This is a genomic window from Streptomyces sp. ME02-8801-2C, assembly GCF_033793965.1.
Taxonomy (GTDB): domain Bacteria; phylum Actinomycetota; class Actinomycetes; order Streptomycetales; family Streptomycetaceae; genus Streptomyces.
Genome location: NZ_JARAXP010000002.1, coordinates 113,366 through 227,906, shown reverse-complemented (window position 1 = coordinate 227,906; position 114,541 = coordinate 113,366). Strand labels below are relative to the sequence as shown.

102 protein-coding genes (2 of these 102 cut by a window edge) are annotated in these 114,541 nt (G+C 70.3%); 27 read left to right on the top strand and 75 right to left on the bottom strand.

What is annotated here, in order from left to right; genetic code table 11:
* On the bottom strand, positions 1–355 hold the 5' end (the start) of the coding sequence (frc, locus tag PV396_RS05680) for a formyl-CoA transferase (RefSeq protein ID WP_319201036.1). Its footprint begins 902 nt before the window's first position; only the first 355 of its 1,257 coding nucleotides appear in the window; its start codon is at positions 353–355; the stop codon falls past the left edge of the window.
* Positions 356–434: 79 nt separating this feature from the next.
* A complete protein-coding gene (gene oxc, locus PV396_RS05675; protein ID WP_319201034.1) occupies positions 435–2,183 on the bottom strand; it encodes an oxalyl-CoA decarboxylase in 1,749 nt (582 codons plus the stop codon).
* Positions 2,184–2,439: 256 nt separating this feature from the next.
* Here oxc and PV396_RS05670 point away from each other — a divergent pair, with 256 nt between their 5' ends.
* A complete protein-coding gene (locus tag PV396_RS05670) occupies positions 2,440–4,056 on the top strand; it encodes a FadD7 family fatty acid--CoA ligase (protein ID WP_319201031.1) in 1,617 nt (538 codons plus the stop codon).
* 23 nt (positions 4,057–4,079) lie between these two features.
* On the opposite strand, the gene PV396_RS05665 is transcribed toward PV396_RS05670, so the two are convergent.
* The 5 genes from PV396_RS05665 to PV396_RS05645 form a co-directional block, all read right to left on the bottom strand.
* Positions 4,080–5,060, bottom strand: coding sequence for a LysR family transcriptional regulator (locus PV396_RS05665; protein ID WP_319201029.1), 981 nt, complete (start codon positions 5,058–5,060; stop codon positions 4,080–4,082).
* A gap of 133 nt (positions 5,061–5,193) precedes the next feature.
* Positions 5,194–5,376: a formate dehydrogenase subunit delta gene (locus tag PV396_RS05660; protein WP_319202253.1), complete on the bottom strand. Its 183-nt coding sequence runs from the start codon at positions 5,374–5,376 to the stop codon at positions 5,194–5,196.
* A gap of 34 nt (positions 5,377–5,410) precedes the next feature.
* Positions 5,411–8,227 (bottom strand): formate dehydrogenase subunit alpha, encoded by a 2,817-nt coding sequence (gene fdhF, locus PV396_RS05655; RefSeq protein WP_319201027.1) that lies wholly within the window; start codon positions 8,225–8,227, stop codon positions 5,411–5,413.
* Complete coding sequence (locus PV396_RS05650) at positions 8,224–9,837, bottom strand: NADH-quinone oxidoreductase subunit NuoF (RefSeq protein WP_319201025.1); 1,614 nt, start codon at positions 9,835–9,837, stop codon at positions 8,224–8,226. The genes fdhF and PV396_RS05650 overlap by 4 nt, the downstream gene beginning before the upstream one ends.
* Positions 9,834–10,349, bottom strand: coding sequence for a formate dehydrogenase subunit gamma (locus PV396_RS05645; protein ID WP_319201023.1), 516 nt, complete (start codon positions 10,347–10,349; stop codon positions 9,834–9,836). Before PV396_RS05645 ends, PV396_RS05650 begins: the two co-directional genes overlap by 4 nt.
* 230 nt (positions 10,350–10,579) lie before the next feature.
* On the opposite strand from PV396_RS05645, the gene PV396_RS05640 reads away from it, so the two are divergent.
* Entirely contained in the window at positions 10,580–11,269 is a 690-nt protein-coding gene (locus PV396_RS05640) for a GntR family transcriptional regulator (protein ID WP_319201021.1), read from the top strand.
* A gap of 220 nt (positions 11,270–11,489) precedes the next feature.
* Here PV396_RS05640 and PV396_RS05635 read toward each other — a convergent pair whose 3' ends face one another.
* From PV396_RS05635 to PV396_RS05620, 4 genes are all read right to left on the bottom strand, one after another.
* The gene (locus tag PV396_RS05635) at positions 11,490–12,260 is read right to left on the bottom strand and encodes an acyl-CoA dehydrogenase family protein (RefSeq protein WP_319201019.1); all 771 of its coding nucleotides are present in this window, start codon (positions 12,258–12,260) and stop codon (positions 11,490–11,492) included.
* Positions 12,261–12,362: 102 nt separating this feature from the next.
* Positions 12,363–12,902, bottom strand: coding sequence for a carbonic anhydrase (locus PV396_RS05630; protein ID WP_319201017.1), 540 nt, complete (start codon positions 12,900–12,902; stop codon positions 12,363–12,365).
* Between the two features lie 115 nt (positions 12,903–13,017).
* Positions 13,018–14,250, bottom strand: a complete 1,233-nt coding sequence (frc, locus tag PV396_RS05625; protein ID WP_319202251.1) for a formyl-CoA transferase — start codon at positions 14,248–14,250, stop codon at positions 13,018–13,020.
* Between the two features lie 85 nt (positions 14,251–14,335).
* Positions 14,336–15,892: an aldehyde dehydrogenase family protein gene (locus tag PV396_RS05620; RefSeq protein WP_319201015.1), complete on the bottom strand. Its 1,557-nt coding sequence runs from the start codon at positions 15,890–15,892 to the stop codon at positions 14,336–14,338.
* Between the two features lie 335 nt (positions 15,893–16,227).
* Between PV396_RS05620 and PV396_RS05615 the strand changes: the two genes are divergently transcribed.
* Together PV396_RS05615 and PV396_RS05610 are read left to right on the top strand one after the other, a co-directional pair.
* Positions 16,228–17,619: an OFA family MFS transporter gene (locus tag PV396_RS05615; RefSeq protein ID WP_319201014.1), complete on the top strand. Its 1,392-nt coding sequence runs from the start codon at positions 16,228–16,230 to the stop codon at positions 17,617–17,619.
* A 44-nt stretch (positions 17,620–17,663) separates the two neighbouring features.
* The gene (locus tag PV396_RS05610; RefSeq protein ID WP_319201012.1) at positions 17,664–19,115 is read left to right on the top strand and encodes an OFA family MFS transporter; all 1,452 of its coding nucleotides are present in this window, start codon (positions 17,664–17,666) and stop codon (positions 19,113–19,115) included.
* Positions 19,116–19,183: 68 nt separating this feature from the next.
* Here PV396_RS05610 and PV396_RS05605 read toward each other — a convergent pair whose 3' ends face one another.
* The 18 genes from PV396_RS05605 to PV396_RS05525 all read right to left on the bottom strand — a co-directional run bounded on the left by PV396_RS05605 (position 19,184) and on the right by PV396_RS05525 (position 41,074).
* Complete coding sequence (locus tag PV396_RS05605; protein WP_319201010.1) at positions 19,184–20,242, bottom strand: sugar phosphate isomerase/epimerase; 1,059 nt, start codon at positions 20,240–20,242, stop codon at positions 19,184–19,186.
* 58 nt (positions 20,243–20,300) lie between these two features.
* A complete protein-coding gene (locus tag PV396_RS05600) occupies positions 20,301–21,749 on the bottom strand; it encodes an alkaline phosphatase family protein (protein WP_319201008.1) in 1,449 nt (482 codons plus the stop codon).
* On the bottom strand, positions 21,746–22,915 hold the full coding sequence (eboE, locus tag PV396_RS05595) for a metabolite traffic protein EboE (protein ID WP_319201007.1): 1,170 nt from the start codon (positions 22,913–22,915) through the stop codon (positions 21,746–21,748). Before eboE ends, PV396_RS05600 begins: the two co-directional genes overlap by 4 nt.
* Positions 22,916–22,918: 3 nt before the next feature.
* Positions 22,919–23,767, bottom strand: coding sequence for a TatD family hydrolase (locus tag PV396_RS05590; RefSeq protein WP_319201005.1), 849 nt, complete (start codon positions 23,765–23,767; stop codon positions 22,919–22,921).
* Positions 23,767–24,435 carry an EboA domain-containing protein gene (locus PV396_RS05585; protein ID WP_319201003.1) on the bottom strand — a complete coding sequence of 223 codons (669 nt, stop codon included), beginning with the start codon at positions 24,433–24,435 and terminating at the stop codon, positions 23,767–23,769. Before PV396_RS05585 ends, PV396_RS05590 begins: the two co-directional genes overlap by 1 nt.
* Entirely contained in the window at positions 24,432–25,547 is a 1,116-nt protein-coding gene (locus PV396_RS05580) for a sugar phosphate isomerase/epimerase family protein (RefSeq protein ID WP_319202249.1), read from the bottom strand. The genes PV396_RS05585 and PV396_RS05580 overlap by 4 nt, the downstream gene beginning before the upstream one ends.
* Positions 25,548–25,672: 125 nt before the next feature.
* Positions 25,673–26,848 carry an inositol-3-phosphate synthase gene (locus PV396_RS05575; RefSeq protein ID WP_319201001.1) on the bottom strand — a complete coding sequence of 392 codons (1,176 nt, stop codon included), beginning with the start codon at positions 26,846–26,848 and terminating at the stop codon, positions 25,673–25,675.
* Positions 26,849–26,930: 82 nt separating this feature from the next.
* Positions 26,931–28,298, bottom strand: a complete 1,368-nt coding sequence (locus PV396_RS05570) for a ThuA domain-containing protein (protein WP_319200999.1) — start codon at positions 28,296–28,298, stop codon at positions 26,931–26,933.
* 14 nt (positions 28,299–28,312) lie between these two features.
* The gene (locus PV396_RS05565) at positions 28,313–30,808 is read right to left on the bottom strand and encodes a PQQ-dependent sugar dehydrogenase (protein WP_319200997.1); all 2,496 of its coding nucleotides are present in this window, start codon (positions 30,806–30,808) and stop codon (positions 28,313–28,315) included.
* Positions 30,809–30,909: 101 nt separating this feature from the next.
* Complete coding sequence (locus PV396_RS05560; protein WP_319200995.1) at positions 30,910–31,914, bottom strand: sugar phosphate isomerase/epimerase family protein; 1,005 nt, start codon at positions 31,912–31,914, stop codon at positions 30,910–30,912.
* Positions 31,915–31,929: 15 nt separating this feature from the next.
* Positions 31,930–33,165, bottom strand: coding sequence for a Gfo/Idh/MocA family oxidoreductase (locus PV396_RS05555; protein ID WP_319200993.1), 1,236 nt, complete (start codon positions 33,163–33,165; stop codon positions 31,930–31,932).
* A gap of 123 nt (positions 33,166–33,288) precedes the next feature.
* On the bottom strand, positions 33,289–34,335 hold the full coding sequence (locus tag PV396_RS05550; protein ID WP_319200991.1) for a substrate-binding domain-containing protein: 1,047 nt from the start codon (positions 34,333–34,335) through the stop codon (positions 33,289–33,291).
* Between the two features lie 17 nt (positions 34,336–34,352).
* Entirely contained in the window at positions 34,353–35,372 is a 1,020-nt protein-coding gene (locus tag PV396_RS05545) for an ABC transporter permease (protein ID WP_319200989.1), read from the bottom strand.
* Positions 35,369–36,946, bottom strand: coding sequence for a sugar ABC transporter ATP-binding protein (locus PV396_RS05540; RefSeq protein WP_319200987.1), 1,578 nt, complete (start codon positions 36,944–36,946; stop codon positions 35,369–35,371). Before PV396_RS05540 ends, PV396_RS05545 begins: the two co-directional genes overlap by 4 nt.
* Before the next feature lie 172 nt (positions 36,947–37,118).
* Complete coding sequence (locus PV396_RS05535; RefSeq protein ID WP_319200985.1) at positions 37,119–38,300, bottom strand: ROK family transcriptional regulator; 1,182 nt, start codon at positions 38,298–38,300, stop codon at positions 37,119–37,121.
* Positions 38,301–38,511: 211 nt separating this feature from the next.
* Complete coding sequence (locus tag PV396_RS05530; protein ID WP_319200983.1) at positions 38,512–39,474, bottom strand: beta-ketoacyl-ACP synthase III; 963 nt, start codon at positions 39,472–39,474, stop codon at positions 38,512–38,514.
* A gap of 138 nt (positions 39,475–39,612) precedes the next feature.
* Complete coding sequence (locus PV396_RS45005) at positions 39,613–39,759, bottom strand: MFS transporter small subunit (protein WP_416071343.1); 147 nt, start codon at positions 39,757–39,759, stop codon at positions 39,613–39,615.
* Positions 39,734–41,074, bottom strand: a complete 1,341-nt coding sequence (locus tag PV396_RS05525) for an OFA family MFS transporter (protein ID WP_319200981.1) — start codon at positions 41,072–41,074, stop codon at positions 39,734–39,736. The genes PV396_RS45005 and PV396_RS05525 overlap by 26 nt, the downstream gene beginning before the upstream one ends.
* Positions 41,075–41,434: 360 nt before the next feature.
* Between PV396_RS05525 and fdhD the strand changes: the two genes are divergently transcribed.
* Positions 41,435–42,292, top strand: a complete 858-nt coding sequence (fdhD, locus tag PV396_RS05520; protein ID WP_319200979.1) for a formate dehydrogenase accessory sulfurtransferase FdhD — start codon at positions 41,435–41,437, stop codon at positions 42,290–42,292.
* Positions 42,293–42,376: 84 nt separating this feature from the next.
* On the opposite strand, the gene PV396_RS05515 is transcribed toward fdhD, so the two are convergent.
* Positions 42,377–42,808, bottom strand: a complete 432-nt coding sequence (locus tag PV396_RS05515; RefSeq protein WP_319200977.1) for a MarR family winged helix-turn-helix transcriptional regulator — start codon at positions 42,806–42,808, stop codon at positions 42,377–42,379.
* A gap of 311 nt (positions 42,809–43,119) precedes the next feature.
* Here PV396_RS05515 and PV396_RS05510 point away from each other — a divergent pair, with 311 nt between their 5' ends.
* On the top strand, positions 43,120–45,009 hold the full coding sequence (locus tag PV396_RS05510; RefSeq protein ID WP_319202247.1) for a sialidase family protein: 1,890 nt from the start codon (positions 43,120–43,122) through the stop codon (positions 45,007–45,009).
* A gap of 333 nt (positions 45,010–45,342) precedes the next feature.
* Here the strand turns inward: PV396_RS05510 and PV396_RS05505 are convergent, their stop codons facing one another.
* The gene (locus PV396_RS05505) at positions 45,343–46,350 is read right to left on the bottom strand and encodes a bile acid:sodium symporter family protein (protein WP_319202245.1); all 1,008 of its coding nucleotides are present in this window, start codon (positions 46,348–46,350) and stop codon (positions 45,343–45,345) included.
* A 156-nt stretch (positions 46,351–46,506) separates the two neighbouring features.
* On the opposite strand from PV396_RS05505, the gene PV396_RS05500 reads away from it, so the two are divergent.
* Both PV396_RS05500 and PV396_RS05495 read left to right on the top strand, forming a co-directional pair.
* Positions 46,507–47,370 (top strand): LysR substrate-binding domain-containing protein, encoded by an 864-nt coding sequence (locus tag PV396_RS05500; RefSeq protein WP_319200975.1) that lies wholly within the window; start codon positions 46,507–46,509, stop codon positions 47,368–47,370.
* Between the two features lie 282 nt (positions 47,371–47,652).
* Positions 47,653–49,479 carry an AMP-dependent synthetase/ligase gene (locus tag PV396_RS05495; RefSeq protein WP_319200973.1) on the top strand — a complete coding sequence of 609 codons (1,827 nt, stop codon included), beginning with the start codon at positions 47,653–47,655 and terminating at the stop codon, positions 49,477–49,479.
* A 16-nt stretch (positions 49,480–49,495) separates the two neighbouring features.
* On the opposite strand, the gene PV396_RS05490 is transcribed toward PV396_RS05495, so the two are convergent.
* Positions 49,496–50,284, bottom strand: a complete 789-nt coding sequence (locus tag PV396_RS05490) for a Tat pathway signal sequence domain protein (RefSeq protein WP_319200971.1) — start codon at positions 50,282–50,284, stop codon at positions 49,496–49,498.
* 192 nt (positions 50,285–50,476) lie between these two features.
* Here PV396_RS05490 and PV396_RS05485 point away from each other — a divergent pair, with 192 nt between their 5' ends.
* Both PV396_RS05485 and PV396_RS05480 read left to right on the top strand, forming a co-directional pair.
* On the top strand, positions 50,477–51,313 hold the full coding sequence (locus tag PV396_RS05485; RefSeq protein WP_319200969.1) for an aldo/keto reductase: 837 nt from the start codon (positions 50,477–50,479) through the stop codon (positions 51,311–51,313).
* 206 nt (positions 51,314–51,519) lie between these two features.
* Entirely contained in the window at positions 51,520–52,215 is a 696-nt protein-coding gene (locus PV396_RS05480; RefSeq protein ID WP_319200967.1) for a glycoside hydrolase family 75 protein, read from the top strand.
* Between the two features lie 102 nt (positions 52,216–52,317).
* Here PV396_RS05480 and PV396_RS05475 read toward each other — a convergent pair whose 3' ends face one another.
* The gene (locus PV396_RS05475) at positions 52,318–53,028 is read right to left on the bottom strand and encodes an SDR family oxidoreductase (RefSeq protein ID WP_319200965.1); all 711 of its coding nucleotides are present in this window, start codon (positions 53,026–53,028) and stop codon (positions 52,318–52,320) included.
* A gap of 109 nt (positions 53,029–53,137) precedes the next feature.
* Positions 53,138–54,064 carry a class I SAM-dependent methyltransferase gene (locus PV396_RS05470; RefSeq protein WP_319200963.1) on the bottom strand — a complete coding sequence of 309 codons (927 nt, stop codon included), beginning with the start codon at positions 54,062–54,064 and terminating at the stop codon, positions 53,138–53,140.
* A 156-nt stretch (positions 54,065–54,220) separates the two neighbouring features.
* Here PV396_RS05470 and PV396_RS05465 point away from each other — a divergent pair, with 156 nt between their 5' ends.
* Positions 54,221–55,003 carry a phytanoyl-CoA dioxygenase family protein gene (locus tag PV396_RS05465; RefSeq protein WP_319200961.1) on the top strand — a complete coding sequence of 261 codons (783 nt, stop codon included), beginning with the start codon at positions 54,221–54,223 and terminating at the stop codon, positions 55,001–55,003.
* Between the two features lie 109 nt (positions 55,004–55,112).
* On the opposite strand, the gene PV396_RS05460 is transcribed toward PV396_RS05465, so the two are convergent.
* On the bottom strand, positions 55,113–56,822 hold the full coding sequence (locus PV396_RS05460) for a glycoside hydrolase family 6 protein (RefSeq protein WP_319200959.1): 1,710 nt from the start codon (positions 56,820–56,822) through the stop codon (positions 55,113–55,115).
* Positions 56,823–56,890: 68 nt separating this feature from the next.
* Entirely contained in the window at positions 56,891–58,375 is a 1,485-nt protein-coding gene (locus tag PV396_RS05455) for a cellulase family glycosylhydrolase (RefSeq protein WP_319200956.1), read from the bottom strand.
* A 275-nt stretch (positions 58,376–58,650) separates the two neighbouring features.
* Between PV396_RS05455 and PV396_RS05450 the strand changes: the two genes are divergently transcribed.
* The 3 genes from PV396_RS05450 to PV396_RS05440 all read left to right on the top strand — a co-directional run bounded on the left by PV396_RS05450 (position 58,651) and on the right by PV396_RS05440 (position 65,319).
* A complete protein-coding gene (locus PV396_RS05450; RefSeq protein WP_319200954.1) occupies positions 58,651–61,566 on the top strand; it encodes a glycoside hydrolase family 48 protein in 2,916 nt (971 codons plus the stop codon).
* Positions 61,567–61,865: 299 nt separating this feature from the next.
* On the top strand, positions 61,866–64,592 hold the full coding sequence (locus PV396_RS05445) for a cellulose binding domain-containing protein (RefSeq protein ID WP_319200951.1): 2,727 nt from the start codon (positions 61,866–61,868) through the stop codon (positions 64,590–64,592).
* A gap of 253 nt (positions 64,593–64,845) precedes the next feature.
* Positions 64,846–65,319, top strand: coding sequence for an MmpS family transport accessory protein (locus tag PV396_RS05440; RefSeq protein WP_319200949.1), 474 nt, complete (start codon positions 64,846–64,848; stop codon positions 65,317–65,319).
* 70 nt (positions 65,320–65,389) lie between these two features.
* Here PV396_RS05440 and PV396_RS05435 read toward each other — a convergent pair whose 3' ends face one another.
* Complete coding sequence (locus tag PV396_RS05435; protein ID WP_416071342.1) at positions 65,390–67,258, bottom strand: rhamnogalacturonan lyase; 1,869 nt, start codon at positions 67,256–67,258, stop codon at positions 65,390–65,392.
* Between the two features lie 174 nt (positions 67,259–67,432).
* On the opposite strand from PV396_RS05435, the gene PV396_RS05430 reads away from it, so the two are divergent.
* Positions 67,433–69,028: a hypothetical protein gene (locus PV396_RS05430; RefSeq protein WP_319200947.1), complete on the top strand. Its 1,596-nt coding sequence runs from the start codon at positions 67,433–67,435 to the stop codon at positions 69,026–69,028.
* Here the strand turns inward: PV396_RS05430 and PV396_RS05425 are convergent.
* Together PV396_RS05425 and PV396_RS05420 are read right to left on the bottom strand one after the other, a co-directional pair.
* Positions 68,954–69,793, bottom strand: coding sequence for a class I SAM-dependent methyltransferase (locus PV396_RS05425; RefSeq protein ID WP_319200945.1), 840 nt, complete (start codon positions 69,791–69,793; stop codon positions 68,954–68,956). The two genes, PV396_RS05430 and PV396_RS05425, sit on opposite strands and share 75 nt — an antisense overlap.
* A gap of 21 nt (positions 69,794–69,814) precedes the next feature.
* Positions 69,815–70,120: a 4a-hydroxytetrahydrobiopterin dehydratase gene (locus tag PV396_RS05420; RefSeq protein ID WP_319200943.1), complete on the bottom strand. Its 306-nt coding sequence runs from the start codon at positions 70,118–70,120 to the stop codon at positions 69,815–69,817.
* A gap of 215 nt (positions 70,121–70,335) precedes the next feature.
* Between PV396_RS05420 and PV396_RS05415 the strand changes: the two genes are divergently transcribed.
* The gene (locus PV396_RS05415; protein WP_319200941.1) at positions 70,336–71,199 is read left to right on the top strand and encodes a helix-turn-helix transcriptional regulator; all 864 of its coding nucleotides are present in this window, start codon (positions 70,336–70,338) and stop codon (positions 71,197–71,199) included.
* Positions 71,200–71,259: 60 nt separating this feature from the next.
* Positions 71,260–72,075: an SAM-dependent methyltransferase gene (locus PV396_RS05410; protein ID WP_319200939.1), complete on the top strand. Its 816-nt coding sequence runs from the start codon at positions 71,260–71,262 to the stop codon at positions 72,073–72,075.
* Between the two features lie 76 nt (positions 72,076–72,151).
* Here the strand turns inward: PV396_RS05410 and dnaK are convergent, their stop codons facing one another.
* From dnaK to PV396_RS05380, 6 genes are all read right to left on the bottom strand, one after another.
* Positions 72,152–74,020 (bottom strand): molecular chaperone DnaK, encoded by a 1,869-nt coding sequence (dnaK, locus tag PV396_RS05405; protein WP_319200937.1) that lies wholly within the window; start codon positions 74,018–74,020, stop codon positions 72,152–72,154.
* A 155-nt stretch (positions 74,021–74,175) separates the two neighbouring features.
* Positions 74,176–74,604 (bottom strand): OsmC family protein, encoded by a 429-nt coding sequence (locus PV396_RS05400; protein ID WP_319200936.1) that lies wholly within the window; start codon positions 74,602–74,604, stop codon positions 74,176–74,178.
* 85 nt (positions 74,605–74,689) lie between these two features.
* Positions 74,690–76,492, bottom strand: a complete 1,803-nt coding sequence (locus PV396_RS05395; RefSeq protein WP_319200934.1) for a DUF2201 family putative metallopeptidase — start codon at positions 76,490–76,492, stop codon at positions 74,690–74,692.
* Positions 76,489–77,550, bottom strand: a complete 1,062-nt coding sequence (locus PV396_RS05390; RefSeq protein ID WP_319200932.1) for an ATP-binding protein — start codon at positions 77,548–77,550, stop codon at positions 76,489–76,491. Before PV396_RS05390 ends, PV396_RS05395 begins: the two co-directional genes overlap by 4 nt.
* Before the next feature lie 127 nt (positions 77,551–77,677).
* A complete protein-coding gene (locus PV396_RS05385; protein WP_319200930.1) occupies positions 77,678–79,780 on the bottom strand; it encodes an alkaline phosphatase family protein in 2,103 nt (700 codons plus the stop codon).
* A gap of 82 nt (positions 79,781–79,862) precedes the next feature.
* Entirely contained in the window at positions 79,863–80,297 is a 435-nt protein-coding gene (locus tag PV396_RS05380; protein ID WP_319200928.1) for a hypothetical protein, read from the bottom strand.
* Between the two features lie 121 nt (positions 80,298–80,418).
* Here PV396_RS05380 and PV396_RS05375 point away from each other — a divergent pair, with 121 nt between their 5' ends.
* Together PV396_RS05375 and PV396_RS05370 are read left to right on the top strand one after the other, a co-directional pair.
* Positions 80,419–81,195, top strand: a complete 777-nt coding sequence (locus PV396_RS05375) for an MBL fold metallo-hydrolase (RefSeq protein WP_319200926.1) — start codon at positions 80,419–80,421, stop codon at positions 81,193–81,195.
* On the top strand, positions 81,195–81,821 hold the full coding sequence (locus PV396_RS05370; protein WP_319202240.1) for a DedA family protein: 627 nt from the start codon (positions 81,195–81,197) through the stop codon (positions 81,819–81,821). Before PV396_RS05375 ends, PV396_RS05370 begins: the two co-directional genes overlap by 1 nt.
* A 48-nt stretch (positions 81,822–81,869) precedes the next feature.
* Here the strand turns inward: PV396_RS05370 and PV396_RS05365 are convergent, their stop codons facing one another.
* The 3 genes from PV396_RS05365 to PV396_RS05355 all read right to left on the bottom strand — a co-directional run bounded on the left by PV396_RS05365 (position 81,870) and on the right by PV396_RS05355 (position 84,981).
* Positions 81,870–82,895, bottom strand: coding sequence for an MBL fold metallo-hydrolase (locus tag PV396_RS05365; protein ID WP_319200924.1), 1,026 nt, complete (start codon positions 82,893–82,895; stop codon positions 81,870–81,872).
* A 14-nt stretch (positions 82,896–82,909) separates the two neighbouring features.
* Positions 82,910–84,139, bottom strand: a complete 1,230-nt coding sequence (locus PV396_RS05360) for an aminotransferase class I/II-fold pyridoxal phosphate-dependent enzyme (protein WP_319200922.1) — start codon at positions 84,137–84,139, stop codon at positions 82,910–82,912.
* 119 nt (positions 84,140–84,258) lie between these two features.
* Positions 84,259–84,981 (bottom strand): hypothetical protein, encoded by a 723-nt coding sequence (locus PV396_RS05355; protein WP_319200920.1) that lies wholly within the window; start codon positions 84,979–84,981, stop codon positions 84,259–84,261.
* Positions 84,982–85,261: 280 nt separating this feature from the next.
* Between PV396_RS05355 and PV396_RS05350 the strand changes: the two genes are divergently transcribed.
* Positions 85,262–85,663 (top strand): GAF domain-containing protein, encoded by a 402-nt coding sequence (locus PV396_RS05350; RefSeq protein ID WP_319200918.1) that lies wholly within the window; start codon positions 85,262–85,264, stop codon positions 85,661–85,663.
* Positions 85,664–85,711: 48 nt separating this feature from the next.
* Here PV396_RS05350 and PV396_RS05345 read toward each other — a convergent pair whose 3' ends face one another.
* On the bottom strand, positions 85,712–86,506 hold the full coding sequence (locus PV396_RS05345) for an RNA polymerase sigma factor SigF (protein WP_319200916.1): 795 nt from the start codon (positions 86,504–86,506) through the stop codon (positions 85,712–85,714).
* A gap of 233 nt (positions 86,507–86,739) precedes the next feature.
* On the opposite strand from PV396_RS05345, the gene PV396_RS05340 reads away from it, so the two are divergent.
* Positions 86,740–88,557, top strand: coding sequence for a thiamine pyrophosphate-requiring protein (locus PV396_RS05340; protein WP_319200914.1), 1,818 nt, complete (start codon positions 86,740–86,742; stop codon positions 88,555–88,557).
* Positions 88,558–88,653: 96 nt separating this feature from the next.
* Here the strand turns inward: PV396_RS05340 and PV396_RS05335 are convergent, their stop codons facing one another.
* From PV396_RS05335 to PV396_RS05325, 3 genes are read right to left on the bottom strand one after another with little or no spacing between them, the layout of a single operon-like run.
* Complete coding sequence (locus tag PV396_RS05335) at positions 88,654–89,064, bottom strand: nuclear transport factor 2 family protein (RefSeq protein WP_319200912.1); 411 nt, start codon at positions 89,062–89,064, stop codon at positions 88,654–88,656.
* A gap of 2 nt (positions 89,065–89,066) precedes the next feature.
* Positions 89,067–89,873: an MBL fold metallo-hydrolase gene (locus tag PV396_RS05330; protein ID WP_319200910.1), complete on the bottom strand. Its 807-nt coding sequence runs from the start codon at positions 89,871–89,873 to the stop codon at positions 89,067–89,069.
* Positions 89,874–89,914: 41 nt separating this feature from the next.
* A complete protein-coding gene (locus PV396_RS05325) occupies positions 89,915–90,532 on the bottom strand; it encodes a DsbA family protein (RefSeq protein WP_319200908.1) in 618 nt (205 codons plus the stop codon).
* A gap of 249 nt (positions 90,533–90,781) precedes the next feature.
* Here PV396_RS05325 and PV396_RS05320 point away from each other — a divergent pair, with 249 nt between their 5' ends.
* Both PV396_RS05320 and PV396_RS05315 read left to right on the top strand, forming a co-directional pair.
* Positions 90,782–91,168: a DUF2795 domain-containing protein gene (locus tag PV396_RS05320; RefSeq protein WP_319200906.1), complete on the top strand. Its 387-nt coding sequence runs from the start codon at positions 90,782–90,784 to the stop codon at positions 91,166–91,168.
* Between the two features lie 37 nt (positions 91,169–91,205).
* A complete protein-coding gene (locus PV396_RS05315) occupies positions 91,206–91,748 on the top strand; it encodes a type 1 glutamine amidotransferase domain-containing protein (protein WP_319200904.1) in 543 nt (180 codons plus the stop codon).
* Between the two features lie 220 nt (positions 91,749–91,968).
* Here the strand turns inward: PV396_RS05315 and PV396_RS05310 are convergent, their stop codons facing one another.
* The 3 genes from PV396_RS05310 to PV396_RS05300 all read right to left on the bottom strand — a co-directional run bounded on the left by PV396_RS05310 (position 91,969) and on the right by PV396_RS05300 (position 94,625).
* On the bottom strand, positions 91,969–92,202 hold the full coding sequence (locus tag PV396_RS05310; RefSeq protein WP_319200902.1) for a DUF6158 family protein: 234 nt from the start codon (positions 92,200–92,202) through the stop codon (positions 91,969–91,971).
* A 75-nt stretch (positions 92,203–92,277) separates the two neighbouring features.
* On the bottom strand, positions 92,278–93,897 hold the full coding sequence (locus PV396_RS05305) for an ABC-F family ATP-binding cassette domain-containing protein (RefSeq protein ID WP_319200900.1): 1,620 nt from the start codon (positions 93,895–93,897) through the stop codon (positions 92,278–92,280).
* 71 nt (positions 93,898–93,968) lie between these two features.
* Positions 93,969–94,625: a histidine phosphatase family protein gene (locus PV396_RS05300; protein WP_319200898.1), complete on the bottom strand. Its 657-nt coding sequence runs from the start codon at positions 94,623–94,625 to the stop codon at positions 93,969–93,971.
* 91 nt (positions 94,626–94,716) lie between these two features.
* Between PV396_RS05300 and PV396_RS05295 the strand changes: the two genes are divergently transcribed.
* The 3 genes from PV396_RS05295 to PV396_RS05285 all read left to right on the top strand — a co-directional run bounded on the left by PV396_RS05295 (position 94,717) and on the right by PV396_RS05285 (position 97,457).
* Positions 94,717–96,210 (top strand): bifunctional phosphatase PAP2/diacylglycerol kinase family protein, encoded by a 1,494-nt coding sequence (locus PV396_RS05295; RefSeq protein ID WP_319200896.1) that lies wholly within the window; start codon positions 94,717–94,719, stop codon positions 96,208–96,210.
* 135 nt (positions 96,211–96,345) lie between these two features.
* The gene (locus tag PV396_RS05290) at positions 96,346–97,179 is read left to right on the top strand and encodes a methyltransferase domain-containing protein (protein WP_319200894.1); all 834 of its coding nucleotides are present in this window, start codon (positions 96,346–96,348) and stop codon (positions 97,177–97,179) included.
* 107 nt (positions 97,180–97,286) lie between these two features.
* Complete coding sequence (locus tag PV396_RS05285; RefSeq protein WP_319094675.1) at positions 97,287–97,457, top strand: hydrophobic protein; 171 nt, start codon at positions 97,287–97,289, stop codon at positions 97,455–97,457.
* Between the two features lie 42 nt (positions 97,458–97,499).
* Here the strand turns inward: PV396_RS05285 and PV396_RS05280 are convergent, their stop codons facing one another.
* The 13 genes from PV396_RS05280 to PV396_RS05220 all read right to left on the bottom strand — a co-directional run bounded on the left by PV396_RS05280 (position 97,500) and on the right by PV396_RS05220 (position 107,041).
* Positions 97,500–97,781 (bottom strand): gas vesicle protein K, encoded by a 282-nt coding sequence (locus PV396_RS05280; protein WP_319200892.1) that lies wholly within the window; start codon positions 97,779–97,781, stop codon positions 97,500–97,502.
* Entirely contained in the window at positions 97,778–97,966 is a 189-nt protein-coding gene (locus tag PV396_RS05275; RefSeq protein WP_006376647.1) for a gas vesicle protein, read from the bottom strand. The genes PV396_RS05280 and PV396_RS05275 overlap by 4 nt, the downstream gene beginning before the upstream one ends.
* Positions 97,963–98,754: a GvpL/GvpF family gas vesicle protein gene (locus PV396_RS05270; RefSeq protein ID WP_319200889.1), complete on the bottom strand. Its 792-nt coding sequence runs from the start codon at positions 98,752–98,754 to the stop codon at positions 97,963–97,965. The genes PV396_RS05275 and PV396_RS05270 overlap by 4 nt, the downstream gene beginning before the upstream one ends.
* On the bottom strand, positions 98,751–99,080 hold the full coding sequence (locus PV396_RS05265) for a gas vesicle protein (RefSeq protein ID WP_319200887.1): 330 nt from the start codon (positions 99,078–99,080) through the stop codon (positions 98,751–98,753). Before PV396_RS05265 ends, PV396_RS05270 begins: the two co-directional genes overlap by 4 nt.
* The gene (locus PV396_RS05260) at positions 99,077–100,249 is read right to left on the bottom strand and encodes an SRPBCC family protein (protein ID WP_319200885.1); all 1,173 of its coding nucleotides are present in this window, start codon (positions 100,247–100,249) and stop codon (positions 99,077–99,079) included. Before PV396_RS05260 ends, PV396_RS05265 begins: the two co-directional genes overlap by 4 nt.
* Positions 100,246–100,905 (bottom strand): DNA primase, encoded by a 660-nt coding sequence (locus PV396_RS05255; protein WP_319200883.1) that lies wholly within the window; start codon positions 100,903–100,905, stop codon positions 100,246–100,248. The genes PV396_RS05260 and PV396_RS05255 overlap by 4 nt, the downstream gene beginning before the upstream one ends.
* A complete protein-coding gene (locus PV396_RS05250; RefSeq protein ID WP_319200881.1) occupies positions 100,902–101,168 on the bottom strand; it encodes a gas vesicle protein GvpG in 267 nt (88 codons plus the stop codon). The genes PV396_RS05255 and PV396_RS05250 overlap by 4 nt, the downstream gene beginning before the upstream one ends.
* Entirely contained in the window at positions 101,159–101,953 is a 795-nt protein-coding gene (locus tag PV396_RS05245) for a GvpL/GvpF family gas vesicle protein (RefSeq protein ID WP_319202238.1), read from the bottom strand. Before PV396_RS05245 ends, PV396_RS05250 begins: the two co-directional genes overlap by 10 nt.
* Before the next feature lie 38 nt (positions 101,954–101,991).
* The gene (locus PV396_RS05240) at positions 101,992–102,423 is read right to left on the bottom strand and encodes a gas vesicle structural protein GvpA (RefSeq protein WP_319200879.1); all 432 of its coding nucleotides are present in this window, start codon (positions 102,421–102,423) and stop codon (positions 101,992–101,994) included.
* Positions 102,424–102,501: 78 nt separating this feature from the next.
* Positions 102,502–102,807, bottom strand: coding sequence for a gas vesicle protein (locus tag PV396_RS05235; protein WP_319200877.1), 306 nt, complete (start codon positions 102,805–102,807; stop codon positions 102,502–102,504).
* Between the two features lie 54 nt (positions 102,808–102,861).
* Positions 102,862–103,785, bottom strand: coding sequence for a non-homologous end-joining DNA ligase (gene ligD, locus PV396_RS05230; protein WP_319200875.1), 924 nt, complete (start codon positions 103,783–103,785; stop codon positions 102,862–102,864).
* On the bottom strand, positions 103,782–105,653 hold the full coding sequence (locus tag PV396_RS05225) for a transketolase (protein ID WP_319200873.1): 1,872 nt from the start codon (positions 105,651–105,653) through the stop codon (positions 103,782–103,784). The genes ligD and PV396_RS05225 overlap by 4 nt, the downstream gene beginning before the upstream one ends.
* On the bottom strand, positions 105,650–107,041 hold the full coding sequence (locus PV396_RS05220) for an NAD(P)/FAD-dependent oxidoreductase (protein ID WP_319200871.1): 1,392 nt from the start codon (positions 107,039–107,041) through the stop codon (positions 105,650–105,652). The genes PV396_RS05225 and PV396_RS05220 overlap by 4 nt, the downstream gene beginning before the upstream one ends.
* Positions 107,042–107,272: 231 nt before the next feature.
* Here PV396_RS05220 and PV396_RS05215 point away from each other — a divergent pair, with 231 nt between their 5' ends.
* A complete protein-coding gene (locus PV396_RS05215; RefSeq protein WP_319200869.1) occupies positions 107,273–108,232 on the top strand; it encodes a TIGR03557 family F420-dependent LLM class oxidoreductase in 960 nt (319 codons plus the stop codon).
* Between the two features lie 72 nt (positions 108,233–108,304).
* Here the strand turns inward: PV396_RS05215 and PV396_RS05210 are convergent, their stop codons facing one another.
* The 7 genes from PV396_RS05210 to PV396_RS05180 form a co-directional block, all read right to left on the bottom strand.
* Entirely contained in the window at positions 108,305–108,784 is a 480-nt protein-coding gene (locus PV396_RS05210; RefSeq protein WP_319200867.1) for a phage holin family protein, read from the bottom strand.
* 107 nt (positions 108,785–108,891) lie between these two features.
* Positions 108,892–109,443, bottom strand: coding sequence for a GNAT family protein (locus PV396_RS05205; RefSeq protein ID WP_319200865.1), 552 nt, complete (start codon positions 109,441–109,443; stop codon positions 108,892–108,894).
* A gap of 26 nt (positions 109,444–109,469) precedes the next feature.
* Positions 109,470–109,724: a LapA family protein gene (locus tag PV396_RS05200; RefSeq protein ID WP_319200863.1), complete on the bottom strand. Its 255-nt coding sequence runs from the start codon at positions 109,722–109,724 to the stop codon at positions 109,470–109,472.
* A gap of 330 nt (positions 109,725–110,054) precedes the next feature.
* Positions 110,055–110,981 carry an LD-carboxypeptidase gene (locus tag PV396_RS05195; protein WP_319200861.1) on the bottom strand — a complete coding sequence of 309 codons (927 nt, stop codon included), beginning with the start codon at positions 110,979–110,981 and terminating at the stop codon, positions 110,055–110,057.
* A 19-nt stretch (positions 110,982–111,000) separates the two neighbouring features.
* Positions 111,001–112,959, bottom strand: coding sequence for a prolyl oligopeptidase family serine peptidase (locus tag PV396_RS05190; protein ID WP_319200859.1), 1,959 nt, complete (start codon positions 112,957–112,959; stop codon positions 111,001–111,003).
* A gap of 16 nt (positions 112,960–112,975) precedes the next feature.
* On the bottom strand, positions 112,976–114,280 hold the full coding sequence (locus tag PV396_RS05185) for a M20/M25/M40 family metallo-hydrolase (protein WP_319200857.1): 1,305 nt from the start codon (positions 114,278–114,280) through the stop codon (positions 112,976–112,978).
* Positions 114,273–114,541 carry the final stretch of a M55 family metallopeptidase gene (locus PV396_RS05180; RefSeq protein WP_319200855.1) on the bottom strand. The gene runs 565 nt beyond the window's last position, so only the last 269 of its 834 coding nucleotides appear in the window; the start codon falls outside the window, past its right edge — the gene reads right to left on this strand; the stop codon is at positions 114,273–114,275. The genes PV396_RS05185 and PV396_RS05180 overlap by 8 nt, the downstream gene beginning before the upstream one ends.

Genomic DNA, 114,541 nt, shown 5'->3' with positions numbered 1-114,541 from the left:
GTGGGTTGAGTTCCTGGATGCGCTCCCAGGTCAGGCCCATCCGGTCCAGGGCGCCCGGCGCGAAGTTCTCCACCAGCACGTCGGCGTCGGTGATGAGCTTCTCCAGCACCTCGAGCCCCTCGGCGGTCTTGGTGTTGATCGCGAGGGAGCGCTTGTTGCTGTTGAGCATCGTGAAGTACAGCGCGTCGAGATCCTCGATGTCCCGCAGTTGCTTCCGGGTGACGTCGCCACCGTTGGGGCGCTCCACCTTGAGAACGTCGGCGCCGAACCAGGCGAGCAACTGCGTGCAGGCGGGACCGGCTTGGACCCCGGTGAAGTCGATCACCTTGATTCCGGCGAGCGGCTTTTCACTCATGTCAGCTTCCTTTTCGTGAACGAACGCTTACGGAGCGGGAGTTCGAGGTGCGCGAGAACGAAGTACGGGCGGGCCGGGGTCACTTCTTCGCGGCGGTGATGTTGCCGACGGTGATGCCCTTGGGGTTGAGGTGCGAGATGTGGCCGCTCTCTGTGCCGGCCGAGGGGTCGATCACGCAGTCGATGAGGGCCGGTCCGCCGGAGGCCAGGGCCTCGGTGAGGGCGGCGGTGACCTCGGCGGGGGTGGTGGCGCGGTAGCCCTTGCCGCCGAACGCCTCGATCATGAGGTCGTGTCGAGCCGCGCCCATGAGGGTCGTCGGCGAGGGGGCGTCGTCGTAGGGGTTGGTGTCGTCGCCCCGGTAGACCCCGCCGTTGTTCATGATCACGGTTACGACGGGCAGGTTGTAGCGGCAGATCGTCTCGATCTCGATCCCACTGAACCCGAAGGCGCTGTCGCCCTCGACGGCCACGACCGGCGCGCCGCTCTCGACGGCGGCGGCGATGGCATATCCCATACCGATGCCCATGACGCCCCAGGTCCCGCTGTCGAGGCGGTGGCGCGGTACGTGCATGTCGATGACGTTGCGCGCGATGTCCAGGGCGTTGGCGCCCTCGTTGACGATGTACGTCTCCGGGCGTGCGCGCACGACATCGCGTACGGCCTTCAGGGCGCCCATGAACTGCATGGGGTGCGGGTCGGCCTCCAGGCGCTTCGCCATCTTGGCCACGTTCTGTGCCGAGCGGGCCCCGAGCTCCTCGCGCCAGGCCGAAGGGGCCGAGATCTGACCGGGCTTGGTCCGCTCGGCTAGTACCTCGAGCACCGACTCGATGTCACCGACGAGCGGGGCGGCGATGGGCTGGTTGCTGTCGATCTCCTTGGGGTCGATGTCGATCTGCACGAACTCGGCCTCGGGGTTCCAGCCCGCCTGGCCGTGGCCCAGCAGCCAGTTGAGGCGGGCGCCGATCAGCATCACGACGTCGGCCTTCTTCAGCGCGAGGGAGCGCGCGGTGGCCGCCGACTGCGGGTGGTCGTCGGGCAGCAGGCCCTTGGCCATCGACATCGGTACGTACGGGATGCCCGTGGACTCGATGAACTCGCGGACCCGGTCGTCGGCCTGCGCGTACGCGGCGCCCTTGCCCAGCACCACCAACGGCCGCTCGGCGCCCGCCAACAGCTCGATCGCCCGGTCCACCGCCTCCCGCGCGGGCAGTTGGCGCGGCGCGGGGTCGACGAGGCGGCTCAGGGTCTTCGCGCCCTCCTCGGCCGGCATGATGGCGCCGAGCACGGCGGCGGGGATGTCGAGGTAGACGCCGCCGGGGCGTCCGGAGATCGCGGTGCGCAGTGCGCGGGCGATGCCCCGGCCGATGTCCTCGACGCGGCTGACCCGGTAGGCGGCCTTGACGAAGGGCTGCGCGGCGGCGAGTTGGTCCATCTCCTCGTAGTCGCCCTGCTTGAGGTCGACGAGGTGGCGCTCGCTGGAGCCGGAGATCTGGACCATCGGGAAGCAGTTGGTCGTCGCGTTGGCCAGCGCGACCAGGCCGTTGAGGAAGCCGGGGGCCGACACGGTCAGGGCCACGCCGGGCTTCTTGTTGAGGTAGCCGGCCGCGGCCGCCGCGTGTCCGGCGTTGCTCTCGTGCCGGAAGCCTATGTAGCGGATGCCCTGCGCCTGGGCAAGGCGGGCCAGGTCGGTGATCGGGATGCCGACCACTCCGTAGATGGTGTCGACGTCGTTCATCTTCAGCGCGTCGACGACCAGGTGGTACCCGTCGGTGAGTTCGGTCGGAACGTCGGCTGCTGCCGCGGTCTCCAGGGGCGAGGGGGCGGTCATGGTCCGAGGTCCTCCTTGGGCAGGTCCTGCCGGAGCGGCTACTTCATTCACCATCCGCAGCGCGCTCGCCCGCGTCCAAGACCCATCGGCGACCAGCCGATAAACAGCTTCTATCGACCGCTGGTCGAGGGCTCACCAACTCCCTTGATAGACGGCTGCTATCGGCCGTTCGCCAGTGCGTATTGGACGCCGGCCGCAGGTCGCCGCAGGCTCGCAGAGGACTGCTTCATCAGATCTGGCGCGAGGGGGTGGGGACATGGCGGTTCCGGCCGCGGCGTCCGTGCGCGACGTGAACCGGTACCGGCCTCCGGCGGTCACCGGCCTCGTGGATCTCCTCGACCGGCAGGTGCGGGAACGCCCGTACGCCCGGGCTCTGGTGGTCGCCGGTGAGCGGGTGCCGCTTTCCTACCGGGGCCTCGCCGCACTGGCCGACGACGTGGCGGACCGTCTCGGCCGCACGGGTCTGCGGCGGGGTGACGCGGTCGGACTGATCTGCGCCAACACCGCTGAATTCGTGGTGGCGTTGCTAGGGGCGGCGCGGGCGGGACTGGTGGTCGCGCCGCTGGATCCGGCGCTTCCCGCGTCCCAACTCGCAACCCGACTGCGGGTGTTGGGGGCTCGGGCGGTGCTCGTCGGACCGACGGTGTCCGATGTCGCCGTGCTGCCGGTGCCGGTGTGGCCGTTGCGGGTGGACGTGTCCCGGGCGGGTTCGGCGGCGGTCGCACTCGACACCGGGGACGTGCCCGAAGTGGCTGGCGCTGCGGGCGAGTTGTCGGACCGGGACGCCCTCGTTCTGTTCACGGCCGGGACCACCGACCGGGCGAAGATGGTCCCGCTGACCCACGCCAACGTGGCCGCTTCCGTGCAAGGAGTGTGTGCCACCTACGAGTTGGGTCCGGGGGATGCGACGGTCGCGGTGATGCCGTTCTTCCACGGGCACGGGCTGTTCGCTGCGCTGCTGGCCTCCCTGGCCAGCGGAGGGTGCGTACTGCTGCCCGAGCGGGGACGGTTCTCGGCGGGCACGTTCTGGGACGACATGCGGGCCGTGACCGCCACCTGGTTCACCGCGGTGCCGGCGATCCACGAGATCCTCCTCGACCGCTCGGAACGGGAGTACCCGGGGCCGAAGGCGCCGCCCCTGAAGTTCGTACGGAGTTGCAGCGCTCCCCTCAACACGGCCACGCAGCGCGCGTTGGAGCGTACGTTCGGCGCGCCGCTGCTGTCCGCGTACGGGATGACCGAGTCCTCGCACCAGGCGGCCAGCGAGCCGCTGCCCGAGCGGGGTGCGCTGAAGCAGGGGTCGGTCGGGCGGCCGACCGGGGTCGAGGTGCGGGTCGTCGACCGGAGGGGGCGGGCGTGTCCGGTGGGCGTCGAGGGAGAGGTGTGGGTGCACGGTCCCACGGTCGCCCGCGGCTATCTCGGTGACCGGGACGGGACGGCGTACACCTTTGTCGACGGGTGGCTGCGCACCGGTGATCTGGGCGCGCTGGACGCGGACGGCTATCTGTCGCTGACCGGGCGGATCAAGAACCTCATCAACCGGGGCGGGGAGAAGATCTCGCCCGAGCATGTCGAGGACATCCTCGCCGGTTGCCCGGGGGTCGCCGAGGCGGCCGTGTTCGCCGTACCCGACGCGGTGTACGGCGAGCGAAGCGAGATGGGGGTCCCCCCGCCCGAAGGGTGGGGGAGGGTCGGCGCCGCCGTGGTGGTGCGCGCGGGTGAGAGCGTGGGGGCCGCGGAGATCCTGCGCTACTGCCGGGACCGGCTGGCCGCGTTCGAGGTGCCGGACAGGATCGAGCTGGTCACCGCCCTCCCGCACACGGCGAAAGGAGGCCTGGACCGGAAGGCCGTGCAGGCCCGGTACGCGCCCTGAGGGGCGGGCTCAGTGCCGACGGGTCAGCGCACGCTGTGCTCGGTCGCCGTCGACGCCGGGAGCGGATGTGGCGTCGGTAGGGGAAGCGGAAGTGGCATCGGGCGGGCGAAGAAGTCGTCCAGGGACAGGCCTGTCGCGGCGTTGACGAACGCCCGTGCGGCGACCGAGCCGGGCGTGGCCGCGTGGATCGCCACCGAGACCTGCGCGCCGGCCTCCGGGTCGACCAGGGGCAGCGCTCTCGTCCGGCCGACGACGGGCATCGCGCGCAGCCAGGTGTGCGGCACGATGCTCGCCCAACCGCCGCCGCCCACATGGGCGTAGAGGGAGGCGATGGAGTCCGTCTCGACCTGCGGGGTCACCACGAACCCCTTCTGCGCGAACACGGTGTCGACGACCTGGCGGATACGCATGTCGGGTGTCAGCAGCGCGAGCGGCAGTTGGGCGGCGTCCGCCCAGGTCACGGTGGCCGCCTGGGCGGCGGGTTGGTCGTCCGAGACCAGCAGCATGTAACGCTCCTGGTAGAGGGGGACGACCTGGAGGCCCTCCTGGTCGCCCGGGTCGAAGTGGGCTATCGCCACGTCCAGTTCGTAGTCGCGCAGTTGGCGGTGGAGTTCCTTCGTCGACAGCCGGGACCTGACCTGCACCTTGGCCAGCGGATGCGCGGCGCAGAAGGCCGCCACGGGCAGCGCGAGGGTCGTGGACGCCGTGGGGTCCGTGCCCAGGCGGAGTGTCCCGGTGATACCGGACTGTACGGCGGCCACCTCCGCCTTGAACGCGTCCTGTTCGGCGAGGATGCGTTTGGCCCAGACGACGAGGCGCTCCCCTTCCGGGGTGAGGCCCTGGTAGTTGTGACCGCGGTTGATCAGTGTGACGTTCAACTCCCGTTCCAGCTTGGCGATCGCCGCCGAGAGCGCCGGCTGGGAGACGTAGCAGGACTCCGCCGCCCGGGCGAAGTGCCGTTCTCTCGCCACCGCCACGAAGTACTCCAGCTGCCGGAACAGCATGAACGACTCCTCTCTGTCGGGGGCCGTCCCCACACCGCCTCCACCCTTCTCCATACTGTATGCAGCACGGGGTGATGTACAGGGGGCGAGAAGGTACAGGGAGCAGCGATCGTGTCACCGCCCCCTGTACCGGTCAGCGCAGGAGCTTCACGGCGGCCACCACCAGGGGGTCGAGACCGTCCGCCCCGGCATCGACGAACTCGTACAACCGGGTACGCATCCGCGGGTCCCAGAACCTGCCCACGTGCCCGGCGATCGCCTCGGCGGCGACGTCGTCCGGCAGATGGCCGTGGTTGGCCGCGATGTCGTTGGCCATCCGGCGCTCCGGGGGTACGGCGGCTGCGGCCATCTCAGTCCACCACCATGACCAGGTCGTCCGCCGCCGGTTCGGCAGCCGCCGCCCGCGTCGGGCGGGCGAGGCCGACCTGTACGGCGGTGACCTTGTACTCCGGGCAGTTGGTCGCCCAGTCGGAGTTCTCCGTGGTCACCACGTTGGCGCCGGTCACGGGGTGGTGGAAGGTGGTGTAGACGACGCCGGTCGGCATCCGGTCGGAGATCTCCGCGCGCAGCGTCGTCTGCCCGACGCGACTCGCCAGGGTGACCATGTCACCGCTCTTGATGCCGCGGTCCTCGGCGTCGTGCGGGTGTAGTTCGAGGATGTCCTCGGGGTGCCAGGCGACGTTGCCGGTGCGGCGGGTCTGCGCGCCGACGTTGTACTGGCTGAGGATGCGTCCCGTGGTCAGCACCAGGGGGAAGCGCCGGGTGCTGCGCTCGTTCGTCGGGACGTACGAGGTGACCACGAACCGGCCCTTGCCGCGCACGAATTCGTCCACGTGCATGATGGGCGTCCCCTCCGGCGCCTCCTCGTTGCACGGCCACTGGATGCTGCCGAGCTTGTCCAGCAGCTCGAAGGAGACACCGGTGAACGTCGGGGTGACGGACGCGATCTCGTCCATGATGCGGCTCGGATGGTCGTACGACATCGGATAGCCCATGGCGGTGGCGATCTCGCTGACGATCTGCCACTCGTGCTTGCCCGTCTTCGGCTTCATCACCGCGCGCACCCGGTTGATCCGGCGCTCGGCGTTGGTGAACGTGCCGTCCTTCTCCAAGAACGAGGCCCCGGGCAGGAAGACATGCGCGAACTTGGCCGTCTCGTTGAGGAACAGGTCCTGTACGACGACCAGTTCCATGGCCTCGAGCGCGGCGCTGACGTGCTTGAGGTTCGGGTCCGACTGGGCGATGTCCTCGCCGTGGACGAACAGTCCGCGGAAGGTGCCGTCGATCGCCGCGTCGAACATGTTCGGGATACGAAGTCCCGGCTCGGCGAGGAGAGTTCCGCCCCAGAGGTTCTCGAAGACGCTACGCACGGCGTCGTCGGAGACATGCCGGTAGCCGGGGAGTTCGTGCGGGAAGGAGCCCATGTCGCAGGAGCCCTGCACGTTGTTCTGACCGCGCAGCGGGTTCACGCCGACGCCGTCCCGGCCGATGTTGCCGCACGCCATCGCGAGGTTGGCCATTCCCATGACCATGGTCGAGCCCTGGCTGTGCTCGGTGACACCGAGACCGTAGTAGATGGCTCCGTTGGGGGCGGTCGCGTACAGCCTTGCGGCGGACCGGAGTTCGGTGGCCGGTACGCCGGTGATCGGCTCGACCGCCTCCGGGCTGTTCTCGGGGCGGGCCACGAAATCCGCCCACTGGTCGAAGTCCTCGCACCGCGCGTCCACGAAGTCCCGGTCGAACAGGCCCTCGGTGACCACCACATGGGCCATCGCGTTCACGACAGCCACGTTCGTGCTCGGCCTGAGCTGGAGATGGTGCTCGGCCTCGATGTGCGGCGAGCGTACGAGGTCGATGCGGCGCGGGTCGACCACGATGAGCTTGGCGCCCTCGCGCAGCCGGCGCTTCATCCTGGAGGCGAACACCGGGTGCCCGTCAGTGGGGTTGGCGCCGATCACCATGATGACGTCGGCCTCGGCCACGGACCGGAAGTCCTGGGTGCCCGCCGACTCGCCGAAGGTCTGCTTGAGTCCGTATCCCGTCGGGGAGTGGCAGACACGCGCGCAGGTGTCGACGTTGTTGTTGCCGAAGGCCGCACGCACCATCTTCTGTACGACGTATACCTCTTCGTTGGTGCAGCGCGAGGAGGTGATGGCGCCGACCGCACTCGTTCCGTACCGGTCCTGGAGTTCGCGCATGCGGCGGGCGACCGTGCCGATCGCCTCGTCCCACTCGACCTCACGCCAGGGATCGGTGGTCTTCTCCCGCACCATGGGCTTGAGTTGACGGTCGGGGTGGGTGGCGTACCCGAAGGCGAAGCGGCCCTTGACGCAGGAGTGGCCCTCGTTCGCCCCGCCGTCCTTGTACGGCACCATGCGCACCAGTTCGTCGCCGCGCAGCTCGGCCTTGAAGGAGCAGCCGACTCCGCAGTAGGCGCAGGTCGTCACAACCGACCTGGTGGGCATGCCGAGTTCGACGACCGAGCGTTCCTGGAGTGTCGAGGTCGGGCAGGCCTGGACGCAGGCCCCGCAGGAGACGCACTCGGAGTCCATGAAGGCCTCGCCGGCGCCCGCCGACACCTTGGAGTCGAAGCCGCGCCCCTCGATGGTCAGCGCGAAGGTGCCCTGGACCTCGCCGCAGGCCCGTACGCAGCGGGAGCAGGCGATGCACTTGGACGGATCGAAGTCGAAGTAGGGGTTGGAGGTGTCCTTCTCGGCGTCGAGATGGTTGGCGCCCTCGTAGCCGTACCGGACCTGCCTGAGCCCCACCACGCCTGCCATGTCCTGGAGTTCGCAGTCTCCGTTGGCCGGGCAGGTGAGGCAGTCGAGGGGGTGGTCGGAGATGTAGAGCTCCATGACGCCCTGGCGGAGTTTCTCCACCTTCGGTGTCTGCGTGCTCACCTTCATACCGTCGGCGCACGGTGTCGTGCAGGAGGCCGGGGTGCCGCGCCGGCCGTCGATCTCGACCACGCACAACCGGCAGGAGCCGAACGCCTCCAGGCTGTCGGTGGCGCACAACTTGGGTATGTCGACGCCCGCTTGTGCCGCCGCGCGCAGCACCGAGGTGCCCTCGGGGACGGTCACCGGAAGTCCGTCCACCTCCACCGACACCGTTGCCGGGCCGGGCCGTTCCGGGGTTCCGAAGTCGGGTTCCTTGAGGAGTGTCATGCCGTTCCCTCCGTCTTCGGGCGGGTCACCTGTACGGGATGGATGCTCAGGAGTTGACGGCCGCCGAGGAAGTCGTCGGGGAAGTGGGTGAGGGCGCTGCGCACGGGCATCGGGGTCAGTCCGCCCATCGCGCACAGCGAGCCGTCGGTCATCAGGTCGCAGAGGTCTTCCAGCAGAGCGAGGTTCTCGTCGCGGTGCGTACCGGCCACGATCTTGTCGATCACCTCGACGCCACGCACCGAACCGACCCTGCACGGGGTGCACTTGCCGCAGGACTCCTCGGCGCAGAACTCCATCGCGAAGCGGGCCTGCGCCGCCATGTCCACGCTGTCGTCAAAGACGACGACCCCGCCGTGCCCGAGCATCGCGCCGGCCTCGGCGAACGCCTCGTAGTCCATCGGCAGGTCGAACATCGACGTCGGCAGATACGCGCCGAGCGGGCCACCCACCTGCGCCGTGCGCAGCGGGCGTCCGCTACGGGTGCCGCCGCCGAAGTCCTCGATCAGCTCGCGCAGGGTGATGCCGAAGGCCGTCTCGACGATTCCGCCGCGCGCGATGTTGCCGCCGAGCTGGAAGACCTGGGTGCCGCGTGAGCGGCCGACGCCGAGGTCCTGGTAGGCCTTCGCGCCGTTCGCGAGGACGACCGGGACGGTGGTCAGGGTGAGGACGTTGTTCACGACGGTCGGCTTGCCGAACAGGCCCTCGATCGCCGGTATCGGCGGTTTCGCGCGCACGGTGCCCCGCTTGCCCTCGAGGCTCTCCAGCATGGAGGTCTCCTCGCCGCAGATGTACGCGCCCGCGCCGACACGGACGTGCAGGTCGAAGTCGAGGGCGGAGCCGAGGATGTTCTTGCCGAGCCAGCCGTGCTCGCGGGCGATCTCGATGGCCTCGCGCATCGTGGCGATCGCGTCCGGGTATTCGGAGCGGATGTAGAGATAGCCCTCGCTCGCGCCGACCGCGTGCGCGGCGATGGTCATGCCCTCGATGAGGAGGAACGGGTCGCCCTCCATGACCATACGGTCGGCGAAGGTGCCGCTGTCGCCCTCGTCGGCGTTGCAGCAGACGAACTTCAGCTCGTCGGGGCAGCCCAGGACGGTCTTCCACTTGATACCGGCCGGGAAGCCGGCGCCACCACGACCTCGCAGTCCGGATGCGGTGACCTCGGCGACCACGTCGGCGGGCGCCATGTCCAGGGCGGCCCGCAGTCCGGCCAGGCCGCCGTGCTCGACGTAGTCCCGCGTCGACAGGGGGTCGGTCAGCCCGACTCTGGCGAAGGTGACGCGAGTCTGGCGGGCCAGCCAGGGCAGTTCGTCGACCAGGCCGAGGCGCAGCGGATGCTCCGCCCCGTCCAGCAGGCCGGCGGCCAGGAGCGCGTCCACGTCCTCGGCGGCCACCGGGCCGTAGCCGACGCGGCCCCGCGGGGTCACGACCTCGATCATCGGCTCCAGCCAGAGCATGCCGCGCGATCCGTTGCGTACGACGTCGATGGCGAAGTCGCCGCGGGTGGCGGCCCGTTGCAGGGCGCCCGCGACCTCGTCGGCGCCTACGGACCTGGCTGCCGAGTCACGGGGGACGTAGACCGTGGCCGCGCTAAGTGAAGAGTTGCTCATGAGGAGACCGTCCCGTTCCGCGGCCCGTTGAGCGCCGCGTCGCGCGTGCGGTTGAGGAGGGAGCCCAGTCGGGCCGGGCTCACCCGTCCGTACAGCCGTCCGTCCGCCTCGACCGACGGCCCCAGTGCGCAGTTGCCCAGGCAGAAGACCTGCTCGACGGTCACCGAACCGTCCGCCGCCGTCTCCCCCAGGGTCAGTCCGCTCTCCCGTACGTGGTTCACGAGACGGTCGGCTCCCAGGGCCTGGCAGGCCTCGGCGCGGCAGATGCGCACCGTGGTGCGGCCTGCGGGCTCGCGGCGGAAGTCGTGGTAGAAGGTCACCACTCCGTGGACGTCCGCCCGGGAGAGGTTGAGCTCGTCGGCCAGCACCGGAACCGCCTCCTGCGGCACATGGCCCAACTCGGCCTGGATCGCGTGCAGTACGGGCAGCAGCGCGCCTCGCCAACCCCGGTGATCGGCCACCGCCCTCCGGACCACGCTCTCGACCCTCATATCGCTCCCGCTGGTCGTCATGATCGCTCCGCCTTCCGAAACGCGGTCCCCGGCGAGGGTTGCAGGAGATTTCGACAATACCCCATACAGGCTTCTGTATACAGACGACAGTTGGAAGAGGCTTCGACTCAACGGCGGCCACGCCATGTTGCATACCAAAACCTGTATGCTGAAAACGTCGTCGGCAACCCTCTTGGCGACCACCTCTTGGCAAAGCCGTCAACCCGGCGGCAGAGCAGAACAGGACAACCATGCGCGAGGCACTCACGGCCGCGGCGTCCCGGCGCGTCACCCGCCCGGCGCCCCTGCGCCAGGCCGTGTACGACGCCCTGACCGAACTGATCGTCAGCGGCTCGCTCAAGCCCGGTCAGCACCTGGTCGAGGCCGAACTCGCCGAGCATCTCGGAGTCAGCCGGCAACCGGTCCGTGAGGCCCTTCAGCGCCTCCAGACCGCCGGTTGGGTCGATCTGCGGCCCGCTCAGGGCGCTTTCGTCCACTCCCCCACCGAGGAAGAGGCCGCCCAACTCCTGGGCGTCCGCTCGGTGCTGGAGACCTATTCGGCCCAGCTCGCCGCCCGCAACGCGACGTCCGAGGACGTCGAGCGCCTCTGCGAGCTCCAGTCCGAGGGCCTCGACGCGCTCGCCGCCGGCGATGTCGAACGCCTGGTCGCGGCCAACACCGCCCTGCACACCTTCGTCACCACCCTGGCCGCCAACGACGTACTGGCCGAGATGCTCTCGCAGGTGGGCCAGAAGGTGCGCTGGTACTACACGCCGATCGCCAAGCCCCGGGGCAAGGAGGCGTGGAACGAGCACATCCAGCTCATCAAGGCCATCTCCAAGGGCGACGCGGACCGCGCGGGCGAGGTCATGCGCAAACACACGGAACGCACAACGGACTTCTACCGCAGGCAGCTCGCCAACGGGGCGGGCCAGCCCTGACAGCCGCGAGGCGGCCGAACCGACCTGCCGGGAACGGGAGTTCTCGGCAGGGTGAAGCCTCGGCGGGGTGGGCTCTCGCGAGGCGGGTTCACCCCGGGGCGGGTTTCGCCCGCCCTAGTCCCCGCCGGGCGACGTCGCCGCAGAGCGGTTTTCGCCTGCCGCGTCCGCGGAGGCCGGAGTCGCGGCAGGCGGGGTTTCCCAGCCGCCGCAGACCGGAACTTCAGGACCGTGCGAGAGAGTCGGCGGCGGCCAACCGGTGGGTCCCCGCATCGGCTGCGGCGCCCAGTTCGCGCAGCCACGGCAGGACCGTGCGCAGCACGATGTCGTCCCCGCCGCCGTCCGAGCCGAGTCGGGCGTCGGCCGGTATCAGTACCGGGTCGGCGAGCACCGTGGACGTGGCGCTGCCCGGCGGTCCGGCGGCGTCGGGCCGGGCGGGTACGAACAGGTCCGGGGCGTGCGCCGGGACTCCCCAGAGAGTGAGGCCGTCGGGTACGCCGAGCGGCCGGGAGGACCAGACGTAGCTGTCGGCCTCCCCCGCCGCGACCACCCCGCGCTTGCGGGCGCGCAGGGCGACCACCCCTCCGGAGCGCACGGCGGTGCAGCGCGGCATGAGCAGTTGGGCCTCCGCCCCCTGCTCGCCGGTGTCGTCCTCGGCCAGGGCGAGGCCGGCGAGGTGACGTCCGGCGGCGATCTCGCCGCGCACCCAGGGGCTGCCGTGCGAGTCGATGACGGTGACCGCCGCGTAGTGCGACCGGAGCACGGCTGCCGTCGCCGGGCAGACCCGCGCTGTCCGGGCGACCACCTCGGCGGCTTCCGGCAGCCCCAGTCCGGCGCCGCCGAACTCGGTGGAGACGGTGAGCCCCAACAGCCCGGTGGCCCCGAGGGCCGTCACGGCTCCTCGGGGGAACCTGCCCTCCGTGCCGGTGACTTCGGCGCATGGCGCGACGGCACGGGCCAGGACCTCTGCGAGAGCGGTGCGGTACGACGACATGGAGTGACCCCCTGAGAGCGATTGCATACAGTATTCTGTATATATCCAGCAGGCGCCAGGGCCCCTGCGGCAAAGAGTCGTCAGGAGGCCTGAGCGACCGGTTCACGGGCGCGGGTCGGGGCTCGGGTCGATCTCCCGCAGCCGCCCGGTCGTCACGTCGAAGACGAAGCCCCGGACATCGTCCGTGTGCGGCAGGAACGGGTTGGTGCGTACGCGCTGCATCGACTGGCGTACGTCCTGGTCGACGTCCCGGAAGGCCTCCACCGCCCACGCCGGACGCTGTCCGACCTCCAGCTCCAGTTCGTGCCGGAAGTCCTCGGTCAGGGTCTGGAGTCCGCAGCCGGTGTGGTGGATGAGGACGACACTGCGGGTACCCAGGGCGCGCTGACTGATCGTCAGGGAGCGGATGGTGTCGTCGGTGACGACACCGCCGGCGTTGCGGACGGTGTGGCAGTCGCCGAGCTCCAGGCCGAGCGCCGCGTGCAGGTCGAGACGGGCGTCCATGCAGGCCACGACCGCGACCCCGAGCACCGGGCGAGCGTCCGTCCCCGGGTCGGCGAAATCGGCGGCGTAGGCGCGGTTGGACTCCACGAGCCTGTCGGTGACCGTCAGTTGGGCGATACGAGATGCGTGTGTCGACATGCTGGGCTACCTCGCTCCGGTCGAACGCGAATCGGATACGAACGGGAGCCGTCCCGGGCACGGCGGTCTGCGCCGCGTGCCGGGACGGGGTGAGAGCAGGGTCGGCCACCGCCGGTCAGACCACGCCCTCCGCCCTGAGCAGGCGCAGTTCCTCGTCACCGAGGCCGAGTTCGCCGATGAGGATTTCCTCGGTGTGTTCGCCCAGAAGGGGCGGGGTGGTGATGTGGGTGGGCGAGTCGGAGAGTTTGAGGGGGTTGCCGACCGTGGTGAAGGGGCCGCGCTCGGGATGGTCGACGGTGACGATCATGTCGTTCGCGGCGAGCGAGGAGTCCTCGATGATCTCCTTGGTGGACAGGATCGGCCCGCAGGGAATGCTGTGCGCGTTCAGCCGTTCGAGGACCTGCCACTTGGGCAGGGTCGAAGTCCATTCCTCGATCAGCTGGAACATCTTCGCCAGTCTCGGCAGGCGGGCTTCGGGAGTGGCCCATTGCGGATCGTCGGCGAGTTCGGGCCTGCCGATCAGCTCTGCGAGAGGCTTCCAGCCGGGCGGCTGCACGATCACGTACACGTAGTCGTTGGGCCCGCCCGGCGCGCATCGCACCGCCCAGCCCGGCTGCCCGCCGCCCGAGGCGTTGCCCGAACGCGGTACCTCGTCCCCGAAATCCTCCGTGGGGTACTCGGCCAGCGGGCCGTGCTGAAGACGCTGCTGGTCACGTAGTTTGACCCGGCACAGGTTGAGGACGGCGTGCTGCATCGCCACGTTCACGCGCTGCCCCCGTCCCGTGCGTTCGCGCTGCAACAGGGCGGCCAGGACACCCGCCACCGCGTGGATCCCGGTCCCGGAATCACCGATCTGCGCCCCGGTCGCCATCGGCGGCCCGTCCTCGAACCCGGTGGTCGCCATCGACCCGCCCATCGCCTGCGCCACCACCTCGTACGCCTTGAAACCCGTGTACGGGCCCTCCCCGAACCCCTTGATCGACGCGTACACGATTCGCGGATTGATCTCCTTGATGCGGTCCCAGGTGAAACCCATCCGGTCGACCGCGCCCGGGCCGAAATTCTCCACCAGCACGTCCGAACGCCGGATCAACTCCGTGAGGATCTCCCGGCCCCGCGCCGACTTGGTGTTCAGCGTGACACTGCGCTTGTTGCAGTTGAGCATCGTGAAATACAGAGAGTCCGCCCCCGCCACGTCCCGCAACTGCCCCCGCGTGACATCCCCTCCCGGCGCCTCCACCTTCACCACGTCCGCGCCCAGCCACCCCAGCAACTGCGTCGCCGACGGACCCGACTGCACATGCGTCATATCCAGAACACGGATCCCCGCAAGCGCCTTCTCCATGATCGCCACCTCACTTGTACGTCGACGGGTGTGCACGCGATGTCTGCCGGAGGGCGGCACCCCCGCACGGGCGCCGCCCGGCCGCCGGTCACGGCATGAGCTGGTATTCCGGGAAGTTGCCGGGCAGCCGTTCGTCCGCCGGTCCCCGGGTCACGGCGCGCACCAGCAGGTCGCCGCCGACGAACGCGCCGCGCCAGGACGCGCCGAAGCCGCCGAACAGCTCGTCGCGGTCGCCTCGTGAACGCGGCTTGTTGTGGCCTACCTTGAAGGCGCGGATCTGCGGGGCGAGCCGGTCGAAGGTCGCCCTGTCGTCCGTGGACAGGGTGGCGACAAGCGCGCCGTTGGAGGCGTTCATCGCGGCCAGCAGCTCCGCCTCGGTGTCGACGAGGACGATGGTGTCGACCGGCCCGAACGGTTCCGCGTGGTGCAGCGGCGAGGAGGGCGGCGGGCCCAGAAGGGTGACTGGTTGGACGTACGCCGAGGTGTCCTGACCGGGCAGGAAGCGGGCGTCGGTCTCACTGGCACGGTGCAGGGGGACGGCGCCGCGAGCGACCGCCTCGGCGACCTGGTCGTGGAGTTCCTTCGCCTTGGCCGCGTTGATCACGGGCCCGAAGTCCAGTGCCGGGAACGGGTCGTCAGGGTTCTCGACGGCGAGCGGGTGCCCGACGCGCAGGGTGCGGACCGCGGGAAGGTAGGCCGTCAGGAACTCGTCGAACAGGGCGCGTTGGACGACGAAGCGCGGGTACGCCGTGCAGCGCTGCTTGCCGTAGTCGAAGAGCTTGGGGACGACGGCCTTGAGGGTGTCCCAGTCGGAGAAGTTCCAGATTCCCCAGGTGTTGAGTCCTTCCTGTTCGAGTATGTGTCGCTTGCCGAGGTCGGCGACGGCCGTGGCCACCGCGGCGCCGGTGTCGCGACCGCCCACGAAGGAGACGCAGCCGATCTCGGGCGCCCGTACCAGCGCCTCGGACAGCTCTCCCCCGCCGCCGCTGACGAGGGTGACGGGAAGCCCCTCACGGGCGGCGAGCGCGCAGGCCAGGGTCAGACAGGCGACACCGCCGTCGGTCGGGGTCTTGGCGATGACCGCGTTGCCTGCCAGTGCCTGTACCAGCATTGCGTGAACGAGCACGCTCATCGGGTAGTTCCAGCTGGCGATGTTGGATACCGGACCGTCCAGCGGAACCCGGTCGGCGACCATCGGCCCGATGCCGTCGACGTACCAGCGCACCCCGTCGATGGCCCGGTCGACGTCCGCCTGCGCCAGCCGCCAGGGCTTGCCGATCTCCCAGACGAGCAGGAGGGCGAGGAGTTCGCGGTGCTGGGTGAGGGCGTCGAGGGTGGCCGCGACGCGGGCGCGGCGCTCGTCGAGCGGGATGTGGCGCCAGGCGCGGTGCTGGTCCAGGCACGCGCGTACGGCCTGGTGGGCGGTGTCGGGGTCCAGGCGGGGCGGGCCGGCGATCGGGCTGCCGTCGACGGGGCTGGTGGCGGGCAGGGCCCGGCCGTCGGCCTGCCAGGAGGAGTTCCAGAGGTTGAGGACGCGGTCGTCGCGGAAGGCCTCGGGGGCCACGGCGAGGCATCGCTGCCAGGCGTCGGACCAGGATGTGCCGGACTTCAGCACGAGGTGGGTCGGGTTGAGGGTGGTCGCCATTCGGTGTCTCCGCTCTCGGTGCACAGTCGGGGGCGGGGATGGGATGGGGCAGGAGTCGCGGCGGGGTGCGGGTTCATGATTCGGCTTCCGTCTGAAAAGTGCTGCACGCCCCCTGGACATCACCCATCGGATGCGGGATAACAATCTTCATACAGTATTCGTCGACTGTATGCAATGTGCCGGACGAGGTGACTCTTGGGGGCGGTTCATGACGTAACCAGGCACAGGGAGGCGTCCGACGGTGCGCGTCGGACGGCCCCGGGACCCATGCGCGCACGAAAGGCATTTGGACAGGGGGCGCTGGCCAGATCTTTCGACGCAAGGAGTCTTCACCAGTGACAACCATTGACTACTCGACGTCCCTTCCCTATCGGGAGGTGACGGACCGCAACGGCCGCATGTACCGCATCGGGGAATCCGACGTCGACATCATGGGCCGCAGGCGCAGGTGGATGGTCATCCTGCCCTGGATCGGCATGATGGGCATCAGCTCCGCCGAGTACGCGTTCACGTCCGCGGAGGACACCCTCCACGAGGCCCATCTGTGGGACAGCGGACACATCTTCTGGCTGATGGGCGTCTGGGTGTTCTTCCAGGCGGCCGTGGCCTTCCCCGCCGGTCAGCTGCGGGAGAGCGGCAGACTGCCCGCCCGTACGGCGATGATGCTCGGCGCGGTCGGCACCATGCTCGGCTACCTCTCGCTGGCGTACGCGCCGAACGTGCTCGTGGCCTACTTCGGTTTCGGCATGTGCAGCGGTATAGGCGCCGGTCTCGTCTACGCGACCTGCGTCAACATGGTCGGCAAGTGGTATCCGGAGCGCAAGGGCGGCAAGACGGGCTTCGTCAACGGCGGTTTCGCCTACGGCTCGGTGCCCTTCGTGTTCCTGTTCACCTCGTACATGGACCTGAGCAACTACCAGACCGTGCTGGCCTGTGTCGGCGTCGGGCTGTGCCTGGTCGTGGCGTCGGCGGGCTGGTTCTTCAAGGACCCGCCGAAGAACTGGTGGCCCTCGCACGTCGACCCGCTCAAGGTGACGGACGACCCGAAGATCCGCCGGGCGCTGGAGAAGAACCCGCCGGCGGTCAAGCAGTACGTCCCGAGGGAAGCCGCCCGTCAGCCCGTCCTGTGGATGATGTGGTTCTGTCTGCTGTGCACCGCCGGCATCAACATCTTCGGGATCGCCTTCCAGGTGCCGTTCGGCAAGGACATGGGCTTCGCGGGCGGAATCGTGGCGACGGCGATGTCCCTGAAGGCCATCGTCAACGGCACCGGCCGCGGTGTCATCGGCTGGATATCCGACCGCTACGGGCGACGCAACACGCTGATCATCGTATGTGTGGTGCTGGGTACGGCCCAGTTCGGGGTGCTGGCCTCCGGCCAGATGGGCAGCATGCCGTTCTTCCTGTTCTGCTCCATGGTCTCCGGCTTCGGCGGCGGGGCGATCTTCCCGCTGTTCGCCGCCATGACCGCGGACTACTTCGGTGAGAACAACAACGCCTCCAACTACGGAATGGTCTACAGCTCGAAACTCATCTCCGGCCTCGTCGGCTCCGGAGTGGGCGCGATCGTCGTCGACCACTGGGACTACGAGGGCGCGTTCGTCCTGGCCGGCTGCATCGGGCTTGCCTCCGCGGTGCTGGCGGTGTTCCTGAAGGCACCGGGCAGGCCCGTCGCCGACCGCAGGGTCTCCCCCAACCCCCAGCCCCTCGGCGAGGAAATGGCCTGACACGTCGGCAAGGAAACGGCCCCACACGGAGGAATTGGCCTGACATGACGGCAGATCCCATCGCCACGAACAGTTCGACGAGCGACTCGACCGGCGACTCGACGGGCGACTCGACGAACGGTTCACCGACCGACCCCCAAGCCGCACACCGTCCCTACCGAGAAGTGACCGACTCCCGTGGCCGCGTCTACCGCGTGGGCGAGACCGACCGGGACATCCTCGGTCACTCCCGCAAGCTCATGGTGTATCTGCCGTGGGTCGCCATGATGGCCATCAGCGTCTTCGAATACGCGTACGGTTCGGCGGAGGACACCCTGTCCCACGCCCACGGCTGGACGCAGAGCAACACCTTCTGGATCCTCAGCGTCTGGGTCTTCTTCCAGGCCGGCATCGCCTTCCCCGCGGGCTGGCTGAGGGAGAGGGGCATCCTGACGGCCCGTAAGGCCATGTACATCGGCTCGGGCCTGTGCGCCTTGGGATTCCTCGCTCTCTCGCATCTCAGCAACGTCTGGCTGGCCATCCTCGGCTTCGGCGTCGTCGGAGGCATCGGCGCCGGACTCGTCTACGCGACCTGCATCAACATGGTCGGCAAGTGGTTCCCCGAGCGCCGGGGAGCGAGGACGGGCTTCGTCAACGGCGGGTTCGCGTACGGGTCCCTGCCGTTCATCTTCATCTTCAACTACGGCTTCGACACCGCGAACTACCACCGGGTGCTGGACCTGATCGGCGCGTACATCATGATCGTGGTCCTCGCGTCCGCCTTCTTCTTCAAGGATCCCCCGAAGAACTGGTGGCCCGCGGACATCGATCCGCTGACGTACTCGGGCGACGCGAAGAACGCGACGAGCCTCGCCAAGAACCCTCCCGCGGTGAAGCAGTACACGCCCAAGGAGGCCATCAGGACCGGCATGCTCCCCCTGATGTGGGTCTCCATCGTGCTGACCGCCGGCGTGTCGATCTTCGGGATCTCCTTCCAGGTCGACTTCGCCAAGGATGTGGGCTTCGGCCCGCTGGTCGCCGCGTCCTCGATGGGCGTCATGGCGGTCATCAACGGCATCGGCCGCGGCGTGGTGGGCTGGCTCTCCGACAAGTGGGGCCGCAAACCCACCCTGGTGTTCGTCATCGTCGTCCTGGGCCTGGCCCAGTTCGGGGTGATCTGGGCGGGCGACGTCCGGAGCGAGGCGCTGTTCCTGTTCTTCGCCTTCCTCTCCGGCTTCGGCGGCGGCGCGTTCTACCCGCTGTTCGCGGCACTCACCCCGGACTACTTCGGGGAGAACTACAACGCCTCCAACTACGGGCTGGTGTACAGCGGAAAGCTGATCAGCGGCCTGTTCGGCGGAGGTTTGGGCTCCATGGTGGTCGCCGCCTGGGGCTACAACGGCGCGTACGCCCTGGCCGGCGCCGTCTCCATGGTGGCCGCGGGCATCGCCCTGCTGCTGCGACAGCCGGGCCGCGCGACAGCCGGCCGGACCGCGCAACCGCAGCCCGCGGGCTGACGCCACGCGCGCGTGAGGAGGCCCTCCCGGGATTCCGGGAGGGCCTCCTCAGCTGTACGGGGTTGCCGTCAGCACTTCTCGCGCAGCGAGTGGAGGTGCGCGCTGGAGCGGCGCGCGAAGGTGAAGGACTCGGTCGGGTTGTCGTGCTCGGCCTGCCAGTGATGGGCCAGCCGCTCGCCGCGCAGCCGGGTCACGGCGGAGATGAACCGCTGGTAGTCGATGTCTCCGTCGCCGACGTCGGTCATGCGGTAGCCGTACTGGTTGCCCGGGTCGCTCACACCGTCCTTCACATGGAAGAGCGGGTAGCGGTGGGGCTGCCTGAGTACGTAGTCGAGGGGCTCGAACGGCGCGGGTTTGCCGTCGGGGCGCTTCGAGAAGCGGAACTGGCCCGAGTACGCCCAGAAGATGTCCATCTCCAGGTACACGAGCTTGGGGTCGGTCTCGGCGAGCAGTACGTCGTAGAGCCGGACCTTCGGGTTGTCGGTGGCGAAGGAGAACTCCTCGGAGTGGTTGTGCTGGTAGAACTTCATGCCGCGGGCCCGGGCCGCCGCGCCGTACGTGTTGAACTCCTCCGCCGCGCGCTTCCAGGCGTCGACGGTGGAGCCGTAGCGGAACGGGTTGGAGGCGGTGCCTATGTGCTTGAGGCCGAGGGCCTGGGCGTCGTCGAGGACCTTGTTCAGGTTCTGCGCGAAGGTGTACGCGTTGGGGTCGGCGGCGTAGTAGCCGACGTGGCTGCCGATGGGGTTCAGGCCGTGGTCGCGGGCCAGCCGTTTGAGCTGGGCGAGGGTGATGGGCCCCGCGGAGCCCTGGGTGTATCCGGCGAACTCGACCTCGTCGTAGCCGTACTTCTTCAGTTCGGCGAAGACGGGGGCGAAGCCCAGTGTGGAGACCTTGTCGCGCAGGCTGTAGAGCTGGATGCCGAGCCGGCCGGGCGGCAGGACGGGGCGGCCGCGGCCCGCGGCGGTGGTCTGTGCCGAGGTGGCCGCCGTGGCGGGGGCGGCGGCCCCGAGGAGGGCGGCGGCGGTGGCGCCGGCGGCCACGCCGAGCATGCCTCTTCGGCTGAGCCGGTCGGCGAGTTCGGGGTCGTGCGACTTGCTGCTGCCGGCCGTGCGGGGTGTGCGGCTCATGAGGAACTCCTCGTTGGGGGAAGGCGTTGTCAGTGGTGAGTGCTTCACTTGTGACCAGTCAGGACAGACCGGCCAGTTGGAGCAGGAGTGACTTCACGTCGGTGGCCGCGATACGGCCGTCGACGGCACGGGGGGTGGAGCAGATGAGGAGCGGACCGTCGTCGTCGCTCGCCGGAAGGCGGCCGTGGCTGCCGCGAATAGGTGAGGGATCCAGGGGCACGACCGCCATGCGGTAACGCAGGCCGAGCTTCTTGCGGGCCAGTGCGGTGGCCGCCTTGACCTTGATGAGCGGGTCGAGCGGATCCATGAAGAGTTCGACCGGGTCGTATCCGGGTTTGCGGTGGATCTCGACGAGCTGTGCGAAGTCGGGCGCGCGGGCGTCGTCGAGCCAGTAGTAGTACGTGAACCAGGCGTCCGGCTCCGCCACGGCGACGAGTTCGCCGGCGCGCGGATGGTCGAGATGGTGGGTCTTCTTGCCCTCGTCGTCGAGGAGTTGCTCAATGCCGGGAAGACCGGCGAGGGCTTCTTTGACCGTCTCCAGATCCTCCGGTCGGCGTACGTAGACGTGGGCGATCTGGTGGTCGGCGACGGCGAAGGCGCGTGACGTCATCGGGTCTAGGTACTCCATGCCGTCCTGGGTGTGCACCTCCAGCAGTCCGGCGCGGCGCAGGGCCCGGTTGATGTCGACGGGCCGCTCGACGCGGGTGATGCCGTACTCGGAGAGCGCGACGACGGTTCGGCCTTCGGCCCGGGCCTCGTCCAGGAGCGGGGCCATGGCCGCGTCGAGGTCGGCGGCCGCTTTCAGGGAGCGTGGGTCGTCGGGGCCGAAGCGCTGCAGGTCGTAGTCGAGATGGGGGAGGTAGCACAGGGCCAGGTCGGGGTGGCGGGTGCGCAGGATGTACCGGGTCGCGTCGATGATCCAGCGGCTGGAGGTGAGGTCGGCGCGGGGGCCCCAGAAGTGGAAGAGGGGGAAGGTGCCGAATGCGGCGGTGAGTTCGTCGTGCAGGGCCGGGGGCCGGGTGTAGCAGTCGGGTTCCTTGCGGCCGTCGGAGTAGTAGACGGGACGGGGAGTGACGGTGATGTCGGTGTCGGCGCCCATGGCGTACCACCAGCAGATATTGGCGACCGTGTAGCCGGGGTGCACGCGGCGGGCGGCGTCCCAGAGCTTGTCGCCGGCGACGAGACCGTTGTGCTGGCGCCACAGGAGTACGTCGCCGAGCTCACGGAAGTACCAGCCGTTGCCGACGATGCCGTGCTCGGAGGGAAGGGCGCCGGTGAGGAAGGTGGACTGGGCGGCGCAGGTGACGGCGGGCAGGACGGTGCCCAGCGGGGCACGGGAGCCGGACTGGCCGAGGGCTTTGAGGCGGGGCATGTGGTCGAGGAGACGGGGGGTGAGGCCGACGACGTCCAGGACGAGGAGGGGTACGGGCTCGGGGGTCTCGGGCGCGGAGTCTTTACGAGCGGAGCCTTCTTGGGCGGGGTCTTCGTGGGCGGGGCGGGGGCTCATGGCAGCTCCTTCAGGCCCAGGTCGGTCAACAGGTCTCGGGCGAGGGCGAGTTCGGCGGCGATGCCGTCGGCGAGCTGGGCGCGGGCGCGGGGCCGCAGCTCGGGTGGGAGTGCCTGCCAGGTGTAGGTCTCGATCTCCAGGTGGCTGGTGAGGGGGTGCGGGCCGCCGACGAGCCGGGTCAGCGCGGACTTGAGGACGGGGAGCGTGGAGGTGAGGGGTGCGGCGGGGGCCGCGTGGAGCGGGACGTGGAAGTGGGCGCGCCAGGGTGAGGCGTCGGGCAGCACGTGGCCGTGGAGGGCCTCGCCGAGGTCGTCGGTGCCGCGCAGGCCGGCGGCGGTGGCCGTGCGGGTCTGGTGCAGGAAGCGGGGTTCGTCGAAGGCGGCGAGTGCCTCGCGGACTTCGGGGAGATGGGGGTGTTCGGCGTGCAGGGCGGCTGAGAGCTGGGACTTGACGATGGGGACGCGGGCCTGGGTGAGCGCGTCCAGGGCGGTGTGCGGATCTTCGAAGGAGGTGGCGAGGTGGCAGGTGTCGACGCAGATACCGATGCGGTCATGGCCGATCCCGGTGAGCGGGGCGATGGCGTCGGCGGTGGTCTCGACGGTGCAGCCGGGTTCGGGTTCCAGGCCGATACGGATGGAGCGTCCGGTGAGTTCGGCGAGGGCGTCGAGGCGTTGTGCGAGGGTGCGCAGGGCGGTCGTGGCGGTGGCCGCGCGCTCGGTGTCGTAGGTGGTGCGCCAGGCGAGCGGCAGGGTGGAGATGCTGCCCTCGGTGACGTCGTCGGGGAGGAGACCGGCGAGGACCCGGGCCAGGTCGGTGGTGTGGGCGAGGCGCTCGGGGTCGGCCCAGTCCGGTTTGTAGACGCGGTACTTGACCTCTTCGGCGCCGAAGCCCTCGTAGGGGAAGCCGTTGAGGGTGACGACTTCGAGGCCGCGCCGGTCGAGTTCGGTGCGCAGGCCGCGCAGCGCGGAGGGGTCGGTGACGAGGGCGTGGGCGGCGTCCCTGGCCAGCCACAGTCCGATGCCCAGCCGGTCGCGGCCGAGGCGTCGGCGTACGGGTTCGCAGTGGTCGCGGAGTTGGGCGAGGACGCCGTCGAGGGTTTCGGCGGGGTGGACGTTGGTGCAGTAGGCGAGGTGGACGGTGGAGCCGTCGGGATGGCGGAAGCGCATCGGTCACTCCCCGCCACGCAGCACGGAGTTGCCCTCGTGGGTCGCGTCGGTCGCGGCGACGTCGAGGTCCAGTCGGCCGCCGAGTCCGTAGAAGGCGACCGGGTTGCGCCACAGGACGCGGTCGACGTCGTCCTCGGTGAAGCCTTCCGCCAGCATCAGGTCGCCGACCCTGCGGGTCTTGAGGGGGTCGCTTCTGCCCCAGTCCGCCGCGGAGTTGACCAGGACCCGTTCGAGGCCGTGGTCGCGGAGGATCGCGACCATCCGTCGCTCGTCCATCTTGGTCTCCGGATAGACCGAGAAGCCGAGCCAGCAGCCGGCGTCCTTCGCCTCCTTCACGGTGGTCTCGTTGAGATGGTCGACCAGGACGTGCTCCGGGGGCAGGGCGGATTCCTGTACGACGTCGAGGGTGCGGCGCAGACCGGCGAGTTTGTCGCGGTGCGGGGTGTGGACGAGCGCGGGCAGGCCGTTGTCGGCGGCGAGCTGGAGCTGGGCGGCGAACGCGGTGTCCTCGGCGGGGGTCATCGAGTCGTAGCCGATCTCTCCGACGGCGACGACGCGGTCCTTGGCGAGATAGCGGGGCAGTTCGTCGAGGACGGGAGCGCAGCGGGGGTCGTTCGCCTCCTTGGGGTTGAGGGCGATGGTGCAGTGGTGGGCGATGCCGTACTGGGCGGCACGGAAGGGCTCCCAGCCCAGGAGGGAGTCGAAGTAGTCGAAGAAGGAGGCGGGCGAGGTGCGTGGCTGGCCGAGCCAGAAGGAGGGTTCGACGACGGCGCGGACGCCTGCGCTGTACATGGCCTGGTAGTCGTCGGTGGTCCGTGACGTCATGTGGATGTGGGGGTCGAAGATGCGCATCAGGACTCCTTCGCTTCGGACTCCGTCAGGGCCAGGACGCGGTGCAGGACCTGGGGGACGGGGCGGCCGGCGGCGGTGCGTTCGGCGGCGTAGTCGTCGAGCATGCGGGCGAGTTCCGCGTCGGCCCGGGCCCGGCGGTGGAGGTCGGCCACCGCGTTGACGGGCACTCCGGTGAACAGGCACTTCAGCACGGCGTGACGCCAGTTGTGGGCGTCCAGATGCCGGGCGGCGTACGGACCGACGGCTGCGGCCACGAGGCGGGTGTCGTTGGTGCGCAGGGCGTCCTCGACCAGGGGGAGGGCGTCGGGGCCTGACACCAGATGGGGCAGGGCGTGCAGGACGGCTCGGCGTTCGGCGGCAGTGCCCTGTCGGTAGACGCGGGTGAGGGCGTCCGGGCCGGCGTGGGCGGCGTGCAGGATCAGGACGCGTACGGCGTCCGCGTGGTCGGCGCCGCAGCGGCGGCCGGCCTCGGCGAGGCGCAACTCCCAGGCGGAGATGGGTCCGTGACTTCCGGACCGGGCGGCTGCCTCGTCCAGGGCGTGGGCCAGCCAGGTGCGGGCGGCCTCGTCGAGGTGGGCGGTGACGTGGGTGCGGAGGTCGTCCAGCGGGGTGAGGGAGAGGGGGTTGGCGGCCGCCGGGGTGACCGGGCCGACGTGGGGCTGGGTCATGGGTGGCTCCCTTCGACCGCGGTGGCGGAGTGCGCGGCTGGGGCGGCGGAGAGCGTGGCCCGCGTGGTGAAGGAAGGGGCGGATGCGGACGTCGTGGTGGTGGCCTCCGAGGGGATGGCCATCGAGGCGGCTGCCTGCGGAGGGGTGGCATTTCCGGTCGGGAACATGGCGTTGCGGCAGGCCGTGGCGGAGCCCTGTGGGGCGGTGCCGGGCCGGGGTGCCGTGGCGGTCGGCTCCGTGGCCCCTGAGGAGCCGAGGACGGGGGCGTGGGTGGCGCGGACCGCGTCGTGGAGGAAGTGGAGGGAGTGTTCGGCGTAGTGGGGGCCCGCGTGGGAGTGGCGCGGGAGTTCCACGACGGTCAGGCCCTGGTAACCGGTGGCGGCCAGCGCGGCGAGTACGGGCGGGAAGTCGATCTCTCCGTCGCCGAACGGGAGGTGCTCGTGGATTCCGCGGCGCATGTCCTCGATCTGGACGTGGCGCAGCCAGGGCGCGGCGGCGCGGACGCAGTCGGCGGGAGGTAGAGGTTCGAGGCACTGGCAGTGACCGATGTCGAGGGTGAGGCCGAGGGCCGCGGGGTCGTCGAGTGCGTGGCGCAGGCGGTGGAAGTCGGCGACGGTGGCGAGCAGCTGGCCGGGTTCGGGTTCGATCGCGAGGGGGACACCGGCCGCGGTGGCCGCGTCCAGGACGGGGATGAGGGCTTCGGTCAGGCGGTGCCAGGCGGTGTCCGGGTCCGTGCCCGGCGGGGTGATGCCGCTGAAGCAGTGCACGGCGTGAGCGCCGAGGTCCGCGGCGACTCGTACGGCACGGAGCAGGAGGTCGACGCGTCGTGAGCGGTCGTCCGGGTCCGGGTCGAGGAGGGAGGGGCCGTGTTTGCGGCGTGGGTCGAGCACATAGCGGGCCCCGGTCTCCACGGTCACGCCCAGGCCGAGGGCGGTGAGACGGCGGGCGATCTGCCGGGTGCGGGCGGGGAGGTCGGGGGCGAGCGGGTCGAGGTGCATGTGGTCGAGGGTCAGTCCGACACCGTCGTAGCCGAGGTCGGCGAGCAGAGCGAGGGCGTCGTCGAGGCGGAGATCGGCGAGTCCGTTGGTTCCGTAGCCGAAGCGGAGGGGGATGGCGGGAGCGCCGCGAGGCGCCTTTGCCGGTGCCGACTCCGGTGCCGGTGCCGTGGACCGGGCGGTTCCCAGGTTGCCGCGGTCCGGTGCGCCGTCGAGGGGTGCTGTCGTGTCTGGTCCGATGCTCACCGGCGTACCTCCTCGCCCGACTGCTCCGGCGGAGCCGTCACCTCTCCCCCACCCCCCAGGCGCGCCGCGAAACCCACCAGTTCCGCGTACTGCTCCGCCAGGCCCGGTGGGCCGTCGCCCAGGGGGTCCTTGAAGTAGAAGCCGAGTTCGTTCAGGGGGCCGGAGAGGCCCGTTTCGTGGGCGCGGGCGGTGAGGCGGGCCAGGTCGAGGACGAGGGGGGCGGCCAGGGCCGAGTCGCAGCCCTGCCAGGTGGTCTGGAGGATCATGCGGGCGCCGAGGAAGCCGTCGAAGGCGATGTGGTCCCACGCGGTTTTCCAGTCGCCGAGGGAGGGGACGTCGTCGATGTGGACCATGCCCTCAGGTGTGCTGCCGAGGGTGTCGGTGAGGACGCGTTCCTTGCCTGCGTTCTTCGCCGCCGCGGCGGCGGGATCGGCGAGGGCCGCGCCGTCTCCCCCGCCGAGGAGGTTGGTGCCCGACCAGGCGCGGACCTCGAGGGCCCGTTGGGTGAACATCGGGCCGAGGACCGACCTGAGCAGGGTCTGACCGGTTTTGCCGTCCCGGCCGGCGTAGGGCAGACCGCTCGTCGCCGCCGCGCGGGCGAGCGCCGGGTGGTGCAGCCCTGTCGACGGGGTGAAGTTGACGTACGGGCAGCCCGCGCGCAGGGCCGCCGCCGCGTACAGGGAACTCGGAGGGAGCGCGGTGCCGGTCGGGGCGGGCTCGGTGGAGGCGACGTTCACCACCACGGCCCGGGCCAGGTCGTGGCGCCGTATGAAGTCCTGGATGTCCGCGGCGAAGGTCGCCACGAGGTCGTCCGGGGTGCGGGCGGTGTCGCCGGGGGCGGGGCCGCCGGGCCTGATCTCCCGGTCGGCGGCGGCCAGTTCGGAGGTGATCGCCGAGGTGAGGCCGTACGGCAGGACGCCTGCCGCTGTCAGGGCCTCCGCGCGTTTCGGCAGCGGGCAGTCCACGGTGTCGTGGCCGCCGAAGACGAGGGCGGAGAGAGGTGGGAGGTCACAGTCCGTGAAGGGGGGTGCTTCGGTGACCATGCCGGTGGGGCGGTGCAGTCCCGCTGTCACGGCGGCGCAGCCCGCGACGACGGTGGTGGCGACGGAGCCGCGCGCTCCGATCAGCCATACCCCCACACGGGTCCGAGGAAGGGACGACGACGTGGACATGGGCAGCCTCCTTGTCGTTCACGTGGCCGAGAGGGGAAGGAAGGCGGCGGGCGGAGGTCCGGCGTCCTCCGCCCGTCGCCGCTCAGTCGCCCGTGGTGGCCGGGCTCGCCGGCGTGTTCGCGGGCAGTTCCTTGATCCGGATGTCCCGGAAGGACACCTGGTCGTCGGCTCCGTGGTTCTGGATGCCGAGGTGACCCTCCCGCAGGCTGCGGGCCGGGTCGGTGTTGGTGAAATCGTTGATCGGTACACCGTTGAGCCAGACGCGGAGCCGTTCGCCCTCCACGCGGATCTCGTACGTGTTCCACTCCCCCGGCGGATTCAGCGCCCGGTCGCGCTTCTTCAGGTCGGCGGACCGGAAGCCGTACACGGCCCCGGTGGTGCGGTCGGGGGCGTCGGTCGCGTCGATCTGGATCTCGTAGCCCTTGTCGACCGCCGACCACGGGTCGTCCGAGGACGGAAAGCCCACGAACACACCGGAGTTGTCGTCGCCACGGGCCCTCCAGTCCAGCTTCAGCGAGTAGGCACCGAAGCTCCGGGCGGCGTACCAGAGCAGGCCCATGCCGCCGGACGACGTCAGTGTGCCGTCGTCGGAGACGGTGAAGGTGCCGGGGCCCGCCTGTTTCCACCCTTCCTTTGAGGTGCCGTCGAAGAGCGGCTGGTAGCCGTTCTCCGGGCGGCAGTCCGCCTGGGCCTTGCCGGTGGCCCAGCGCAGTCCGCCCAACAGGTGCTGTCGCAGCGCCGGTTCGGCGTACGCGGACGACAGATGGCCGACGCCGGTGTAGAAGGAACGGCCGCCCGCGTAGGTGTGGCACCAGGCGATCGGGTGGTCGCCGTTCATCGTGCCGCCGGTGTACGACGACTCGTCGAGCGAGGCCAGCACGCGCACCGAACTACGCGGATTAGAGCGGTAGTTGTACCACTCGTCGGTACGGTTCCAGTCCGCCCCGAGGGCCGAGGTCGCCGGGTGGGCGCGGTCCTCCACCACCGTCCGGGCCGGCTGGATCGCCGGGTGTCCCTGGAAGTAGGCGCCCACGAGGCCGCCGTAGAAGGCCCAGTCGTACTCGGTGTCGGCCGCCGCGTGGATGCCCACATAGCCGCCACCGTGGTGGATATAGCTTTCGAACGACGCCTGTTGGCGGTCCGTCAGTACATCGCCGGTCGTCGAGAGGAAGACGACCGCCGCGTACCGGCGGAGGTTCTTCGCGTTGAACGCCGCCGCGTCCTCCGTCGCGTCGACCCTGAAGCCGGCGCTCGCGCCGATTTCCTTGAGCGCCGCGACCCCGTCGGGGATGGAGTCGTGCCGGAAGGCCGCGGTCTTGGAGAAGACCAGTACCCGGTCGGCGTGCCGTGGGGCGGGCGTGGAGGTGGCCGGGGTCGACACGCCTCCGAGGAGAAGTGCCGCGCCCACAACAGCGGTGACAGTTAATCCTGTTCTTCCTGTTGATCGCATGGCGGCGCCTCCCCTCAGCCCGTGGTGAGGACGAAGTCGTCCACCTCGTAGAGGTCGCCGCTCGCCGCTCCCTTGAAGACCAGGTAGAGCGTGGTCGTGCCCTGTGGGGCGTGGGAGAGTCTGGCGGTGACGTCCTGGTAGGTGTCCCAGCCGCCGGTCGCCGGTACGGTCGTACGGCCCAGCACCTTGCCGGTCGGGGAACCCGCGCGGATCTCCAGCTTGCCGCCAGCGCCTGCCGAGGCGACGCGTGCCGTGAGCGACTTGGCGTTGCTCAGGACGTATGGCGTGAAGGCGATCCAGTCGCCGTTGTCGATGTCGCCGACCGTCTTGCCGCCGTTCGCCGACTGGCGTGAACTGACGTCTGTGCCGGAGGAGTTGTTGGAGTGCTCGGCCTGCCGGTGGGTGGGCTGAACCACGTTCTGGTCGTGGGTGGTCAGGGGCGCCTGGCCGCCGCCTCCGAGGTCGGTGTACTGGGCGTCGAAGACCCCGAAGATGTTGGCGTCCGGGTCGTGGCCGCCGTCGGCGCTGGTCTGGATGGTGCCGGAGCAGCCGTTCGCCGAGGTCTGCGGGTGGCCGTGGCTGTCGTGACCGAGGATGAAGGTGACCTTGACCTTGGTGCAGTCGATGGTCCGGCCGTCCTCGCGGTCGGTGACCCTCACCTTGAACGGGATCGCGTCGCCGAACGAGAACAGCTGGCCGTCCTGCGGGAGTTGGAGGACGACCTTGGGCGCGGTGTTGCCGACCACGATCTGGACGCTCGCGCTGCCGGTGCGGCCTGTGATGTCCTTCGCGGTCACCGTCGCCGTGTACGTCCCGTTCTTCTTGTACTTGTGGGAGGGGTTCGCCGAGGTGGCTGTCGTGCCGTCGCCGAAGTCCCAGCTGTAGGTGAGGGCGTCGTCGTCCTGGTCGGTGGTGCCGGCGGAGGAGAATTTCACCTTGAGCGGGGCCTGTCCGGAGGTGACGTCCGCGGCGGCCTGGGCCACCGGGGAGTGGCCGTCGGTGGCGTTCTCTATGCGGTAGAGGGCGGAGTGCTCGTCACCGCCGAACCAGGAGACGCCGTAGTCGAGGACGTAGAGCGCGCCGTCCGGACCGAAGGCCATGTCCATCACCTGGGTGCCGGTCCACGGGATGTTGTTGATGGACTGGACGGTCCCGTTGGCGTCGCTGCTGATGCGCTTGATCCAGCGGCGGCCGAACTCACCGGCGAAGAAGTCGCCGTCGTAGGCCTCCGGGAACTTGACCGGGGAGTCGAGCGAGGCGTCGTAGTGGTAGACCGGGCCGCCCATCGGTGACTCGGAGCCGTCGCCGAACTCCGGTACGGAGGCGCTGTTGTACGGGATCCAGGCGGCCTGCGCCGGGGGAAGGTCGGTCAGGCCGGTGTTGTTCGGCGAGGTGTTCTTCGGGGCCGCGCAGTCGAACGCGGCGCCGGATGCCTTGGTCGCGAAGTCGTAGTCCACGTAGGCGTCGTTGGCGCCGGTGCAGTACGGCCAGCCGAAGTTGCCGGGGCCGGTGACCCGGGCGAACTCGACCTGGCCTGCGGGGCCTCGGGCCGGGTCGGCGGCGCCCGCGTCGGGACCGTACTCGCCGATGTAGAGGATGCCGGTCGCCTTGTCGACGCTGAAGCGGAACGGGTTGCGGAAGCCCATCGCGTAGATCTCGGGGCGCGTCCTGTCCGTGCCGGGGGCGAAGAGGTTGCCGTCCGGGACGGAGTACGAGCCGTCCGCGTTGACCTTGACGCGCAGGATCTTGCCGCGCAGGTCGTTGGTGTTGCCGGCCGAACGCTGGGCGTCGAAGGCGGGGTTGCGGTTGGCCCGCTCGTCGATGGGGGTGAAGCCGTCGGACTGGAAGGGGTTGGTGTCGTCGCCCGTCGACAGATACAGGTTGCCCGCCGCGTCGAAGTCGATGTCGCCGCCGACGTGGCAGCACAGGCCGCGTGAGGCCGGGACGTCGAGGATCTTCTTCTCGCTGGCGTTGTTCAGGGTGCCGTCGGCGTTGAGGACGAACCGGGAGAGCCGGTTGACGCCGTCGAAGGGCGCGAAGTCGGCCGGGGTGCCCGTCTCGGGGGCGTCGCCCGCAGGGGTGTCCAACGGGGGTGCGTAGTAGAGGTAGATGAAGCGGTTGGAGCTGAACTGCGGGTCCACGCCGATGCCTTGGAGGCCCTCTTCGTCGTGGGAGTAGACGTCGAGCTTGCCGGCGAGCCGGGTGTTCCCGGCGGCGTCGGTGATGCGGAGTTCGCCGTCGCGCGAGGTGTGCAGGACCGAGCGGTCCGGGAGGACGGCCAGCGACATGGGCTCGCCGACCTCCGGCTCGCCCTTCGCCAGGGTGACCTGCTGGAAGTCCTCGGCGGCAGCCGCGGCCGTCGGCTCGGCGTCGGCGGCGCCCGCAGCGGGCGCGGTGAGGGAGAGCGAGGCGCCAGCGAGCAGCAGACCGCTCAGCAGGGCGATCGGCCCGCGTATTCGGCGGCGGCTGAGGGGGCTGGTGGGGCGTCTGTTGTCGTCGTACGGGTGCACGAAATGCCTCCAGAGAGGAACTGGTCGTACGGAGGTGCACGGGTGTGTGCGGTACGCCGGGGTGCGCCGTCACCCCGGAAGACACAACAGGGCTGTAGGCCCTAGTCGTTGCTGCCGAACGCCGCGTCGAACGAGGCCGACGGCGGGTCGAAGTCGTACGCCTTGAGGCGGGTCAGCGCCTCGGGGGCGCCCTGGAGCCGGTCCATGCCGGCGTCCTCCCACTCCACGGAGATGGGGCCCCGGTAGTCGATGGAGCGCAGCATGCGGAAGACGTCCTCCCAGGGGACGTCGCCGTGGCCCGCCGACACGAAGTCCCAGCCGCGGCGCGGGTCGCCCCAGGGCAGGTGCGAGCCGAGGCGGCCGTTGCGGCCGTCGAGCCGCTTGCGGGCCTCCTTGCAGTCCACGTGGTAGATCCGGTCGCGGAAGTCCCACAGGAAGCCGACCGGGTCGAGGTCCTGCCACACGAAGTGGGAGGGGTCGAAGTTCAGACCGAAGGCGGCCCGGTGGTCAACTGCCGCCAGAGCGCGCTGGGTTGTCCAGTAGTCGTAGGCGATCTCGCTCGGGTGGACCTCGTGGGCGAACCGCACGCCCTGGGCGTCGAAGACGTCGAGGATCGGGTTCCAGCGGTCGGCGAAGTCCTGGTAGCCGCGGTCGATCATCGACTCCGGGGCGGGCGGGAACATCGCGACCAGATGCCAGATCGCGGAGCCGGTGAAGCCGATGACGGTGTCGACGCCGAAGGCGGCGGCGGCCCGCGCGGTGTCGGCGATCTCGGCCGCCGCCCGCTGCCGTACGCCCTCCGCGTCGCCGTCGCCCCAGATGCGGGCGGGCAGGATCGCCTGGTGCCGTTCGTCGATGATGGCGTCGCAGACGGCCTGGCCGACCAGATGGTTGGAGATCGCCCAGCACTTGAGGCCGTACTTGTCGAGGAGCTGGTGGCGGCCCGCCAGGTAGGAGGGGTCCGCGAGGGCCTTGTCGACCTCGAAGTGGTCGCCCCAGCAGGCGAGTTCGAGGCCGTCGTAGCCGAAGTCCCGGGCGAGGCGGCAGACCTCTTCGAGAGGCAGATCGGCCCACTGGCCGGTGAAGAGTGTGAAGTCGCGCGGCATGCTCGTCGAGCCTCCTCAGTCCGACAGGGGTGACGGCGATACGAGTGAAGTCGGTACGGGTGAACCCGAGATGGGCGTGTAGACGGAGTTCTTCTCCGCGCTCTCCTCGACCGCCGCCAGGACCCGTTGCACCTGGAGGCCCTCCGCGAAGGAGGGGCGGGGCCGGTGGCCGGCCGCGATGGCGTGGACGAGGTCGCGGGCCTGGTGGACGAAGGAGTGCTCGTAGCCGAGGCCGTGCCCCGGCGGCCACCAGGCGTCCAGGTAGGGGTGGTCGGGTTCGGTGACGAGGATGCGGCGGAAGCCCGCATGGGTGCCGGGTTCGGTGCCGTCGTGGAACTCGAGTTCGTTGAGGCGTTCCAGGTCGAAGGCCAACGAGCCCTGTTCGCCGTTGAGTTCGATGCGCAGGGCGTTCTTGCGGCCGGTCGCGTACCGGGTGGCCTCGAAGGAGGCGAGGGCGCCCGAGGGGAAGCGGCCCGTGAAGACGGCTGCGTCGTCCACGGTGACCTGTCCGGTGGCGGTGCCGGCCTCGGCGCTCAGGCCGCTGGTCGGGCCGCCGGGCAACGGTCGTTCCCGTACGAAGGTTTCGGTGAGGGCGGAGACCCCGGCGAGCGGTTCGCCCACGAGGTACTGGGCGAGGTCGATGATGTGCGCGCCCAGGTCGCCGAGCGCGCCCGACCCGGCGGACTCCTTGCGCAGCCTCCAGGTCAGCGGGAACTGCGGGTCGACCAGCCAGTCCTGAAGGTACGTCACCCTCACGTGGCGCAGTCGGCCGAGCCGGCCCTCGGCGACCATGGAACGGGCGAGCGAGGTGGCGGGCAGTCGACGGTAGTTGAAGCCGACCATCGCCAACTGACCGCGCTGCTCGGCCTCTTCGGCCGCCTCCGTCATCGCCACGGCTTCCTCGACGCTGTTCGCGAGGGGCTTCTCGCACAGTACGTGCTTGCCCGCGGCGAGGGCGGCCAGGGCGATCTCGGCGTGGCTGTCGCCGGGAGTGCAGATGTCCACGAGGTCGACGTCGTCCCGTGCGATCAGGGCACGCCAGTCGGTCTCGGTCGCCGCCCAGCCGTACTTGGTCGCTGCCGTTCGGACGGCACCGGCGTCCCGGCCGCAGATCGCGGCGAGGGCCGGGCGCCGGGGGAGGTCGAAGACGTGGCTCACGGTGCGCCAGCCCTGGGAGTGGGCTGCGCCCATGAACGCGTATCCGACCATGCCGACGCCCAGTGTTGGCGTGTCGGCGTCTGCCTGTCCCATACGGGGGTCCTCCTCGTGGTGGTTGTCGGCTGCGGGTGGGTGGGGGCTGGTCGCGCCCACGCGGCGGAGCCGCATATCGGCACAGCCCCGCGCCCCTTCAGGGCGCCCCTGGCGCCCTTGCCCCTACTTGAAGCCGGTCGGCATGTACTGGTCGACGTTGGCCTTGTCGACGACCGCCGAGTAGAGCGTCAGGGAGGTGGGGATCTCGAACTCGGAGAGGCCGCCGATTCCCTTGCCCTGGCCCAGGGCGCGGGCCAGGTCGATGGCTGACGCGGCCATCGTGGGCGGGTAGAGCACCGTGGCCTTCAGGACGCCGTTGTCCTGCTTGATGGCCTGGAAGGCGGAGAGTGCGCCCGCGCCGCCGACCATCAGGAAGTCGTCGCGGTCGGCCTGTGCGATCGCCCGCAGCGCACCCACTCCCTGGTCGTCGTCGTGGTTCCACAGGGCGTCGAACTTGGACTGGGCCTGCAGGAGTTGGGCCATCTTGGCCTGGCCGGACTCAACCGTGAAGTCGGCTGCCTGGCGGGCGACCTTCTTGATGTTCGGGTAGTTCTTCAGGGCGTCGTCGAAGCCCTGGGTGCGCTGTTTGGTCAGTTCCAGGTTGTCGAGGCCAGCAAGTTCGATGACCTTGGCGTCGTCGACGTCCTTGAGCTTCTCGCCGATGTAGTGACCGGCGTTGAGGCCCATGCCGTAGTTGTCGCCGCCTATCCAACAGCGGTACGCCTGCGGGGTGTTGAAGATCCGGTCCAGGTTGACGACGGGGATGCCGGCGCGCATCGCCTTCAGGCCGACCTGGGTGAGCGCCTTTCCGTCGGCGGGCAGGATCACCAGCACGTCGACCTTCTTGTTGATCAGCGTCTCGATCTGGCCGATCTGTGCGGCGGTGTCGTTCGCGCCCTCGGTGATCTCCAGGGTCACGTCGGAGTACTTCTTCGCCCGGCTCTTGGCGTTGTCGTTGATCGCGTTGAGCCAGCCGTGGTCGGCCTGCGGTCCGGCGAAGCCGATGGTGACGGCCTTGCCCGGGGTGTCGGCGGCGGCCGGCTGGTCGTTCGCGGCGGGCTCGTCGTCGGACTCGTTGCTGGTGCAACCGGCGAGCAGTACTCCGGCCCCGACGGCGGCGGTTCCGAAGAGCAGTCCTCTGCGGCTGGCGAAAGGCGTCGGCTCTGGCATGGCGGTGAACCCTTCCCTCAGGTCGTGCTGGCGGTACGGCGCTGGACGAGCACGGCGGCGACGATGATCGCGCCCTTGGCGATCTGCTGCACATCGCTCTGCAGGTTGTTCAGGGCGAAGATGTTGGTGATGGTGGTGAAGATCAGGACGCCCAGGACGGAGCCGACGATGGTGCCGCGACCCCCGCTGAGCAGGGTGCCGCCGATGATCGCGGCGGCGATGGCGTCGAGCTCGTACAGGTTGCCGTTGGTGTTCTGGCCCGAGCCGGACAGGATGATCAGCAGGAAGGCGGCGATCCCGCAGCACAGTCCGGACAGCAGGTAGAGGTAGAGGCGCTGGCGGCGTACGTCGATGCCGGCCAGGCGGGCCGCCTCCGCGTTGCCGCCCACGGCGACCGTGCGGCGGCCGAAGGTGGTGCGGTTGAGGATCAGCCAGCCGAGGATCGTCACGACCGCGAAGACCAGTACCAGTGGCGGGATGCCGAGGATGTACGCGTCACGCTCGCCGAGGTCGAGGACGCTGTCGATGGTGACGATCTGTGTCGCGCCGTCCGTGATCTGGAGGGCGAGTCCGCGCGCCGAGGCCAGCATGGCGAGGGTGGCGATGAACGGGACCATCCCGCCGTACGCGATGAGCAGCCCGTTGACCAGGCCGCAGCCCACTCCGACGATCACCGCGGTGAAGAGGATGCCGGCGAAGCCGTACTCCTGGGTGGCGACGGTGGTCGCCCACACCGAGGAGAGGGCGACGATCGCGCCGACCGACAGATCGATGCCGCCCGACATGATGACGAAGGTCATGCCGACGGTGACGACACCGATCACCGAGGCCTGGGTGAGGACGAGTTGGAGGTTGCGGGTGTCGAGGAACTGGTCGGGCTTGGTGATGCCGCCGACGACGATCAGTGCGGCGAGGACACCGAGGAGGGAGAGGGTACGGATGTCGGCGCGGGCCACCGTGGCCCGCCAGGCCGGGGGTTGACCGGCGGACGGGACCTTGTCGGCGCCGACGCGCGGTGGGGACACGGGCTGCGTCATGATGCGGGGCCCCTTTCACCGGCCGCAGAGCTGCCGGCCGTCGAGCTTGTGCTGGCCACTGGGGCTCCTTCCATCACGAGGTCGAGCACGCGGTGTTCGTCGAGTTCGCGGGCGGGTGCCGTGTGGACGACCCGGCCCTCGCGCAGGACCAGGACGCGGTCGGCGAGGCCGAGCACCTCGGGTACTTCGCTGGAGACCAGCAGCACGGCCAGGCCCTCGTCGGCGAGGCGGCGGATGACCGCGTACAGCTCGGCGCGGGCGCCGACGTCGACGCCCCTGGTCGGTTCGTCGAGCAGCAGGACCCGGCAGCCGCGCAGCAGCCAGCGGGCGAGGACCGCCTTCTGCTGGTTGCCGCCGGAGAGAGTGCGGACGGGTACGGAGGGGTTGTCGGGCCGCAGCGACAGCTCGCGGGTGGCGGTGCGGGCGGCACCCAGTTCGGCGCCGCGGTCGATCCAGCCGACGCGGGCGAAGCGGGACATGGAGGAGACCGACACATTGCGGGTGACGGACTCCAGCATCAGCAGGGCCTGTGCCTTGCGTTCCTCGGGGGCGAGCCCGAGTCCGGCACGCACGGCGGCTCGTACGCTGCCCGGCTTCAACACCTGTCCGTCGACGAGGACTTGGCCTGCGGTCGGTTTGCGGGCGCCGTAGACGGTCTCCAGGATCTCCGAGCGGCCGGAGCCGACCAGGCCCGCGAGGCCGACGATCTCGCCGGGTCGCACGGTGAGGTCGACGGGCGCGAACTCGCCTTCCCTGGCGAGCCCTCGGACCTCGAGTACCGGCGCGGCCGCCGGGTCCCCCGCTGTCACCGGGCGGTCCGGGAAGACGTACTCGACATTGCGGCCCGTCATCAGGGCGACCACCTCGCGGGTCGGTGTGGACTTCGCGGGGAGTCCGCCCGCCACCGCCCGGCCGTCCTTGAGCACGGTCACGCGGTCGCCGATGCGGCGGATCTCCTCCAGCCGGTGCGAGATGTAGACGACGGCGACCCCGTCGGCCGTCAGGTCGCCGACGATCCGGAAGAGGTTGTCGACCTCCTCCGGGTCGAGCGCGGCGGAGGGTTCGTCCATGACGATCAGCCGTACGTCGTGGGAGAGCGCCCGTGCCATCGACACGATCTGCTGCTGCGCCGCCGACAACTCCCCGACCAGACCCCCGGGATCGACCTCAGGGTGCCCAAGTCGCTTGAGCAAGGCGGCAGTTGACGCTTTGGCTGCCTTTCCCCGTACCACGAAGCCGGCGGTCGTGGGTTCGTGGCCGAGGTGGACGTTCTCGGCCACCGACAGGTGTTCCACCAGGTCGAGTTCCTGGTAGATGGTGGCGATGCCCAGGCGCATGGCAGCTATGGGTGAGCGCAGGGTGACCGGCTCGCCGCGCCAGGTGAGGCGGCCGTCGTCGGGCTGGTGGGCGCCGGCCAGGACCTTGATGAGCGTGGACTTGCCGGCCCCGTTCTGGCCGAGCAGGCAGTGCACTTCTCCGGCCTGGACGTCGAGGTCGACGCCGTCGAGGGCCCGGACGCCGGGGAACGACTTGGTGATGCCGGACATGCTGAGCAGCGGTGGTTCTGGTGCCATGACTGGTTCCCCTTGGCGGGCGTGCGGGCCGGTTGCAGGGCAGATCGCGTGCCGGAACAGATCGCCTGGCGGGCAGGCGTCCGGGGCAGGCGCGGTGCGCAGGGCAGGGCAGGGCAGGGCGCTGTACTGGTGAGGTGTGACCGCACAGCCGCGAGCTGTGGGTACGAGGGGTCTACGCGGGTGAGAACAGGTGGTCGCTGATGAGCCGGGCCGCGCCGATGACTCCGGCGGTGGGGCCCAACTCCCCCAGAACGATGGGCAGGTTGCCGGTCGCCAGCGGCAGCGACTGGCGGTAGACCTGGGTCCGGATCGCGGCGAGGAGGGTGTGGCCGAGACCGGTCACCCCACCGCCGATCACCACCAGGCCGGGGTTGAAGAAGCTGACGAGACCGGCGATGACCTGGCCGGTGCGGTTGCCGCCCTCGCGGATCAGGTCGAGGGAGGTGGCGTCCCCGGCGGCAGCGGCGGCGGCGACGTCGACGGCGCTCAGGGCGCCGCTCGCCTCCAACCGGGCCGCGAGTTCCGCCGAAAGTCCCTGCTGGGCCGCCTCTTTGGCGTCCCGGGCGAGCGCGGCGCCACTGAAGTGGGCCTCCAGGCACCCCCGGTTGCCGCAGGCGCACGGGCGGCCGTCGGGCACCGCCTGGATGTGTCCGATGTCGCCGGCGCTGCCCGTCACCCCGCGGTGGACCTCACCGCCGACGACGATGCCGCAGCCGATACCGGTGCCGATCTTGACGCAGAGGAAGTCGCCCACGGAACGGGCGACGCCCGCGTGCTGCTCCCCCATCGCCATCAGGTTCACGTCGTTGTCGACCATCACCGGGCAGCCCAGTTCCTGGCTGAGCGCCTCCCGTACGGGGAAGCCGTCCCAGCCGGGCATGATCGGCGGGGCGACCGGTACGCCCTCGGGGAAGCGGACCGGACCCGGGACGCCGATGCCGGCGCCGTCGAACCCCTCCGCGAGCCCGGTGGCCTTCAACTTGGCCGCCATGGACAGGACTTGCTCGAAGACCGCGACCGGGCCCTCACGTACGTCCATGGGCTGGTTGAGGTGTCCCAGCACTTCCAGTTCGGCGTTGGTGACCGCGATGTCGATCGAGGTCGCGCCGATGTCGACGCCGAGGAAGCGCAGGGCGGGGGCGAGCCGGATGTTGTGGGAGCGGCGGCCGCCGCGCGAGGCGGCGAGTCCGTCGGCCACGATCAGGCCCGTCTCCAGGAGCCGGTCCACCTCCACGGCCAGCTTGGACCGTGACAGGTCGACCTGATCCCCGAGCTGGGCCCGGGAGTTGGGCCCACCGTCACGCAACAGCCGTAGCAGCCGGGCCTGATGGGCGTTCGCGGGTCGCGCGGTCATACGTCTCACAAGCCCCTCCCCGCCTAGTCAGGCACCAACCGGCCACGTTTTCCGGCCACTTCGCCGGGCTTTCGAGTGGAACGTAGCAGTCGCTGCCGGGGCTGGGAAGAAGTCGAGCACAGATTGCCGCTGACTTTTTCCACTGACAGGACAAAGAAGAAGGCGCCGCGAGGGCGCCTTCAGTGGGTCGGTAATCGACGAAACCGTGCGCTCAGGGACAGCGGACGACCTGTCCCGCGTACGAGAGGTTGCCGCCGAAGCCGAACAGCAGGACCGGGTCGCCGGTGGAGATCTCCGCGCGCTCGACCAGTTTCGAGAAGGCGAGCGGGATGCTGGCGGCCGACGTGTTGCCCGACTCGATGACATCGCGTGCCACGACGGCGTTCACCGCGCCGATCTTCTCGGCCAAGGGTTCGATGATGCGCAGGTTGGCCTGGTGCAGGACCACCGCGGCGAGGTCCTCGGGGGTGAGTCCGGCGCGCTCGCAGGCCTGGCGGGCGAACCGCGGCAGCTGGGTGGTGGCCCAGCGGTAGACGCTCTGGCCCTCCTGTGCGAACCGTGAGGGTGTGCCCTCGATGCGGACCGCGTTGCCCATCTCGGGCACCGAGCCCCACAGCACGGGCCCGATACCGGCGAGCCCCGGCTCGGCGGGGTCCGGAGCCGAAGTGGCCTCGACGACCGCCGCGCCCGCCCCGTCCCCGACGAGTACGCAGGTCGTGCGGTCGGTCCAGTCGGCCACCGCGGACATCTTGTCGGCGCCGATGACCAGGGCACGCGTGGATCCGCCGGCCCGCACCGCGTGGTCGGCCGTGGCCAGGGCGTGGGTGAAGCCGGCGCACACGACGTTGAGGTCCATCGTGGCCGCCGAGGGGATGCCGAGCCGGTTCGCGACCCGGGCGGCCATGTTCGGGGAGCGGTCGACGGCGGTGGAGGTGGCGACGAGGACGAGGTCGATGTCGGTCGCGGCCAGCCCCGCCGCCGCGAGCGCCTTGGCGGCGGCGTGCGCGGCGAGCTCGTCCACGGGCTCGTCGGGCCCGGCGATGTGGCGCGTACGGATGCCCACCCGGCTTCTGATCCACTCGTCGCTGGTGTCCACCAGGCCCGCCAGATCCTCGTTGGTGAGTATCTTGGCGGGCTGGTAGTGACCGACGGCGGTGATGCGCGAGCCGTTCATGGGTGGGCCCCCTTACTGCTTTTCGGTAGCGGGATCCACCAGTCTGGTCAGTGACTCACCAGTACGACGGCACGCGATGCCACAGGATTAACGCGGCCGGGTTGTCGGCTTCCATCAGCCGTCCCGGTGACCGAACACCTACCCTGTGAACAGCTGTGTCGCCTTCTGCACCAGCTCGTAGAGTCCGTAGCAGAGCGGCGCCCCCACCCACAGCCAGGCGAAAGCGATCAGGGGCCGACGGTCGGGCGGGCCCGTGTTCTCAGACGGACTGCTCTCGCTGGACATCGTCGGCCTCCTTCGGCGCGGGCGCGGGGATGTGGTGGCGGGGGTGGACGGGGCGGACGAGTTCGTTGGCGACGAAACCGATCGCCAGCAGTCCGATCATGATGTAGAACGACAGCCCGTAGAGCGCCGAGCCGTGCTTACCGGCCTCCTCCTGCCGGTCGGCGATCCAGTTGACGATCAGCGGGCCGAGGACACCGGCCGTGGACCAGGCGGTGAGCAGCCGCCCGTGGATCGCACCGACCTGGTAGGTCCCGAAGAGGTCCTTCAGGTAGGCGGGGATGGTGGCGAAACCGCCACCGTAGAAGGAGAGGATCACCAGCGCGCACAGGATGAACAGCGGCTTGGAGGAGTCCCCGAACCAGGCGATCGACGCGTACATCAGCGCGCCCACGCCCAGGTAGACGCGGTAGATGTTCTTGCGTCCGATGAGGTCGGAGGTGGACGACCAGCCGATACGGCCCGCCATGTTGGCCGCCGACAGCAGCGCGACGAAGCCGGCCGCCGCCGACACCGAGACCGGCGTGGAGCTGTCCGCGAAGAAGTCCTTGATCATCGGCGCGGCCTTCTCCAGGATGCCGATGCCCGCGGTGACGTTCATACAGAGGATGACCCACAGACACCAGAACTGCGGGGTCCGTACGGCACTGCGCGCGGAGACCTGGACGCCCGCGAGGGCGCTCGGCCCGCTCGCCCCGGTCCCGGCGGGCCGGTCGGCGCGCGGCACCCGGACCAGGAGCACGCCGAGCGACATGAACACGGCGTACGACAGTCCGTGTACGAGGAAGGCGAGTGCGATCCCGGAGCTGTCGGAGCCGAACGACTCCAGCATCTGCGCGGACCAGGGCGAGGCGATCAGCGCACCGCCGCCGAAGCCCATGATCGCGATGCCGGTGGCCATGCCGGGCCGGTCCGGGAACCACTTGATGAGCGTGGAGACGGGCGAGATGTAGCCGATGCCGAGGCCGATACCGCCGACGAAGCCGTAGCCGAAGACGATCAGCCAGTACTGCTCGGTCACGGCGCCGAGCGAGGCGATCAGGAAACCGGAGGAGAAGCAGACCAGGGCGACGGTCATGGCCCAGCGCGGCCCGTTGCGCTCGACGAGGGTGCCGCCGAACGCGGCGGACAGGCCGAGCATGACGATGCCTAGCTGGAAGGGCAGCGCGCTCTGCGTGCCACTGAGGCCGAGGGCCGATTCCAGGGGCGGCTTGAAGACGCTCCAGGCGTAGGCCTGACCGATGGAGAGATGGACCGAGAGAGCGGCCGGAGGAACGAGCCAGCGGCTCCAGCCGGGTGGTGCTATGGGGGGACTCATGAGCGGACGATAGAAACCGGCCGCATGGTTGGGAAGGCGGCCCGGCGAACTCGCCGACCGTATGCGGTGAACGGTATCCGGGGAGCGCCGAACGGTCGTCCGGACCCGACGAACGGTCTCTCGAGAAGCGGGTGTTGGCGTTTCCGGCCACCTGTCCCGGGCGCTCGAGCCGCGGCGCATGTCCTGCCGCATCTCCTGCCGCATCTCTTGCCGCCGCGACCACCATACTGTAGACAATATTCGTCCAGTCATTCTCCAGCGTCGACCGAGTCCGGTGGCCGCGGCGTCACTTCGCCCGTGCAGGACAATGGATCGCGAAGGTCACCAACCAGCACGTACAGAACCGGGGCTGATCAGAACATGGGACGAGTCACGGAACGACGCAAGGTGATCCGCATCCGGGAGGGGGCGGTCTCCGCCCGGCCGGACACGCTCGTCGCCGAGGAACCCATGGAGATCCGGCTGAACGGCAAGCCGATCGCCATCACCATGCGCACACCGGGCGACGACTTCGCGCTCGCCGTCGGCTTCCTGGTGAGCGAGGGCGTACTGGCCGAGCGACGCGAACTCCAGAACATCGTCTACTGCGCGGGCGCCACGTCGGACGGCTCCAACACGTACAACGTGGTGGACGTCAGCACGGCTCCGGACGTGGTGCTGCCCGACATCACGCTGGAACGGAATGTCTACACGACGTCGTCGTGCGGTCTGTGCGGCAAGGCGAGTCTGGACGCCGTCCGTACGACGGCACGCTGGGCCATCGACGACGGCGCCGGCGCTCCCCCGGTCCGGCTCGCGCCCGAACTGCTCGCGAGCCTCCCCGAACGGCTCCGGGCGTCCCAACGGGTGTTCGACCGGACCGGGGGCCTGCACGCCGCGGCCCTGTTCACGGAGGAGGGAGAACTGCTCGACATCCGTGAGGACGTGGGCCGGCACAACGCGGTCGACAAACTGGTCGGCCGGGCGCTGCAGAACGGCGGCCTGCCGCTGTCCCGCACGATCCTTCTCGTCTCGGGCCGGGCCTCCTTCGAGCTGGCGCAGAAGGCGGTCATGGCCGGTATCCCGGTACTGGCGGCCGTCTCGGCACCCTCTTCGCTCGCCGTCGACCTGGCGGCCGAGTCGGGGCTGACCCTGGTGGGGTTCCTGCGGGGCGCCAACATGAACGTGTACGCGGGCGAGGACCGTATCGCCCTGCGGGCCACGGCCTCCCAGGGCTGACCGGCTTCCCCGCTACACGGCGGCGGGGCCCCGAACGGCGGGGAGCGCCCCCTGCGCCGCTGGGGCCCCGCCTCTACCGGTCCGTCACCCGGCGTTCGCAACCCGGGTGAGCAGGCCCGTCAACAGCTCGCGTTCGACGACCGTGAGCGGCGCCAGCAGCTCCTCGTTGGCCTTGCGCGCCGCCCGCTCACAGCGGGCCAACAGTCGCCGTCCCTGTGCCGTGAGCGTCACCGCGTTCTTGCGGCGGTCGTGCGGATCGGGTGCGCGGACGACCAGTCCGACGGCCTGGAGGTCGTTGAGGACGCCGACCATGTCCTTGGCGTCGAGCCCCACCCCGCGCACCAGTTCGGCCTGCGCGACCGGGCCCAGCTCCGCGACGGCGGAGAGCACCACGTGATGCCACATCTTCAGCCCTTCGCCGGCCAGCGCGGCGGCGACCAGCGCCCGCCCGCGGTCGGCGGCCCTCCCCAGGATCCAGCTGGGGAGGACGCGTATGGAACGAAGTTCGACAGACATAAAGAAATACTAGCCAATAATCATTGGGCATCCCAACGGTTATACGTTTATCGTTGGGATGCCCAACGGTTCTGGCGGCTCCACGGAGGAATGGTGTGATCGCGTACGGCCGAATAGCAAGGTTGTCCTGAACCCGCGACACACGGTTCTTGTGGGGCGGCTGAGCATCCAACTACCGTCTTCTGCGCGCACGTTGGACGTGGGATGTCCGGATTTCCGGATGCCCAGTTGTTCAGATGTCCAGACCTCTGAAGTCAACGAACTCTGAAGTCCAGACGCATGAAGTCCAGACGTTGAAGGGCAGGCCGTACATGCCGTCAAGTCTTCGCGCACGCCTTAGATTCACCCTCACGGCCGTGTTCACCACGGCCGCTCTGCTGCTCGCGCTGCCGAGCCCAGCGGACGCCGAACCGACCACCCCGACGGCCACGTTCGAACAGCAGGTGCTTTTCCGGGCATCCCAGGACCCCGGTTACTCCTGCTACCGGATCCCCGCGATCGTCAGGACCCTGAAGGGCACGCTGCTGGCCTTCGCCGAGGGACGCAAGGACAACTGCGGGGACGCCGGTGACATCGATATCGTCCTCAAGCGGTCGACCGACGACGGGCGGACCTGGGGCCCGCTCAAGGTCGTCGACGACGGCGGGGTCGACACGCACGGCAACCCGACGCCGATCGTGGACCGGGAGACCGGACGCATCATCCTCGCGGAGAGCTGGAACACGGGCCGGGGCGGCGGCAACTGCCCGGTGCCCTGTGACCGCAGCCCCCATCTGCAGTACAGCGACGACGACGGACTGACCTGGTCCCATCCGCGGGACCTGAGCGCCGAGATCATGCCGCCCGAGTGGAACTCCTGGTACGCGACGGGTCCCGTCCACGGCATCCAGCTCACCCGGGGCGAGCACGCGGGCCGACTCGTGTTCGGGGTCAACACCGAGACGTGGGAGGGCGACCGGATCAGCGCCAACCACGCCGCGCTGATCTTCAGCGACGACGGCGGCGACCAGTGGAAGGTCGGCGCCACCGACAGCTGGCCCATCGCGGCGGACGGCACCTTCCGGCAGAAACCGTCCGAGGTGACGCTCACCGAGCGCTCGGACGGGGTGATCCTGGTCAGCGGGCGGGAACAGGACGGGACCGATCTCGGCCACCGCACCCAGGCCTTCAGCGCGGACGGCGGCGCCAGCTTCCTCACTCCGTTCCGTGCCCTCCCCGACCTCTACGCACCGCAGGTCCAGTGCTCCACCGTCGGCTTCGGCGTCCGCATCCTGCTGGCCTGCCCGGCCGATCCCGACCGGCGCAGGACGATGATGATCCGCTCCTCGTACGACGGCGGGCGCACCTGGGACAGCGTGGACCGGGGCACGGTCGTCACCCGGGACTGGTCGGGCTACTCCGACCTGGTGAAGATCGACAGCGAGACGGTGGGCCTGATGTACGAGGGCGGCACCGTCGAGGCGCGCGACGAGATCCGCTTCGCCCGCTTCACGGAGGACTGGCTGACGCCGGCGCGCGGCCCGGACCCCACCACGCCCGACCTGGCCCCGCAGGCCCGTCCGGCCGCCGTCCTCGGCGGCGCCGCGCGGACCGGCGGTGTGTTCGGCGGTGGCGCGCTGGAGTTCGACGGTGTGAACGACGCCGTACGCCTGCCGTACAGCGACCGGCTGCCGCTCGGCACGAAGGACTTCACGGTGGCCCTCTGGTTCCGTTCCACGGCGACGACGGGTGACCGGCCGCTGCTGTGGATGGGCGGGGTCGGCTCCACCCAGCCGCAGGTCTGGCTGCGTGCCGAGCCCGCGAGCAGCCGTGTGCGGGGGCTGATGACCGTCCGGGACGGGGCGTCGGCGGTCAGGACGGCGTCGGCGACCTCGGTGGGCACCTACAACGACGGCCAGTGGCACTTTGTCGCTCTGCGGCGTGGCGGCGGACAGTTCACCCTCTTCGTCGACGGTACGGCGGTCAGTGTGGCGGACGTGGCCGGGACGGTCAGCCGTAACTCGGCGTTCGGGGTGCATGTCGGGCAACGGGTGGACAGTTTGCAGCACTTCAGTGGGGCGATCGATGATGTGCGGGTGTGGGACCGGGCGTTGAGTACGTCCGAGCTGTCGGCGGCGTCCGTGTCGGCGAGCGGCGACGCGGGGACGGCGACGAGCAACACGGTGTTGTGGCTGCCGCTGGACGAGGTCACGTCGAGCTAGGTGTGTGCGTCATCGCGGGCCGGTGGGGGCCGGTCGCGCAGTTCCCCGCGCCCCTAAGGGGTCGGGGAACGCGAGCCAGTCCCACAGCTCCCGCCGCGCCCCGCAGGTGTGTGCATCACCACGGGCCGGTGGGGGCCGGTCGCGCAGTTCCCCGCGCCCCCAGGGGGTCGGGCAGCGCGAGCCAGTCCCACAGCTCCCGCCGCGCCCCGCAGGTGTGTGCATCACCGCGGGCCGGTGGGGGCCGGTCGCGCAGTTCCCCGCGCCCCTAAGGGGTCGGGCAGCGCGAGCCAGGTGCACAGCACACCCCCGTGTCCCTTTCGGGGCGGGGGTTGCTCAGTTGGAACTCAGTGCTGTGCCTGCCGTGATTCGGGACGTGTTCTGTGTGGTGGTGGGCTCGGGCGATGGGTCGTGGGCGCGGCGTTTGGCTATGACCGCGCACACCATCAGCTGCATCTGGTGGAAGAGCATCAGCGGCAGTACCGCCAGCGAGGCCTGGGCGCCGAACAGGACGCTTGCCATGGGCAGTCCGGCCGCCAGGGACTTCTTCGAGCCGGCGAACTGGATCGTGATCCGGTCCTCGCGGTCGAAGCCCAGCGCCTTGCCGCCGTACCAAGTGAGCGCCAGCATCACCGCGAGCAGTACGGCCTCGACGACCAGGAGTCCGGCGAGCCGGGCGGGGCTGACCTGGTGCCAGATGCCCTCGACCATGCCCTCGCTGAACGCGGTGTAGACGACGAGGAGGATCGAGCCCCGGTCGACCAGCCCGAGCACCTTCTTGTGCCGGGTGACGAACGTGCCGATCCAGCGCCTCAGGAGCTGCCCGGCGAGGAACGGGACCAGCAGCTGGAGCACGATCTCGAGCAGCGAGTCGAGCGAGAAGCCGCCGCCGGTGCTGCCGAGCAGGGTGGCCGCGAGCAGGGGGGTGACGACGATGCCGACGAGGGAGGAGAAGGAGCCCGCGCAGATCGCGGCGGGCACGTTGCCCCGGGCCATCGAGGTGAAGGCTATCGACGACTGGATCGTGGACGGGACGAGGGTGAGGAAGAGCAGGCCGATGTAGAGGTCGTGCGTCAGGAACACCGGTTCGAGTCCACGCGCGGCCAGGCCGAGCAGCGGGAAGACGACGAACGTACAGGCGAGGACGGTGGCGTGCAGCCGCCAGTGCTTCAGCCCCGCCAGCGCCTCGCGGGTGGAGAGGCGGGCGCCGTAGAGGAAGAAGAGGAAGGCGATGGCGGCCGTGGAGGCCCCCGAGGCGACGTCGGCACCCGTCCCGCGCGCCGGAAGGAGTGCGGCGAGGCCCACCGTCCCGAGCAACAGCAGGATGTAGGGGTCGATCGGCATCCAGCTCGGCCACTTCAGGCGTTTCACGGTGCTCCACTACTCGGATTCTGGGACGGGCGTGCCCTTTCCATCGTCCTCCTCCGTTTTGTGATCGGGAATCCCGTACACCGCTCTGACTGTCATCGCGTTTGTCGATAACGCGGGTAACGTGGAGGGATGTACGACCCCTCTCAGCTGCGGACCTTTCTGACCGTGGCCCAGACGCTCAGCTTCACCCAGGCCGCCCGGCGGCTCGGGTTGCGCCAGTCGACGGTCAGCCAGCATGTGCGGCGCCTGGAGGACGCGGCCGGACGGCAGTTGTTCTCCCGGGACACGCACTCCGTGGAGCTGACCGAGGACGGCGAGGTGATGCTCGGTTTCGCCCGCCGGATCCTGGAGGTGCACGAACAGGCGACGGCGTTCTTCACGGGCACCCGATTGCGCGGCCGGCTGCGGTTCGGCGCCTCGGAGGACTTCGTACTGACCCGGCTGCCGGAGATCCTGGAGGCCTTCCGGTACGACCATCCCGAGGTCGATCTCGAGCTGACGGTCGAGCTGTCGGGCACCCTGCACGAGCAGTTGACCGCCGGGAAACTGGACCTCGTCCTGGCCAAGCGGCGCCCCGAGGACCCGCGCGGCGAACCGGTCTGGCACGACGAGCTGGTGTGGATCGGTACGGAACGGCTCCGCCTGGACCCCGACCGTCCGGTGCCGCTGATCGTCTACCCGCCGCCGGGCATCACCCGCGCCCTCGCCATGGAGGCCCTGGAACGACAGGGCCGGGCGTGGCGCGTCGCGTGCACCAGCGGCAGCCTCAACGGACTGATCGCGGCGGCCCGCGCGGGCCTCGGCGTGATGGCCCACTCGCGCGGGATGATCCCGCCCGGCCTGGTCCGCGTACCCGACCGGGCCGGGCTGCCGGAGCTGGGCCCGGTCGACTTCGTCCTGGTCCACGGCCGCCGCCGTACGTCGGCCCAGAGCGCGGCGGACGCGCTGGCGGCGGCGATCCTGACGAGCGGGGACCGGCTGCACCGCCGATGACGGCGTCACGGTGGGTAGCTGACCGCAGGGACGGTCGACCTTAAAGAAAGCCCCAAGAGGCCTGGTGCGGGCGGTGAGCGGGTCGGTCGGATTCGGTGGAGATCAGCGAAGCGCGACCCACTTCGGCGCAAGAAATTCTGCCCGACCCCTACCCATACAGACGCATTTTCCGCCCCGGGACGACGTCGAAACCGAACAGTACTCGGCTTGGTACCCCCTCCCGCCCGGCTTAGCCGTGGGGTAGCTTTCACGGCGCTGTGCAAAGCGTCACTAGGAGCGGGTTTGCGCGAATTCACCAACCCTCCGTTGGCGTTGGCGCCGCCCGTGGGCGGACTGGCCGACGTGGTGTTCGAACATGCCCAGGAAGACCCGAACCGTGTCGCGCTCGGCCGCAAGGACGAGGCAGGCCAGTGGCGGGACGTGACCGCGGGCGAGTTCCGCGACGAGGTTCTCGCCCTCGCCAAGGGCCTGCTCGCGCAGGGCATCCGGTTCGGGGACCGGGTCGCGATCATGTCCCGTACGCGCTACGAGTGGACGCTCTTCGACTACGCGCTGTGGAGCATCGGCGCCCAGGTGGTGCCGGTCTACCCGACGTCCTCGGCCGAGCAGGTCTTCTGGATGCTGTACGACGCCGAGGTGACGGCGGCGATGGTGGAGCACGAGGACCACGCGATGACCATCGCCACGGTCATCGACCGGCTGCCCCGGCTGCGTCAGCTGTGGCAGCTCGACGTCGGCGCGGTGCAGGAGCTGTACGAGGCCGGTGCGCACCTCGACGACGACACGGTGCACCGGCACCGGCTCGCGGTCACCCCCGAGTCGACGGCGACGGTCATCTACACCTCCGGGACCACGGGCCGCCCCAAGGGCTGTGTCATCACCCACGCCAACTTCATGTTCGAGGCGGACACGATGATCGGGCGCTGGGAACCGGTGTTCCACTCCAGGAAGGGCGACGAGGCGGCGACCCTCCTCTTTCTCCCCCTCGCGCATGTCTTCGGCCGGATGGTGCAGGTGGCCGCGATCCGCGGCGGGGTGCGTTTCGGCCATCAGCCGCAGCTGAACGCGGCGGCGCTGCTGCCCGACCTGGCCGCGTTCCGGCCGACGTTCTTCCTCGGGGTGCCGTACATCTTCGAGAAGGTCTTCAACGCGGCCCGCCGCAAGGCCGAGCGGGAGGGCAGGGCCGGCCCCTTCGAGAAGGCCGTCGAGTGTGCGGTGCGCTACGCGGAGGCCATGGAGGAGAAGGCCTGGGACGTGGGCCCCGGCCCGTCGGCCGGACTGCGGATGCAGCACCAGTTGTTCGAGAAGCTCGTCTACTCCAAGATCCGGGCCGCGATGGGCGGGCGGGTACGGCATGCCATGACGGGCGGTTCGGGGATGGACCGGCGGCTCGGTCTGTTCTTCGCGGGCGCGGGCGTCCATATATACGAGGGCTACGGGCTGACGGAGACGACGGCGGCGGCCACCGCGAATCCGCCCGAGCGCACCCGTTACGGCACGGTCGGCCAGGCCATCCCGGGCATGACCGTGCACATCGCGGACGACGGCGAGATCTGGCTGCGCGGCGACAACGTCTTCCAGGGCTATCTGAACAACCAGAAGGCGACGGACGCGACCCTGCACGACGGCTGGCTGGCCACCGGCGACCTGGGCTCCCTCGACGAGGACGGATTCCTCACGATCACCGGCCGCAAGAAGGAGATCCTGGTGACCTCGGGCGGCAAGAGCGTCTCCCCGGGCGGCATCGAGGAACGCGTCCGGGACCATCCCCTGGTCGCGCAGTGCATCCTGGTCGGCAACGACCGCCCGTACATCGCGGCCCTGGTCACCCTGGACCACGAGGCGGTCGAGCACTGGCTCACGATGCGCGGCAAACCGCAGCTGACCCCGACCGAACTGGTGCGCGACCCGGACCTGGAGAAGGAGGTACGGCGTGCGGTGGTCGCCGCGAACACCCTCGTCTCCAAGGCCGAGTCGATCCGTACGTTCCGCATCCTGGCCCAGCCGTTCACCGAGGAACACGGACTGCTGACCCCGTCCCTGAAGCTGAAGCGCAGGGCGATCGAGGACGCGTACGCGAAGGAGGTCGAGGCCCTGTACCGGGCCTGACCCTCACCGGTGGTCGTCAAACGAGCTGGTGGCCGCGGAGGTTGGTGAGCAGGAGGTAGGTGTCCTGCAGCGACCCGGAGGTGTCGCCGAGAGAGCGGTAGATGCCCCACTTCGGGCGCACGCGGTCGGCCAGGAAGGTGTCGACGCCGGTCTTCGAGGCGTCGATCACGGTCGCGCCACCGGACTTGAGGATCCAACGGACCGTGCCCGCCGAGCCGTTGCCGACCTTGATCTGGAAGTCCACGTCGGTCCATCTGTCGTGCAGCGGGGCCAGGTCCGTGCGGCCGACGAGGATGTTGTCGATGGCCAGCTTGAGTTCGATGGTCTGGACGCCGTTCACCCGGCGCAGCGACTGCACGACGAGCGGCGAGGTACCGCTGCCCGGCTGCTTCATCTGCATGATGTGGGTGAAGGTGGTGGTCGCCTTGAGCGAGCTCGGGATGTACATCGAGTAGGTGACCCGCCAGGTCTGGCCCTCGGTCCACTTGAGGTAGTTGCCGCCGCTGCCGTTGCGCAGGCCCGTGACCTCGTGGCGTTGGCGGTCGGTCGAGGTGTCGCGGTCGACGGTGTGCATGGTGAAGCGCCAGTTGTCGCCGGTGGCGTAGATGTGCGGGTGTGCGGCGGTGTGGGAGTCGGCGCGGTCGTCCTCGACGGTCTCGAAGGCACCGAGGCCGTCGGCGCTCGCGGAGGGTGCCCATTTCTGCTGCCAGGAGGCGGCGTTGGCGGTGGTGGCGGGCAGACCGACGGCCGCTCCGGCGGCCCCGCCGAGGGCCGCACCCAGCAGTGCCCTTCTGGACGGGCTCATGACACTCATCACCTCACAGTTGACTGTTCGTTCGACCTGAGGGCTTGTGACGGCGCGACACAGCGTCCCGGGGCGACAGGCCCCGGGTCAATGGTCCGGACCTATGACATCGGAGGTATTTTTGGCCATATTCGGCTCGGCCCGTGCTCGTACGATGGGAGTCCCACCCGACGACTGAAGGATCGAGAGCTCGTGAGCAGCAAGGTCCCCCCGATCATTCTGAACAACGGCGTCGAGATGCCACAACTGGGCTACGGCGTCTGGCAGGTGCCGGACGACGAGGCCGAGCAGGCGGTCGCCACCGCGCTGGAGACCGGGTACCGCAGCATCGACACAGCGGCGATCTACGGCAACGAAGAGGGCACCGGCAAGGCCATCGCCGCGTCCGGCCTCCCCCGCGAGGAACTCTTCGTCACCACCAAGCTCTGGAACGGCGACCAGGGGTACGAGTCCGCACTCCGTGCCTTCGACACCTCCCTGGCGAAGCTCGGCCTGGAGTACGTCGACCTCTATCTGATCCACTGGCCGCAGCCGGCCAAGGGCAGGTTCGTCGACACGTACAAGGCGTTCGAGAAGCTCGCCGCGGACGGCCGCGCCCGGTCCATCGGGGTCTCCAACTTCCTTCCGGAGCACCTCGACCGGCTCCTCACCGAGACGTCGGTCGTCCCGGCCGTCAACCAGATCGAGCTGCACCCGCACCTCCAGCAGCACGCGGCGCGCGAGTACCAAGCGGAGCAGGGCATCGCCACGGAGGCCTGGTCGCCGCTCGGCCAGGGCAAGGGCCTGCTGGAGGTGCCGGCGATCGTGGCCATCGCCCAGAAGCACGGCCGTACGCCGGCCCAGATCGTGCTGCGCTGGCATCTCCAGCTGGGCAACGTGGTGATCCCCAAGTCCGTGACGCCGTCGCGGATCAAGGAGAACATCGAGGTCTTCGACTTCAGCCTGGACACCGAGGATCTCGCGGCGATCAGCGCGCTGAACGAGGACCGGCGACTGGGTCCGGACCCGGCCACGTTCGAGTCCGGCTGACGACACCCACGACAACGCCCCGGCCCGCACCGACCACGGTCGCGGTCCGGGGCGTTTCGTATGCCTCCGGCGTCCAACTCCCGTGAGAACAACGGCAACCGGGGCATTTGGCGGCGAAGTCGACAGGGTTGACGGCGGCGCACCGGAAGGTCCACCTTGTATCGCACCCGGTAAGGAAACTTTCCTAACAGAAGGGTCCCCCCACAGTGCGCTCTCGAACACTGACCCTCGGCGCGGTCGCCGGCGCAGCCCTGCTCGCCTCCGCCTCGCTCCCCTCGTACGCCTCCGGCACGGCCCGTCCCGCATCCACCAGGGAGGGCTCGGTCAGCGCGTCCGCCCTGCTCGCCAAGGTGACGTCCTGCTCCCAGATCTCCAGCGGCAAGTACCGGACCGACGACGAGACCTCGGCCTCGATTCCCGTGTGCGGCAAGAACGGCGCCGTGTTCTGGAAGGCCGACATGGACATCGACTGCGACGGCCAACGCACGTCGAAGTGCAACGAGAACACCGACCCCTGGTACCAGGACGACACGGCGTTCCACCAGTCCAACGGCAAGCCCCTCAAGGCCGATTCACTGCCGTACGTCGTCGTGCCCAGTTCCAGCGGCATCTGGAACTACTCCGGCGCCGGCATCAGGGGCGGTGGCGTGGTCGCCGTGATCTACAACAACAAGGTCCAGTACGCGGTCGTCGGCGACACCGGCCCCACGAAGATCATCGGCGAGGCGTCGTACGCCACCGCACAGGCCCTCGGCATCGACCCCGACCCGGAGAACGGCGGCACGGACTCCGGGGTGACGTACATCCTGTTCAAGAACTCCCAGGTGTCACCGATAGAGAACCACGGCGCGGCGGTCTCCCTGGGTGATCAGCTGGCCAAGCAGTTCATCCGCGACAACTGAGCCCGGAACCGCACGGCGACGAAGCCGGGAGTACGGCGGCCCGGTACCGCGTACACCCACGCGGTACCGGGCCTCCCATGCGCAACTCCGGTCGCTCACCGGTCAGTTGGGCTGCCCGATCGGCCGTACGACCACGGTGTTGACGTCGACTCCCTCCGGCTGGCGGATCGCCCAGACGATCGAGTCGGCCAGCTGGTCGGCGGTGAGCAGCTGCCCCGGGGGCAGGCTGCCGTAGCTGTCCCAGAAGGGGGTCTCGACGCGCCCGGGGGCCACCAGTGTCACGCCGACGCCGAACTCCGTGACCTGGCGGCGGGTGTTCTCGGCGAGACCGGTCACCGCCCACTTCGTCGCGCCGTAGATGTTGCCCGGAGTGTGGACGAACCCGGCGACGCTGCCGATCAGCACGATCCGGCCCCGGGTCTCCTTCAGGGCGTCGATCGACGCCCTGACGAGCAGTGCGGGCCCGAGCACGTTGGTCAGCACCATCTCCGGCCAGCCCGCCGGGTCGCCGTCGGCGACCGAGTCGTGGGTGGCGAACCCGGCGTTCGCGACGACCGTGTCCAGCCGCCCGAACTCCAGCAGCGTGGCCTCGACGGCGCCCCGCACGTCGTCGTACTCGGCCGCGTTCCCGGTGATCGTCAACAGGCCCTCGGGACGGCCGAGTTCCTCGGCGAAACCGCGCAGCCGCTGCTCGCCCCGGCCGGTGACGGCGACCCGGTGGCCGGCGTCGAGCAGCTGCCTCGCGACGGCCGCGCCGATACCGCTGCCCCCACCGGTGATGAGTGCGACGGGTGACTGGTTCGACTCGGACATGATGACTCCCCCTATGTGTGCCGTGCGCGGCGGTGAACCGCGCTTCGGGCGAACAGCGGGGAGTCCATCACTTGAAGTGCCCTCGAAGTCAAGCCCGGGCCGGGCGCGACTACGCCTGCGGTTTGCTGCCGGTGTACACCGTGTGCGTGGCCAGGACGAACACGTCCGGGCGGTGGTACAGACCCGCCTTGTCGTCGGGGTCGACGAGGCGGTCGAGGGTGGCGCGGTCCTCGGCGTCGAGCTCGTCCGCGAACATCGTGCGACGTCGGTCGAAGACACCGATCACATAGGCGCGGGCCTCGTCCGTGAGCGGGGCGGGGAGGTCGAGGAGGAAGGAGCGTGTGCCGGAGGGGCGCAGGCCGGCGGCGCTGAGCAGGGCCGGCCAGTCCTCGGTCTCACGGACGTGGCCCGGCAGGCCGGTGCGCATCTCGTTGAACCAGGACTGCTCGATCCCGTCGAGCCGCGTCTCCAGGCCGGGGCGCCCGAAGCCGAGGTCGCGCGGCAGGTTGCGCTCCGCGAGGCCGCCCTCCATCACGGCGAGCGTGCCGCCCGGCGCGAGTACGTCGGCGAGGGCTGTGAGAGCGGCGCGCTGGTCTCCGACGTGGTGCACGGCCCTGCTCGACCACACCAGGTCGGCGGGGTACTCCAACTCACCCAGTCCGTCCGGGAGTTCGGCCTGGAGGGTGCTGAAGCGGTCGGTGGTGCCGAGGCGGTCGGCGTTCTCACGGGCGCGCTCCAGGATCGCCGCGGAGCTGTCCGCCGCGACGATGCGTGCCTCGGGGAACGCCTTGGCGAAGAAGCCCGAGATGATGCCGGGGCCACTGCCCGCGTCGACGATCAGCCCCGGTTCGGGCTGCTGTCCGGCCAGCCAGGCGAGGGCCTCGGCGTAGAGCGGTGCGTAGAGTTCGGCCTGCCCCTCCAGGTGGGGGATCACCGTGGCGAAGTCGATGTCGCCGTGATCGTGGGAATGCTTGTGGGCATGGGCCTGAGTGGGCGCCTGGCTGTGGTCGTGCTGGTGCTGGTGCTGATGGGCCATGGTGGGTGGGCCTCCCGTTCGTCGTTGACACCAGCCTGCTCCGCGTCCGCCGACCGAGCCAGTTCTGTTGCCGATACGGCAAACCGGGATCTGCTCCTAGACCGCCTCCGGCAAAAATCGGATGCGCCCGCCCGCCCGCTCGTCCACGATGCCGTCATGGACGACAAGGTGGACGACGAGCTGGTGGAGCGCTTCCTCGAAGACGGGTTCGTGAAGATCGAAGGCGCCTTCCCGCCACGGGTCGCCGAGCACTGCGCCCGGTTGCTGTGGCGGGAGACGGGATGCGATCCGGACGACCCGGGCACCTGGACGAAGCCCGTGCACTGGGTGTCGGACATGGCGCAGGGCCCGTTCGCCGCCGCGGTCAACACGCCTGTGCTGCATGAGGCGTTCGACGCGCTGGTGGGCGAGGGCCGCTGGGCGTCACGCTATTCGCTGGGCAGCTTTCCGCTGCGCTTCCCGCACGAAGAGGAACCGGACGACGCGGGCTGGCACATCGAGGGCAGCTACTCCCCCGAGGGCGCGACCTGGCCGTACACGAACCTCCGCTCCCGGGACCGCTGCCTGCTGATGCTGTTCCTGTTCAGCGAGGTCGGGGAGGCGGACGCCCCGACGCGTATCCGGGTGGGCTCGCAGCTGGACGTACCGCAACTGCTGGAGCCGTACGGCGAGGAGGGTGTCTCGGGCCTGGAGATCGCCCCCGCCCTGGTCGCGGCCACGGCCCACCGGCCGCTCGCCCTCGCCACCGGCAGCCCCGGCGACGTGTACCTCTGCCACCCGTTCCTCGTCCACGCGGCCCAGCCCCACCACGGCACCCGCCCCCGCTTCATGGCCCAGCCACCACTGCATCCGACGCTCCCGTACGAGCTGGAGCGCCCGGACAACAACTACTCCCCGGTGGAACAGGCAATCCGCAGGGGCTTGGGCAAAACCGCCTGAGCGGGCCCGATGGGATCGGACGCGCACCCGCGCCCCGAAAGGGGCGCGGGGAACCGCGCGACCAGCCCCCACCGAACCCGCACCAGACGAACCGCCGATCCAGCGGAGCTCAGAGCGCCGGGTAGGCGTTCCTCATCAGCTCCTGGAACTGGGCCGAGAACCAGTGCCCGGAGACCGGCGCGTTGGCCAGCGCACCCGACATGTTGTTGTTGTTCCGCGGGTTACCGGTGTACGTCGGGTCGCACATCCGGTCGAAGCCCTTGCCCTCGTCGTTCGGGATCAGCGAGCTGGAACCGTCGGACTCGCCCGGAGGCTTCATCCACACGTACGCGTCGATCCCGGCCGCCGGAGCGGCCTTCGGGCGTTCGCCCAGACCCGCGCCGGACTGGTTGCACCAGTTGCCGACGTGGATGCGCCGGTCGTAGCGTCCGCCGTCCACGTACGTGTCGACGGTGGTCGTCGCTCCCGGACCGGCGGGCCGTGCGGTGCCGCCCCAGCCGTTCCTGGACGTGTCGATCAGCATGCCGATGGTGGACGGGAAGCCGACCGTGACCAGCTGGTTGCGGAAGGCCTGCGCGAAGGACAGCTCGTCGGTGTACCGGTTCCAGTCCACCCACTTCGACTCGCGGACGGACTTGCCGGCCACGTTGTCGTTGATGGTGAAGTTGTTCTCCTTCAGGGCGCTGTAGTTCGCCGTGTTGGTGATGAACCCGTGCACGTCGTTGACGGTCGCGCCCTCGGCGGTGGCCGCCTGCTTGAACACGTCGGCGGAGGCGCCGAAGTTGTCGTCCCAGCCGATCCAGCCGTGGTGGCCGGCGTCGACGTAGTTGTACACGTTCGGCACGTCGCCGAGCTTGTTGAGCGCGTAGCCGACGCCCTTGATGTAGTTGCCGTTCGCCTTCATCACGTCGCACTGGGGCGTGGCCGTGGGGCGGCTGCCGGTGTTGGTGACGAGGTTGGGCAGCGAGTCGATCTCGACGGTCGTGACGATGCGCAGGCTCGCGTACTTGGTGTCCGCGAGGATCGCCGCGATCGGGTCGATGTACTGGGTCTTGTACTTGTCGATCTCCGTCGGGCCGAGTTCGCCGTTGGAGGCGAGGGCGGCGCAGTCACGGCCGGGCAGGTTGTAGATGACCAGCTGGACGGCGAGTTCGCCGCTGCCCTTCTGCTGGAGGGCCGCGTCGAGGTGGGCGCGCAGGCCCATTTTGCCGCCTGCCCCGTTGATGGCGGCGATCCGGTCCAGCCAGACACCGGTGGGCTGGGTGGAGATCCGGCTGCCGCCCGGCTCGGCTGCGGCGCTCGCCGACCACTCGGGGTTCACGTACACCTTGGCGCCGGCGTACGGGTTGTCGACCTTCGTGCCGGTGCCGGGGCCCGGCGGGTTCGTGGGGCCGCCGCCACCGTCGACGTTGCAGGTGACGCCGTCGAGGGTGAAGGAGGTCGGGATCGCGTTGGTGCCGCTGTAGCTGCCGTTGAAGCCGAAGCTCACCGAACCACCGTTGGCGAGCGTGCCGTTGTAGGTCTCGTTGGCGACGGTCACGGCGGTGCCGCTCTGGGTGAACTTCGCGTTCCAGCCGCTGGTGACCTGCTGGTTACCGGCGTACGACCACTTGACGGCCCAACTCGACTTGGCCGCGCTGTTGTTGGTGACGGTCACGGCGGCGGTGAAGCCGGTGGACCACTGGTTCTGCACCTTGTAGTCGACGGTACAGGGTATCGCCGCGATACCGGCGTCGGCCGGCGCGGCGGCCACCGCGGCGCCGGTGGCACCGGCGACCAGCGCCATGGAGGCGAGGATCGCTGTTCTGGTACGGCTCATGAGTGCGGGTGTCCTCTCGTATTCCTTTGGGGGTGGTAAGCGCCTTACTGGGATGAGGAGTTGGTGCACTAACCGATGGCGCGCAGATGGTCGCGCAGACCGATTCCGAAGGCTGTGGGTGTGCCGTCGTAACCGGAGATCAGGGATGGGCCGGTGGCGCAGTTCCAGGTGTTCCAGGTCCAGCCGAGGTAGGACAGGGAGCGGTCGTCGAACCACTTCATGACCCGGTCGACGAAGGAGTGCGCGCAGGTGTTCTCGCCGATCTCGCCTGCCACCAGCGGGACCTGGGCGGCGACGGGGGCGAGCGTCGAATTCCAGCAGGTCTCGCTGGAGCACGAGTTGAAGTTGTAGATGTGCCAGGCCGCGGCGAGATTGCCTGCCGGGTCGTTCGGCTTGTACGTCAGCCACTGGCTGAGGTCGTTGGAGTAGGCGAGCCCGCCGGCGAGGATCACGTTCTTGGCGCCGGTGGCCCGGACCGCGTCGATCAGATCCTGCATACCGGCTACCTCGTACCCGATGCCGGGGCAGTTTCCGCCGTCCCGCCAGCAGGTCCAGGCCTGGGCCGCCGTGGAGGTGGCGCGGTCCGGGTAGGGCTCGTTGAACAGGTCGAACACGACGGCCTGGTCACCCTTGAAGGTGTTCGCGACCGAGGTCCAGAAGGCGGGCGAGTACTGCATGTCGGGCATCGGCTTCTGGCAGCTCGCGTGCACGTCGGAGCAGCCGGCCGAGTTGCCCGTGTACTGGCCCCAGGACCAGTGCAGTTCGACGATCGGCGTCATGCCGTGCGCTTTCACCTTCGCCACGAGGCTCTTGACGGCGGCGGTGTAGTTGGCGCCCGCGTACTCCGGTTTGATGTGGGAAAGGCCCAGCCAGCACTCCTCGTTCAGGGGGATGCGTACGGTGTTGACCTTCCAGTCGGCGATCGCCTTCACCGAGGCGTCGTCGACCGGACCGTCCCAGATGCCGTTGCCCTGGACGCACGCGAACTCGCCGCCGGAGCGGTTGACGCCGAGAAGTCGCCGGGTGGCGCCGCCGGAGTCGACGAGTTTGTTGCCCGACACGTGCAGAGCGGGTGCTCCGGCCTCGGGGGCCGGCGGGTCGGTGGGCTGTGGAGTCGGGGTCGGGGTCGGCTCCGCGTCCACGTTGCAGGTGGTCCCGTTGAGCTTGAACGACGCCGGTACGGGATTGCTCCCGGACCGGGAGGCGATGAACCCCGCGCCGACGCTCGCGCCCGTGCCCAACGAGCCGTTGTAGCTCTCGTTGGCCGCGGTGACGGTGGTGCCGGACTGGGACCACTTGGCGTTCCAGCCCTGGGTGAGCTTCTGACCGGCGCCGAAATCGAAGGTGAGACTCCAACTACTGAGCGCCGCCCGGTTGTTGGTGATGTTGACGGAACCCTGGAAGCCGGTGTCCCACGTACTGGTGACCGAGTACTCCACCGTGCACGCGGGGGTGGCTCCCGACGCCGTGACGACCGGTACGACCGCGGTGCCCACAAGGGCGGCGGCAGCGCCGAGCACGACTAAAAGACCTGAACGCGGAGGGTGTCGCATGAGCGACTCCTTGCAGATCGGGCGCGTCGGACGGACGCGTCGACTGACGGAATCGCTCCCACTGGTGTCAACGAAGTTAGCGCCAAGTGACGGCAAAGGACAGGGGGGTTGACGTGTTTCCATCAGATGTCGTCGTCGAATCAATTCGAGTCTTCAAACACCTTGACCCTTGACACGCCTGTCTTCAATATGGGAGCGCTCCCACTGGTTCAAGGCTTGTTGCTCCTCCCCACATCTCCACGAGCACCTCCGAGCCACTAGGAGGAACCAGCACCATGCGCCCCCAACTCCGACGCCGCGCCGCGCGGCGGTTCTGGACCGCTGTCGTGGCGGCCCTCGCTCTCCCCCTGACCTTGCTCGCGACCGGATCGACTCCCGCCCAGGCGGCGGCGGTCCAGTGCAGCGTCGACTACAAGACCAATGACTGGGGCTCCGGGTTCACCGCGGATCTGACGATCACCAACCGCGGTACGGATGTCATCAACGGCTGGACACTGACGTACGCCTACGCCGGCAACCAGAAGCTCAGCAACGGCTGGAACGGCACCTGGTCCCAGTCCGGCCAGACGGTCACCGTGCAGAGCGCGACGTACAACGCGACGATCGCCGCCGGCGCGGCCGTCAGCACCGGCGGGCAGTTCACGTACAGCGGTGCCAACGCGGCGCCGACCTCGTTCGCGATCAACGGGACGACCTGCGCCGGGGCCCACCAGCCGCCGGTCACCGTGCTGACCAGCCCGACCGCCGGCGCGGTCTACACGCAGGGCACCGCGGTGCCGATGGCGGCCACGGCCGCGGCGGCCGACAACGCGACCATCACCAAGGTCGAGTTCTACGACGACACCACGCTGCTCGGCACGGACACGTCCGCGCCGTACACCTACTCGGCCACTGCGCTCGCCGTGGGCAGTCATTCGCTGCTGGCGAAGGCGTACGACAGCCTGGGCGCCTCGGCGCCGTCCACGCCGGTCGGCATCACGGTCGCCTCGGGTCCCGCCGTGGTCGCCGTGCCGACCCAACTCGGCGTCCAGCAGGGCAAGTCGGCCACCTACGACATCAAGTTGTCGACGCAGCCGAACGCGAACGTGACCGTGACGACGTCTCGGGCGAGCGGCAACACGGGCCTGTCGGTGACCGGCGGCGCCTCGCTCACCTTCACGCCGGCCAACTGGAACACGGCGCAGAAGGTGACGATCACCGCCAACGCGACGGGCACCGGATCGGCGGCCTTCGACTCGACGGCCACCGGCCACGCCAAGGCGACGGTCACCGTCACCGAGCTGGCCGCCTCGAAGGTGTACGACGCCCGGTTCCTGGACCTCTACGGCAAGATCACCAACCCGGCGAGCGGCTACTTCTCCCCCGAGGGCATCCCCTACCACTCGGTCGAGACGCTGATCGTCGAGGCGCCGGACCAGGGCCACGAGACCACGTCGGAGGCGTACAGCTACCTCCTGTGGCTGCAGGCCATGTACGGCAAGGTGACGGGCGACTGGAGCAAGTTCAACGGCGCCTGGTCGATCATGGAGCAGTACATGATCCCCACCCACGCCGACCAGCCGACCAACTCCTTCTACAACGCCTCGAAGCCGGCGACGTACGCCCCCGAGCAGGACCTGCCGAGCCAGTACCCGGCCAAGCTGGACACCGGGGTCTCGGTCGGCTCCGACCCGATCGCGGCCGAGCTGAAGAGCGCGTACGGCACGGATGATGTCTACGGTATGCACTGGCTCCAGGACGTCGACAACGTGTACGGCTACGGCAACTCGCCCGGCAAGTGCGAGGCGGGCCCGACGGACACCGGACCCTCGTACATCAACACCTTCCAGCGCGGCGCGCAGGAGTCGGTGTGGGAGACGGTTCCGCAGCCGACCTGCGACGCCTTCAAGTACGGCGGTACGAACGGGTACTTGGACCTGTTCACCGGCGACGCGTCGTACGCCAAGCAGTGGAAGTTCACCAACGCGCCGGACGCCGACGCACGTGCCGTGCAGGCCGCGTACTGGGCGGACGTCTGGGCGAAGCAGCAGGGCAAGGGCGCCGACGTCTCCACGACCGTCGGCAAGGCGGCGAAGATGGGCGACTATCTGCGCTACGCCATGTACGACAAGTACTTCAAGAAGATAGGCAACTGTGTCGGCCCGACGGCCTGTGCCGCCGGTACCGGCAAGGACGCCTCGCACTATCTGCTGTCCTGGTACTACGCGTGGGGCGGCGCGACCGACACCTCGGCGGGCTGGGCCTGGCGCATCGGCTCCAGCCACACGCACGGCGGCTACCAGAACCCGCTGGCCGCCTACGCGCTCAGCTCGTACGCCGATCTGAAGCCCAAGTCGGCGACAGGGCAGGCGGACTGGTCGAAGTCGCTGGGCCGACAGATCGAGTTCTACCGCTGGCTCCAGTCCAACGAGGGTGCCATCGCGGGCGGCGCGACCAACAGCTGGGCGGGCCGCTACGCGACCCCGCCGGCCGGTGTGCCGACCTTCTACGGCATGTACTACGACGAGGCTCCGGTGTACCACGACCCGCCGTCCAACCAGTGGTTCGGCTTCCAGGCGTGGTCCATGGAGCGGGTCGCCGAGTACTACCAGCAGACGGGCAACGCGGCGGCGAAGAGCGTCCTGGACAAGTGGGTCGACTGGGCGCTGTCCAAGACGACCATCAACCCGGACGGCACCTACCGCTTCCCGGCGACGCTCCAGTGGTCGGGTTCCCCCGACACCTGGAACGCCACAACTCCGGGTGCCAACGCGGGACTTCACGTCTCGGTGGTCGACTACACCAACGACGTGGGGGTGGCGGCCGCGTACGCCAAGACGCTGACGTACTACGCCGACCGCTCCGGTGACACCGAGGCGGCGACGACGGCGAAGGCGCTCCTCGACGGCATGTGGTCCAACTACCAGGACTCCCTGGGCATCGCCGTCCCGGAGACCCGAGCGGACTACAACCGCTTCGACGACGGTGTCTATGTGCCGTCGGGCTGGACGGGGAAGATGCCGAACGGCGACACGATCAACTCGTCGTCGACGTTCGCCTCGCTCCGCTCCTTCTACAAGAACGACCCCAACTGGTCGAAGATCGAGGCGTACCTGGCGGGCGGCGCCGCGCCCTCGTTCACCTATCACCGGTTCTGGGCCCAGGCGGACATCGCCCTCGCCATGGGTTCGTACGCGGAGCTACTGGAATAGCCCCCGCCAGGCGCTCCGCGGGTTGGGCAGTGTTCGGCTGCCGGTCTGTTGTGGCTGGTCGCGCTCACGCGGCGGAGCCGCATATCGGATACAGCCCCGCGCCCCTTTGGGGCGCGGCAGGCACCGCCCGTTCCAAGGAACCGCTTGAAAGCTCCGCGTACGCGGTCTCGTCACCGGACGACGGGACCACCCGGCCGGGCGGCCCCCACCGCACTGGGGGTCGCCCGGCAACTCTCGCGCCGCATGGAAAGCGCTTACCCACAGGCCTTCCCTGACTCCCCCATCCGGAGAGGACCCCCATGCGAAGAACTCCCATCCTCACGGCCGTAATGGCCCTGGCCGCAGGCCTGTTGGCGGGCACCCCACTCGCACTCGCCGCGCAGTCCGCCTCCTCCGCCTCCAGCGCTCCGGAAGTGGCGCTCGCGGCGGACACGTACACCTGGAAGAACGCCCGGATCGACGGCGGCGGCTTCGTCCCCGGCATCGTCTTCAACCGCACCGAGAAGAACCTGGCGTACGCCCGTACGGACATCGGCGGCGCCTACCGCTGGCAGGAGTCGACGAAGACGTGGACCCCACTGACGGACTCGGTGAGCTGGGACCGCTGGGGCCACACCGGGGTCGTCAGCCTCGCCTCCGACTCCGTCGACCCGAACAAGGTGTACGCGGCTGTCGGCACGTACACGAACAGCTGGGACCCCGGAAACGGGGCCGTGCTGAGGTCGGGTGACCGGGGCGCGAGCTGGCAACGGGCTGATCTGCCCTTCAAGTTGGGCGGCAACATGCCCGGCCGGGGCATGGGTGAGCGGCTCGCCGTCGACCCGAACCGGAACAGCGTGCTGTATCTGGGCGCGCCCAGCGGCAAAGGGCTGTGGCGGTCGACGGACTCGGGGGCGACCTGGGCGCAGGTGGCGAACTTCCCCAACGTCGGCAACTACGCGCAGGATCCGACCGACACCAGCGGGTACGCCAGCGACAACCAGGGCATCGTGTGGGTCACCTTCGACGAGTCGACGGGTACGGCGGGCAACGCGACCCGCACGATCTATGTCGGGGTGGCCGACAAGGACAACGCGGTGTACCGCTCGACGGACGCGGGCGCGACCTGGTCGCGGCTGGCCGGACAGCCCACCGGCTATCTGGCTCACAAGGGCGTCCTCGACGCGAAGAACGGCTACCTCTACCTGCCGTACAGCGACAAGGGCGGCCCCTACGACGGCGGCAAGGGCCAGTTGTGGCGGTACGCGACGGCCACCGGCACCTGGACGAACATCAGCCCGGTCGCGGAGGCGGACACCTACTACGGCTTCAGCGGTCTGACGATCGACCGGCAGAAGCCGGGCACCGTGATGGCTACGGCGTACAGCTCGTGGTGGCCGGACACCCAGCTCTTCCGCTCCTCGGACAGCGGCGGCACCTGGACGAAGGCCTGGGACTACACCTCGTACCCCAACCGCGCGAACCGCTTCACGATGGACATCTCGTCCTCCCCGTGGCTGACCTTCGGCGCGAACCCGTCGCCGCCCGAACAGTCGCCGAAACTGGGGTGGATGACGGAGGCGCTGGAGATCGACCCGTTCAACTCGAACCGCATGATGTACGGAACGGGTGCGACGATCTACGGCACCGAGAACCTCACCAACTGGGACAGCGGCAGCCAGTTCGCCATCAAGCCGATGGTCCAGGGCCTGGAGGAGACGGCGGTCCTCGACCTGGCCGCTCCCCCGTCGGGCGGGGCGGTGCTGCTCAGCGGGCTCGGTGACATCGGGGGGTTCCGGCACACGGATCTCACCAAGGTTCCCTCGATGATGTTCACTTCACCGACCTTCACCACGACCACGAGCCTGGACTACGCGGAGACCAACCCGGGGATCGTGGCCCGCGTGGGCAACCTGGACTCGGGTCCGCATGTCGCGTTCTCGACGGACAACGGGGCCAACTGGTTCGCGGGGAGCGACCCTTCGGGCGTCTCGGGCGGCGGCACCATCGCGTCGGCCTCGGACGGCAGCCGGTTCGTGTGGAGCCCTGCGGGGACGGGAGTGCAGTACGCGACGGGCTTCGGTACGTCGTGGTCGGCGTCGTCGGGTATCCCGGCGGGCGCGATCGTCGAGTCGGACCGGGTGGACCCGAAGACGTTCTACGGCTTCAAGTCGGGCAAGTTCTACGTGAGTTCGGACGGCGGGGCGACCTTCACCGCGTCGGCTGCCACCGGCCTCCCGGTCGGCGACACCGTGCGCTTCAAGGCGCTGCCGGGCACGAAGGGCGACATCTGGCTGGCGGGCGGCGCGGCGGACGGCGCGTACGGCCTGTGGCACTCGACGGACGGCGGTACGACGTTCACCAAGCTGTCCAACGTCGAGCAGGCCGACACGATCGGCTTCGGCAAGGCGGCGGCAGGGGCGTCGTACCAGACCCTCTACACGAGCGCGAAGATCGCCGGCGTACGCGGCATCTTCCGCTCGACGGACAAGGGCGCGAGCTGGACGCGTATCAACGACGATGCCCACCAGTGGGGTTGGACGGGTGACGCGATCACCGGTGACCCGCGGGTGTACGGGCGCGTGTACGTGTCGACGAACGGGCGCGGTGTCATCTACGGGGATTCGTCGGACACGAGCGGGGGCGGAGGCGGCGGGGGCACGGACCCGACACCGACACCCACCCCGACGCCGACTCCCACCCCGACTCCCACCCCGCCTCCCGCAGGGGCCTGCGCGGTGACGTACAAGGTCACCAGTGAGTGGGCGGGCGGCTTCCAGGCGGACGTGCAGCTCAGCAACACGGGCACAACCACCTGGAACGGCTGGTCACTTGGCTGGTCCTTCCCGAACGGCCAGACCGTCTCTCAGCTCTGGAACGCCGAGTTCACCCAGTCGGGCGCGGCGGTGACGGCGAAGAACGTGAACTGGAACGCGAACGTGACGGCGGGCTCATCGGTGAGCTTCGGCTTCACGGGAAGCTGGTCGGGCACCAACGGCAAACCGACCACGTTCAAACTGGGCGACCGGACCTGCACGGTCGCCTGACACACCCCGGTGGGCGTGCGCCAGGCGGCGCGCACGCCCACCGGCCATCTCTCGCACACCTCTAACAGTTTCTCTACAACACCCGATACGGTCACCCCTCCACGAACCAGCCATGGGGGAAACCATGTCGTTCCAGCAGCCTCCACCGCCGCCTCCGCACCAGCCTCCGTATTCGGCGCCCCCGCCACCATCGCGGGTTCCCGGCTGGGCCCGTAAGCGCGTTCTCATCCCCGTCGGGGCTCTCATCCTGGTCGTGGGCATCGTCATCGGGTCCGCCGGGGGCGACGGCACGGAGAAGACGAGCGCCGAGCCGGCGCCCACCGTCACGAAGACCGTCGAAGCGAACACCAAGATCGCGGCGGAACCCGCACCCACGGTGACCGTCACCGAGACGACCAAGGTCGAGGTGGCGCCCAAGAAGCAGGACCCGCCGGCGGCCCCCGAGGGGAAGGCCGTGTTCAAGGTCTGGGGCTCGGCTCCCAACGGCGTGGACATCACCTACGGCAGTGACGGCACCAACCTGGACGGCAGTCGGCTGCCCATGACGAAGACGCTGACCGTCGACGAGGACGCCCTCTACTACCAGGTCTCCGCACAGCTCACGGGAGGCGGAGACGTCCAGTGTTCCGTGACGATCGACGGGAAGACCAAGACCGGTCGGGCCAAGGGCAGTTACAACATCTGTTCCGCTCAGCTCAACAGTGACTTCTCCGGCGGATTCAGCTGATCGACGGGTGCTGAGGACACGAAACGGTGGTCGTGCCGGACGGGCGCGGCCACCGTTGCCGTGTCGGTCGCTACGGCGTGTACACCGTAGGCCTCGGTGCTGTCGGCATGTTGTTGCCGATGAAGAAGCTGGGGTGTGGGGGCTGGTTGTATGCAGTGTTCTGCCAGGCGATTCCCGTGCGGTACATCGTGTCGTGCAGCAGGGTGGTGATCTTCGTCGTCGTCTCGATCGGCGTCGAGTAGATGCGCAGGGCCGTGTTGTCGCTCGTCGCCCAGACGACTTCCTCGCGCCAGTCGCCGAAGAGGTCGCCGGAGAGGGCCGGGGTGGCCTTCGTGCTGTTGTTGGAGTGGACGGAGGCGCCGGTCAGCAGGCGGGTGTCGGAGGACGTGCCGTACTTGTCGATGTGCGTACCGTCGAGGAGTTCGCGCACCGGGTCGCCGTCCCACCAGGACAGGAAGTTGACGGAGGACGGCTCGCGGCCCTTGGCCGCACCGCCCTCGTCACGGATCGAGGAGTCCGATGCCGACCAGACCTCCGCCCCGTCATTGCCCGCCCAGATGTCCCCGGCGACCCCTCTGCCGTTGTCGCAGCAGGCGGCTAGGCTCCAACTGACCGTGCCGTTGGCCGGGTTGATGTACAGCTCGGCCGGCTGGGAGGCGGACTCCGACACCTTGAAGTACTCCAGTCCCGCGTGTGCCGGGTCCAGGTCGCCGAGGTGCTGGGCGTCACCGTGCCCGGTCCTCGTCGTCCACAGCCCGTTGCCGTTGTCGTCGACGGCCATCGCCCCGTAGACGATCTCGTCCTTGCCGTCCCCGTCGACGTCCCCGACGGACAGGCTGTGCGAGCCCTGGCCGTCGAACCCCTTGCCGCTGTTGGTGGAGGAGCTGGAGTCGAAGGTCCAGCGGCGCGTGAACGCCCCGTTCCGCCAGTCCCAGGCGGCCAGCACGGTACGCGTGTAGTAGCCGCGCGCCATGATCAGCGAGGGGCGGGCACCGTCCAAGTAGGCGGTGCCGGCGAGGAATCGGTCGACCCGGTTGCCGTAGGAATCGCCCCACGACGAGACCGTGCCGCGCGCCGGGACGTAGTCGACCGTCCCCATCGCCTTGCCGGTCTGCCCGTTGAACATGGTCAGATACTCGGGCCCGGAGAGCACGTATCCGCTGGAATTCCGGTAGTCCGCCGACGAGTTGCCGATGAGCGCGCCCGTCCCGTCGACCGTGGCGTCCGCCGTCTTCATGGCGACCTCCGCCTTGCGGTCGCCGTCGTAGTCGTACACCTGGAACTGCGTGTAGTGCGCGCCCGAGCGGATGTTGCGCCCCAGGTCGATCCGCCACAACCGCGTGCCGTCGAGCTTGATCCCGTCGACGATCGTGTTGCCGGTGTACCCCGACTGGGAGTTGTCCTTGGCGTTGGTGGGCTGCCACTTCAGTACGAAGTCGAGCGCGCCGTCACCGTCCAGATCGCCCACCGACGCGTCGTTCGCCTCGTAGGTGTAGGCGACCCCGTCGGGAGTCGTGCCGCCGGCGGGCGGGGTGATCGGCACGTCCTTGTATCCGGTGCGGAACTGGATCGCGTGGACGGAGTCGGCCTGTTCCACGCCGCCGACGACCGCACGGACCGTGTAGTCGGCCTGGGCCGGCGCCCCCGAGTGGAAATAGTTCGTGGAGCCGGTGACCGGCGTCGAGTTGACCTTCGTACCCGCCCGGTACAGGTTGAAGGACACGTCGTTCGGATCGGTGCCGAGCCAGCGCCAGCTGACCAGGTTCCCGCTGTCGGTGTGCACGCTGACGACACCCCGGTCGAGCGCCTCGACCTGACGGGCGGTGGCTGCCTCGGCGGTACCGGCGTTGCCGTAGGCGGTGAGGCCGCCCGCGACCAGCGCGACGGCCGCCACGGCGGTCGGAATTCTGCGTTTGCGGTGCTCAGAGGGGTGCGGCACGATGGAATCCTCTTTCGTGAACGACGAAACGAACGGATACCTCTCGGAGAAGAGAGCGGTGCTGTTCTGCTGTCGCCACCCGTGCGGCGCGAGTTGCCGGGGTAGCGCGGATTCCTCTCGCCCGTCGGGCGAAACGCAGTTCTTTCTTCTGGGCTTTTCTGTAGGTGGAGCCTCATGAGCACCACGACACCCGGCGGCCCGATCCCACGAACGCCGGAGCAGGACCCGAGACTGGGGATCGGGTTCGATCCACCATGGAAGTCCGCTTCCCGCCCCACGCATCGGCTGGTCACCATCGGTGACTCGCTCACGCATGGGTTCCAGAGCGGAGCGATCTTCAACACCGACCTGTCGTATCCGGCGATCATCGCCCACGAACTGGGGTGGGCGGACAGGTTCCGCTTCCCCAGATACGACGGGTTCGGCGGCCTCCCGTTCAACATCGAGATGTTTCTGCGTGACCTCGAAGCACGCTTCGGGCGCGACGTCGACTGGTGGGAGACCGTTCCCGCGCTGCTGCACGCCCGGCGGTCCATGGACAAGGCCGAGGACTACTGGGAGCGGGGACCCGGCAGCGTTCTGCCCAGTGCCACGGCCATCAACCACAATCTCGGGATCTTCGGCTGGGACCTCAGGGACGCGCTGGACAAGACCGCGGCCGTGTGCGTCAAGCGGCTCGCCAACCCCACGGACAACCTGCTGCGGCAGACCGTCGGTCATGCCGACGACCTGGCCGCCCTGCGGGTACTGCCGGCCCCTCCCGACGGCGCTCTCACCCAGTTCACCGCGGCCGCCCGCCTCGGCGAGGACGTGGGCCAGGGCATGGATCCGGACCACGGCATCGAGACACTCGTCGTGTTCCTCGGGGCCAACAACGCGCTGGGGTCGGTGCTGGATCTCAAGTACGTCCTGAGCGACGGAGAGAACAATGCCTTCGAGGACCTCGACGCCAAGGCGAAGTTCACCGTCTGGCAGGTCGAGCACTTCAGTAGCGAACTGGAGAAGGTCGCCGCCGCCGTGCACACGATCAAGGCCCGGCACGTCATCTGGTGCACGGTCCCCCACGTGACGATCGCCCCGATCGCCCGTGGCGTCTCCGTCAAGATGGAGCGGGGTTCCTCGTACTTCCCGTACTACACCCGGCCGTGGATCACCGATCGCGACTTCGACCCCACCGAGGACCCGCATCTCACCGGCGAGCAGGCGCGCGAGATCGACGCCGCCATCGACGGCTACAACTACGCGATCGCCGATGTGGTCCGGCAGGCGCGAGACGGCACCGCGGCCGGGGCCGGCGGCGACAAGAAGGACTGGTATCTGCTGGAGATCGTGGCAGTGCTCGACCGGCTCGGCTCCCGCCGCTACATCGAGGACCCGCTCGCGCGACCGCCCTGGTGGCAGCCGTATCCCATGCCCTCCGCGCTGCGCGCGCTCGATCCGGTGCCCAACACCCACTTCCTGACCAGCGACGGTCAACGCCGTATCGACGGCGGTGTGTTCTCCCTGGACGGCGTGCACCCGACGACCGTCGGCTACGGCATCATCGCGCAGGAGATCGTGAACGTGATGCGTCTGGCCGGCGTCCCGTTCTTCCGGCCCGACGGTGTGACACCCCGTCAGGACCCGGTCCTGGTGGACTTCGAGAGGCTGGTCCGACGCGACACCCTCATCAACCACCCACCGGGGAACCTCACTTCAGGACTGCACGTGCTCGCCTGGGCCGACGAGACCCTCGATCTGCTGCGGCGCTCCCTGCGGTTCGGTATCTGAGGCCCGGCGCGTGTGCGGGACGGCGACCGGTTTCCGGTACGCCCGCAGGGTGAACACCGGGTCCGGGCGGGGCCGGTCCTGGTCGGGCAGTGCCTCCAGACGCGCGGCGAAGCCGTCGGCCAGAGGGTCGCCCGGCGGTAACGTCATGAACCACCCGCGCCGCAGGTCGGCGACGGCCCGCCGGGGACTGCGTCCCTGCCCGCGCCCCCGGAACCGCGCCTCCCCGGCCGCCACCAGCCCGTGCGCGAGGGCATGCGCGTCGACCACAGCAGCCGCGTCCGGCGCCGCACGCCATGGACGCGAGGCGAGAACGGCGTCGATGTCACTGCCCACGTTGTGCGAGGCACCCTTGTCGACGGTGGTGACATACACCCCGCCCGGCCGCAACACCCGGGCGCACTCCCCGATGATGGCCCGGACGTCCTCGGCCCGCCCGGCGAGATGCAGCAGCCACACACTGGTCACCGCGTCCAACCCGCCGTCCGGGAAGGGAAGGTGACGACTGTCGGCAAGCACGACAGCACCGGGGAGGCGGACGACGGCTCTCCTGGCCATCGCGTCGGTCAGGTCGACGCCCGTCACCCGCATCCCGGCCCGCGCCACCGCGAGGCGCCGGGTCACGATGCCCGTACCGCATCCCACGTCGAGCAGACTGCGCGTTTCCTCGGGTACGAGGCTCAGCACGGCCTCCGCGGCGGCCGCCGCCCTCGGCTCACCGCCGCGCGAGGCGTCGTACCGCTCCGCCTCCTGGCTGTAGTCCAGCACGATCCCCCTCCCGCGGCCCGGTCAGCTCGCCCCATGGCCCGGTGCGAGATCCTCGACTCTGCGCGCGAGCTCGAAGTCGAGGCGGGTGACAGCACCACCCACGCTGTGGGTGTTCACGGTGAGTGACACCGTGTTGTACCCGAGGGTGAGGTCCGAATGGTGATCCAGCTCCTCCTGGACCTGGGCGATGTGGATGACCAGCGCCGTAGCGGCGAAGTGCGAGCCGAGACGGTACGAGCGGGCGATCCGGTCTCCGTCGAGCGTCCAGCCCGGCAGTTCCGCCAGCCGGTCCTCGATCTCCTTCTGCGACAGCGGTTCGACGGGCATGACCACGCTCCTTCCCTGATGTGGGGTGCCCTCCCAGCGTCCCACAGACAGAGCGTTCCGGCCCAGGTCAGGAGGTTTTTCCGGGTCGCTGCGAAGACCGGCCCACTGCCGCGGGCGGATACCTTCCGAGCAATCCCCGTGGCTCGAACCTGTCAGGGCGACAGCGGAACGTGACACACTGCTCGCGATACTTCGGCGCGTAGGGGAGGCGTGGCGTGAGTGAGCGGCGGGCTGCGCCCACCGTGGGCCAAGTGGTGCTCGGGAGACGGCTCCAGGAGCTCCGCGAGGCGGCCGGGCTGAAGCGGGAGGAGGCCGCGCGGGTTCTGCGCGTGGCGTCGGCGACCGTACGGCGGATGGAGATGGCCGAGGTCTCCCTCAAAATCCCGTACGTACACGTGCTGTTGACCGCGTACGGCGTGCCCGAGGACGAAGTGGCCACGTTCGTGGACCTGGCCGAGGAGGCGAACGAGCCCGGCTGGTGGCAGCGCTTCTCCGACGTCCTGCCGGACTGGTTCAGTCTGCATGTGAGCCTGGAGGGCTCCGCCCGGCTGATCCGCTCCTATGAACCGCACTTCGTACCCGGCCTGTTGCAGACCTCGGAGTACGCGCGGGCGGTCATGGAGGCCGGGACGATCGGGCACACGGGCCCCGAGGCTGTCGAGCGGCATGTGTCGCTGCGCATGGCCCGGCAGAAGCTCCTCACCCGCGAACACCCGCCCCACCTCTGGGTCATCGTCGACGAGACGGTGCTGCGCCGGCCCGTGAGCATCGACGGCAAGGTCATGCGCGACCAACTGGACCGACTTCTCGACGCGTCGGAGAGCGGCCATGTCACCATCCAGGTGGCCGAGTTCAGGGACGGCCCGCATCCGGGCACGTCCGCGCCCTTCGAGCTGTTCCGTTTCGCCGAGCCGGAACTGCCCGACATGGTCTACACCGAGTACCTGACCGGCGCGCTGTATCTGGACTCCCGCCGGGAGGTCGCCTCGCACCTGGAGGTACTGGACCACATGACGGCCGGTGCCGCGTCCGCCCAGCGCACCAAGGAGATCATCGCCGAGTACCGCGACGGCTACTGATCCGCGACTCCACCGCAGCGACGCACAACGTACGTAAGGGACTTGAGGAGCACACACCGCATGACCGCACCAGAGGGCGCGCCCACCCGGATAGACACCAGCAGACCCCACCCCGCCCGGGTCTACGACTGGTGGCTCGGCGGCAAGGACAACTACCCGGTGGACGAGGAACTGGCTCGCAGGATCCTCGCCGTCGACGGCACGGTGCTGCGCGGCGCGCGGGCCAACCGCCGGTTCATGCAACGGGCGACGCGTACGGCCGCCGAGGCCGGTATCCGCCAGTTCCTCGACATCGGCACGGGCATCCCCACCGAGCCGAACCTGCACCAGGTGGCCCAGAGCGTCGCCCCCGAGTCCAAGGTGGTGTACGCGGACAACGACCCGATCGTCCTGCGGCACGCCCAGGCGCTGCTGCACGGCACCGCCGAGGGCACGACCGACTACGTGCACGCCGACGCCCGCGACCCCGAGACGATCCTGCGCCTGGCCGGCGAGTCCCTCGACTTCACCCGGCCCGTCGCGCTGTCGCTGGTCGCGTTGACCCACTACCTCGGCGACGACACCGACGGCGACGACGTGTACGGCCTGCTGAAGAAGTACGTCGACGCGCTCGCCCCGGGCAGCTGTCTGATCCTCTCCCAGGTCACCCCGGACCTCAGCCCCGAGGCCATCACCAAGGCGGCCGAACACTTCCGGCGCAGCGGCACCCCGTTCTACCCCCGCGCGCTCACCGACTTCCACCGCTTCTTCGACGGCCTGGAACTACTGGGCCCCGGCGTCATCCCGGTGTACGGCTGGCGCCCGGACCCGGAGGACGTAGCGGCCCAGGCAGAGGGAATAGTCCCGGTGTACGCGGGCGTGGCCCGCAAGCCGTGAAAGGGGGCGCTTCGCGCCCTTCTTTCAGGGGCGCGGGGAACTGCGCGACCAGCCACAACGCCCCCGCACCCCGCACCTACACCCCGGGCCCCTTCCCGCCCCCACCCCCCTCCCCTTCCCGCTCGTGATCAACAATCTCCGCCTCCACAACCCCCTCCTCCTCCGCAGAAGCCTCCTGAGGCGACGGTTCCTGCTGAGCCTGCGCATACATGGCCTGCCCCATCCGCTGACTGACAGCCGCCAGCTTCTCCACCCCCGCCCGCAACACGCTGACATCGGTCTCCTGGGACAACAACCCCTTCACCTCGGCGACAGCCGAGGCAACCTCCGACTTCGTCTCCGCCGGCACCCGCTCCTCGTTGTCCCGCACGAACTTCTCGGTCTGATACACAAGTTGCTCGGCCTGGTTGCGCGTCTCCGCCGCCTCCCGGCGGCGACGGTCCTCGTCGGCGTACTGCTCGGCCTCGCGCATCAGACGGTCGATGTCGTCCTTGGGAAGCGCTGATCCGCCGGTGACGGTCATCTTCTGTTCCCGGCCGGTGGCCAGGTCCTTCGCCGAGACGTGCATGATCCCGTTGGCGTCGATGTCGAAGGCGACCTCGATCTGCGGCACCCCGCGCGGGGCCGGCGGCAGCCCGGTGAGGTCGAAGACGCCCAACTTCTTGTTGTACGCGGCGATTTCACGTTCACCCTGATAGACCTGGATCCCGACCGAGGGCTGGTTGTCGGTGGCCGTCGTGAAGATCTCCGAACGCCGGGTGGGGATCGTGGTGTTGCGCTCGATGAGCTTGGTCATGATGCCGCCCTTGGTCTCGATCCCGAGGGACAGCGGGGTGACGTCGAGCAGCAGGACGTCCTTCACGTCGCCGCGGATGACACCCGCCTGGAGGGTGGCGCCCAGCGCGACCACCTCGTCCGGGTTGACGCCCTTGTGCGGTTCCTTCCCGGTGAGTTCCTTGACGAGTTCGGTGACGGCGGGCATCCGGGTCGAGCCGCCGACCAGGATCACCCGGTCGATCGCGGAGAGCTGCACACCGGCGTCCTTGATCGCCTGGCTGAAGGGCTTCTTGCAGCGGTCGAGCAGGTCCGCGGTGAGCTCCTGGAACTGGGAGCGGGTCAGTTTCTCCTCGAGGTGCAGCGGCCCCTCGGCGGAGGCGGTGATGTAGGGCAGGTTGATGCTCGTCTCGGAGGCGCTCGACAGCTCGATCTTCGCCTTCTCGGCGCCCTCGCGCAGCCGTTGCAGCGCCATCTTGTCGGCCGCGAGGTCGATGCCCTGCTGCCCCTTGAAGCGTTTGACGAGATGGTCGACGATCCGCTGGTCCCAGTCGTCGCCGCCGAGCCGGGTGTCGCCGTTGGTCGCCTTGACCTCGATGACCCCGTCGCCGATCTCGAGGAGGGACACGTCGAAGGTGCCGCCGCCCAGGTCGAAGACGAGCACGGTGTGCTCCTCGCCCCGGTCGAGGCCGTACGCGAGGGCGGCGGCGGTCGGTTCGTTGATGATCCGCAGCACCCTCAGGCCGGCGATCTCCCCGGCCTCCTTGGTGGCCTGCCGCTGGGAGTCGTCGAAGTAGGCCGGCACGGTGATCACCGCGTCCGAGACGTCCTCGCCGAGATACGCCTCCGCGTCCCGCTTCAGCTTCTGCAGCACGCGCGCGGAGATTTCCTGGGCGCGGTAGCGGGTGCCGTCGACGGACCCCTGTTCGGGGAACCGCCAGTCCCCGTCGCCCATATGGCGCTTGGCGGAGCGGGCCGTGCGCTCCACGTTCGTCACGGCCTGCCGCTTGGCGACCTCGCCGACGAGTACCTCACCGTTCTTCGCGAAGGCCACGACGGACGGTGTGGTCCTCGCCCCCTCGGCGTTCGCGACGACGGTGGGGTCACCGCCCTCCAGTACGGCCACCACCGAGTTCGTGGTCCCCAGATCGATCCCGACCGCACGTGCCACAGCTGTCCCCTTCCGCCAGGACGCTTCCCGCCCTCCACCAAAGAACCGAGTGCCTTGTTGTCGATCCTTTCTCCGGGCCCCTCCTTTGAGATACCCCGGAAACGCCGCTGCCGCGCACCTCGGACCGAGGTGCGCGGCAGGGATGTGAGCGAACGTCAGGCGAGCTTCGCCGACAGGGTGATCGTCGTACCGGTCAGGGCCTTGCTGACCGGGCAGTTCGCCTTGGCGTCCTCGGCGGCGGCGACGAAGGCGTCCTCGTCGATGCCAGGCACGGTGCCCTCCACGGTGAGGTGGATGCCGGTGATGCCCTCACCCGGCTGGAAGACGACGTCGGCCGAGGTCAGGAGCTTGGTCGCCGGGGTTCCGGCGCCGGCCAGGGCGTGCGAGAACGCCATCGAGAAGCAGCTGGAGTGGGCGGCGGCGATCAGCTCCTCCGGGCTGGTCTTGCCGTTCGCGTCCTGGGCGCGGGAGGCCCACGTCACGGGCTGCTCGGCGATGGCCCCGGAGGAGTCGAAGGTGACGACACCGCTGCCCTCCAGCAGGTTGCCTTCCCAGACGGTGTGTGCAGAGCGCGTGGTAGCCACGGTTCTTCCTTTCGCGTGCGGTCCCGATGCCGGGGTTGCGTATCCCCGTGGCCCCCATCCGATCACACTCCGGCCCACTTCCGGTTCACTGCACCCTAAAGACCGGCCCCCGCGCGGTGAACGGCAGACGCGCACCCTGCGGGATCAGATAGGCGTGCTCCCGCCGTACCCGCAGCACGTCGCACCAGCCGTCCGTGATCACCAACACGGGCGCCCCCGGCGGAAAGTCGTCGGCCCGGTGCAGCAGGTCGATGCCCGGCTGCAGTACGGTCCCGCCGCGTCCGTGCACCCGGACCCGCCCGGCGATCTCGGTGACGGGCAGATAGCCCGCGTCGTGCGGGGCGGCATCGCAGAACACGACCCGCGCCGCCGGTACGTCCCGTGCGCCGGCGTACGAGGCGATCGCGCCCAGCGCCTTGCCGAGCAGTGCGCGGTCCATGGACCCGGAGGTGTCGAGCACGACCCCGAAGGTGCAGCGGGCGATCTCCTCGGGCGGGAAGTACCGCCCCGCGCGCGGGATGTCGGGGGTGGAGGACTGGCGGCGCGAGGGGCGCGCATAGGACCGTACGGGTTCCGGGCGTGGGACGAACTCGTCGAACCAGCGGGCGAGTTGGGCGTCCCACGGCAGCGGCGGATGGTTGAGTGCGCGGATCTCCTCCACCAGTCCGCCCGGCAGGTACCCGCGCTCGTGCTGCTGGTGCAGGTTCAGGCCCTGGCCGAGGCCGCGCCGGTAGAACTCGTCGAGGTCGACGTAGTCGCGCGGCGAGCCGAGCGGAGCGCCCAGGACGTCGCAGGCGCCCTTCCCGCGCAGGGTGGACAGGCGGCGCATCCGACGCAGGTCCTTCGCGATCCGGTCGTACACCTCCTCCGCGGACAGGCCCTTCAACTCGGCGTCGTACAGCAGCCCTTCGGGTGCCGTGCCGACGTCCATCTCCGTCAGCCAGCCGTTGATGACGTAGTCGCAGGCGACGTTGAAGAGGTACGGGTCGCGGGTACCGCAGCGGTCGCCGTGGCGCAGGGCGGCGTGCAGCATCTCGTGGGCGAGGACGAACCGCCATTCCTCGTCCTCCAGTTGACGCAGCGGGTTGATGTAGATCTCGCCCGCCTCCGCGTTCACGGCGGCGACAGAGATGCCGTGGGCCTGGACCAGTTCGAGGTCGGCGACGAGTTTGATGCCGGCCGCGATCCCGCCGAGCAGCGGGTAGGAGGTGACGAACCAGCTCAACGCCTTTTCCCAGGGCCGCAGTTCGACCGCGTCGCCGTCCATGGAGTCACGTCGCCCGCCCGCCATGTCCATCGCCGTCGCCATCGTGCGGGTGAGGGCGGAGGCGAAGGAGAGCTGCCAGTCGGGCACCGCCGGGGCCCACTTGTCGTACGGTTCGAGCCACTGGTCGGGGTCGCCGCCCGCCGTACCGCACCGCTCGAACGCGGCCGGGATCGAGCCCGCGTGCCGCCAGCGGGCGGCGATCTGTTCCTCGTCGCCGTCGGGGTAGGCGCGCGGGAGGTGTTCGGCGGCGGTGCCGACCGGGAAGCCGAGGAGGAAGCGGTTGACGACGACGCAGCGGGCAGCGAGGTCGTAGCGGTCGGGCTGGACGCGGTCGCCCTTCGCCGCGGGGACGTGCCCGAAGCCGAGGTGGATGAGACCGTGCGCGACCGCCCACGCCCACTCGGCCGGGTCGGCCCGCCGGGTGGGGTGGACGTGCAGGACCCCGTCCGAGTCGACGCGGACCAGTCCGTCCCGGGGCGAGAGGACACAGTTCTCGCCCCGGCAGGTGTAGAAGTGCACCGAGCCGAGCGCCGGGTTGGCGTTGACGAGGGCCAGCCCGGCCTCGAACGCCTCCCGCGCGAGGTCCTTCTTCTTCTGCGCCTCCTTGCGCGCACGGCTCACCGGCGCGCCTCCACCAGTCGCGGCATGTCCCGCGCCGCCTCGACCAGGAACCAGGCGGGCAGCAGGGGGTTGCCGTCGGCGTCGGAGGCGATGACGCTCTGCGCGACCTCGACCGAGATCTCGGCGAGCTGCACGAGCAGCGACTTGGCGCGGTACGCGGCCTCCCTGCCGTTCGGCGACATGTGCCCCTTGCTGGCGGGGAGTTCCTTGACGAGGCGGCCGCGGAACGACTCGGCGAGGTAGTAGAGCAGGTCGCGGTCCTCGATGCGGTGGGGCCAGCGCGCGTCGCCCTTGATGATCGCGTCGATGCCGAACCGGCTGCGCACGATCTTGACGTATCCGCAGAACGCGGTGGCGTGCGTCGGCGTCAGCGCGCCGTGCGCGATCACCTTCAGGGTCTCCTCGTCGAGCGCGGGCCCGAAGGAGTGCAGGGCGTCGGAGAGCAGGTGCCAGGAGCGGGGCGTGGAGAAGGGCTCCTCGGTCTTCGGCGGCTTGGACCAGAGGTGGTCGGGCCGGTCGGTGAGGTGGTCCACGACCCACGGGTGGATGTCGTTGTTCGCCGCCCAGACCAGCCAGTCCTTCGGCGAGGCCTCCAGGTGGACATGGGCGAGACGGTTGACCAGGGCGGAGGCGATGGGCCGGGCGAGGGCGTTGTCCGTGGCGCGGTTGCCGGCGCCGATCACGATCGAGCCCTTCGGCAGCTCGTAGTTGCCGATGCGCCGGTCGAGAATCAGCGAGTAGAACGCCTTCTGGACGTCCGGCGTGGCCGCGTTCAGCTCGTCCAGGAACAGGCAGTACGGCTCGTCGCGGGCGATGGCCTCCGGCGGACAGAACACGGACCGCCCGTCGCGGATCTGCGGTACGCCGATCAGGTCCTCCGGCGCCAGTTGCGTACCGAGCAGGCTCACGCACTCCAGTCCCAGCGACTCGGCGAACTCCCTTACCAGGGAGGACTTTCCGATGCCGGGGGCGCCCCAGAGGAACACGGGCCGCACGGTCGCGAGCCCGAGCAGCAGCTCCGGAATCCGGGCGGGGGTGACGGTGACGGCAGCCTGCACGCAGGTACTCCAGGGATTCGTAGAGAACGGAACGCGCGAAGGCGCGAGGTCCAGTACGAACAGTGTGGGTACGCGGGCCCGGGCGCGCAGCCGATTTTTTTCGGCGGGGCCCGCGGTACGACGGTCCCTAGGCGACCCGCCGGCCCGAAGGGTCCTCAGGGACGTTGAGCGGCACCTGCGGCCCGTTGCACTCACGCAGCCAGCGTCGCAGTACGCGGTGGATGTGCTCGGCGCCGACGAGCTCCTCCCCCTCCTCGGCCGCCGCCGAGAGCGCGACCGGTGCCAGAAGGAAGGGTCTGCCCTGGGCGCCTCCGAGGCCGCCGTGCGAGCCGATCTGCTCCTCGAAGGCGAGCACCTCCCCCTCGGCGGGGTCGTACCAGGAGTTGACCATGATGTCGGCGGTGTGCGGAAAGGAGTGCGTACGGCGCACCGCGCTCGCCGCGCCGGGCCCGAAGTCGGCCAGCGGACCGAGGAGTTCACCGTCCGCCTCATCCGGTTCGTCCAGCGCGTCCACCGGGATCTGTGCGCCGTGCGCGCCCAGCACCAGCCCGCCGTGCTCCTCGCTGGCGACGAGGACGAAGCCCACGCCGGGATGGTTGGCGAGGGTGGTCAGCAGCGCGGGATGGCGGGCGTCGATCTCATCCTTGGTCATACGGTGGTGCACGTCCGGGAAGGAGATGAGCCCGAGGTTCCCGGAGGCGAGCACCAGCGGTTCGGAGTGGCGGCCCGGGGGGACGTGCCGGCCGCCGTTCTCCTCGACGGGCCGGCGCAGCGCGGCGCGCACGGCGGCGCGTGCCTCGGCCCCGCTGTGGGTGCGCTCCGCCCTGCGCGGTACGGGCAGACCGCAGCCGGCCCGGACGAGGTCGCCGAGGCTGAGCCCGTACCGTCCCCGGAAGGTCTCGCCCGGGCTCTGCCCGTGGTCGGAGAGGAGGACGATCCGGTAGGGGCGTGGCGCGTGTTCGGCGACCTGCGCGATCAGTGCCACGGCGCGGTCGAGGCGCTGGAGGACCTTCTCCACGTCCCGGCTGTGCGGCCCGGAGTGGTGGGCGACCTCGTCGTAGGCGACCAGGTCGGCGTAGACGGCGGTGCGGCCGGCGAGCATGTCGCCCATCACGGCGGCGACGACCACGTCCCGCTCCACGACGGTCGCGAACGCGCGGATGAACGGGTAGAGCCCGCCGCGTGCCACGCGCGGACGCCGTTTGCGCATCCTGGCCATCGTGGACTGACCGATCTCGCGGCCCACTTCGGCGAGGAAGGACAGGGCGGTGCGGACGGCGTTGGCGGGGTCGGAGAAGTAGGCGAAGTAGCCTGCGCGGGAACGGTTCTCCCGGCCGCGGCGGCGGGCCGCGATGGACAGCACGAGGGCCTGCTCGTCGGCGCCTCCGCTGAAGAGGTTGCCACGGCTGGCCCCGTCGACGGTGAGCAGCCCGCCGTCGCCGGTGTGTTCGACGGCCCGGCGCTGGAGCTCGGCGGCACTGGTCGGCCTGTTGCACACCATGACCTCCCCGGAGCTCTTCTCGTACCAGCGGAAGGCCGGGATGTCGTGGTTGGTGCCGTGCAGGATGCCGAGCTGGCTGGCGCCGGTCTGGCTGGACCAGTCGGTACGCCAGGGGGTGAGCCGGTGACTTGCGCCCAGCCAGCCCGCGACGGTCGGCATCAGCCCCTTCTCCACGGCCCGCACCAGGACGTCGTGGCCGACGCCGTCGAGCTGCAGGAACACCATGCCGGGTGTCGTGGGGCCGTCGAACGGCCGTGCGGTGCCGCGTCGGTCGGCGAGCCGGTAGAGCCGTCTTCGATAGGCGTCGTCGTCCCGTACGGCCAGTGCCGCGCCCGTCGCGGAGGCCACGGCGGACATCACCGCCGCTACCACCACCGCCGTCTCCGGGGCCGCCTCGGGGCGGTCGGCCGGGGTCAGCCGCAGGGCGACGAGCAGCAGCGCGCCGTTCAGGAAGAAGACCAGCAGGCCGAGGACGAGGGCGGGCACGAGCAGCAGCAGCCGGACCAGCACCGGCCAGACCAGGGCCGACAGCAGACCGAACGCGCCGGCCCCGAAGGCCGCGGTGACCGCGATCCGGGTGGCGCTGTCGCCGTCACCGGAGCGGATCCGGAAGTCCGGCAGGAGGCCGGCGAGCACCAGCATCGTGAGCGTCGACACCGCCCACACCGCGACGCTCCGCCCGATCTGGCTGGCGATCGGCCGCCAACGCACCGCACCCACGTCCCGCACACCTCACGTCCCGGCCCGACCCCCGCGGCCGGCCTGCGCCCACCCTGTCACAACGGTCGGACCACGTCCGGCGTGCCCTGTTTCACCGGCCGTCGTAGCCGGCGGTCGGCATGGACAGCCTGCGGTGGACCCGGGCCTTCATCTGGGCGTCGTACGACGGTTCCGCGCGGCCCACCGTCTCCACCCGCACCCCGCGCCGGGCGCACTCGGCGGTGAACTCGTCGACCGAGGTCAGCGCCTGCTCCAGGACCCGCTGGCTGGGCGCCACGAACAGGTCGAGGCCCGCCTCCACGCCGTCCCAGAGGGCGCAGTGGTCGGGGCGCAAGCTCCGGACGAGCAGCTCCCTGGTGACGACGTAGCCGCGTTCGGCGGCCCAGCGGGCGCACATCGCGTACTGGCTGCGGGAGTCGACGAGGAACGGCTCCTCGTCGAGTTCCTCGAGCGGTGTCAGGCTGGCGATCGCGGTGACCCGCGGAATCGGACCGGGCAGGCCGACGGCGGCGTGCGCGTGTCCCATGGCGTCCCCCTAAGCTCCGGGCTTCCCCGTTCACCTCAGGGTTTCCCCACTCGCCCCGGGTTTCCCGCCGACCCTACTCCTGCCCGTAGGCTTCGGGGAGTCGCGCGAAGGAGGCAAAGGGGTGCCGGTGGAGATCACGTGGTGGGGGCACGCCACCTGTACGGTCGAGGACTCGGGCGTACGCGTGCTCACCGACCCCCTGTTCGTGCGCCGGCTTGCCCATCTGCGCCGTCGGCGGGGCGAGTTGCCGCCCCCCGGCGCATGGAGCGCGGATGTGGCGCTCGTTTCCCATCTGCACTCCGATCACCTCCATGTGCCCTCCCTCGCGCGCCTCGCGCCGGGCGTGCGCCTGATCGTGCCCCGGGGTGCGCCGAAGGCGGTGCCGGGTCTGTCGCGCCGGCTGGCGCATCTCCGGATCACGGAGATGGCCGCCGGGGACCGTACGGAGGTCGGTGACCTGGTCGTCCGGGCCGTGTCCGCGCGGCACGACGGGCGGCGGCTGAATTTCGGACCGCAGCGGGCTCCCGCGCTCGGCTATGTGATCGAGGGCGAGGCGCGGACGTATTTCGCCGGGGACACGGGCCTGTTCGCGTCGATGGCGGAGGAGGTCGGGCCGGTCGACGCGGCGCTGCTGCCGGTGGGCGGCTGGGGGCCGTATCTCGGCGAGGGGCATCTGAACGCGGAGCGGGCCGCCGAGGCGCTGGCCCGGCTGGCGCCGCACTGCGCGGTGCCGGTGCACTACGGCACGTACTGGCCGATCGGGATGGACGCCGTGCGCCCCCATGAGTTCCATGCGCCGGGTGAGGAGTTCGTCCGGCTCGCGGCGGAGCGCGCGCCGGAGGTCGACGTGTACCGGCTGGGCCATGGGGAGAGCGTGCGCCTGAAGGTCGCGCGGTGATCGTGGAGCTGGCCGCCGCGGCGGCCCCGGGGCAGGGGTCGGCGGGGCAGGCGATCGGCTATCCGACGCTGTTCCTGCTGGTGATGGTCGGGGCGCTGGTGCCGGTGGTGCCGACGGGGGCGCTGGTGAGTTCGGCGGCGGTGGTGGCCTTTCACCAGAGGACGCCGCTCGCGATGGTCCTGGTGTTCGTGGTGGCCTCGCTGGCCGCGTTCCTCGGCGATGTGGCGCTGTACTGGCTGGGCCGGCGCGGGATGGACTCGAAGAACGGGTCGCGCTGGCTGGCCGCGATCCGCAACCGGGCTCCCGAGGACCGTCTCGCACAGGCGCAGGAGAAGCTGAGCGAGCACGGGGTGGCGGTGCTGGTGCTGTCCCGGCTGGTGCCGGCGGGCCGCATCCCGGTGATGCTGGCCTGCCTGATAGCGAAGTGGCCGGTACGCCGCTTCGCCCGCGGCGACGTCCCGGCATGCCTCGCCTGGGCGGCCACGTACCAGCTGATCGGCGTCCTGGGCGGCTCCCTCTTCGACGAGCCCTGGCAGGGCGTGCTGGCGGCGGTGGTGCTGACCCTGACGATCAGCGCGGCACCGAGTGTGTGGCGCCGGGTACGAGGGGTCCGCGGAGCGGCCTGAGCGAGCGGGCCGTTCCGCGCCCGTCGGTGCGGCGCGCGGGCCTGCCTGTCAGGACAGTACCCGTGAGCCTCCGACCGGTAGGTCCCACAGGTCCTGGCGAGGCAGGCCGGCCTTGTGCCAGGCGGCCTGTACGCGGGTCAGGGGTTCGAGGACCGGTTCGGCGGACAGGACGAAGGTCGCCCAGTGCATGGGCGCCATCCTGCGCGCGCCGACGTCGATGGCGGCCTGGACCGCCTCCTCCGGGTCGCAGTGGACGTCGCTCAGCCACCACCGGGGGTTGTACGCGCCGATCGGCAGCAGCGCGAGGTCGATACCCGGGTAGCGCTGCCCGATACGGCTGAACCAGTGGCCGTAGCCGGTGTCGCCCGCGAAGTAGACGCGCTGCCCGTCCAGGTCGGTGAGCACCCAGCCGCCCCAGAGGGTGCGGCAGGTGTCGGTGAGGCCGCGCTTGGACCAGTGGTGGGCCGGTACGAAGTCGAAGCGGACGCCGACCAGTTCGGCCGTCTCCCACCAGTCCAGCTCGGTGACGTGGGTGAACCGGCGGCGCCTGAACCAGCGGCCGAGCCCCGCCGGCACGAACACGGGGGTCTCGCGCGGGAGTCGGCGCAGCGTCGGGGCGTCCAGGTGGTCGTAGTGGTTGTGGCTGATGACGACGGCGTCGACGCGCGGCAGCGCGCTCCAGGCGATGCCCACGGGGGTGATGCGGGCCGGCGTACCGAGGATGCGGCGGGACCAGACCGGGTCGGTGAGGACGGTGAGCCCGCCGATCCTGACCACCCAACTGGCGTGTCCCGCCCAGGAGACGGCGACCGTCCGGGTGTCCACGCGGGGCAGCGGGCCGGGGGCGAAGGGCAGCCGCGGGATGTCGGCGAGGCCTTCCGGAGTCGGTCGTACGGCGCCCTCTCGGGCGAATCTGGCCATGCCGCTGAGGCCGGGCAGCGGGGCGGTCAGGCGGTCGGCGAAGGACCGGGGCCACACCCGGTGGCCGTACGGCGGCCGAAGCGCCTCGGTCGGGGTGCTGACGCCGGGGTCGGGGTCGGTGCTCGCCGTGGTCGACTCGGACTGTTGCGTCATCGAGGAGGCTCCCGTCACTGAGCGTCGTCACGGAGATCGTCGAAGATCGATCCCATCAGGGTCAACGCGCGTTGCACGTGTGGCAGTTCCAGGGGTTCGGGTGACATGAGCGACTGCGCCCGTTCCTCGGGCGTGTCGCCGAGCAGGGCGCCGGTGGCCAGCCGGACGCGCAGTGCGGCGAGGTCGTCCCCGAACCGGTGACCGCCCGGCGCGGGCATCCCGAGCCGGGCGGTGAGGTACTCCTCCAGTTCCTGGGCGTCACCGACGCCATGGGCACCGAACGCGGTCCGCAGGGGGCCGAGATCGACGTACAGATGGCGGCCCGACCTCGGTGGCAGGGCCAGACAGCCCGCGGCGACGACCACGGCGTGCGCGGAGGTCGCCACGCGTGCGTGCAGCCGTACGGCGGCGGTGAGCCGCTGGGTGACGGGCCCGGGCTCGCCGAGCGCGTAGCCCGCCGCGACGGCGACCGGTTCGGCGATCCGGGCGCCGAGCGCGGTGAGTACGTCGAGCACGCGCGCGCGTAGGGCGTCGCCGAAGGTGTTCGCGGGGAAGCGGGCGAGGGCGGCGGGCCAGCCTGGCGGCAGCAGCGCGCCGCGCAGGTCGGTGACGACGGTGACCCGCTCCGGCAGCATCTCGGCCGGGCTGAGCAGCACGGTTTCCTGCGGCCTGTGCAGGGTGTCGCGCCAGGTCTCGTCGCTGACCAGGTGGAGGCCCTCCCCGGCGGCCGCCTCCACGGTCTCGTGCAGGAGTTCGGGCGGTGCGACGGTGGCCGTCGGGTCGTCCGCCACGGACAGGACGAGCAGCCGGGGGTCACCGCCCTCGGCGCGCACCCTGCGTACGGTCTCCAGCAGGGCGTACGGGTCCGGCACGCCTCCGCAGTCGGCGGGCGTGCCCACGTGGAACACGGATCCGCCCAACGCCCGTACCTGGGGCGCCCACCAGCTCGCGCAGGGCCGGGGCACCAGGACGTCGCCGCCGATCGCGGCGGTCAGCGCGTGCAGCAGGGCGGGCGCGCCGGGCGCGGCCACCATCTGGTCGGGCTCGGCGGGCAGTCCGCGCCGGGCCCAGTAGCCGCCGGCCGCGTCGAGGAGGGCGGGGTCGCCGCCGGTCGGCCGGGCGTCGGGGCGGGTGGCCGCGGCGGCGAGCGCGGCGGCGAGTTCGGGCAGTACGGGGAGTGCGTCGTCGGGGAACGGCGGGCCGTAGCGGACGGGGCCGTGCCCCTGGGTGTCCGTCCGGCGCATGCGTACCTCCGCGCGGTTGCTGGGTCCGGTGTGGTGCCTGTGCCTGCCTGTGAGTTCGAGTACCCACGGTCCCAGGGACCCATGGGGGCCGATCGGGGTTGCTTTCCGCCGGGCGGGGGTCAACGCCGCGTGGACGTCCTCCCGCGGCTCACCCGGTGTACGGCGGCCCCGGCCGCACCCGCGATCAGTACTCCGCCGGCGACCAGTGCGGGCACCGAGTCGGTGAAGGCGCCGCCCTGCCCGGCCTCCACCCCGCGCTGCACCGGGGCGGGCGTGGGCAGGGGCGCGTGCGTGGATGAGTGCGTGGGACAGGAGGTCAGGTCCTGCAGGTCACTGCTCTGCCAGTCACCGCTGTGGGAGCCGGTGCCGCAGCTGCCGGCATCGCTGCCGGGGCCGGTGCCGCTGCCGGGGCCAGTGCCGTCGCGGGTCACCGTGAACGTCGCCTTCCACGCCTTGCCCTCGGCGCCGGCCTGCCCTGGACACGTGCCGTCGGCAGACCACTCGGAGGCCGGGGAGCCGGCGTTCTGGTCGCCCTCGAAGCTCGCCGCGGGCGCGATCTTCGCGGTGCCGCTGTAGGCGGGGCCGGTCACCTGGTCGCCGTTGCCGGGAACCTGCTGGAGCTGGACGGTGCCCTGTTCGAAGCCCAGGGAGTGCGCGTCGATGGACGCGGGCGGAGTCCCGCCGGTCGCCTCGCAGGCCACGGAGACGGTGACGGTGCCGCCGGGGCCGACGGTACCCGGGCTGACCTCCCCGGCGGCGTCCGCCGACCCGGCCGAGGCGGCGGCGCCCAGAGCGGCACCGGCCAGGGCGGCGACGGACAGGAGACGGGCGGTGCGGCGCATGGCTGGGCCCCTTCGAGCGGCGACTGCGGAGCACGTCGGGTGGTGCCCCGCCCCCCATGACAGCCCGCCCGACGCCGCGACGCGCGCGGCCGGACCCCATTGGCGGGACGAACACACCCGACCGGGTGACGGTGCCCTTGGCGGTCCTGTGCGGCCCACCTGCCCGTCCCACCCGACCCGGGCGGGTCCGCCGCGCACCTGGCCAAGCCCGTCTCGCCCGGCCGCTTGCCGACCGGCCCGGGCGGGCCAGTGCCACCCACCAGTCCCGTCCGACCGTCCCTTGCCGCAGGCCAGGCCGGGCCCGTCCCGCACGCCTGTCCTGCCCGCCCGGCGGATCCGTGCCGCCCGTACGGCAGTGTTGGGGCCGTCCGGGGCGGACACGGACGCCGTCGCGGCCCAGGACCCCGTCGGCTGTCCGCTGGTCGTCGAGGCGGCGCGGGGTGGCTCTCCCGCGCCGCGCGTGCGTCCCGAGGACCCGGACGCCTTCGGCCGCGACGCGGCCGGCGCCCCGGTGCTGGTCCAGGCGAACGTGACGTCCCTGCTGTGCGTGCCGCTGGCCCGCGACGGCGTCGTGCTCGGTGTGCTCACCCTGTTCCGCAGCGGGGCCCGGCCGGCGTTCTCGATGGCGGAGGCGCAGGCGATGGACATGATGTCCCGTCACATCGCGCTGGCCATGGGCTAGTTGGTCATCAATGTCGGCCGGTCAACCGCTAACCGGTCAGCCGGTCGGCTAGGCGGCGTCCTTCATGACCTGGTCCCGCAGCCGGTTGCAGGAACGGCTGATCAGACGGGAGACGTGCATCTGGGAGATACCGAGCTGCTCGGCGATACGGCTCTGGGTCATGTCGCCGAAGAACCGCATGTAGAGGATGGCGCGTTCACGTTCGGGCAGCGCCCGCAGCCGCGGCTTGACGGCCTCGCGGTCGATGACGGTGTCGAGGGCCGGGTCCGCCGCGCCGAGTGCGTCACTGAGGGAGTATCCGTCCTCGCTGCCCGGGAGTTCGGCGTCGAGGGAGAGAGCGGTGAAGCTCTCCAGCGCCTCCAAACCGACCTTGACGTCCTCCTCGGTCATGTTGGCGTGCTCGGCGATCTCGGCGACGGTGGGCCTGCGGCCGGAGATGGTCTGCGACAGGTCCTGGGAGGCGAACCGTACGCGGTTACGCAGGTCCTGGACCCGGCGCGGCACGTGCAGGGTCCACATGTGGTCACGGAAATGGCGCTTGATCTCACCGGTGACCGTCGGGACGGCATAGCTCTCGAAGGCATTGCCGAGTTCGGGGTCGTAGCGGTCCACGGCCTTGACCAGGCCGAGCGCGGCGACCTGGCGCAGGTCGTCCAGACTCTCGCCGCGACTCCGGAAGCGGCCCGCGAGCCGGTCCGCCATGGGCAGCCAGGCCTCGACGATCTTCGCCCGCAGAGTGTCGCGCTGCTGGCCCGGCGGAAGCGCGGCGAGCCTGCGGAACGCTTCAGCGGTGTCGGGGGCGTCGTCGTGGGGGTGGCGCTTCGGACTCGTCTGAGTTCGCATGGTGCGTCGCAACTCCCTTGGAGTGCTTGGTGTGGACGGGTCACCGTGGGAGGGCGCGTCCACCCGGACAGACACACCCGGGTCGGTGATCCACCGCTCCCACGGACGTGCCTCCTGTCCGAAGCACTGTTGTTGCGGCTGCCCCGCGCCATGCGCGCCAAACAGGTTTTTCGCCGGGCCTTCTGGTGACTCGGCCGGTACGACCCGCACGCCTCCTCCCCCAGGGGTTTCTCATGAGCACCAAGGTTGCCGACCATGTCCTGCAGCGGCTGCGCGAGTGGGGTGTCGAGGACGTCTTCGGCTATCCCGGCGACGGCATCAACGGTCTGCTCGCCGCCTGGGGCCGGGCCGAGAACCGGCCCCGCTTCATCCAGTCCCGGCACGAGGAGATGTCCGCGTTCCAGGCGGTCGGCTACGCCAAGTTCAGCGGCCGTCTCGGAGTGTGCGCGGCCACCTCGGGCCCCGGCGCGATCCACCTCCTGAACGGCCTGTACGACGCCAAGCTGGACCATGTACCGGTGCTGGCGATCGTCGGCCAGACGTACCGCACGGCGATGGGCGGGTCCTATCAGCAGGAGGTCGATCTGCACTCGCTGTTCAAGGACGTCGCCTCGGACTTCGTGGAGACGGTCACCGTGCCCGAACAGTTGCCGAACGTCCTGGACCGGGCGATCCGCACCGCGTACGCACGTCGCGCACCCACCGCGGTCATCATCCCCGGCGACGTCCAGGAGCTCGAATACTCCGCGCCCACACACGAGTTCAAGATGGTGCCCTCCAGCCTGGACCGCAGCGCGTGGACGGCGATCCCCTCCCAGGAGTCCCTGGAACGGGCCGCCGAGATCCTCAACTCCGGTGACAAGACGGCGATTCTCATCGGCCAGGGCGCGGCCGGCGCGCAGGCCGAGGTCGAGCGGATCGCCGAACTCCTCGGCGCGGGGGTAGCCAAGGCCCTCCTCGGCAAGGACGCGCTGAGCGACGAACTCCCGTACGTCACCGGCTCGATCGGCCTGCTCGGCACGCGCCCCTCGTACGAGTTGATGCGCGACTGCGACACCCTGCTGACGATCGGTTCCTCCTTCCCGTACTCCCAGTTCCTGCCGGACTACGGCCACGCCCGGGCCGTCCAGATCGACATCGACCCGCACATGGTGGGGATGCGCTACCCGTACGAGGTGAACCTCGTCGGCGACGCCAGGGCGACCCTCGAGCGGCTGATCCCGCTGCTGGACACGGCGGACCGGGGCCGTGAGTGGTACGACACGGTGTGTGCGAACGTGGCGCGGTGGCGGGATGTGCTGGACCGGCGGGCCGCGCAGGCCGCCGACCCGATCAACCCCGAGTACGTGGCGCGGGTGCTGGATCCGCTCCTGCCGGACAACGCGATCGTCACCTCCGACTCTGGATCGACGGCGAACTGGTACGCCCGGCATCTGACGATGCGGACCGGCATGCGGTCCTCCCTCTCCGGGACCCTGGCGACGATGGGCTGCGGAGTCCCGTACGCGATCGGTGCGAAGTTCGCCCATCCGGACCGGCCCGCGATCGCGCTGGTCGGTGACGGGGCGATGCAGATGAACGGTCTGGCGGAGATGATCACCGCGGCGAAGTACCGCGACCGCTGGGAGGACCCGCGCCTGGTGGTGGGTGTGTGGAACAACCAGGATCTCAACCAGGTGACGTGGGAGCTGCGCGCGATGGGAGGCGCCCCGTCCTTCCTCCCCTCGCAGGAGCTGCCGGACATCCCGTACGCGGACTTCGCGCGTTCCCTGGGCCTGACCGGCGTACGGGTCGAGCGGCCCGAGGACGTCGAGGCGGGCTGGCGCGCGGGTCTGGAGGCCGACGGCCCGGCGGTGATCGAATTCCGCACCGACCCCGCCGTCCCGCCGGTCCCCCCGCACGCGACCTGGGAACAGATGGAGGCCACGGCCGCGTCCATCCTGAAGGGCGACGCCGACCGGGGCGCGATGGTCCGCCAGGGCTTCAAGGCGAAGGTCCAGGAGTTCCTGCCGGGCCGGGAACGCAGGGCCGCGAAGCGCGTCAAACGGTGATGCCGCGCACGCCACGAACGCCATGAGCGTCGCGGGCGAGGACGCCCGCGACGCTCATGGTCCCGATCGGTCTCGATCGATTGGTCAGCAGGCCGTCTAGGCGGTCATGGCCTCGCGGACGAGAGCGGTGTCGACGAACTGTTCGAAGCGGACGATGAGTCCGCCGCGTACGACGAAGTGGTGGGCGACCCGGACGTCGATCGCCTTGCCCGTGGCCTTGTTCACGGCGGTGTAGCGGGCCAGGACCACCACGTTCTCGCCGTCCACCACATAGGTGTCGTCGTGCGCGGCCCAGCCCTCCCAGTCCTTGCCGAGCTGTTCCATCACGTTCGAGGTGACACCGTCGGGGGTGCGGTAGGTGCCGGCCAGCGGGAAGCCGGCCATCTCGGTCCACTCCACGTCGGGGGCGAGGGTGGCCCGCAGGGCGTCCAGGTCACCGGCCGCCGAGGCCAGGTACTGACGGCGTACGACGTCGGCGGGGGCGGTGGAGGTCGCGAACTCGGTCATGGTCAGCCCCACTTCATCTCGCCCTTGGCGACCTTCGCGCCGATCTGCGCGGCGATCAGCATGCCGTTGTCGGGGTAGCGCTTGACCAGTGCCTCGGTCAGCGCGGCCCCGTCGGCGGCCCTCCCGAGCTCCTCCTCGAAGGCGACCAGGTAGTCCCGGGTGGCGGTGATGGCGGTGGCGTCCGCGGCCGTACCCGGCAGGCGGTGACCCGGCACGACCAGCTGCGGGGCGAGGTCGGCCATCTCGTCGAGGAGGTCGATCCAGGCGGCGCGGTCGCCGGGGGTGGGGGTGTCGGCGACCCACACGTGCTCCTGCTGGAAGAGCAGGACGCCGCCGAGGAGGGAGCGGGTCTCGGCCTGCCACAGGTAGTGGCGGTCGGGCAGCGCGGCCGGGCCGCCCTTCAGCTCGAAGCGGTGGCCCTCCAGGGTCAGGTCACCGGTGAGCGGGGTGAGGTCGACCAGCCGGGTGGGGAGGTTGGCTCCCAGCGCGGCCCAGGCCTTGAGCTTGCCCTCGTAGGAGTCGTGGATGTGCTCGATGACCAGCGGCGTCGCCACGAACACCGCGTCGGGGAAGGCGTCCGCGATCACTTCGGCGCCGAAGTAGAAGTCGGGGTCGGCGTGGCTGACGAAGACCGTGGTCAGCGTCTTGCCCGAGTCGAGGATCTCGGCGGCCAGGCGGTGGCCGTCGGCGCGGGTGAACGCGGCGTCCACGAGCAGCGCCTCGTTCTCACCGGTGACCAGGGTCGCCGTCTTGTTCTTGCTGCCGGCCGGGAAGTCCAGGTCCAGGACCTTGAAGGAAAGGACACTCATCGAAGACTCCTTGAGGAGAGGGAGGGAGAGGGGGATGAAGTTCAGGGGGTGCGAAGGGCCGCGAGCCGCTCGTCGATCTCGTCGGCGGTGGCATGGCCGTAGGCCAGCGGGGTCGCGGAGTCCCCGTCGACGGCCAGCAGCGTGGGGAAGCCGGTGACGCCCAGTTCGGCGGCGCGCCGGAAGTCGTCCGCCGCCACCGCGGGCGCCTCGGGGCCTTCGAACGTGGCGGCCACGGCGTCGGCGTCCAGGCCGGCCGCCTCGGCGACCCGCCGGTAGGTGACCGTCTCCGACAGGCTGTGACCGTCGACGTAGAAGGCGTGCTGGAGGGCCGTGGCGAGCTCCACCGCACGGTCGGGGGCCGCCTGCCGCAGAGCCGCGACGCCACGGGCGGCGGCCGCGGAGTCCATCACGAACGAACCGTCCGCGATCAGTTCCTCGTACGCCGCGCCGAACTCGGCGCCGGTCAGCTCGGCGATCTTGGCGTTGGCGCCCTGCACGTACCCGAACTCCCTGATCGGCACCCGGCGCGACCCGATGAACAGACCGCCGGAGACCACCTCGACGGGCAGCCCGGGATGGCGGGCGACGACCTCGTGCAGGGTCGCGGAGAATCCATGGGACCAGCCGCAGTAGGCGTCGAACACATAGACGAGCTTCATCAGGGACCTCGGCAGAGTGGGTGCCCGCGCCTTACGGCGAGCGATTCACCTGACCAAACAGTAGCTGACTCATCAGATATTTCCCGACTCCTGTGATCCGGACCACACAAGAGACCGGGGGTCGGCAGGGGCCATCACATCAGCGGTGCCGCCGCTCGCGGACATGACCCGCCGATGAGCCGCCGCAGACGTGTGTCGGCGGCGGATCGTCGGGTACGCGGCGGGCACCCCCGAAGTCTGGAGGCCTTCATGCAACGAGGAAGCGGCCGCGTCAGCGCCCATCGCGACGACGAGATGAAACACGAGGTCCAGGGCCTGCTGAGGTCCGGCCATCCGACCCGTACCGAGGAGTGGCACGACCCGGAGCCCGCCGCCGAGGACGATCCGCGGATCGCGGGCGGCCCGGTGGCGCCGGGTCGCTCCCCCGCCGCCCTCGAGACGGTGCGCTTCGAACTGGCCCGCTATCTGACCCGTACGTCCTTCCCGGCCGGCCCGCGCGAACTGCGCGGCCTCCTGCGCCACGGCAACGCCCCGGACACCCTGGTCGAGCCCCTGGAGAGGCTGCCCAGGAACGCGCGGTACGCCTCCGTGCAGGAACTCGCCGTGGCGGTCGTGGGCGGCTCGCGCAGCACCTAGTCAGCCCCTCATCGACAGAAAGGACACCGAGGAAGCCATGCGTATCGCGTTTCTGACCGCCCCCGAGGGCGTCGAACAGATCGAACTCACCGAGCCCTGGCAGGCGGTGGCCGACGCGGGCGGCGAACCCGTGCTCGTCTCCACCGAGCAGGGGAAAATTCAGGCCTTCAACCATCTCGACAAGGGGGACACGTTCCCCGTGGACGAGGTGGTGGGCGAGGCAGCCGCCGATTCCTTCGACGGGCTCGTACTGCCCGGCGGGGTGGCCAACCCGGACTTCCTGCGCGTCGACGAGAACGCCGTCGCGTTCGTCCGGGCCTTCTTCGACCAGGGCCGTCCGGTCGCCGCGATCTGCCACGCGCCCTGGACGCTCGTGGAGGCCGACGTCGTCCGCGGCCGGGTGCTCACTTCCTGGCCGAGTCTGCGTACGGACATCCGCAACGCGGGCGGTGAGTGGGTCGACGAGCAGGTACGGATCTGCGACCACGGACCCAACATCCTGATCACCAGCCGCAAACCGGACGACCTGAAGGCCTTCTGCGAGGCACTCGTGTCCGAGTTCGGCAAGAAGGCCGGCTGACCGGCGCGCCCGACGGTTCACAACCGTCGGCACGGTTCACAACCGTCGGCCGAGCCACGGCCGAGCCACTGCCGGGCCTTCGTCGCGGCGGTCGCGGCCCACCGGCTGGGAATCTACCCCCGGTGCCCCGCTGAGCGTCACCGCCGCGGCCGGTGCCGCTGCGGGAGCCCGACGGCTCCGGCAGCGGCACCGATGCTCACTCCCGCGTTCGTCCCGGCGTTCAGTCCTGCGCGCAGTCCCGGTCCCGGGCGCCCTCGCGGGTACGGCCCGCGGCGACCGGGCGGCGCGGATGACGGCGCAGGTACTCGCCCTCCAGCTGCGCCATACGGACGTTGTGGGCGCGCAGCGCGTCGTTCGACCCGTGCAGCAGCGTGTCGTGACGGGTGCGGTGGATCGTCTCCAGCTCCTTCATCAGCTGCTGGTCGTCCAGCCTGCCCGGTTCGACTCCGTTCATGGTGGCACCCCAGTCGTCGTCCAGTCCTTCGGGTACGGGCCGGGTACCCGTGGCCGCGCGGGCGAAGCCCAGCGCCTACCTCGCCCGCTCCACCCGCCGCTCGTCCCACACCGGCTCCGGGGTCTCACGGACCCGGCCGTCACTGCCGAAGACCAGATAACGATCGAACGAACGAGCGAACCATCGGTCGTGGGTGACGGCGAGCACCGTGCCCTCGAACGCCTCCAGCCCTTCCTGGAGCGCCTCGGCGGACTCCAGGTCGAGGTTGTCGGTCGGCTCGTCCAGCAGCAGTGCCGTGACGCCCTCCAGCTCCAGCAGCAGGATCTGGAAACGCGCCTGCTGGCCCCCGGAGAGCCGGTCGAAGCGCTGCTCGGCCTGCGCGGTCAGCTCGTAGCGGCGCAGCCGGGACATGGCCGCGCCGCGGTCCTGCGAGTGCTCGGACCACAGGATGTCGAGGAGCGTACGGCCCTCCAGCTCGGGATGGGCGTGCGTCTGGGCGAAGTGCCCGGGCACGACCCGCGCGCCGAGCTTCCACTCACCCGTGTGGTTCACGGAGTCCCCGGCGAGCAGCCGCAGGAAGTGCGACTTGCCGGAGCCGTTCGAGCCGAGGACGGCGACCCGTTCGCCGTAGAAGACCTCCAGGTCGAAGGGTTTCATCAGCCCGGTGAGCTCAAGTCCCTTGCAGGTGACGGCCCTTACGCCGGTCCGGCCGCCCTTGAGCCGCATGGTGATGTCCTGCTCGCGCGGCGGCTCGGGCGGCGGTCCCGCCTCCTCGAACTTCCGCAGCCTGGTCTGTGCCGCCGCGTAGCGGGACGCCAACTCATGGCTGATGGAGGCCGCCTGACGGAGGTTCAGCACCAGCTTCTTCAGCTGGGCGTGCTTCTCGTCCCAGCGTCGGCGCAACTCCTCGAAGCGCGCGAACCGTTCGGCCCGCGCCTCGTGATAGGTCGCGAACCCGGCGCCGTGCACCCAGGCGTCCGCGCCGGCGGGCCCGGGTTCGACGGACACGATCTTCTGCGCGGACCGGGAGAGCAACTCCCGGTCGTGGGACACGAAAAGGACGGTCTTGCGGGTCTCCGCGAGCCGCTCCTCCAGCCACCGCTTGCCGGGGACGTCGAGGTAGTTGTCGGGTTCGTCGAGCAGCAGCACCTCGTCCGTGCCGCGCAGCAGCGCCTCGAGGACCAGCCGCTTCTGCTCACCGCCGGAGAGGGTGCGCACCAGCCGCCACTGGGCCTTCTCGTACGGCACCCCGAGCGCGGCCGTGGTGCACATGTCCCACAGGGTCTCGGCCTCGTACCCGTGCGCCTCGGCCCAGTCGGAGAGCGCCTGCGCGTACTGGAGCTGGGCCGCCTCGTCGTCGACGGTCAGCATGCCGTGCTCGGCGAGGTCGACCGCCTTGGCCGCCTCCTGGATCCGGGGCGTGGCGACGGACACGAGCAGGTCCCGTACGGTCGACTCGTCCCGTACGGAGCCCACGAACTGGCGCATCACGCCGAGCCCGCCGCTCACGGTGACGGTCCCGCCGTGCGGTTTCAGCTCGCCGGAGATCAGCCGCAGCAGGGTCGTCTTCCCGGCGCCGTTGGGGCCCACGAGGGCCACGACGGCCCCTTCGCCCACCCGGAACGACACATCGCCGAGCAGCGCCCTCCCGTCGGGAAGGTAGTACTCAAGGTGCGCTGCTTCGAGGTGTCCCATGAGGCGCATTCTGCGGGCCGGACGCGATCCCGGGCAAACCGATAAACCCACACCCTTGGCCACGCCCGGGATCAGCCGTGCAGAGCCTCTCCCGCCGGTCCGCTGCCCGTCCCCGGTCCGGCCGCCGCGACGACCGCGCCCGCCCAGGACACCGCCTTCCAGCCGTCCGCCGGTGATCCCTCCAGGACGACCACACCGGTGTTGTCGAGCCGGTGCTCGGCGGCGAAGGGCACGTCGACGTTGTCCGCGCGGGCCGCCGCCCACATCCGGATCACGGCGCCGTGACTGACCATGACGACGGTGCCGACCCCGCTGTCGGCGGCCTCCGCGACGACCGCGTCGAACCGGCCGAGCGCCTCGACCCCGTTCTCCCCGCCCGGCATCCGCCGCTGCGTGTCCCCGTCCGCCCACGCGAACAGGGTGGTCATGTACGTGTGTGCGGACTCGGCGTCGCCGCGCATCTCGAGGTCCCCGGCGGCCACCTCACGGATCCCGTCCCGCACCAGGACCTCGAGGCCACGCGCGTCGGCCAGCGGAGCCGCGGTCAGCTGCGTGCGGATCAGCGTGGAGGCGTACAGGGCGTCGATGTCCTCGCCCGCGAGTGCCTCCGGCAGCGCGGCGGCCTGCCGCTCTCCCAGCTCGGTCAGTGCGGCACCCGGAACAGCGGTGTCCAGCAGGAATTTCAGGTTCGACGGGGTCTGACCGTGCCGGATGAGCAGCAGACGCATACGGATTTCCTCTCGCCCTGACAACGTCGCGACGAGCCCCGTGACCCGTTCGACAAGACAAGAAGGCTCACTTCAGGGTACCCAGAGCGTCATGACCGCAGACTTCGACCTCACCGTCCCGCTGCCCGGCCGCCATGCCGTGCGGGAGAAACTGCTGAATCTCGACCTCCGGCTGTTCGAGACCGCCGCCACCCTGAACTGGCCGGGCGCCGAACGCGTCCTGCCGAGGCTCAGCCGCAGCGCGAACCACGGCGTCCTGTGGTTCGCGACGGCCGCCGCCCTGGCAGCCACGGGCAGCCCACGCGCCCGCCGGGCCGCCGTACGGGGTCTCGCCTCGCTCACCCTGGCCTCCGCGACGATCAACACCATCGGCAAGCGCTCGGTACGCCGCCCGCGCCCCGTGCTGGACCCCGTACCGCTGGTCAGGCAGCTGAAGCGGCAGCCGATCACCACGTCGTTCCCGTCCGGTCACTCCGCGTCGGCGGCCGCCTTCGCGACCGGTGTGGCCCTGGAGTCGCGGGGGCTCGGGGCGGTCGTGGCGCCGATCGCCTTCTCGGTGGCGATGTCCCGGGTCTACACCGGTGTCCACTTCCCCAGTGACGTGCTCGCGGGCGCGGCCTTCGGCGCGTGCGCCGCGTTCGCCGTACGGCAGCTCGTGCCGGTCCGCGACCAGACCACGCCCCCGGCCCGGCCGCACGCGACGGTTCCCGCGCTGCCGGACGGCGAGGGTCTGGTCCTGGTGGCGAACACCGCGTCGGGCACCGCGGACCGGGTCCGCGCGCTGGAGGACGCGCTGCCGCTGGCGGAGATCGTGGAGTGCGCGCCGGAGGATCTGGCGGACGAGCTGGAGAAGGCGGCGGCCCGCTGCCAGGTGCTCGGGGTGTGCGGCGGCGACGGCACGGTGAACACGGCCGCCTCGGTCGCCCTGCGGCACGGCCGGCCGCTCGCGGTGCTGCCCGGCGGCACGCTCAACCACTTCGCGCTCGACCTGGGCGTCGAGGACGCCCGCGACGTCGGCCGGGCGGTGCGGCGGGGCGAGGCGGTGCGCGTGGACGTGGGCCGGTTCCGGTCCGGGGACCAGGAGGGCGTCTTCCTCAACACGTGCAGCCTGGGCGTGTATCCGGAGCTGGTGCGCGAACGGGAGCGCTGGTCCGCCCGGATCGGCGGCTGGCCGGCCGGTGTGGTCGCGGCGGCACGTGTCCTGCGCGCCGACCGTCATCCTCTGGAGGCTCAACTCCGGGGCGGACGGCGCCCCTTGTGGCTGCTCTTCGCGGGCAACGGCACCTACCACCGGCTGGGCCTGGTGCCGGCCCGGCGGCTCGACCTGGCGGACGGGCGGCTCGACGTACGGGTGGTGCACGGCGGTCGCGGGCCCGCGCTGCGTCTCCTGGCGGCGGCCGTGGCGGGCCCGTTGACCCGCTCCCCCGCCCACGCGGGCATCCTGGTCCACCGTCTCCGCCTGGACGACGTGCCGCCGGGCACCCTCCTCGCGTACGACGGCGAGGTCACGGAGGTGTCGGGCTGGGTGACCCTCGAAAAGCTCCCGGAGGCGCTGACGGTCTACCGACCCCTCGGCCGCAACTGACCGCCGCCGCCCGCCCCTTCCTCAGCCCAGTGTCCACATCTCAAGACGCGGGTCTCATTATTCGACATGACTGCGTACGGTGATGAGCGAGTCGTTCGCAGCAGGTCGTTCGAGAAGACGAGAAGGGGCACGGTCATGTCCAAGCCGCAGTCGCAGCCACAGGAGACCGCCGTCTACACGCACGGGCACCACGAGTCCGTGCTCCGCTCGCACACCTGGCGCACCGCCGCCAACTCGGCGGCCTATCTCCTCGGTTCACTGAAACCGCACATGAGGATCCTGGACATCGGCTGCGGCCCGGGCACGATCACCGCGGACCTGGCGGAACTGGTCCCCGACGGGCACGTCACCGGCGTCGACCGGGCGCCCGGCATCCTGGAGCAGGCCAGGGCCACGGCCGCCGAACGGGGCCTGGACAACGTCGAGTTCAGGGAGGCGGACATCCACGCCCTGGACTTCCCGGACGACACATTCTGTGTGGTCCACGCCCATCAGGTGCTCCAGCACGTGGGTGACCCGGTGCGGGCGCTGAGCGAGATGCACCGGGTCACCAAGCCGGGCGGCTACGTCGCCGTCCGCGAGTCGGACTACCTCGCCATGGCCTGGTATCCGGCGTCGGAGGGCATGGACGCCTGGCTGGACCTGTACCGGCGGGTGGCGCGGGCCAACGGGGGTGAGCCGGACGCCGGGCGCCGGCTGAAGTCCTGGGCGCTGCGGGCCGGGCTCACGGACATCACGGCCACCTCCAGCACCTGGACGTTCGCGGACGCCGACGAGATCGCGTGGTGGAGCGGCCTGTGGGCGGACCGGACGCTCGCGTCGGCGTACGCGGACCGGGCGACGGAAGGCGGGCTGGCGACCCCGGAGCAGCTGCGCGCGGTCTCCGAGGCCTGGCGGGAGTGGGGTGGGCACAGGGACGCCTGGTTCACCGTCCCGCACGGGGAGATCCTCTGCCGAAAGGCCACCTGATCCGCCTGAGCCGCCTGATCCGCCTGAATCGGCCGGTCCGGCTGATCCGGGCGGCCGATGTCTGATTCGGCGTTTTCGGGAAACCCGGAGGGCAGGAGGTTCACATCATGGTTCCCATTCTGCTCGTACTGCTTCTGGCGCTGATTCTCTTCGGCGTCGGATTCGCGGTGAAGATACTCTGGTGGATCGCGCTCATCGTGCTGGTCGTCTGGCTCCTGGGATTCCTGGTGCGGGGCACGAGCGCGAGCGGATCAAGGGGTCGCTGGTACCGCTGGTAGGTACCGCCGACAAATCGGCCGGAATTCGGCGTGGGTAAGTGATCAGTCCCTTGGCAGCAGGGGGCCCAGCGGCCCGAGGTCCAGATTCAGGTCCTCGGGCCGCAGCCCGTAGCGCTCCCTCAGCTCGGCCATCCGGTCCTCGAGGAGCATGAGAGTGAGCCCCACGCGCTCCTCCTGTTCCTCGCTCATCTCCCCCGTGTCGAAGCGGCGCACGGCCTGCCGCTCCATGAGCTGCCGGAGCAGCTCGACCACCGTCAGGACGAGTTTCACCAGATCGCGTTCGACGGTGTCCGGCTCGAGGTCGAGACGGTTACGGGCACTCACGTCAACTCTCCCCAGGGCGAGGGCACTTGTTCGTTCACTGAGCTGATCAGCGCGTTCAGGTCGATCCGTACGAGGTCGACGTCCGCGATGCGCAGGGTGATGTCCCCGGTGATGACGACCCCGCCGGCGAGCAGCCGGTCGAGGAGGTCGACCAGGGCGACCTCACGCCGTTCGACGACGGTCACGCGTCCTCCCCGGTGAAGGAGTAGACGGCCCAGGGGCCGGTGAGTTCGACCCTGAGGCCGGAGGTCGCCGCGTCCGTGTCGCTCTTGGTCCGGTCGACCAGTTCGACGAATTCCTCGGAATCCCCGCGCGCCACCAGATAGGCCGCGTTGAGCACATTCTGTCCGGTCGCACCGGAAAGCGCGGAGTTCTGCGGCGCGTGCAGTCGGCAGTCCTCGGCATGGCCGGAAAGGACGCGATGCAATTCGCTCGCGAACATTTCGGCGTGCTGCCACCTGTCCTCGTTCGCCCGGGCGCGCCGCCGCCGCTGTCGCAAATAGTCGCGGCCGGTGATGGCGGACGAGGCAGGGGAGGCCGACGAGGAAACGGATTCCTCGTCGGCCTCCTCGGCCTTTTCGAGAAACACCTTCACGCCCCACTCCACTCGCCCGTCGAGACGGTCGAGCGCGCGGCGGAAGTCGTCCCCGCGTTCCTCCATCATCGCCCGTACGCCGTCGTCGTCCCTGAAGACGGTGGCGAGCCGCAGCGGGAGCGGGGTCGTCACGGCGGTCAGCGCGTCGATCACGCACTGGTGTGCCCTGGCGGTCGCGGTGAGCCAGTCGAGGTCCTCCAGGCGGCGCCGGAGCGGCTCCTCGGCGAAGTCCTCCTCCGGCACCGGACCGACGACGGCGAACAGGCCGCGATGCTCGAGCAGTTCGGGCGGGGCGCCGGCGATCCCTGTCAACCGGGCCCGCAGGGCCGTCGTGTCGAAGGGACCGCAGACGGCGTACACATACCGCAGGCCTGTCATGAGGACTCCCTCGGCGCTCCCCCGCGCTCCAGTTCGGCGAGGCGTTCACGCAACTCGGCGTTCTCTCGGGCGAGTTCGCCCCGATTGGCACGGGAGGACAGCGCGGGATCGTCCTCCCACCAGTCGATGCCCATCTCCTTGGCCTTGTCGACGGAGGCGACGATGAGCCGCAGCTTGATGGTGAGCAGTTCGATGTCGAGCAGGTTGATCCGGATGTCGCCCGCGATCACGACGCCCTTGTCCAGCACCCGTTCGAGGATGTCGGCGAGGTTGGAGCCGCCGTCATGACTGTAGGGCTGGGGCAGGCGGCCGGCCGGCGAGGTCATCGACGGCTCCTGGTCCGGGGGGCCGACTCGGCTTCCTCTTCGGCGCCTTCGGGCTCGGGCTCGTCCTCGTAGGCGGCCTCGTCGTCGCCGTCGTCGAGTTCGTCCTCGTACGCGGCTTCCTGGTCGTCGCCGTCGAGCTCGTCCTCGTACTCGGCGTCCTCGGGCTTCTCGTCGTCCGCCTCCTCGAAGTCGCCCTCCGGCTCCGCCGGTTCGGCTTCGTCGTCGGCGTCCTCGTACTCCGCCTCGTCCTCTTCCTCGCCCTCCTGGCCCTCGGCCTCCGCCCTCGCGTTCTCCTCTTCCTCCGCGATGGCGTCCTCGTGGCTGCGGACCACCTCGCCGTCGCGGATCTCGCCGCGCCAGCCGTCGTCCGTCTCGCCCTTGAGCGTGATGAAGCGGGCGAAGTTCTTGAGGTCGAGCCGGGTGCGGCGGCCCTGGGCGCGCCAGAGGTTGCCGGTCTTCTCGAACAGGCCCTTGGGGTAGTACTCGATGACGAGCAGGACCCGGGTGAGGTTCGGGGCGAGTTCGTGGAAGGTGACGACCCCCTTGGTCGTGCCCTTCGCGCCTTCCGAGGTCCAGGAGATGCGGTGGTCGGGCACCTGCTCGGTGGTGTGGGCCTTCCAACTCCGGTTGGACCAGAAGACCTTGAGCTGCCAGTCGGAGGTCGTGTCGTCGGCGCGGTTCGCGCTCTTCACGCCCTTCGCGAAGGTGCTGAAGTCCTGGTACTGGGTCCACTGGTCGTAGGCGGTGCGCAGCGGGACGCCGACGTCGATGAACTCGATGACGACCGTCGGCTTCTTCCCCGCCCCACCCTTGCGCTTGCCCTTGCCGCCGGTCAGGTTCTTGAAGGCGCCGACCACACCGTCCTTGGCGCGTCCGGCGCCGACCTCCAGGGCGGAGCGCAGGGGGCCCTTGCCCTCGGCGAGTTTGCGTCCGCCGTCGAGGGCCAGTTTGGCGAAGCCGGGGCTGTTGCCGTCCGCGATGTCGTTGAGTTTGACGGTCGTCTCACCGAGCCGCTTGCCGACTCCGGTCAACAGGCGCTGTGCCTGGACGGCGAGATACTCCTGCACTTCCGACTTCAGCCGGTCGGCCGCTTCGCTCTGGGCCACATTGGTGAGCGGGTTGCCCTTCCCGGACCCGGCGGACGTGACTGACTTGAGCGTGTCGGTCATCGGTCACCGCCTCCCTTGGGCAGCCGCGACCGGGTGCCGCGACCGGCGTCCCGGGCCGCGGCCGTCTTCTTCGCCGCCGTCTTGCGCGCGGCGGGACGGCCGGAAGCCGTCGCCTTGCGGGGCTCGGCCTTCTTCGTGGCGGCCTTCTTCGTGGCAGTCGTCTTCTTCGCCGCCGTCTTCTTCGCCGGCCTCGCGCTCCTGCCGCTCTTCCCACTCCTGTCGGCGGGCGCCTGCTCCTTTGACTCCTCCTCGTCGCGCTCCTGGTCCGAGGCCTCCTCGTCGTACGCGCCGTCCTCGCCGTCCTCCTCGTCGCGCCCGCGGCCCGAGCGGCCCGGCAAGACGCCCGCCAGTTGGTCCCGGACCTCCGCCGTGCGGCCGTGCAGCCGGTTGGCGAGTGCCTCGACCTGCCGCTCGACCATCGCGCCCGACGCCGCCTTGCCGACGCCCCGCAGGTCCACGCGCAACTGGTCGCCGATCTCCTTGAACTGCGGGTTGTCACGCAGTTGCGTAGACACCAGTTCCGCGAGTGCACGCGGGCTCAGCTGCATCCGCTTGCCGGCCACCAACGTGCCCACGGCGAAAGCCAGTTTCAGTTTCTTCGTACGTCCAAGGACGTATCCGGCCCCTACCGCGAGGCCCAGTCCCACTCGGTTCATCCTCGTGCCGTCCCGTTGTCGTTGCCCACGCCACCGCGCAGGCCGATTTCCAGCCGGTCGAGGAGCTCGTCCTCCTGGCGGTCGAACTCCTCGTCGTCGATCTCGCCCGCCTCCAACCGCTGTTCCAGCTGGGAGAGTTCGGTACGCACGGTGGCCGGGTCGTAGTACAGCCGTTCCGCCTCGTGCAGTACCTGCCCGATCACCCAGGCGCTGCCGCGCACCGGTGCGAACGGCAGCAGCAGCACCTCCGAGATCAGTCCCATGCGCTGCTCTGCCCCACCCCGGCGTCACCCGTCGTGGTGCCCGCGGGCTCGGCCGGGCCCGGCTCGACGAAGCTGTACGGCGGCAGCGGCCCGTGCACCCGCACATCGAGGTACGGGCGTGCCTTGCGGAGCTGCTCGGTCGCGGTGAGGAACACCTCGGCCGAGTCGCGGGCCACCAGGAACGACACGTTGGCCAGCCAGCCCGTCGACTCGGCGCCCACACTAACCGCCAGCGCGGAGTGTTCCAGGGCCTGCCGCACCTCGACGGCGTCCTCGGCCTCCCGGGCCTTCACCGCGGCCACGACCATCTCGCCGAGGCGCACCTTGTCCTCGTAACTTCCGCCGCCCGCCTGCCTGTTGGCCTCGGTCATCGCCCGGATCTCCGGGTTCTCCGCCAGCACGCGGTGCAGGACGGCCTCTTCCTCGTGGCTCGCCTTGACGTTGTACTCGACGTTGCCATCGAGGGCTTCTAGGCGCTCTTGGTAGTGCTCGGCGCGCTCGGCCAGTACGGCGGTCACCGCGTCGTCGTCCGGTGCCACGCTGCCGAACCGCATGGGCAGCACACATCCGGCGCCGCCCGCCTCGTCCAGCACATGCTGGTGGGCGAGCAGGTCCTTGCGCTTGGGCCGGAGTTTCTCGGGAGCGTCGCTGACGATCGCCGCCAGCGCGCCCGCCGTCAGGACACGCACGGAACGCGGCGGGTCGCCTACACCCCTCAACTCCTCGGCGAAGGAAGGGAGTCCGGGGTGATCGGCGGCGGTGATGCCGTAGACGTAGGTCCCGATGCTCGTGTCGTTGCCCGTCTCCGTGCCGCTGCTCGTGGTCACTCCTGATCCTCCTTCCTGCGCGCGGCCGCGGTCTTACGGGTGCGCTGCTGCCGGGGTTCGGCCTGCTGGCCCTCCTCACGGGACTGCCGGAAGGCGTCGGAGATGGTCTCGGCGGCGCCGGACAGCGCCCCCTTGGACTTGCCCTTCGCACCGGACTCGGTGATCTCACCGACCAGGTCGGGCAGTCCGGGGCTGCGCTTGGGCCCGGCCTCCAGGTCGAGCCGGTTGCACGCCTCGGCGAACCGGAGATAGGTGTCGACGCTGGCCACGACGACCCGTACGTCGATCTTCAGGATCTCGATACCGACGAGCGAGACCCGCACGAACGCGTCGATGACCAGCCCCCTGTCGAGAACGAGTTCGAGTACGTCGTAGAGGCCGCTGGAGCCGCCTCCTCCACTGCTCTGCTGTGCCGGGACAACGGTCATACCGCCCATCCCCTCCTTAGTCTGTTGATGCGCAGCCTGTTGATGCGCTGCGGCGGTTCACGGCTGCCGACGCCGGCTTCACCGGCCCTCGGACCTGCGCGTGTCGGCGCGCCCTCGTTCGTAGCGGCGGACCCGGCGATAGCCGGTGAGTTCGCCCTGCCCGTCGAGTTCGACCCGGTAGGTCGCGAGCAGGCTCATGGTGTCGGGGACCCTGGTGAGTTCCAGGACCTCGACCTCCAACGTCCAGCCGCTGTCGGTCCGTTCGAAGGACGACACCGTCTCGGCGGTCATGCCGGTGAGTTCCGCGAGCTGCTCGCGTGCCGTGCGCATGATGTCCATGGACGACGCGGGTTTGTTCGATGATGTGTTCGATGAATTCGTCATGAGTCTCCCTGGGATGCGGGTGGCCCAGAGAGAGCCGCTCAAACCCCCGCCTGCTCAGACCAGCGAGTCCAGCCTTCGCCGCGCCGGCCCCAACGCCCGCCCGCGCCCCATCACTCCGCCCCACGGATCACTGCGGGCCTGCTCGACCGCGTCGGCGATCGTCCAGCGCCGGGCGGTCAGTTCCGGGTCGTCCAGCTGGTCCCGGCCGATGGGGACGGCCACGGGCGCCCCGGGCAACGGCCGTACGGAGAACGGCGCGACGGCGGTCTGCGCGTACGCGTTGCGCTGGACGTCGAGGTAGAGCCGCTCGCCGCGCTCCTTCTTGCGGGCGGCGGTGGTCAGCCGGTCGGGATGCGCGGCGGCCAGCACCTCGGCGACCCGCCTGGCGAACTCCCGTACCTCGTCGAAGCCCTGGTGCCCGCTCAGCGGAACGACGAGGTGCAGCCCGCGCGAACCGGTGGTCATCAGCGTGTAAGGCAGCCGCAGCGTGTCGAGCAACTCCCCCAGATACAGGGCGGCTTCCCGCACCCGGGCGAAGTCGTCCACGGCCGGATCCAGGTCGAAGACCATCCGGTCCGGGTATCCGAGGCGGCCGACGCGCGAGAGCCACCGGTGCAGCGTGACGGAGGCCTGGTCGGCGAGGTGGACCAGGGTCGCCGTGTCGTCGCAGACCGGGTGGACGACCGTACCGCCCTCCTTCGGCACCTCGACCCGGTGGACCCACTCCGGGGAGCTGTCGGAGACGTTCTTCTGCATGAAGCGGGGGCCGTCGATCCCGTCCGGATGGCGTTCCAGCATCAGCGGACGCCCGCGCAGCTGGGGCAGCATGAACGGCGCGACGGCCCGGTAGTAGGCGACGAGATCGGCCTTGGTGTACTCCTTGGCGTCGTCGCCGCCCGGGAAGAGCACCTTGTCGGGCCGGTGGACCTCGACAGTGCGCCGCCCGGCCCGTATCCGCCGTACGGCGCCGTCGCTCACGGCACGATCGCCTCCTCCACCAGCAGCCGGCCCGCCGCCATGATCGCCTCGGCGTCGATACCCGCGGCGTGCAGCTGCTCGTCGGGGCTCGCCGAGCCGGGCATCGTACGGACGGCGAGACGGGCCAGCCGGGGCAGCGGCCGTCCGTCCAGGAAGGCGTCGAGGACCGCGTCCCCGATGCCGCCCTCCTCCCGGTGGTCCTCGACGCTGAGCAGACAGCCGGTCTCCTCGGCGGCCAGGCGCAGGGTGGGCCGGTCGACGGGCTTGACGGAGTACAGGTCGATCACCCGCACCGGGATGCCCTGCGCGCCGAGCGCGTCGGCGGCGATCAGCGCCTCGTGGACAGTCACGCCCGCCGCGACCACGGTCAGCCGGTCCTCGCGCCCGGCGGAGCGCAGCACCTTGCTGCCGCCGACCGGGAACTCCTCGTCGGGCCCGTACAGCACCGGAGTCCCGCCGCGCGAGGTGCGCAGATACGCGACGCCGTCGAGGCCGGCCATCGTGGCGACGAGTCGCGCGGTCTGGTGGGCGTCGCACGGATACAGCACCGTCGAGCCGTACAGCCCGCGGAACATCGCCAGGTCCTCCAGGCCCATCTGGGACGGCCCGTCCGGCCCGATCGCGACACCCGCGTGCGAGCCGACGAGGTTGACGGAGACTCCGCTGACCGCCGCCATCCGCAGGAAGTCATGGGCGCGGGTCAGGAAGGCCGCGAACGTCGACGCGTACGGAATCCAGCCGCGCGTCGCCAACCCCACCGCGGCGGCGACCAGTTGCTGTTCGGCGATGTAGCACTCGAAGAACCGGTCGGGGTGCTTCTTGGCGAACTCCTCGGCGCGCGTCGAGTCGCTGACCTCGCCGTCGAGGGCCACGACATCGCCCCGGGCGCTGCCGAGCGCGGCGAGCGCCTTTCCGTAGGCGTCCCGCGTGGCGACCTCTTCTCCCTTGTCCCAGCGGGGCAGTTCGAGGTGCCCGGCCCGTACGGCGTGCAGCGCGCGGGCGGCACGCGGTTCGGGTGCGCGGACGCGCAGGTCGCGCGGGCCGCCGAGCTCGTCGATCGCCTCGTCGGCGTCCTTCAGCGGTTTGCCGTGGAGTCCCTCGCGGTCCTCGACGGCCGCCACGCCCTTGCCCTTGAGGGTGCGGGCGAGGATGACGACGGGCTGCCCGGCGGTGGACTCGGCCTCGTTGTAGGCACGGTCGATGGCGTCGACATCGTGTCCGTCGATCTCGACGGTGTGCCAGCCGAAGGCCTTGAACCGGCGGGCGTAGGCGTCCAGATCGTGTCCGTGGCGGGTCGGCCCGCGCTGCCCGAGGCGGTTCACGTCGACGATCGCGACGAGGTTGTCGAGATGCTCGTACGAGGCGTGCTCGGCGGCCTCCCACACCGACCCCTCGGCCAACTCGCTGTCCCCGCACAGCACCCAGACCCGGTAGCCGGTGCGGTCGAGCCGCTTGCCGGCCAGCGCGATCCCGACGCCCACGGGCAGCCCCTGGCCGAGCGACCCGGTGGCCGTCTCGACCCACGGCAGCCGCCGGGGGGTCGGATGCCCCTCGAGCCTGCTGCCGAGGGTGCGGTAGGTGAGCAGCTCGGCGTCGTCGATGGCGCCGACTGCCTTGTAGGCGGCGTAGAGCAGCGGCGAGGCATGCCCCTTGGAGAGGACGAAGCGGTCGTTGCCCGGGTGGGTCGGCCGGTCGAAGTCGTAGCGCAGATGACGGCCGATGAGTACGGCCATCAGATCGGCGGCGGACATCGACGAGGTCGGGTGCCCGGAGCCGGCGGTGTCCGAGGCCCGGACGCTGTCGACACGCAACTGCTGTCCCAGCTCGGTGAGTTCGGCGGTGCTGTACAGGGGTTCGGCGGTTTTCACGACTCTCCTTCCGACGCTGCGGACTGTTGCGAAGGCCGGCGCGGTGCCGGCGGCCCGTCATGACTCGGTGACCTCGGTGCGCCCGGCATCCGCGCCAGCTCCGGCGACGCCGTGTCCAGCGGCACCGACCAGGACCGGACGAGCCCCAACTGCACGCCCTGGCGCGGGAGTACGGCGTCCAGCAGCCAGTCGGCCGCGACCCGCACCCGGTTTCCCGGCATCGCCGCGAGGTGGTAGCCGCGGGTGACCGCGCCGGCCAGGGGCCCGGACAGCGACACGCCCAGCGGATTGGCGGCGGCCTTGACCCCGCCGAGGTCGACCACGAACCCCAGGTCACGGTGGCGGTAGGCCTGGCGGGAGCCGACACCGAGCGAGGCGACGACATTGCGGGCCGCGACCTTGCCCTGCCGCCAGGCGTGCTGGGCGGTCATCCCGGTGAACTCACCGGGCTTGTTCAGGTCGGGCACGGCGGCGGCGTCCCCGCACGCGAACACCTCGGGGTGGCCCGGCACCTGGAGGAACGGGTCGACGATCAGCCGCCCGCGCTCGAGGGGGCTGCCGATGCTCTCGACCAGCGGATCGGGACGCACGCCGACGCACCACACCAGAGTGCGCGACTCGACGAACTCCCCGTCGGACAGCAGGACTCCACCGGCCGTGGCCTCCTTGACGGAGGTGCCCGTGCGTACGTCGATGCCCCGCCGGCGCAGTACCCCGTCGGCGGTGCGCGACAGTTTCTCGTCCAGCTGGGGCAGGACACGCGGCGCGGTGTCCAGCAGCATCCAGCGAGGCCGTATGCCCGCGCGCAGGGGCTGCTTGCGTACCAGCGCGTCGGTGAACAGCTGCCCGTGCGCGGCGACTTCGGTACCGGTGTAGCCGGCGCCGACCACGACGAACGTACAGCGGGCCGCGCAGCTCTTGGGGTCGTCGGCAGCGGCGGCCAGCTCGACCTGGCGGGTCACGTGATCGCGCAGATACAGCGCCTCCGGCAGACCCCGGAAGCCATGGGCGTTCTCGGCGACGCCCGGGATGGGCAGCAGCTTGTTGACGCTGCCGACAGCCAGGACGAGCCGGTCGTAGCCGAGGGTGCCGCTGTCGCCCTCGGGATCGGTGTAGCGCACGGTGCGCGCCTCGAGGTCGATGCCGTCGGCGTCGGCCTCGCCGAGCACCAAGCGCACCTGGGGCAGGGTGCCGGGCAAGGAGACGGTGACCCGGCGCGGTTCCAGGACACCGGCGGCGACCTGGGGCAGCAGGGGCAGATACAGGAAGTGGTCGGTCGGGTTCAGCAGGGTGATGTCGGCCTTCTGGCGGGTCAGCCGGGCCAGGGTGCGGGCCGTCTGGTACCCGGCGAAGCCCGCGCCGACGATCAGGATGCGGGGTCGACTCACGTTTTCGCCTCCGGCGGTGTCGCGCGTGCAGAGCCTTCGGTCATCCGTACGAACACCGTCGTGGCGCCCGTACGGAACTTTCCGCGTCCCCCTGGTCAGGGCCCCCAAACGTCCCGCGCGGGGTGGTTCGGCCCAACCGCCGGACCTGCCGTCCCCGTGCCGGTTTCCCCGCCGCGCGCTGGGTACCCGGAGCGGACCCCGACCCGCTCTTTTTTCCGGAGGTGCAACCCCATGCCCGAATACGGCTACTTCCTCGCGTGCGAGGAATTCGGTCCGGCGGACCTCGTCGAGCAGGCGAGGCAGGCGGAACAGGCCGGTTTCCAGGCGCTGTGGATCTCGGACCACTATCACCCGTGGAACGACGCCCAGGGCCAGAGCCCCTTCGTGTGGTCCGTGATCGGCGCGCTGTCGCAGGCGGTGTCGCTGCCCATCGAGACGGCCGTGACCTGCCCGACCGTACGGATGCACCCGGCGGTGGTGGCGCAGGCGGCGGCGACGAGCGCGGTGCAGACGGACGGCCGGTTCCGGCTCGGCGTGGGCTCCGGCGAGGCCCTCAACGAACGCATCTTCGGCGACCGGTGGCCGCCCGCGCCCATCCGCCTGGAGATGCTGGAGGAGGCCATCCAGGTGATGCGCCGTCTCTTCACCGGCGAGGAGGTCGACCATCACGGCCCCCACTACACCGTCGAGAACGCCCGCCTCTACACCGTCCCCGACGAGCCCGTCCCGATCGACGTCTCCGGCTTCGGCCCCCAGGCGACCGTGCTCGCCGCCCGCGTGGGCGACGGCTACATCACGATGGGCCCCGACGAGGACCTCACCACCCAGTTCCGCAAGGGCGGCGGGGGCTCGGGACTCGTCAGCGGCGGTACGAAGGTCTGCTTCGGCGCCGACCGCGAGGAGGCCGTCCGTACGGTGCACAAGCTGTGGTCCAACCAGCTGCTGCCCGGCGAGATGGGCCAGATCCTCCCCACACCGCGTCACTTCGAGCAACTGGAGCCGCTGGTCACCGAGTCGATGGTGAGCGAGAACACGGTCTGCGGCCCCGACGTGGACGAACACGTCGCGGAGCTGTCCGCGTTCGCCGACGCGGGCTTCGACCGGATCTACGTCAGCCAGATCGGCCCGGACCAGCGCGGGTTCTTCGACTTCTACCGCACGAAGGTGCTGCCTCAGCTGACGGGCCGTTGACAGTTCACCCTCGAACCCGAGTGGGCCGCCGACCCGGTCGGGTCGGCGGCCCACTCACGTTTCCATCCGGTCTCAGGCCCTGTGGTGCGGCCCCTCAGGATCGTTGTCGTCCCAGCGCGGCGTCACCGGCGGGGCCATGTTCGGCGCGGGCCCGCCGGGCGCGACCGGGGGGACGGGCGGAACGGGCACGTGGTGCCCGCCCCCGGGCTCCGGGTCCCCCGCCGCGCCGACGCTGCCGGCCGGGGGATGCGTGCGCGACGGTCCAGGGCGGGCCATGTTGCGCAGGGCGTAGGCCAGCGCGCCGAGAATCGCCGCGGTGATGAGTGCGGCGGCCCAGTCCGGCAGCCCTTCCGCCAATGCCAGTCCCAGGGTGAGCGCGAGGGCCGCGCCCGCGTACAGGGCGACGGCGCCCGATGTGGCGTAGAGCGCGGCGGTACGGCGCTGTTTACGGGTCTGGTCACGCAGTTCGTCACGCACGGCCTCGCGGGCCACCTGCGCAAGCTCGTCGACCAGATGCTTGTCGAGATGTTCCAGGTGATCGATGCGGTCCATGAACCCCGAGTACCCCAGGCCGGTCCCTTGACGCAGCGCCCCTTCAGGGGCGCGGGGAACTGCGCGACCAGCCACCACGCACCCGCAGACAAAACTCTCAGCAGACGTCACCTTTTGACCATGTCCGAAGTGATCGCCCACCGCTCATGGTCCCGCCAAGCACCATCGATATAAAGAAAGTCCGGCGAAAACCCCTCCAGCCGAAACCCACCCCGCCGCGCGAGAGCAACAGACGCCGTGTTGCCGGGCTGCACATTGATCTCCAGCCGATGCAACCGCAGCGACGGCCCGAAGGCGTACCGCACGACAAGATCGAGCCCTTCGCCCATCAGCCCCCGCCCCGCCGCGTGCGCGAAGGCCCCGTACCCGAGCGCTCCGCACAGAAAGCCGCCCTGGACGATGTTGTTGATGTTGATGAACCCGGCGACGGCACCCCCGTCGTCCTTCTCGCACACCAGGAACCCGGCCTTCGTCGGATCCTCGATCAGCCGCCCGGCGTACAGGGCGTACGCGTCGGGACTCGCCGGCGGAGCCAGCCAGGGGTGGTGCAGGTCCTTGCTCTCCCGTACCCGGGCGATGAACTCGTCGCCGTCCTCGTAGGTGAACGGGCGTATGCCCACGCGGGGTCCTTCAGCGAGGTATTCACGGTGCTCAGCCACTCGGTCACCTTACGCGCGGACCCTGTTCACCTGCGGCGCCGCATGAAGTAGGCCCCGCATAGGGCGCCGATGGCGGCGGTGGCGAGCAGCGCCATCCACAGCGGCATGGTCACCTCGGGGATCAGCAGCCGGATCTTGGTGGCGCGGGTGTTCTCGAAGATGAAGATCAGGGCGAGCAGGGCGAGCGCCCCGACGGCGACCCGGGTGGGCGTCAGCGGCCCTCGCGCACCCCCGGCCCTGCCACCGGCCTTGCCACCGCTCTCGTAGGTCTTCGGGCTCATGAGGCCAGCATGGGCCGCTGCGGCACTTCCCGCGCACCCGCAGGTAGGCCGGACGGGTGACCGGCCTCGAGACCGACCCGCAACCCCGGCACCGCGGCGCCTCGCCGCACCCCGACACCGCAGCGCCTCACCGCACCCCGACACCGCAACCCCGGCACCGCAGCGCCTCACCGCACCCCCAGCACCACAGCCCCTCACCGCACCCCCCAGCACCACAACCCCTCACCACAGCCCCTCACCGCACCCCCCAGCACCACAACCCCTCACCCCAGCACCTCACCGCACCCCCCAGCACCACAACCCCTCACCCCAGCCCTGCGCAGCAGCCCCTCACCGCAGCGCCGGTTCCTCCAGCGTCAGTGTCCCCCTGTCCGCGTCCAGCTCGGCGGCCACGCCGACCGGGATCGTCAGCGCCCCGGCGCAGTGCCCGAACCCGAACTCCTCCACCACCGGTACCCCGAGCCCGCCGAGCCGGTCGGTGAACACGGCCCGCAGCTCCTCGTACGGACCGCACCGCTCCCACGAGCCGAGCGCGATCCCGGCGACACCGTCGAGCCAGCCGGTGCGCAGCAGCTGGGTGAGGGCCCGGTCGATCCGGTACGGGCTCTCACCCACGTCCTCGATCATGAGCAGCCCGCCGCGCGCACCGGGCCGGGCGCGCGGGGTGCCCAGTTCGGTGGCGAGTATGGCCAGACAGCCGCCGAGGGTGACGCCCCGGGCCCGCCCGGGCACCAGCACCGAACCGGCCGCCGCCTCGACGACCCGTACCGACTCCGGGTCGAACAGCGTGGCCCGCAGATGGTCCTGCGCCCGCGCGTTCTTGAGGAAGTCGACGGCCGACACCATCGGCCCGTGGAGTGTGACGAGTCCCAGGCGGACCGCGAACGCCTCGTGCAGCGCGGTGACATCGCTGTAGCCGACGAGCACCTTGGGCCCGGCCGCGCGCAGCGCGTGCCAGTCGAGGAGGTCGACCATGCGCTGTGCGCCGTAGCCGCCCCGGGCGCACAGCACCGCGTCCACGGCGGGGTCGCACCAGGCGGCCTGGAAGTCGGCGGCCCGGTCGGCGTCCGTACCCGCGAGGTAGTCGAACTCCCCGTGTCGGTCCAGGACATGGGGTGCCACGACGGGGTCGAGGTCCCAGCCACGAAGGATGTCGATCCCGGCCTGCAGGCGCTCCTCGCGGACGGGCCCGCTGGAGGCGACGACGGCCACCCGAGCGCCGGGCGCGAGCCTCGACGGTCTTACCAGTGGCTTCACTTGGCCTTTCATCGGCCATTCACTTGACGAGCTCCAGGGTCGGGATGCCGGGCGGGGTGAGCCCGAAGACCTGGGCGTACAGGGAGAGTTCGGACTCCAGGACGCGTACGGTCGTCTCCGCGCGCCGGAATCCGTGCCCCTCGCCCTCGAACGCGATGTACCGGTGCGGCACACGCCGCCCCTCCGCCGCGAGCCGGGCGAGGAAGCGTTCGCACTGCACCGGCGGGCAGATGACGTCGTCCAGCCCCTGGAGCAGCAGGAAGGGCGCGGTGATGTCGGCGGCGTGCTCGGCGGGCGAGCGTTCCAGATAGCGGCCCGGGACCTCGGCCAGCGGGCCGACCAGGGACTCCAGATACTGCGACTCGAAGTCGTGGGTCTCCCCGGAGCCCCAGCCGGCCAGGTCGAGGATGGGGTAGAGGATCGTGCCGCAGGCGTAGACGTCGGTGCCGGTGAGGGAGGCCGCCGCGGTCCAGCCGCCCGCGCTGCCGCCCCGGACGGCGAGCCGGGCGCGGTCGGCGGTGCCCTCGTCGGCGAGGGCGAGCGCGACGGCCGCGCAGTCCTCGACGTCGACGACGCCCCACTGCTCGCGCAGCCGGTCGCGGTACTCGCGCCCGTACCCGGTCGACCCGCCGTAGTTGACCTCGGCGACGCCGATGCCCCGGGAGGTGAAGTAGGCGATCTCCAGGTCGAGCACGAGGGGCGCCCGCCCGGTCGGCCCGCCGTGTGCCCACACGACGTACGGGGGCAGCTCGTCCCCGGGTGCCGTGTACCCGGGGTGGTGCGGCGGATAGATGTGCGCGTGGATGTCCCGGCCCTCCGGGCCGGTGAAGGTGCGGATCTGCGGTTCGGGATAGTGCACGGGGTCGACCGGGTCCTGGTGGGCGGCGCCGATGACCCGGGCGTGGCCCGTACGGGTGTCCAGTTCGACGACCTCGTAGGCGCTGCGCGGGCTGGCCCCGACGGCGACGATCCGCTCCCCCTGTACGGCGAGGGTGGCCGCGAACTCGGTCCAGGGGCCGGCCGCGTCGACGACGTCGCCTGTCTCGGGGTCCAGTACTCCGAGGGCGGTCGCCCCGCGCCCGTGCACGACCGCGACGAGGCCGCCCTCCAGCGGCGCGAACCAGCGCTGGCCGACCTTCCACAGCGCCCCGCCGAACTCCTCCGGCCGGGGGCACACGGGCACGTCGTCGCGGTAGAGGTTCCACCAGCCGGAGCGGTCGCTGGAGTACAGCAGCGCGCCGTCGTGCGCCCAGTCGGCCTGTGCAATCGACTCCTCGGGTCCTCCGGCGACCGTGCGGGCGCCGGTCAGCGTGCCGTCGCCGCCGACCTCCGCGACCACCAGTTCGGTCCCGTCCCAGGGCATCCGCGGATGGTCCCAGGCGAGCCAGGCCGCGCGCCGCCCGTCGGGCGAGATCCGGGGTCCGGTGACGAACCGGTGCCTGCCGTCGGTGAGTTCGCGTACGGCGCCCCGGTCCCTGGCCGCCGATCCGTCGAGCGGTACGGCGGCGAGCACACGGCGCACCTCGGTGGGTCCTTCGCCGGTGAACTCCTCCAGCACACACCACACTTCGTCCAGCTCGAGCCGCAACTGCGGCTCCACCCACCGCAGTCCGCCGCCGACCGGGGACAACGGCGTGAGCGGGCGCGGTTCCTGGCCCTCCGTCAGGCAGTACAGCCGCTGGTCGGCGAAGTTGACGAAGACGACCAGCGGACCGTCGTCACCAGGAGCACCGGTCCACGGGTGGCCGCCGTACTCCATGACCCGGCTGCGCACGTTCCACGGGGCGTCCAGGACCGACTCCTGGGAGCCGTCGGCGCGCCGTCGTACGAGGGTGCGCCGGCCGCCCTCGGTGGGCCGGGGTTCCGTCCACCAGGCCTCGTCGCCGACGAAGCCCACGTACTCGGGCGACCCGTCGTGCTCGGCGGCGAGTTCCGCGCCGATGGGCGAGAGCCATGCACCGTACGGCAGTGTCTGCACTGTCTTCCCCACTCCCCTAGGCCGTCCGCAGGAACCGGTCGAGTACCCGCACACCGAAGTGCAGCGCCTCGACCGGGACGCGCTCGTCGACACCGTGGAAGAGTGCCTGGTAGTCGAGGTTCTCGGGCAGCCGCAGCGGCGCGAATCCGTACCCGGTGATACCGAGCCGCGAGAACTGCTTGGCGTCGGTGCCACCGGACATGCAGTACGGCACCACGTGCCCCTCGGGCGCGAACTCCTCGACGGCGGCGCGCATCCGGGCGTACGTGGGTGAGTCCACGGACGCCTGCAGGGCCACCGAGCGATGGTGGAACTCCCAGGTGACGTCGGGGCCGGTGAGTTCGTCGAGGGTCGTGCGGAACTCGTCCTCGCAACCGTGCAGGAAGCGCCCGTCGACGTAGGCGACAGCCTCGCCGGGAATCACGTTGACCTTGTAACCGGCGTTCAGCATGGTCGGGTTGGCGCTGTTGCGGACGGTCGCCTCGACGAGCCGGGCGGCGGGTCCGAGCTTGGTGAGGAGGCCGTCGACGTCGTCCAGGTCCGGTACGAGGCCGTACAGGGCGGCGAGTTGGGTGAGAGCGGCCTCGACGGTCGGGGTGAGGCGCAGTGGCCACTCGTACGCGCCGATGCGGGCGACGGCGGCGGCGAGGTGGGTGACGGCGTTGCTGTGGTTGACCTTCGAGCCGTGTCCGGCGCGTCCCCTGGCGGTCAACTTGAGCCAGGCGGTGCCGCGTTCGCCTGCCGCGACGGGGTACAGCTGCCGGCCGGTGCCGTCGTGGAAGGTGAACGCCCCGGACTCGCCGATCCCTTCGGTGCATCCCTCGAACAGCCCGGGGTGCTCGGCGGCCAGGAACTCGGAGCCGTCCTGGGCGCTGTCCTCCTCGTCGGCGGTGAACGCGACGACGATGTCCCGCCGGGGCCGCACGCCCTGGCGGGCCCAGTCGCGGACGACGGCGAGGATCATCGCGTCCATGTTCTTCATGTCGACGGCGCCCCGTCCCCAGACGACACCGTCGCGGATTTCCCCGGAGAAGGGGTGCACCCTCCAGTCGTCGGCCCGGGCGGGCACGACGTCGAGATGCCCGTGCAGGAGCAGCGCGTCGGCGGACGGGTCGGTGCCCTCGATCCGGGCGACGACGTTGGTGCGCCCCTTGGTCCGCTCGAGGAGCGTGGGTTCGAGGCCGGTCTCCGCGAGCAGTGCGGCGGCGTACTCGGCGGCGGGCCGCTCCTGACAGTCGCCGCCGCCGTTGTTGGTGGTGTCGATCCGGATGAGATCGGAGGTGAACGACACCACCTCGTCGAGCGCCTGCTGCTCAGCCATACTGCTCCTCCACCGCGGCCGAGACGATCGTCGTGACCGCCTTGAAGGTACGAATGCCCTCGTACATTGTGCCGCTGGTGTACGCCACCTTCCGTTCCCCGATCCGCGCGACACCGGGCACGACGGTGGCGGCCATGGCGAGGTGCTCGGCGTCGAACTCCAGGGCGACGGTGAACGGCCCGCCGGCCACGGGCTCGTGCCGTACGGCGAGTGCGGCGGCCTCCTTCGCGGCGGCCCGGATGTCGGCGGCAGTCCTGGCGG

Bases quoted from the DNA above. Each gene is read 5' to 3' on its own strand.
- PV396_RS05560 (WP_319200995.1), bottom strand. From the start codon at position 31,914: ATGCCGCGCGACTTCACACTCTTCACCGGCCAGTGGGCCGATCTGCCT.
- PV396_RS45005 (WP_416071343.1), bottom strand. From the start codon at position 39,759: ATGTCCAGCGAGAGCAGTCCGTCTGAGAACACGGGCCCGCCCGACCGT.
- PV396_RS05290 (WP_319200894.1), top strand. From the start codon at position 96,346: ATGTCCAAGCCGCAGTCGCAGCCACAGGAGACCGCCGTCTACACGCAC.
- PV396_RS05325 (WP_319200908.1), bottom strand. From the start codon at position 90,532: ATGAAGCTCGTCTATGTGTTCGACGCCTACTGCGGCTGGTCCCATGGA.
- PV396_RS05335 (WP_319200912.1), bottom strand. From the start codon at position 89,064: ATGACCGAGTTCGCGACCTCCACCGCCCCCGCCGACGTCGTACGCCGT.
- PV396_RS05620 (WP_319201015.1), bottom strand. From the start codon at position 15,892: ATGGCGACCACCCTCAACCCGACCCACCTCGTGCTGAAGTCCGGCACA.
- PV396_RS05450 (WP_319200954.1), top strand. From the start codon at position 58,651: ATGCGCCCCCAACTCCGACGCCGCGCCGCGCGGCGGTTCTGGACCGCT.
- fdhF (WP_319201027.1), bottom strand. From the start codon at position 8,227: ATGACACTCCTCAAGGAACCCGACTTCGGAACCCCGGAACGGCCCGGC.
- fdhD (WP_319200979.1), top strand. From the start codon at position 41,435: ATGGGACGAGTCACGGAACGACGCAAGGTGATCCGCATCCGGGAGGGG.
- PV396_RS05670 (WP_319201031.1), top strand. From the start codon at position 2,440: ATGGCGGTTCCGGCCGCGGCGTCCGTGCGCGACGTGAACCGGTACCGG.
- PV396_RS05665 (WP_319201029.1), bottom strand. From the start codon at position 5,060: ATGCTGTTCCGGCAGCTGGAGTACTTCGTGGCGGTGGCGAGAGAACGG.
- PV396_RS05200 (WP_319200863.1), bottom strand. From the start codon at position 109,724: ATGAGCCCGAAGACCTACGAGAGCGGTGGCAAGGCCGGTGGCAGGGCC.
- PV396_RS05630 (WP_319201017.1), bottom strand. From the start codon at position 12,902: ATGTCGACACACGCATCTCGTATCGCCCAACTGACGGTCACCGACAGG.
- PV396_RS05600 (WP_319201008.1), bottom strand. From the start codon at position 21,749: ATGAGCCCCCGCCCCGCCCACGAAGACCCCGCCCAAGAAGGCTCCGCT.
- PV396_RS05540 (WP_319200987.1), bottom strand. From the start codon at position 36,946: ATGGCACCAGAACCACCGCTGCTCAGCATGTCCGGCATCACCAAGTCG.
- PV396_RS05360 (WP_319200922.1), bottom strand. From the start codon at position 84,139: ATGCGCCGGACGGACACCCAGGGGCACGGCCCCGTCCGCTACGGCCCG.
- PV396_RS05660 (WP_319202253.1), bottom strand. From the start codon at position 5,376: ATGGCCAACGACATCGCGGCCAACCACGGCCATCTGCCGGACGACGTC.
- PV396_RS05635 (WP_319201019.1), bottom strand. From the start codon at position 12,260: ATGTCGTCGTACCGCACCGCTCTCGCAGAGGTCCTGGCCCGTGCCGTC.
- PV396_RS05525 (WP_319200981.1), bottom strand. From the start codon at position 41,074: ATGAGTCCCCCCATAGCACCACCCGGCTGGAGCCGCTGGCTCGTTCCT.
- PV396_RS05645 (WP_319201023.1), bottom strand. From the start codon at position 10,349: ATGACGACCAGCGGGAGCGATATGAGGGTCGAGAGCGTGGTCCGGAGG.
- PV396_RS05490 (WP_319200971.1), bottom strand. From the start codon at position 50,284: ATGAGCCCGTCCAGAAGGGCACTGCTGGGTGCGGCCCTCGGCGGGGCC.
- PV396_RS05545 (WP_319200989.1), bottom strand. From the start codon at position 35,372: ATGACGCAGCCCGTGTCCCCACCGCGCGTCGGCGCCGACAAGGTCCCG.
- PV396_RS05575 (WP_319201001.1), bottom strand. From the start codon at position 26,848: ATGTCCACGTCGTCGTCCCTTCCTCGGACCCGTGTGGGGGTATGGCTG.
- PV396_RS05445 (WP_319200951.1), top strand. From the start codon at position 61,866: ATGCGAAGAACTCCCATCCTCACGGCCGTAATGGCCCTGGCCGCAGGC.
- PV396_RS05515 (WP_319200977.1), bottom strand. From the start codon at position 42,808: ATGTCTGTCGAACTTCGTTCCATACGCGTCCTCCCCAGCTGGATCCTG.
- PV396_RS05185 (WP_319200857.1), bottom strand. From the start codon at position 114,280: ATGGCTGAGCAGCAGGCGCTCGACGAGGTGGTGTCGTTCACCTCCGAT.
- PV396_RS05510 (WP_319202247.1), top strand. From the start codon at position 43,120: ATGCCGTCAAGTCTTCGCGCACGCCTTAGATTCACCCTCACGGCCGTG.
- PV396_RS05570 (WP_319200999.1), bottom strand. From the start codon at position 28,298: ATGCGATCAACAGGAAGAACAGGATTAACTGTCACCGCTGTTGTGGGC.
- PV396_RS05550 (WP_319200991.1), bottom strand. From the start codon at position 34,335: ATGCCAGAGCCGACGCCTTTCGCCAGCCGCAGAGGACTGCTCTTCGGA.
- PV396_RS05650 (WP_319201025.1), bottom strand. From the start codon at position 9,837: ATGAGCAACTCTTCACTTAGCGCGGCCACGGTCTACGTCCCCCGTGAC.
- PV396_RS05610 (WP_319201012.1), top strand. From the start codon at position 17,664: ATGACGGCAGATCCCATCGCCACGAACAGTTCGACGAGCGACTCGACC.
- PV396_RS05455 (WP_319200956.1), bottom strand. From the start codon at position 58,375: ATGCGACACCCTCCGCGTTCAGGTCTTTTAGTCGTGCTCGGCGCTGCC.
- PV396_RS05345 (WP_319200916.1), bottom strand. From the start codon at position 86,506: ATGCGAACTCAGACGAGTCCGAAGCGCCACCCCCACGACGACGCCCCC.
- PV396_RS05420 (WP_319200943.1), bottom strand. From the start codon at position 70,120: ATGCCCGTCGAACCGCTGTCGCAGAAGGAGATCGAGGACCGGCTGGCG.
- PV396_RS05250 (WP_319200881.1), bottom strand. From the start codon at position 101,168: ATGGGACTGATCTCGGAGGTGCTGCTGCTGCCGTTCGCACCGGTGCGC.
- PV396_RS05210 (WP_319200867.1), bottom strand. From the start codon at position 108,784: ATGGACCGCATCGATCACCTGGAACATCTCGACAAGCATCTGGTCGAC.
- PV396_RS05310 (WP_319200902.1), bottom strand. From the start codon at position 92,202: ATGAACGGAGTCGAACCGGGCAGGCTGGACGACCAGCAGCTGATGAAG.
- PV396_RS05300 (WP_319200898.1), bottom strand. From the start codon at position 94,625: ATGCGTCTGCTGCTCATCCGGCACGGTCAGACCCCGTCGAACCTGAAA.
- PV396_RS05590 (WP_319201005.1), bottom strand. From the start codon at position 23,767: ATGCGCATCTTCGACCCCCACATCCACATGACGTCACGGACCACCGAC.
- PV396_RS05640 (WP_319201021.1), top strand. From the start codon at position 10,580: ATGCGCGAGGCACTCACGGCCGCGGCGTCCCGGCGCGTCACCCGCCCG.
- oxc (WP_319201034.1), bottom strand. From the start codon at position 2,183: ATGACCGCCCCCTCGCCCCTGGAGACCGCGGCAGCAGCCGACGTTCCG.
- PV396_RS05330 (WP_319200910.1), bottom strand. From the start codon at position 89,873: ATGAGTGTCCTTTCCTTCAAGGTCCTGGACCTGGACTTCCCGGCCGGC.
- PV396_RS05285 (WP_319094675.1), top strand. From the start codon at position 97,287: ATGGTTCCCATTCTGCTCGTACTGCTTCTGGCGCTGATTCTCTTCGGC.
- PV396_RS05465 (WP_319200961.1), top strand. From the start codon at position 54,221: ATGGACGACAAGGTGGACGACGAGCTGGTGGAGCGCTTCCTCGAAGAC.
- PV396_RS05255 (WP_319200883.1), bottom strand. From the start codon at position 100,905: ATGAACCGAGTGGGACTGGGCCTCGCGGTAGGGGCCGGATACGTCCTT.
- PV396_RS05410 (WP_319200939.1), top strand. From the start codon at position 71,260: ATGACCGCACCAGAGGGCGCGCCCACCCGGATAGACACCAGCAGACCC.
- PV396_RS05365 (WP_319200924.1), bottom strand. From the start codon at position 82,895: ATGACGCAACAGTCCGAGTCGACCACGGCGAGCACCGACCCCGACCCC.
- PV396_RS05235 (WP_319200877.1), bottom strand. From the start codon at position 102,807: ATGACGAATTCATCGAACACATCATCGAACAAACCCGCGTCGTCCATG.
- PV396_RS05355 (WP_319200920.1), bottom strand. From the start codon at position 84,981: ATGCGCCGCACCGCCCGTCTCCTGTCCGTCGCCGCCCTGGCCGGTGCC.
- PV396_RS05295 (WP_319200896.1), top strand. From the start codon at position 94,717: ATGACCGCAGACTTCGACCTCACCGTCCCGCTGCCCGGCCGCCATGCC.
- PV396_RS05530 (WP_319200983.1), bottom strand. From the start codon at position 39,474: ATGAACGGCTCGCGCATCACCGCCGTCGGTCACTACCAGCCCGCCAAG.
- PV396_RS05340 (WP_319200914.1), top strand. From the start codon at position 86,740: ATGAGCACCAAGGTTGCCGACCATGTCCTGCAGCGGCTGCGCGAGTGG.
- PV396_RS05500 (WP_319200975.1), top strand. From the start codon at position 46,507: ATGTACGACCCCTCTCAGCTGCGGACCTTTCTGACCGTGGCCCAGACG.
- PV396_RS05605 (WP_319201010.1), bottom strand. From the start codon at position 20,242: ATGAGCCGCACACCCCGCACGGCCGGCAGCAGCAAGTCGCACGACCCC.
- PV396_RS05240 (WP_319200879.1), bottom strand. From the start codon at position 102,423: ATGACCGTTGTCCCGGCACAGCAGAGCAGTGGAGGAGGCGGCTCCAGC.
- PV396_RS05305 (WP_319200900.1), bottom strand. From the start codon at position 93,897: ATGGGACACCTCGAAGCAGCGCACCTTGAGTACTACCTTCCCGACGGG.
- PV396_RS05535 (WP_319200985.1), bottom strand. From the start codon at position 38,300: ATGACCGCGCGACCCGCGAACGCCCATCAGGCCCGGCTGCTACGGCTG.
- PV396_RS05265 (WP_319200887.1), bottom strand. From the start codon at position 99,080: ATGACCTCGCCGGCCGGCCGCCTGCCCCAGCCCTACAGTCATGACGGC.
- PV396_RS05215 (WP_319200869.1), top strand. From the start codon at position 107,273: ATGCCCGAATACGGCTACTTCCTCGCGTGCGAGGAATTCGGTCCGGCG.
- PV396_RS05585 (WP_319201003.1), bottom strand. From the start codon at position 24,435: ATGACCCAGCCCCACGTCGGCCCGGTCACCCCGGCGGCCGCCAACCCC.
- PV396_RS05555 (WP_319200993.1), bottom strand. From the start codon at position 33,165: ATGGGACAGGCAGACGCCGACACGCCAACACTGGGCGTCGGCATGGTC.
- PV396_RS05270 (WP_319200889.1), bottom strand. From the start codon at position 98,754: ATGACAGGCCTGCGGTATGTGTACGCCGTCTGCGGTCCCTTCGACACG.
- PV396_RS05260 (WP_319200885.1), bottom strand. From the start codon at position 100,249: ATGACCGACACGCTCAAGTCAGTCACGTCCGCCGGGTCCGGGAAGGGC.
- PV396_RS05475 (WP_319200965.1), bottom strand. From the start codon at position 53,028: ATGTCCGAGTCGAACCAGTCACCCGTCGCACTCATCACCGGTGGGGGC.
- PV396_RS05315 (WP_319200904.1), top strand. From the start codon at position 91,206: ATGCGTATCGCGTTTCTGACCGCCCCCGAGGGCGTCGAACAGATCGAA.
- PV396_RS05505 (WP_319202245.1), bottom strand. From the start codon at position 46,350: ATGCCGATCGACCCCTACATCCTGCTGTTGCTCGGGACGGTGGGCCTC.
- PV396_RS05460 (WP_319200959.1), bottom strand. From the start codon at position 56,822: ATGAGCCGTACCAGAACAGCGATCCTCGCCTCCATGGCGCTGGTCGCC.
- eboE (WP_319201007.1), bottom strand. From the start codon at position 22,915: ATGCGCTTCCGCCATCCCGACGGCTCCACCGTCCACCTCGCCTACTGC.
- PV396_RS05380 (WP_319200928.1), bottom strand. From the start codon at position 80,297: ATGGGACACGCGCACGCCGCCGTCGGCCTGCCCGGTCCGATTCCGCGG.
- PV396_RS05430 (WP_319200947.1), top strand. From the start codon at position 67,433: ATGAGCACCACGACACCCGGCGGCCCGATCCCACGAACGCCGGAGCAG.
- PV396_RS05470 (WP_319200963.1), bottom strand. From the start codon at position 54,064: ATGGCCCATCAGCACCAGCACCAGCACGACCACAGCCAGGCGCCCACT.
- PV396_RS05320 (WP_319200906.1), top strand. From the start codon at position 90,782: ATGCAACGAGGAAGCGGCCGCGTCAGCGCCCATCGCGACGACGAGATG.